Raw genomic sequence first — 115343 nt, forward strand, 5'->3', positions numbered from 1 at the left:
AGCGTCGGGGAGCTGGCAAACAAGCTGTGATCCGGCGGTGTCCGAATGGGGAAACCCACCTGGTTTACCAGGTATTGCCATCTGAATCCATAGGATGGCAAGGCGAACCCGGGGAACTGAAACATCTCAGTACCCGGAGGAAAAGAAATCAACCGAGATTCCCTAAGTAGTGGCGAGCGAACGGGGAACAGCCCTTAAGCAGGCAAGAGTCTAGTAGAACGGTCTGGAAAGTCCGGCCATAGACGGTGATAGCCCGGTATACGAAAGGGTCTTGTCTGTGAAATCGAGTAAGGCGGGGCACGTGGAACCCTGTCTGAACATGGGGGGACCATCCTCCAAGGCTAAATACTACTCACCGACCGATAGTGAACCAGTACCGTGAGGGAAAGGCGAAAAGAACCGGGGTGACCGGAGTGAAATAGAACCTGAAACCGTATGCGTACAAGCAGTGGGAGCCCTCTTCGGGGGGTGACTGCGTACCTTTTGTATAATGGGTCAGCGAGTTACTTTCAGTGGCAAGCTTAACCGAGTAGGGGAGGCGTAGCGAAAGCGAGTCTGAATAGGGCGTTAAGTCGCTGGGAGTAGACCCGAAACCGAGCGAGCTAGCCATGGCCAGGCTGAAGGTGCGGTAACACGTGCTGGAGGGCCGAACCGGGATCTGTTGAAAAAGATTCGGATGAGCTGTGGCTAGGAGTGAAAGGCTAAACAAGCTCGGAGATAGCTGGTTCTCCTCGAAAGCTATTTAGGTAGCGCCTCGTGTATCACTTCCGGGGGTAGAGCACTGTTTCGGCTAGGGGGTCGTCTAGACTTACCAAACCGATGCAAACTCCGAATACCGGAAAGTGCAGCACGGGAGACAGACGGCGGGTGATAACGTCCGTCGTCAAAAGGGAAACAACCCAGACCGCCAGCTAAGGTCCCCAAATCAGACTTAAGTGGAGAACGATGTGGGAAGGCATAGACAGCCAGGAGGTTGGCTTAGAAGCAGCCATCCTTTAAAGAAAGCGTAATAGCTCACTGGTCGAGTCGGCCTGCGCGGAAGATTTAACGGGGCTTAAAGTCTGTACCGAAGCTGCGGATGCGAGCGCAAGCTTGCGTGGTAGGGGAGCGTTCCGTAAGCCTGCGAAGGTCAACTGTAAGGTTGGCTGGAGGTATCGGAAGTGCGAATGCTGACATGAGTAACGATAATCAGGGTGAAAAACCCTGACGCCGAAAGCCCAAGGTTTCCTGCGCAACGTTAATCGGCGCAGGGTTAGTCGGCACCTAAGGCGAGGCCGAAAGGCGTAGTCGATGGAAAACCGGTTAATATTCCGGTACCAGGTGTAACTGCGATGGGGTGACGAAGAAGGCTAGGTCAGCCGGGTGTTGGACGTCCCGGTTTAAGCGAGTAGGCAGATCCTTTAGGCAAATCCGGAGGATCAATGCCGAGACGTGATGACGGTGTCTTGGTTCGCCAAGACCGAAGTGATTGATGCCAGGCTTCCAAGAAAAACCTCTAAGCTTCAGGTTACATTTGGCCGTACCAAAACCGACACAGGTGGGCGGGATGAAAATTCTAAGGCGCTTGAGAGAACTCGGGTGAAGGAACTAGGCAAAATGGTACCGTAACTTCGGGAGAAGGTACGCCCCTGGTACGTGAAGTGACTTGCTCATGGAGCGGAAGGGGGTTGCAGTGAAACGGTGGCTGCGACTGTTTAATAAAAACACAGCACTCTGCAAACTCGAAAGAGGACGTATAGGGTGTGACGCCTGCCCGGTGCCGGAAGGTTAATTGATGGGGTCAGCGCAAGCGAAGCCCTTGATCGAAGCCCCGGTAAACGGCGGCCGTAACTATAACGGTCCTAAGGTAGCGAAATTCCTTGTCGGGTAAGTTCCGACCTGCACGAATGGCGTAACGATGGCCACACTGTCTCCACCCGGGACTCAGTGAAATTGAACTTGCTGTGAAGATGCAGTGTACCCGCGGCTAGACGGAAAGACCCCGTGAACCTTTACTACAGCTTTACACTGGACTTTGAATTTGCTTGTGTAGGATAGGTGGGAGGCTGAGAAGCCGGGACGCCAGTTCCGGTGGAGCCGACCTTGAAATACCACCCTGGTGAATTTGGAGTTCTAACCCAGATCCTTGAATCAGGATCGGGGACCGTGTATGGTGGGTAGTTTGACTGGGGCGGTCTCCTCCCAAAGCGTAACGGAGGAGCACGAAGGTGCGCTCAGCACGGTCGGAAATCGTGCAGAGAGTGTAAGGGCAAAAGCGCGCTTGACTGCGAGACAGACAAGTCGAGCAGGTACGAAAGTAGGTCCTAGTGATCCGGTGGTTCTGAATGGAAGGGCCATCGCTCAACGGATAAAAGGTACTCCGGGGATAACAGGCTGATACCGCCCAAGAGTTCATATCGACGGCGGTGTTTGGCACCTCGATGTCGGCTCATCACATCCTGGGGCTGTAGCCGGTCCCAAGGGTATGGCTGTTCGCCATTTAAAGTGGTACGCGAGCTGGGTTTAGAACGTCGTGAGACAGTTCGGTCCCTATCTGCCGTGGGCGTTGGAGATTTGAGGGAAGTTGCTCCTAGTACGAGAGGACCGGAGTGAACGAACCTCTGGTGTTCCGGTTGTCACGCCAGTGGCACAGCCGGGTAGCTATGTTCGGACGGGATAACCGCTGAAAGCATCTAAGCGGGAAGCCCCTCCCAAGATGAGATCTCCCTGGGACGAAAGTCCCCTGAAGGGCCCTGGAAGACGACCAGGTTGATAGGTGGGATGTGGAAGGTCAGTAATGGCTGAAGCTAACCCATACTAATGGCCCGTGAGGCTTGACCATATAACACCCAAACCGTTTGGGTGACGACACCCAACGCCGTGTACATTGTCCGAGGAAAGAGCGAAAAACAACAGCTCACCTCATAACCCGTTTTGCCTGGTGGCCAAAGCGAGCGGGAACCACCCGATCCCATCCCGACCTCGGAAGTGAAACCGCTCAGCGCCGATGATAGTGCAGTTCCCTGTGCGAAAGTAGGTCACCGCCAGGCACCCTATCCCCTAATAAGCGCCCCGCACATCCAAAGCGGGGCGCCTATCTCTTAAAAATACCATCTTTGGATGCTCGCTCCTTTTTTCAATGGAGCGGTGATCTCCTTTTTCCATTCCTCAATGTCTCGAAGATCATGCTGGGGTAGACGTGCTGGTACGGGCGGAGGTCGTTTCCTTCGTCGTTCGCCCGGCCTACGTCGCGATCCGGAGGTGGTAATGCGTTAACGGCTTAACTAGCGCTTCATAGCCCAGTCAGATCACGATTTCTGGGTTCGGGGGCCCTCTGGTAGCGCGAAGCCAGGGCACTTTCAGGAACCTGAAAGGCACAGAGCGGAATCCAGCTGTCGGTCAACTTCGGCCCGGTCTGTTTTTCCCAGATGCGAAGCTATGGGATCAACCAAACCTCTGACCTCGGATGTCCGTCAATCGGCATCGAATCAATTCCCTGAAATATCGCGACGCTGAGTCATCCTGAAGGTGTTTCTCAATGCAGGGCAACCTATCTTTAGCCACAGTCCTCCAATTGGCCGCGTTGGCCAGGTCTTGACCTCGAACAGTTTACGGGTCTCAAACGGCTCGCCGTCGGCCAGAGATCACAAGTCTTTGGCTAATTTCCATATAACTGCCGTCAGAGCCTTGGCCTCGCGCCCGCTGTCGCGCCAGGCTTTCCGTTCACATCATTGGCGCACCACCGGATCGCGGTTCACCACGCGGAGAGCTGCAAAGTAAAAGCTGTTGGCGGGCGAGCGGCGGAGCCAAGTTGGTGTTTTTCTGCTGGCCCTTGTGTTTGCCACTGGAGGGTTCTTGAGGTTGGCCCGAGGCTCTTCTTACCTCCGCCAGTGCCGCGCCAACGCATCGTGCAAGTTCGGTACTCCCTTCGGGTTTGCAAAGAAGAAACCCTTGTACCAACCTTGAGAGGCTTCCTCCAACTCCCGTCAGAACTCCCTTAATAACTGACCAAGACTTTCGCGTCCGCCGCCTCGGCTCTGTGGTTCTCCTGTTATCGCAAGAACTGCGCCGTCGATAAAAAACCCGGTCGAAACCGGGTTTTTAGATCTGCTGATCAATGTGCAAAGAGTTGAACAGCAGCGTGCTACAGCTATTTTTCTCCTTTTAGTTGCTGTTCAACCTCCTTCTTGGTTTCCTCGTAAGCCTCGTAAGGCACGCTAGCCATCTCTCGCCCTTTCAGCAGAAGAACGCCGATAATCACGACGATAATCAAGCCAGCGATATAGAACCAGAAGTAGTCTTTCTTGGGTTGTTCCGGCTGCCCTTGCCCTGGTTGTTGTGCCATCCTGTTAACCTCCGATGGTGTTAAAAAATCCATACCGCTAAGTTATTCGAGTGCTGTGTTTGACTCGTCCCATGCAGGCTTGGAATGTCTATTACCCTACGGAATCCGCCGTGACGCAACTAAGTAAAATTCCCTACGCTAAGAAGCCGTTAGAAATTACCCGCTTAAGCCAGCTGTTCCGGCATGATGCGGTTTATGGCGATGTAAATCCACTCCTCGTTAGTCCAAGGAAGATGCTCGTAGCTTTTGCTGGGCCGTCGGGAATGGTTCAGCCAGGCGAACATGTGGTCCATCATCCAAGGAAACGGGACAGGAGGACGAATTTCCGACTTCCTTGGGACAGAACGCAGCGGTCAGATAGGATTTGAAGTGCTCTTTCACCCGTTACAATATGCCGCCGCTAAAGCCCCGTTACCTAAATTTTGCGCAACGTCTTGCGGCAATCGGCAGGCGGCCCAACAGTAGGCGCATGCTGTCCCTTTCCTGTAACGTGGGCATCTGCGACCACCTCCTGTAGCAACGCCAGTGCGTCTACTAGGACAGACGCTTGCACTCACCATTTTTCGATTTTGGAGGGCAGAGTCCAGTCGAGTGGTGTAAATCGAGGGCGAGGGGTGGAGAGGCCACCGTCGACTCCGGTAAGGTTGAGATTGCGACGTTCAACGTGACCTTGGAGGAGACGACGATGGCAGACAAGAGCATGGCATTTTTGGAGTGGCTTGGACAACAGGGCGGCGAAGATTTTTTGCGGACCTTGGCGGAGCGGGTTTTGGACCCGTTGATGGAATTTGAGGTGTCGAATCGGATTCAGGCCGAGCGCTATGAGCGGACCGAGGGGCGTCAGACCTATCGGAACGGGTACCGAGAACGGCCCTTGCATACGCGTCTTGGAACGCTGGAGTTGAAGATACCGAAGCTGCGCCAAGGCACCTATTTCCCGTCATTTCTCGAGCCGCGCCGGCTGACAGAGCAAGCTCTAACGGCGGTGATCCAGGAAGCCTGGATCGGCGGGTTGTCGACCCGCAAGGTCGACGATCTGGTGCAGGCCTTGGGGATGACGGGCATTTCCAAGAGCCAGGTATCGGCGCTCTGCCGGGACATTGACGAGCGGGTTGATTCATTCCTGAACCGATCGATCGAGGGCGACTGGCCCTACCTCTGGTTGGATGCGACCTATCTCAAAGTCCGCAAAGGCGGCTGCGTGGTCTCGGTGGCGGCCATAATGGCCGTCGGCGTCAATGCCGAGGGACGGCGGGAAATCCTGGGTATCGGTTTAGGCGATTCGGAAGCCCAGGTATTCTGGACGGAGTTCCTGCGAAGCCTTCGGCGGCGAGGGCTAGCGGGCGTCCAGTTGGTCATTTCCTAGCCCTAAGAGGGACTCAAGGCGGCCATCGAGCAGGTCTTTTCGGCGAGTTGGCAACGCTGTCGAGTCTGCTTCATGCGCAACCTGTTGGCCGGCGTGCCCAAAACTAGCCAGTCGCTGGTCGGTGCCTTGGTCCGCCAGGTGTTCGTTCAACCTACTGCGGAGAGCGCTCGAACTGCTTGGCGCGTGTCAACGCCGACTGAAAAGTGACCCCTTTTGAGGGTTTATCGCCGAAGTAAAATTGACCCCTTGAGGCCCAAAAGTTATTCGACGGCCGCTGTCTGCGGCGGGGTTGTGCCTGCCTTGCGCTTGTCCTTCAATCGGTAACTGTCGCCGGTGATTTGCACGATGTGGGCGTGATGCAGGAGCCGATCCAGCATCGCGGCCGTCAGGGTCTGATCATCGGCAAAGGTGCCCGCCCACTGGGTGAACGGCAGGTTGCTGGTGAGAATCAGGCTGCCGCGCTCGTAGCGCTTGGCGACGACGTTGAAGAAGAGATTCGCTTCGTCACGTCCGAGCGGCAGATAGCCGATCTCATCGATGACCAACAGCCTGGGCGCCATCACGACCCGGTTGAAGTACTCCTTGAGACGCTCCTGGCGGTGTGCGGCGGTGAGTTGCAACATCAGATTGGCGGCGGTGACGAAGCGTGTCTTGAGGCCGGCCATCACCGCGCGGTAGGCCAAGGCGATCGCCAGATGGGTTTTACCAACCCCGCTGGGGCCGAGCAGGACGATGTTCTCGGTGCGCTCGATAAAGCTCAAACCCGCCAGTTCCTGGAGCTGGGCCCGGGGCGCTCCCAAGGAGAAAGCAAAGTCGTACTGCTCCAAAGTCTTCACGACCGGCAAGGTGGCCATCTTGAGCAAGGTCTGCCGGGTGCGTTCGGCGCGGGCCTTGGCCTCGGCGATGAGCAGTTTCTCGAGGAAGTCGGCAAAGCTCTCCTCGCGATCGGCGGCCTGCTGGGCCAGGTGGGGCCAGTCCGACCCGATCCGCTCGAGCTTCAGGCTTTGGCTGAGTTCGGTAATCCGGGCGTGCTGCAGATTCATGCCGTCACCTCCAGCAACTGGTCGTACACCGACAGGGGATGTTGCAGGCTGTCATGGGGCAAGACGCGGCCAACGTGCCGCTGGGGTGCCGGCAAGCCTTGGGGTGCCTGAACCGGCAACGGCCGCAGGGCGAGGCGCTCTTCGGCCAATCGCACCGCGGGCTGTACGCCGGTGGTGCCGTGCACCCGTTGATGCGCCACCTGATCGAGCCAGGGGCCGATCTGGGCATTGGCGGTCTCGACATCGAGTGTCAAGCCGGCGCTCTTGAGCGTGGCCGCCAGTGGCGTGATGAAGCTGGCTTTCAGGTATCCGTTGAAGCGCTCCACCTTGCCCTTGGTTTGGGCCCGGTACGGCCGGCAGACCTTGGGCCGGAAGCCATACGCCCCGGCCAGCGCGTACAGGGCCGGGTGCCAGCGGTGCCGGCCTTCACCGTAGGCGTCCCGTTCGGTGATGATGGCGCCGGCATTGTCGAACAGCACCTCTTCGGGCACCCCGCCGAAGTAGTGGAGGGCCTCGCGCAGCCCCGTCAACCAGGCCGCGCTGTCCTCGCGGTCGGAAAAGCGCACGAACGTGGCGCGACTGAACCCCAGCGTGGCCACGAAGGCTTTGAGCGGATCGCGCCCCCGCCGGATCGTCGTGAAATCGGCCTGCATCTGGCGGCCCGGTGGGGTTTCAAAGCGGACCACCGGTTCTTCCGGTCGCCGTTTGAAGGGGGCGAGATACGCCTTGAGCTGGCTGATGCCGCCTGCATAGCCCCGTTCACGAAGCTCTCGCAGCAGCACCGTGGCCGGAATCCAATGCGGACGTGCCGCCTCGATGCGTTGCTGCAGATAGGCTTTGAAGGGATCCAACTTGCAGGGGCGGGGCGCCCGCAGCCGGTACCGGGGCAACGCGCTTTCGCTGCGCAGGTACTTGCGTACCGTGTTGCGCGAGACGCCCAGCTCCCGCGCGATGGCTTTGATGCCATGGCCCTGTCGGGCCAATACTTTGATCTCCACTGACTGCTCCTGAGTCAACATTTCCGCGGCTCAAAAAAGCCGCCATTTTCCCCCAAGGGGTCAAATTTACTTCGGTGTCAGGGGTCATTTTTACATCGGCGGTGACAGGCGCGATGCGGCTAATCAGTTGCGACCGCGTTTCTCGAAAGCGGCGGAATGGATGGACGTGGCCGAGGCCGACGTGCTGGCCTATATGAATTTCCCAGTGGCCCATCGACAAAAGATCCATTCCACTAATCCCTTGGAGCGGCTCAACAAGGAGATCAAGCGACGAGCCAACGTGGTAGGCATCTTCCCGAACGAGGCTAGAATTCGCCGCCTCATCGGAGCGGTGCTGATGGAGCAGAACGAGGACTGGCTGCTACAGCACCGCTATTTGCCCCAACACACCCTCGCTGACAGCAACACGGGAGTCACCGATGTGGCATTCATTCCCGCTTAAAACAACCGACAACCTAACCAGAGTTCGACTCCGGATTTACATCACCTTGACGGACTCGGCCATTTGGAGTGCATTAACAATCCAAGACAAGGCGGAGCTGGGATATACGCGTGCCGAATCGTTTCGAGATACCGCAAGGCGTGTTCCAAGTGGTCTTCCAACGCATTCGGTTCCTCCCGGGGGTGGTCGAGCAGAAATGGCTCGCTTTATGCTTATCTGCGCTAGCCACCACTACGGTCTGTTCGTTCCGATAGCGCAAAGCGACTTCATGCAAAAACAGGGGCTGCAAGCCCCCTTCACAGGCGACAACATTAGGCTGATCAAGCGCCCATCCAGGGACGAGGCCGCCTCATCGGCAGAGGTATCGTCCTTAGCGACCAAGGTTCTCATGAGAGGGTGAAACGGTTTGGGTACCAACGGCGCCGCATATCGGAAATCCACTCGAACCGCGTTTCGTCCTGGAACATGCCTCGGATAGGGCTGATGCCTTCGAACTCTTGGACGAGTTCGGCCAGAGGCTCGGGGAGGTTTTTTCCACTCATCCTGAGCCGCCAAGAACTTAGTGAAGCTGCCGATGTCATTTTTAAATAAGGCAAGCGTCCCCTCCTTAACGGATGGGATTTTCGAACGTCAATATGACAAGGCGATAAGCTGATGAAAAAGCTGGTTGCCCTTAGCCTAGTTTGGCTCGCACTCGCTTTCGGCGGCTGCCAGAACGAGACGACGCCGAGCAGTCCCGGCGGTTCACCATCGGAGCCACAGCGTGGGCAAGCCCCGGACGAGCCTTAGCCCGCTACATCGATGCATTTACCATAAGGCCGGAATTCGCCACATTGATCTGCTCTGAGCGGGTCTTTTTTGTAAAGCATTCAGAAGGACTTAACTGGATTGAACGAAACTACCCGTGTCCTTCGGCCAGCGGACAAAATGCGCTTTGGGTCTCAACCAAGTATCGGTGTGATCCCGCAGTAAAAGCTTTACCCAATTCCGTTGTCAATTCGGCTGTTCCCCGATACTGGTCGGCTGCCGATGCCGACGTCAATTTCTACTGGCTGAGCGAAACCTGCGGGGCAACGGTATCGCCTCCTAAACCTAGCTTGCGAGTCCTGTTCCTGAAACCGTCATTAGCCGTAAAGACCTCACCAACTATGGCCGGACGCCTTTTCCAAGCGCTTACAACTCCGCCTCACCAGACTCAAGGACGTCTAAAAAGGCCGTTTACGATTGAACCCGGCTTAACGGTGCAGTTCGCTGGAATGAGTGCTGTCACATGCCGGCCGAGACGACCAAGTAAATTAACAAGGTCCTCGGCGTTGAGCCTGGCGAAGCGATTTCTTACTCTTGGACGCTCGCTGAGTCCTTTACCGCGCTACCCCGAAGGGGACGTGCCGAATTTCAGCCAAACGCTGTTGCCGACCTATATCACCAACGAAAGGAATCCGAACGTAAGCAGCGTTTTATGCCCTTGCCGGCCGACGCTTAACGCCGAGAATAAGTAATAATCGTGATAGTCGTAGAGTTCCAAATCGTGTTCAACTGTAAAGGAACTGGGTATACGCTCGAGTTCGAGCGCCTTTCGGAAGTGATCTTCCTTGGTCGGATTTTTCAAGAGCATGAGCTCGGCGATAATCAGGGCGACGCCTAAAGCGAAACGCCGTAACTGCTGTTTTTCGGTGCCAAAACGCGTTAGTGTGCCGCATTTTCGGCACTTGAAAAGCTTTTCGTAGTTTCGATGGCCGCATGCTTTGCATTCTACGAGGGACATACTCTCAATACCTAAAACCAAACCAACAGCAAGATTCATCCCCCTGAGAGGGATGCCAGCAAAATTCCGCGAAGCTCTGCGGAGGCTGGGGTGTGCGAGTTTAGCAGGAATGTGAACGCTATGGGGCGCTGGAGGTTATCCGTGGCCGCGTAGAACCCTCTGCGTATGCAGCCGGGCGCACGATATGTTTGGTGACAATAAAAGCAGGTTGTTTAGCTCGCCGGTGATCTTCGCTTTCCGGCCGCTAAACAAATAGTCAATGTATAAGCGGCTACTTGAAAAGCTGCCGCATGATGAGATCGCCGGGATTTCTCTCGTTTAGATTGGAGGCCGGCGGCCCATCAGGAAAAAGACTAACGCCAGGATTAAGCCGACAACGAACAGTATCCAGGCAATGTTGACCGCTGTGCCGGCAATTCCGCTGAATCCAAGAAGTGCGGCGATGATGGCGATGACGAGAAAGGTTACTGCCCAACCGATCATGGCGTATCCTCCTTTAGGTTGGATTTGGTGCACTTCTCCGGATGATTGAAGCGCTAGGTAAAAAATAAGACAACCGCAGCCGGCGTTTTACTTCACCGAGATCATTCCGATTCGAGTAAATCGAGCTGCAGTCCTGGCCTGGACGCGCCGGTTCTCAGAGATGCCCAGGAAAATATCTCGAAACATGACGTAGTTCACGGCCATCCAAAAGCCCTGGATGAGAGGAATGAGCGGATACAGGTCCAGCGCCATGGCAGCCGACACGCTCGCGAAGGAAAAGCCGGCTATCACAAGAAGCGAATTCCGGTTCAGTGCCGCCCCATGTTGTCCATACACAAGTGCTCTGATAAAGCCTGCGCCGAGGCTGCGTAAAGGATAAAGAAATCCTAGGCCAACCGGCAGTACCATCGCCCACTCGATAAGGTGATTTCCGCTCTTTTCGTAAACGCGCGCGAGTGGGTTTGAAACGCTGCTTTGACTCTGAGCCTTTGCCAGTTCGGCAGTGAATGTCCGATTGTTTTCTGCGGCTCCAAGAGCTGCTTTGCTATTGGTGATGGCCATGTTTAGAGGAATGGTCACCAAAAAGACGAAAATGCCCACTTGGACGGCGAATATCACCGCATCTCGGAGCAAGGAAGCAAAGCGTGATGCCATTCCAGTCCAATCCGCCTCGTGATCCACCGTCACCGCGAGGTTGAAACCGACCGCCAGCGTCAAATATTCCGCGATGGGTTCGGCGACGTTCGCGTAGCCGCTCGCGAGGCAGCATGCGGTCATTACGGTAATCCATGCCGGCCATTTCCGTGAAACCAACTCGAGTCCCTGCTTGATCCAGTTTCTCCATGCGCCTGAAGAAGTTTGCCTGGGTTGGATCAATCCGCTCGCCATGAAGCACTCTCTCAAAAAAGTCGATGAAAACTCGGCGGCACAGTTTACACCGATCTCTGTGTGCCCTCATCGGACTACACAGGACAATTTCGCTTGGGTTTAACGGTATGCATCCTTCCTTCTAAGAATGTTTCTATAAAAGAAACATGTTGTTTCATAAATAAGCAAACCTGTTTCGGAACGGAATCACATGTAGCAGCATCGAATCACAGAAAAGCAAGAGGGCAGTTCCGTTAGTCTGGATTTTCTTTAAGAGTTGAAACCGCTCTCCGAATGTTTTTCACCGGGGAGCAGAGGATTTACACGGAGGATAGGGATATGATGATGCGCAAAAAAGCGATATCGATTTTGTTGGCCGGATTATTTTCCGGCGCTGTCTATAGTCAACAGGAACAGGGACCCTTTGTCGCGAATTTGACGGGCCAGGACGAGGTTCCGCCGGTTGAGTCCACAGTCCGAGGTGTGGGGATTTTTACACTCAATCAAGAGTCGACACAATTAACGTACCACCTCATCGTGAACCAGTTGCAACAAGCCGCCGAAGATGGGACAAGACTGACCCAAGCCCATCTGCGCTGCGGTCAGCAAGGAGTGGCTGGTCCGATAGTCGTGGACTTGCTGGGAGCGGTCAGAGGAGGCGTGGCGCCACCGCTCGAGGTCCGGGCAGTTTTGTCGGACGCCAATATTATTCAGGAGCCGGATCCAAACGCCGACAACCAGACCTGCGCCGACGTACTCGGTACCCCGATCACGACCTTGGCTGAGCTCGTTCAGGCGATAGAGGCTGGGAATGTCTATGTGAACGTGCACTCGGAGCAAAATCCTACTGGAGAAATCCGTGGGCAACTTACTTCCATTACAGCGGGCGCGCAACCACCGGGGGAACAGCCTCCGGGTCAGCAACCGTCAGGCGAACAACCATCGGGTGAACAGCCGTCGGGTGAGCAACCAGCGGGTGAACAGGCGCCGGGCGAACAACCCGCTCAATAGCTGAGCGGAGATTGACAGGGTCGCGCGAAGCAGCATGAAAAGCGACCGTTTATCGACAAAGACCGCAATCCAATCGATTTGATCGTTAGTGAAGTCGAGCGTAAAACTCCGATTGACCTAACGACTCAAACTGAGTATCGGCCAGTGCGGAAACTGACTCTCAATTCAAACCACTAAAAAAAAGGCCTGCTTTCCGGCAGGCCTTTATTTTTGAAGCATCTCTTTGATAACGCGGGACGATTTCGCGCAAGGTCGTTTCCGAATTCAAGGCTTCAGCACGATCTTGATGCATCCATCCCGCTTGTGTTTAAACATTTCGTAGCCTACGGGCGCATCGTCGAGCGGCAACCGGTGCGTAACGATGAAGCTCGGGTCGATCTCTTCGTTTCGGATTTTCTCGAGTAGCGGTTGCAAATACCGCTGTACATGGGTTTGCCCGGTTTTGATGGTCAGCGACCGGTTCATGATTGAGCCGATGGGGAACTTGTCGATGAATCCGCCGTAAACGCCCGGAATCGAGACTGTGCCGCCGTTACGGCAAGCCAGGATGGCCTCGCGCAACGCGATAGGCCGGTCGGTCTCCAGCATCGTCGCCTGCTTTGCGCGATCATACGCATATTGGATGCCGTGTCCGTGCGCTTCCATGCCGACGGCATCGATACAAGCATCCGGTCCGCGGCCGCCGGTCATATCCATGAGCGCGTCATAGACATCGACTTCTTCATAATTGAGCGTCTCTGCCCCACCTTGTTCGCGGGCCATTCGTAGCCGTTCCTGGAAACGATCGATCGCGATGACCCGCTCGGCGCCAAGTAGATAGGCGCTCTTCACGGTCAACTGGCCTACCGGGCCGCAGCCCCAGATCGCCACGGTGTCGCCGGGTTGAATGTCGCAAGCTTCCGCCGCCATGTACGCCGTCGGGAAGATGTCGGAAAGAAACAGAACCTGCTCGTCGGTGAAGCCGTTCTCGATTTTGATCGGGCCGACATCGGCAAAGGGAATGCGTGCATATTCCGCTTGTCCCCCGGCATACCCGCCGACGAGATGGGAATAGCCGAAGATCCCCGCCGGCGAATGCCCCCACAGCTTTTCGGCCATCACCGCGTTCGGATTGGAGTTTTCACATAAGGAATACAACTGTTTCCGACAGAAGAAACAGTCGCCACAGGAGATAGGGAAGGGGACGACCACGCGATCTCCGACCTTCAGGTTCTTTATGCCGCTCCCCACATCGACGACTTCACCCATGAATTCGTGACCGAGGATATCCCCTTTTTCCATGGCAGGAATGAGACCATCGTAAAGGTGCAGGTCGGAGCCGCATATCGCGGTCGACGTGATTCGTACGATGGCATCGCGTGGGTTGAGGATTTCGGGATCGGGCACCTGCTCCACCCGAAGATGATTCTTGCCGTACCAACAATTTGCTTTCATGACCGTGTTCCTTGTTCGAATCGACGTTCTGCTGAGGGGCGATTGACGCCCAGCGGATAGGTGGATTAGGTTTGCATCAGCTCGTCGTATTTTCTCGACAAACTACGAGCCCGCCCGGAGGGCTGTCCTTTGGTGGTTGTGATCTCGCCGGTTTCCATGAGTTGCTTCAATCGACGCAAATCCACGGCGATTTGCTTCTCGGGCGTTGCGCCGAGCAGTTTCGCGATCTTGGCGCCTATGGTGCCGCCTGGCGGACGATAATCCATTTCGATCCTAACTACCATGCCGCGCCCGCCCGGTGCTCGCATGAACCGCACCGACCCCGAATGATCCACGTCTGAACCTTCGAGCGAGCGCCAGGAGATCAACTCGTTCGGCCGGTCTTCGATGATTTCCGAGTCCCATTCGACACGCATTCCGGCCAGCCCCGTTGCAACCCAATGGGTACGCCCCGGACCGATCTCCCGCACGGATTCGATGTGATTCATGATGCGCGGCAGATTCTGGATGTCGCGCCAAAACCGGTAAATGACCTCGACCGGACGGTCGATCGTGATGCTTTCCCGGAGATGAATACCGGAGGTTTTCTTTCCGGCAGTTTGGCTCAGTTGCTCGGCGCCGACGATGTCCAGGACAGTTACGCCGGCGACCGCTGCCATCGCCGCCGCGGCTCTGCCGCGTTTCGGGTTGTCCTCATCCAGGGCCGTGCCTAGTAGGGCCAGGTCCAGCGCGTCGCCCGCTACCCGAGCTTGAAGCCAGTTCGGATTTTCGGGCTGTGCGAGTATGCCGATCCCGGTTGCGAACTCGCGCAGCCCGAACAATTGCAGGATTCTCGTGTGTCCGTCTAGACCCACCAAATTGGCCACTTTCTTCGGTGCCGCAAGCTCGGCCAAGCCCAACCCGATGCTGAACCAGCCCAAGCTCTTCGCCATTCGTCTCTCGTCCATAACGCTTCACTCCTATGTGATTTTCAGGTGCGCCAGGGGTGCTCCGGCAGATCGGCTACCCCGATCACTTCGCATCCCGCCCTCGCAACCTTGTGGTCGTTTTCGACGGTGCTGCCGCTTGCGCCGATCGCGCCGATCAGGATGCCGTCGGCATTCACGATCGGGAGTCCGCCGGGAAACGTGATCAAACCGTCATTGGAAACCTCGATGCCATATAAAGGCTCTCCAGGCTGCGACATCTTGCCGAGTTCGCCAGTCGCCATGCCGAAAAAGCAGGCGGTTCTGGCCTTTCGTATGGCGATATCGATGCTGCCGACCCAGGCATCGTCCATTCTGGCAAACGCTTTCAGCGTGGTGCCGGAATCCACGACCGCGATACAACTGCGCGCGCCTATTTCCTCTGATTTTTTCAGCGCCGCAGCGATGGCCCGTTGCGCTTCCTCGTAGCTGACGTGCATGGCAATTCCCTCAGTTAATTCGTCAAACCTCTTTGACAATCCGAACGGCAGGTTGTCGTGTCATGGATACGGGCCTTTTCTTGCCACTATCGAGCGACTACAGGACTGCCTGGAACGTACCTCCGGGCGCCTACGGTCATCGCTACGCGGCACTCGGCGCCTCGCGTTTGGTCTAATTTGCCATGCGCGGCCGACCTCCCGATCGGAGTCTGCCGACCAGAACAGATCCCAATACAGCCGAATATGACTTTTTGAGGAAGAAGGAGGGCTTATGTCTGAGGAGTTGACCCAAATTGCCGCGAATATGGTTGCGCCAGGCAAGGGACTGCTCGCTGCCGACGAGAGTACCGGCACCCTCGAGAAGCGATTCAAGAAGCTCGGCATTGAATGCACCGAAGCGTCGCGCCTTGCCTATCGCGAGATGTTGTTCACCGCGCCGGATCTGGAAAAGTACATCAGTGGCGTGATTCTGTTCGACGAGACGATTCGGCAGCGTGCGTCCGACGGCACGCCCATCCCAGAACTTCTCGCGAGAAAAGGCATCATTCCCGGAATCAAGGTGGACAAGGGGCTGGTGGATCTGCCTTTCTTTCCCGGAGAGCGCTTTACTCAGGGGCTCGACGGACTATCGGCGCGGCTCGATGAATATCGTGAGATGGGGGCGCGCTTCACTAAATGGCGCGCGGTGATCGCGATCGGCGAAGGCATTCCTACGTCTCAGTGCCTGCGCGCAAACGCCGACGCGTTGGCCCGCTATGCAGGGCTTTGCCAGGTGCACGGACTGGTACCTATCGTTGAGCCCGAAGTACTGATGGACGGTTCGCACGATATCAAAACCTGCCGTTGGGCTACAGAGGCGGCGCTGCATGAGGTATTCGACGCGCTCACCCGTTACCGCATCAGTTTCAAGGAAATGATCCTAAAGCCGAATATGGTGGTTTCCGGCACGGATTGTTCAAACCAAGCGCCGCCGGACGAGGTCGCAGAAATGACGCTTGCCTGCTTGAGGCGAACGGTGCCTGTGGCGGTCCCGGGGATTGCGTTTCTGTCTGGCGGTCAGAGCGACGTCACGGCCACCGCCAACCTCAACGCGATCAACGTCAAAGCCAAGACTCTGAAAACACCGTGGACACTGACTTTCTCGTTCAGCCGGGCCTTGCAGGCGGCGCCCATGTCCATCTGGCGCGGTCAGGCCGAAAACAAGGCCGCGGCTCAACAAGCTCTCGTCCGGCGGGCACGCTGCAACGGGGCTGCGGCGCTGGGTCAATACGATCCCGGTATGGAGGAAGCGTGACGAGGCTCGGGAAGTTACGGTCGCGGAACTCGGAATGTACGGCCTTCCGACTGCAACACCAGGCTGTCGGCCCGGATTTCCAAGAGTTTCGCGCCGTTCCCGAGGCGGTCGCCGACCCGGTATTTCTTCATGTCTATGATGGCGAAGCGCTCTTCCGGCAGCTCGGAGTAGGCGAACACGTTGATCGTGACGGGACCTATCCGTTGTTGAAAATCGGCCGGCATCTCGTACATGAACGGGATGTCGGGGTTCTCCGCGTGACCCGACGCCGGGTCTCGGGGCTCTGGTGTGCTTACGGGGACGGCGAATGCGACCGGAGGGCTGAGGTTTTCGCTTATGGCCGGCTCGGCCATGGGTTTCGGGTCGATCTGCGGCCGAGATTTCTCTGACGGTTTGACGGGTCGCTTTTTGGTCATCGCCGCGGCGCTTTCCGTGATTTCCGACGGTATGGGTTCAGGGCTGGGAGGCTTCACCGATACCGCATGCGGGCGGGTGGTCTTGGCGGCTTTTTTCTCCGGAACTCGAGCTGCCGGAAGCGGTTCGGCATTGGCGAGAGCTGAAGCCTTCTCTTTCGCCGGTGGCGGGATATCGCTGGAGTGAGAGTCGGCCGGGGCGGAAGCGGTTCGAGTCTCGGTGGCGCTGGGCGCGGCGGCTTTCTGGGTCGGCGCCGCCGCGTCTGCATGTTCGGTCGAAGCGGTTTGGGCAAGCTGTGTTGCCGGTTCTTTGGATTGCCACCGAGTGAGCCAAAGGTAGCCGAGAACTGTGCCATTCAGCAGGAATAGCAATGCCACGGCCCAGGCGAGTCCGTGGCGCCTAGGCGGTGTTGGATTGAGCGGGATGGAGACGGGGGGCGCGGCTTGGCCCGCCTGGCGTTCGCGTTCCGACTTGCGAAGTGCTTCAAGAATATAGGACATCGGCGCTGTTCCGGTTTTAGCGAGAACCTGAAGTTAGCCTTGGAACATCGTGATCGTTAGCCCTCTTGGCAAGATGAATCAGGGTATAGGGACCTGCCACGCCGTCCGCAGCCAATCCGTTTTCCATCTGAAATGCGATGAGTCGAGTCTTCAATGCAGTGTCGAAATAGTCGTCATCGCCATCCTGAGCTGGCGCGTGCAGCATCTGTCTCAACCATCTCACTGCTTCGCCCCGGTTGCCGACGGTCAGCGATTTGGACTCGCCCGCCGGCGGTTTCCAGAGCAAAGTGGCTCCGCCCCGCCAAAATGGCAGGATGTCAGCGAACTCGAAAGCGAGCCGTCGATCGCCGAAACTCAACTCGATCTTGTCGTCACGAATGCCCGTTAGGACAGCGTAGCGGTTGGTGCCGTCAGGCAGCGTGAATTCGAGCACGGCTGGGTGATCGAGGCTTCGAAGCTTGAACCAATCGGTATTGACGGCGAGGCATCGAAGAGCCTTCGTTTCCGCAAATCGGCACAGGTCGGTCGTTTCGTCCGTTAGTTCGATCCGCCACAGCGACAGAAGGCTGGCAAAAGCCTTGTCCCGGGTCAAGCTGGGATCCGTGATTAACTCCCAGAACGACGGTTCGGCGGTTCTTGCAGGTTCCGGAGCCGGCTTCGCTTGCGGCGGTGACGGGGGCGGAAGATCGGATTTCGGTTGTTCATCGGCCTGCAGTGGGTGCAGTAATGCCGCCGGATCGGAATGCAGGGTAAGGCCCAGGTAGACCGCCCCGCCGACAGCGAGCACCGCGAGAAGGGCGAAGCGCGTAAGAGCGGAGGATCGCTCAGCATGTGCGACGGGTTTTGGTAGCAGTTCTCGGGCCGCCTTGCGGGCGATGGCATAACTCACCCGTGCTTTGCCGAGGCCGTAGGCGCCCAGCAAGGCGCGGTCGCAAATCAGATTGATGAGGCGCGGAATGCCTCCTGATCGGCGGTGGATTTCGAAGATTGCCGGTCGGCTGAACAGCGAATCCTCACCACCGCTGACCCTGAGGCGATATCGGATGTAGGCCGCCGTTTCACAGAGTTTGAGAGGACGCAGGTGAAAACGCGCGCAAATCCGTTGCGAAAGTTGCCGCAGGTTCGGCCGCGCCAAAAGCACGCCGAGTTCGGGCTGGCCGACCAGGATGATTTGCAGCAGCTTGGCCTGATTAGTTTCCAGATTGGTGAGCAAGCGGATCTGTTCCAGGACTTCGAGGCTGAGATTCTGCGCCTCGTCGATCAGAACGACGGTCCGCCGTCCTCGCGCGTGGACTTCAAGGAGATGTCGATTCAGGAGATCGATCAGTTGTTTCAGGTTCGCCCGGTTTTCGGGGTAGGCGATGCGCAGTTCGTCGCAGATGCTGGCGAGAAGTTCTCGAGGGCTCAATCGAGGATTGAAAATCAAGGCGAGATCGACGTCCTCGGGCAGGCGGTCGACAAGACAGCGGCACAAGGTCGTTTTTCCGGTTCCGACCTCCCCCGTGAGTACAACGAACCCACCGCCCACGCCGATCCCGTACAGGAGATGAGCTAAAGCCTCCTGATGCTGAAGACTAGGATAGAGGTAGCGTGGATTCGGGGCAATGGAAAATGGCGGCTCGCTGAGATGGAAATACGGCGCGTACATGGTCGTGAGTGAGAAATCTCCGGAGCCATTCCGATTTCAGGTCTGCTCAGACGATACCATTGCGCAGAAGGGGACTGTCAAGCTGATGGGGCAGCGGGTCTTCGCCGGACATTTGTCCCGCGGCTCGAAATATCCGAGAGCTTACTCGGTAGGCTGTTCGCCCTGAGCTTTTCGTTTCAGTCGGCGTGCAGGGAACGGTTCTAAGCATCCGACCCTGAGGAGCGTGCCATCATCCAGATCAGCATCTCTTCGCTGACGTCTTCGGTTTCTGTGGAGTCGGTTGCTGGATGAGTAACTAATGTATTTTGAGTAACTAATGTCTTCGCTTCATACGATTGCAGGAGGTGCTCGACGGTTTCGTTGATCGTCATCCGCCGCTCTTTGGCCAACTTGGTCAAGGCGGCGTAAGTGCTCTTCTTGAGGCTCAGCCGTTGCAATTTGGTCGAGCATCGGCGCTGATTTAGCGCATTCTGCAAGCGTTTCCAGCCGGTATCGTTCAGATGCCGTTCGATCCACGCGTTCAGGCGGTCGAGGTCCGAACAACCGTCGAGCTGTGCAGCCGCGTCGGCCTCATGAGTTACTAATATTTCTTTGGCTTTCTCGGGTTCCTTGAGCGCACGCCGCAAATAAAGCAGCGCTGCCGCGTGTTTTTCGGGTTTGAGTCGGCGCATTGCGAGCTCTCATTAGTTACTCATATTGGCGAAAAGCCAAGGAGCGAAGCCCTCGGCAGAAAATGTGAGTAACTCATGAGTATTAAGGCCGAATCGGATCGTGGGGTCAATCCTTTGTCCAGGGATCAATCCCATCCGACGACGTCGTAACCGCGTTCCTGCAAGCAGCGATTCACGAATGCCCTGTAAGTGGGGTCCGGTCCGGAGCGGCCGAACAGCGACCGAATCAGGCCTGCGACCGCGCCGCTCGCTGCGCCGATCGCAGAACCGGCGCCGGCCGATCCGACCACGGCGCCGCCGACCGCCCCGCTCGCCGCACCGACGGCGGCGCCGCCGATGGTGCCTCTGGCGGCCTGGCCCACACCGGTCGTCCCCGTGTCGGCGCCGGCGGCTTCAGCCAGCGCCTTGCAGTCGGCGATATCCCGCTCGGCGCCGGCCTGTCCTACGTTCTGGAGATGCTCGTTCGGATAAAGCACTGGCCTCGCGGTGGCACAGCCCCCTAAAGCGATCACGAATGCGAAAACGATCAATCCTGCGGCGGGTTTCATACCTCGTTCTCCGTTGTCACATGTATTTTGGGCTGCTCCGAGTTCGTTGTTCTTGTCGCTTCGGAGCAAGGGACCATTCTGGGCCGTCGGGCGCCTCCTTCGGCTGAGATTAGCACCGGCATCGTTCGCCATTGTCGGGTTCTTGAGGGACATGCCATTCGTAAGGGTTGCCACGGAAAACCGAAAAGCCGCGCAAAACGAAATTCTGGATGACTGTCCTAACCCTAAGGCAGAGACAGTATTGTCGGGCCTTGATGCCGTTTTTCATTAAGTTCCCGCAATCACTTCCGAGGCTGAACGAAGACGTAAAGCCGGCAACAACGGATGCCGGAAACGGTCACATAAGGTAGTCCCGCGAAATCTCAAGGGAAGGCCGGGTTCGGCGAGATGAGCGACACATTCGAAGGGTTCGGTAGGAAGCCCCGAATTCCGAGGATGTCTGACGACAGCGGCGGATGGGCTCAATGAAGGGCCGTTCGTCTTGGCGAGCGGTGTATGGCGTTGCCATCGGCCGGCATTGCAATGACAGGAGGTTGTTATGGATAGGCGTTGGTTTGCGATCGGTTTGTGCTTGGCGATGGTGTTCGGCTGCACGACCGATCCGCACACGGGCGAGCGGCGTCCGCTCGCTAAGGTCGTGGGCGTGGACCGTCCGGGACGGGATATACGCCTGACGTTGGAGGATGCAGGCATAGACGTGAAACGTGCCTCGGAGAATACGCTGAACCTCGATTTTACGTTTGCGTTTGGTTCGGCCGCCCTGACTCCGGACGTGCAGACCGCCCTAAATTCGGTGGCGTCGGCGCTGAACCAGCACCCCGGTACCACCGTTATCGTCGTCGGCCATGCCGACGATATTGGCACCGACCGGGAGAACCAGCGGCTTTCCGAACAACGCGCCGCCAATGTGGCGAACTATTTGATCTCCCGCGGTGTCGACGCTGCCCGCATCTCACAGCAGGGCATGGGCGAGCGCATGCCGAAATTCCCGGGTACCGACGAGCCCGGTCGGGCGCAAAACCGCCGCGTGGAGCTGACCATCGTAACCCACCAACACGAGCAGGGCCGGACCTCGGGGAGCCTGCCTGCGAAAGCTCCGGCCGGTTCGAGGACTTACCCGCCATCGGGAAGTCAATAGGTAAATCCGACAAACCGACCGAAGGCCAAAAGGGTTTCCACCGAGCAAAACCAATCTCGGCACGGTAATGTCTTTGAAGTCCTTGTGCCGAGCTGGAAACGCCGTTGTCAATCGCTCCGGTGAGTTTGCTGCTCATCCGACGGCCGTTTCCGGGACGACGGCCAAGGCTCGTACGATAATCGGTCCCCCGATCCGGTGGTCCTGGATACTCTGCCGTTCTTGTTCATGACGCCCGGAATGGACCTCGTTGGCCTATAAAATTTGTTTTTCAAAACGTCCACGCCGCTTTGTGGCTTGGCCAAGGGGACGAGGTCTTGACGCTTGAGCCGTTCTTGGACGATGTCGGTTCCCAGGCGCCGATCCCGCTCCTCGATCAACCCCGGCATCGCTTCGCCGTCTCGGTTGAACGACCATTCCAGGATGGGGCCGCCGAGAGGCAGCGTGTCCCCGCGTTTCCCGAATGGTGCCGAGTTCCAGACATGCCAGGTCTTGCCGTAGCTGTTCATCTTGCCTTTCATGAGCTCTTTCTCGGCTGCATCGGGTATGCCCGGAGCCGTGAGTTGACCCGAGAGGATCTCGTAATTATGGGGGTGCCAGTATCGCTTCTCTCGCGAAGGCAGGGATTCGAACAGCGTCTCCGAGATGATGTACTCGATACCGATGAGGTTGGCGTCTTTGGTGTTGCCGTCGAAGAGCACGCATTGGGCGAAGTCTTCGTTGACCTGTCGGCAATAGTGATGCGCTTCCGTCTGATGGGACGGGTCTCGTTTGGCCACATGGAAACCCGACAGATAGATATCCATAGCGCGCAGGGGAGCTTGGGATTGCAGCAAAGCGGCCCCCGCTTCGAGGGCTTGGGTCTTTGCCGCTTTTTCTCGCCCCTCTGGTGTGACGCCGGGCGGTTTTTTCTTCGTACTCTCACAGCCCGACATCAAGGCTGCAAGTCCCAGAGCAACGATCATCCATTTGATGTCGTCCAGCAGCTGCCTGTCCATAGCCTCCCTCCCAGGAATTCGTGATAGCAGCTCCGCCCGGATGGCAACAATAGGTGAATCTACCTACGCCCGTGTCGGGCGCATCGCGCCCGACACGGTTCTTGGTTTGGGCGAGTCCGACGTGTTGGACCCGCTTTTAGTGTGCCCGGCTTCTTTCGGGGTCAAAAAGACCCCGCCAGATGTGCGAGCTCCGACCGGCTATGGAACGGTGCTCGGTCCGCGGGTTGGGGAGGCCGCCTGCCAATCGTTGCGATGGACGGTGGTCGACAGCCAGCGGTGGGTCAAGCCGGCGAGAACGGCCCCGATCATGGGAGCAACCCAAAACATCCAGAGCTGAACCAGGGCCCAACCTCCGACGAATAGAGCGGGGCCAGTGCTTCGCGCCGGATTGACCGAGGTATTGGTCACCGGGATGCTGACCAGGTGGATCAAGGTGAGGCCTAATCCGATCGCCAACGGTGCGAAACCCTGAGGAGCGCGCGAGTCCGTGACGCCCAGGATGATCATCAGGAACATGAAGGTCATCACGACTTCAGTCAGAAAACCCGCTCCCATGGAGTATTCCCCAGGCGAATGTGCGCCGTAGCCATTGGCCGCGAATCCCGCGGATACGTCGAATCCCGCTTTTCCGCTCGCGATTAGATACAAGACGCCGGCGGCCACGATCGCGCCGAACACCTGAGCCACGATATAGGGGAGCAGATCCGATGCGGGTATCCGGCCGCCGGCCCAGAGACCGACCGAGACCGCCGGATTGAAATGGCCGCCCGAAATATGGCCCACGGCATAGGCCATCGTCAGCACGGTCAAGCCGAAGGCCAGGGCCACCCCGAGCAAACCGATGCCGACATTCGGAAAGGCAGCGGCGATGACCGCGCTGCCGCAGCCGCCGAAAACCAGCCAGAACGTTCCGATGAATTCCGCTGTACAACGACGATAAATCGACCACATGATCAATCCCTCCAAAGTTTTTTGGAATTTTTTTAACGAGCCGATTTTTGTCCCCCTCGAAAGTGCGGCGAGCGGTTTCTTTCCCGATTCGTTTTCGAACGCCAAATCGCCGCGCGTGAAAATAAAAATCGGCTGGCCTGTGGTACCGTAGGCCCATCGGAGAACACTCCCACGGTATCGAAGGACAGTTTGACATGGATCGGAAGGAACCGGACTACGGCATCGAACATTTTTTTGTCGGCAAAGACCCGTTTTTTCGTCTGCAAAGGGCGATCGGCCTGGCCCCGTCTCATGGTTTGGGCGTCAAGCGGCGAGCCTTGTTCTTCGCGCTGCTTTGCTGGCTGCCCATCGTCGTCGCGGCCTCGGTTGCCGGCCGGGGTTTCAGCGGCGAGACCGAGGATCACTTGCTCCGCCATTTTGCGATACATGCCCGATCCCTCATCGCCATACCGCTCTTCATCGTCGGCGAACTCGGCCTTTTGCGCATCGAAACGCTGATTCGCCATTTCCTGACCTCGGGTCTCGTCGGCGAATCTTCGCTGCCGGGTTTCCGTGCGGCCTTGAGCGTCGTCGACCGACTGCTCAACTCCTGGTGGAGCTTCGTCGTTCTCGTGGCTCTCGTGATCGCAAACGCGGTTTTTGCCGTACATCGGTTCGAGTGGGTGCACGAAGCGTCCTGGGCCGTCGACCGCGGCGGCCTGACGTTTGCGGGGTGGTGGCTTCTGCTTGTGCTGCGCTCGGTTTTCAGCTTTCTCATGGCTCTATGGATATGGCGCATCATTGTCCTCGGACTTCTGCTGCGGCGCATTTCCAGGTTGGACCTCGATCTCGTTCCGGTTCATCCGGACCGGGCCGGAGGCTTGGGGTTTCTGAGCATCGCCCCGCAGATGTTCATTCCGCTCGTGCTGGGCGTATCCATCGTGCTGGCTTCCCACTTCGCCCACAGCGTTCTTTATCACGGCGTGCACGTCGACTCCTTGCGAATGCCCATCGTGCTGTACATCGCGATCGCAGTGCTCCTGTGCTTAAGCCCGCTGCTAACGCTCGCCGGAAGATTGAAGCGACTTCGGCGCAAAGCCCTGCTCGATTACGGTGCCTTGGCAGGACGGCATGGGCGGTTGGTCGACCGTCGCTGGATTCGCGGAGAAACGATCCGGGACGATGCTGTGCTGAACGCCCCCGAACTCGGCCCCGTCGCGGACGTGCGCTCCCTATACGAAGCCGTGGCCGCCATGCGGATGATGCCCATCGGCCGGCGAACCATCATAACGCTTTTCGCGGCAGCGGCTTTGCCAATGGTTCCGGTTCTGGCAATCGAAATCCCCGTGACGCAGCTCTTGAAAATGTTGGCAGGATATCTGTTTTGAGTTTGTCGAGGAGTCTCAGAATAAGAACAAGAAGAATCCATTCGAGCCTCTTCGGCAGGCTCAGGACAGGCCCTTCGACAGGCTTAGGGTAGACCTGTCGAAGAAAATCGATCAGAGTTTCGTCAAGGCGGCGTTGGCGGCTGTTCCTGGCGGCCTTGCTGGTAGCCTTGGCGATAGGCGCGTTCCTCGCTCTGTTTGTGCTGGTCGTAGAGAAAACTGCCCACTAGTCCGGTGCCCGCGCCGATCGCTGCGCCTAGCCCTGCATTGCCGGCGATGGCGCCGATCGCTGCGCCTGCCGCTGCAGAACCGGTGGTGCCACTCAGCATTCGCTGCTCGCTGGGAGACATCCCGGCACATGCCGATAACAAGGCTACGCCCAAAAAGCTAACGAAAGGTCGTAATTTCATGGGTGTGGTCTCCCTTGCCTACGGTTCATTTGGTCATGCCGGGTAGAGGTGTTTGCCTGCAGGGCCACCGTTCCGCCAAGAATCGGAACATCACGTCCACCGGTCGTTCGTTGTTGTACTCCGGGTGGGCTTGCGTCCACGACACGAACTCGGCGATCGCCTCTTGGCGGGTCGGCTTCGGATCGGGAGGGCACACCAAAGGTCGACTGTCGGGTCCGGAATGCTCGGACTCGTGATAGTGGTAGGCGCCTACCAGGTAACCGGTACAGAAATGCACGGCAGCGACATTGAGCGGGTCGTCCGCGGGCGTCGTACAAAGGTCGATCAGATCCTGCACGTTGCGGACCAAGAAATCCTCTTTCGCGGTCGCGGCCGAGACCACGGACAGGTGAATCAGGGCGGCCAGCAGCAAGAGTCCAGTGTTCGCCGAGATTTTGGATTGCATGGATGAACCTCCTTGAAGCCGTGTGACACGGAATGGGACTCGATCGGCATTTCGCCGTCGGCCTTAGTGCCTTTCTCCATCCATGACAATTCGACTTTCGCGGCATCGACGGAGTTCGAGCGCTTTGGCTGGATTTTGGCGTTCCACGCGGTCGCGTCGGCGAGGCGGCATCAATTGCCGTTATAGATGTGTTGAATCCTTCATCGTCAGGAAAAGAGCATGGCCATAAGCCGGTGATGACGAAATCCTGTGCGAGTTGAATGCGGCGCGGTTGGATGCCATATCCTGAGTTGTCTGCAATTCCCGAAAATCCTGCTTAGGAGACGAAAACCCGTGCAAACCGTAAATGCCGTCGTTCGGTTCTGCCGAATCGTGGGCTTCTGGATCGCCTTCCTGGCTATCCAGCCGGTCCAGGCCGGAACGTACGACCTCGTTATAGACAAGAAGACATTAAATGTGACCGGGCAGGAGAGTACCGGCATCGCGGTCAACGGCTCGTTTCCGGCGCCTACCTTGCGCTGGCGGGAGGGGGAAGATGTGGTCCTGCGCGTGACCAATCGCTTGGACGAAGAGACCTCGATTCACTGGCACGGCATCGTGCTCCCTTACGACATGGACGGCGTGCCCGGCATCAGTTTTCCCGGCATTCCGCCCGGCGAAACCTTCACCTACCGGTTCAAGCTCAGCCAGAGCGGAACCTACTGGTATCACGGACATTCGGCGCTGCAGGAACAAGTGGGGCTCCTCGGTGCGATCATCATCGATCCCGCGCGGGGTGAAACCGAGGACTACGATCGTGAATACACGGTGATTCTGTCGGACTGGTCGGATGAGAACCCTCATCGGGTGCTTTCGAAGCTGAAAAAGCAGAGCGATTATTACAACTTCCAAAAGCGCACCGTGTTCGATTTCTTCCGCGATATCTCCGACAAGGGAGTCAAGGAGACCATGGCCGACCGTTTGGCCTGGGGCGAAATGCGGATGGACCCGACCGACATCGCCGATGTCACCGGCTACACCTACACTTTCCTGGTCAACGGTCAAGGTCCCGATGCCAACTGGACGGCTCTGTTCAAGCCGGGCGAACGTATCCGGCTTCGCTTTATCAATGCCGCGGCTATGACCTATTTCGACGTGAGAATACCGGGACTTAGGATGCGGGTCATCCAGGCGGACGGACAGGATGTGGAGCCGGTCGAGGTAGACGAATTCCGAATTGCCGTCGCGGAGACCTATGATGTGCTGGTCGAGCCGCGCGAAGCGAAAGCCTATACCGTTTTTGCGGAAGCCATGGACCGAAGCGGTTACGCCCGAGCGACCCTGGCACCGTGTCCGGGCATGAAGGCGGAGGTCCCGCCGCTGCGGCCCCGGCCCTTAGTGACACTGGCCGAGATGGCGGTAGCCCACGGCATGGATCACGGCTCCGGAGCTGGTCCGCATGCAGCCATGGCGCATTCGCCGCAAACGGAAACCCGGACGCATGGCGGCCATGAAGGTCACGATATGGCGGGCATGAATCATTCCTCGATGCCGGAGATGAATCACGCCATGTCTCCGCACGCTGGCCACGAAGGTCATGCTATGGCGGAGCCCAGCGAAGAACACGCCCACACGGGGCAACGGGTGCTATCGTATGCCGATCTCAAGAGCGCGGAGAAACACGCCGATTGGCGCGAACCCGAACGGGAAATCATTCTGCGCCTCACGGGGACGATGAACCGCTATATCTGGTCCATCAACGGCCAGAAGTATTCCGAGGCCGAGCCGATACGCCTCAAATACGGCGAGCGGGTGCGGTTTACCTACATCAACGAGACCATGATGAATCACCCGATACACCTGCACGGCATGTGGCAGGACCTGGATACCGGCAAGGGGCCGTTCAATCCGCGCAAACACGTGGTCAATGTAAAGCCGGGCGAAACCGTGCATGTCGACGTGCCGGTGGACGCACCGGGCGAATGGGCGTTTCACTGCCATTTGGTCTATCACATGGAAACCGGGATGTTCCGCAAGATCATCGTCGAGCATCCGGAGATGCCGTCGGAAAAGGGAGCATGAGAGTGATTCCAAGTCTCGAACCGCATCGAATTCCAGTTCGAGCCGCGGCGTTCTTGGCCCTGCTCGCCAGTGGTCATGCGGCCGCTCAAATGGACGATGCGATCTATAACTATCTCAAGCTCGAACGGTTCGAGTACGAGGGGAACGGCGACATTCACCTGTTTAAATGGGATATCGAGGGCTGGATCGGCAGTGACTACAACAAGCTGTGGGTGAAAAGCGAAGGCGACTACGTCTTCGATCAGAATATCTTCGGGCGGGCCGATCTCCAGCTGCTTTACAGCAGAAACATCGCCACTTTCTGGGATGCTCAGATCGGCATCCGCCGCGCTTTCGAGCCGGAACGTACCTTCGACGCCGTCATTGGCATCCAAGGGCTCGCGCCTTATTTTTTAGAGACCGAAGCGGCGATGTTCATCAGCGAAAACGGCAACGTCCTCGGCCGCTTCAAGCTGGCCTACGAGCTTTTGCTGACCCAACGGCTCATCGCTCAGCCCCGGATCGAAATCAACGTGTCCGCGGACGACATCGAGAACCGTGGTGTGAAGGCGGGCATCACCGAATTCGAAGCGGGACTCAGGCTGCGCTACGAAATCGTGCGGGAGTTCGCGCCTTATATCGGCTTCGATTACGTCGAAGAACAATCGCTTAGGGCGCACAAGCACAGCGTAAGGGCGGTGGCCGGTATCAGGGCTTGGTTTTAAGAGCCTTTCGGCGGGCCGTTCGGTTCTGGCTTTTCGACTAGTGCAGGGCAGGCCCGTCGCAGGTTTTTGGGGACCAACCGTGAAGTCCCTGGAATGCTTCCACTTTCGAAGCAGAATGCAGCACGGGTTGGTACCCCTGGTCGCTGACCCGCCGCCGCGGCGTGAGGCTTAATGCGTTGTTCTGGTATCGCTGGCTAAGGGGATAGGGCGGTTACTTTTCCACAAAAGCTGTGGAGCGGCTTGTGGATAATCATGTGAAACACTACATATAGTCATGCAATTTCCGAGACTTAGCGAATGTGTCTAAATTTCGAACAGAAATGAAAGGGTCTATGAACATTGAAAAAAACGCTATGCCCACACATCGTTTCGTCTTACCTTTTGAACGTTTACCGGCCACGCTGCCGATTTTTCCGTTGCGCAATGCTGTCGTGATGCCGGGGGCTCAGTTACCCTTGAATGTTTTCGAGCCGCGTTACCTGAACTTGGTTTTCGACAGCTTGGGCGCAGAACGCATGATTGGCATGGTGCAGCCCGATTCCGCTGCCAAGGGGGAGCATCAGCCGAAGCTGTATCGAACCGGAACGGCGGCACGCATCAGCTCGTTCAGCGAGACCCCGGATGGCCGCTTGCTGATCGTGTTGACCGGTGTTTGCCGCTTCGACATCCGCGAAGAAATTCCGACCACTCGAGGTTATCGCCGTGTCGTTCCGGACTGGGATCGGTTCCGGGACGATTACGAGTTGTCCGGGCCCGTTCCTGGCGATCCAGGAAAGATCATGGAATTGCTGAAGGAATATTTCCAGCGAAAGAACCTGAATCCCAATTGGCCAGTCCTGACTCAGCTGCCTTTGCCCGTTTTGGTGAACGTCCTAATCACCCAATTGCCTTTCGACGTGCCGGAACGTCAGGCTCTGGTGGAAACGGTCAGCATCGAGGAGCGTTACGCCAAGCTGTTGGGGTTGTTGGAATTCGAGATGGTCGCGGCCCGTGTCGGCACCGATGCCAAGCCGCACTGAGCCCGCGCTGACGCAGCTGGGATCCGAACCGGGTTCCGAGCCCATTGCCGGCGTCATTTTCGACATGGACGGAACCTTGGTCGACTCCGGCCTCGATTTCGCCGCCATGCGTCGTGAGATGGGTCTGCCGGACGGCGTTCCGTTGGTGGAAACCATGGAGAATCTGCCGGAAGCGGAGGCCGACCGATGCCGGGCCATCCTCCGGCGGCACGAGGAGGCTGGCGCCGCGCGGGCGGTTGTGCTGCCGGGCGTGTACCAATTTCTGGATCGCTTGCGCCGCCAGGGCATCCGCCGGGCAGTGTTTACCCGCAATAGCCGGGCGGTGACCGACACGACCCTAGCCCGCTGCGGCTTGAACTTCGATCTGGTGCTGACGCGGGACGACGGTCCTATAAAACCCGATCCCTGGGCGATCCACCATATCTGCGAGACCTGGGGCGTTGCTCCGGCACGCGTCGCGGTGATCGGCGATTACCGTTTCGACATCGAAGCCGGGATCCGCGCCGGGGCGAGGACGGTGCTCTTCACCCGCGGCCGCCCTCGAGAAAGTTTGCCGGGTGCGGAGCTGGCCGAGTATTTCCTGGAAAGTTTTCAGGAGGCCGATCCGCTGTTGCGCTGGCTCGGACTATGAGTTCTTGTCTTGCCCTCTGGAGACCGAGAGCCGACCTCGGTCGGTAGCGACACGCGTCGACAGGTTCAGGGCGAACGGGCTGCGGGGGCAAGCTCCTCACACACAGCCCGAAGCGCATTCCGAAAATCAGTAAAAGCATCATCCCAGGTACGCGGCCTATGCAGCAGCAGCCGAGCGCGAAATCGGCGTCTCAGTGCAGAGTCCGACAGCAATCGTTCCGAATCACTTCTAAAGGCGTTGCGATCGGCGACGGGGGCTATCAAGCCGGTCTCTTCGTGTCGCACGATCCGTCTGGCTTCGCCGACATCCGTGGTCACGGTGGGTAGACCCACGGCTGCCGCTTCTGCCAAAGCCATGCCGTAAGCTTCGTATCGGCTGGCGAACGCGAAAACATCCATTTCCCCTAGTAGCCGTGCTAGTTCCGGTGGTTCCAGGACGCCGTGCAGTCTGACCCGGGTTTGTAAGCCGAGCTCCCTGACACGTGAGCGGAAGAACTCGGCGTAGCCCGCGTCCATCCGCTCGTCGCCCGCCAAATGCCAAACCCAATCGTAATGTCGGAGGTCAGCCAAAGTCTCGAGCAACTCGCTCAGCCCCTTGGCCGGCAGGAAATTGGCGACGGTTACCACATGAACGGTTCGCGCCTCGTCCGGCTCGCTCCAGGGTCTTCTTGTGCCTGGAAACGCATCATCGACGCCGGGCTCGCAAAGCTGGACGTTCAGGCCCGGGAAACGCCGCTCGAGGAAACGCCGAACGGACAGGCCGGTCGTGATGAAAAATCGGCAGCGCCGCGCCGCGCTGTCGAAGCGCTCCTCCTCGACTCGGCGCTGATCCGAGTGAAGCAGCGGATTTAGAAAAGGGACATAATGCGCCAAAATCCCTTGCGCCGCTCCATTCCCGACCGATGGGCAATTCGATAAGTTTTCCAGAAGCAGGCTGTCCCACAGCACGATCGCGTCCCGAGGCAAGGACGGGACGCGGCCGTTCGGCGCGAGCTCGACGGTCTCGAGCGGAAAGCCGCCATCGCGCGCCAGGGCGATTATCCGGCGATTGAAGACATTGCCGCCGGACGGATAGGCGTCGAGCGGCGGATGAAGAAAGACGAATCTCATTCCTTTCAACCGAAACAACCAGAATGAATCATACGTTATCTTTTGAATCCAGATTGGTCGAATGGAGCGACCGCCATGCGATGCTGATGCTCCTTGCAATCGGAGGGTTGTGGTTCCAAGTGCCGCCCGAATTGCTCGCGGCGATGGCCGCCGCCTCGTTCCTCGGCTTGATCCGGCAGTTCCATCGCGAATGGACGCCCGCCCGGGTGTTCGGTGCGGCCAACGCGGTCACGCTGGCTCGGCTGGCCGGCACGTTTTTTTTGCTGCTTTTTCCGATCGAGAACGGCTGGTTTTTGGCGGCCCTCGCGCTAATCATCCTGAATGCCGACGGCGTGGACGGCTGGCTGGCCCGGCGTCGTGGCCTCTCTTCCGCTTTCGGCGAGTGCTTCGACAATGAAGTAGATGCCTTCTTTTTTTTGTGTCTATGCGTGCTCGTCTACAAGCGCGCGGATCTCGGCTCCTGGGTGCTGTTTCCGGGCGCCTTGCGTTATTTGTTCGTACTGTACATTAGAGTCGCCGGGCCGCCTCGACGCGTCGCGGCCGGCAACCGGCTCACCCGCGTCGTTTCGGTGATCGCTTTCATCGTTTTCATCCTGTGCCTGTTGCCCGTCGACCTATACTGCGCCAGCGCGGCGGCGACGGCTACGGCGGCTTTATGTATCTCGTTCCTCTATTCCCTGATTCAACTTTATCGGCCCACAGTCCCGGAGTGATGTCATGCCTCTCCGCACCACGCCGATAAAAAATTTGGACGATGTTCGGGCGTTTTTCGATCGTCTCGCGCCGGCTTATCGCGACTGCCACGGTAGAGCGGAAAAGCTTCTGCGCTATCGGCTCGGCATCATCGCCCGTCTGCTGGAAGGCACTGAGCGCGGCGTCCTGGTCGAAATCGGGTGCGGCACCGGGATGCACTTGTTTCCTTTGGCTGAGATGTTCGAACGCGTGCACGGCACCGATCTTTCGCCTGTCATGATCGAGCAGGCGGAGAGTCTCCGTCTCCGGCATCCACGGGCGGAGCGCATTCGTTTGAGCGTGGCTCCCGCGGAAAGCTTGACCCCAGTGGGCGATGCCGAAGCGGATGCGGTGCTTTGCGTGGGCGCATTGGAACACATGCTCGACCAGCGTCAGGTATTGCGTGAAGTTTTCCGCGTGCTCAAATCCGGCGGTGTCTTCGTGTGTCTCACGCCGAACGCCGATTACGTCTGGTACACCAGACTGGCCCCCTGGCTGAAACTCGACACCCGGCATCTCAGCACGGATCGATTTCTCGGGCGCAAGGAGCTGAGCGAGTTGCTCGGTTCCGCCGGATTCGAGGTCGAGCGCGTCGGCTTTTGGACCTTCATCCCGCGCGGCGACATGCCGGCTTATCTTGGCCGGTTTCTGACACTGCTGGACGGGGTTGGACGCCTCCTGCGCATTCCGTCCTTTCGCGGCGGGCTCTACTGCCGCGCAGTCAAGCGCAGCTGATCGATCGGCGCCAAGCCCTTCGGGTTATCATTACGCCCGCTCCCCGGCCGGGCCTTCGTGTCGATCGAATGTGCCGGGCACCCGAACCGATTTTCCGTTTCCGAACCCTAACGACAAAAATGCTGTATTACCTCGAACCGAACAAAGATTACCGAAACGATAGCCTGCGCCATGGCGTCGACTTTTCCCCGGAAGACATTCGCGTCGATACCGCGAAGCACTACGACGACTGCTACTGGGATTACCGAACCGCCTGGTTCAACAACGAAAATCTGGCCTTACATTACGGCTATTGGGACAAGAACACCAAGACCCACGCCGAGGCCTTGCTAAACAAGAATCGTATCCTCGCCGAAATCGCCGACATCAAGCCGGAGGATCATGTTCTGGACGCGGGATGCGGCATCGGCGGCAGTTCGATCTGGCTGGCGAAGCACGTGGGCTGCAGAGCTACCGGCATCACCGTCAGCGCCAAGCAGGTCGAACATGCGAAGCGCAACGCCAAGCGTCACGGCGTTTCCGACAAGGTGGATTTCTACGAGGCCGATTTCTGCAAGACGCCGTTTCCGGACGAATCTTTCGACGTGGTTTGGGCCGTCGAAAGCAGTTGCTATGCGATCGACAAACGCGATTTCTTCAGGGAGTCCTACCGCCTGCTGCGCAAGGGCGGCACCCTGATCGCCTGCGACGGCTATACGACACGCCGGGAGTTCAACGAGGAGGAATGGCGGGCGGTCATGGACTGCCTGAACGGATGGGCCGTGCCTAATCTCGCCAGCGTCGAGGAATACCAGGCCGGGATGGAAGAGTGCGGATTCCGCGACGTGCACATTACCGAGGCCACGGCCGAGACCATGCCCTCGTCCCGCAGGATGTACCGGATCGCCTTATGGACCTACCCCATGCAGTTGACCATGCAGTGGCTAGGACTCCGCAGCAAGGCCCAGACCGCGAACTTCAAGGTGGCGCTCGCCCAGTACAAGGTATTCCGGGACGGTTTGGTCCGCTATTGCATTTTCCGCGCGAAAAAATAATTCCAAATCGCTTTCGATAAGGCATGAATTTTTGTAGGGTGGGTTACGCTGCGCTAACCCACCCTCTCATAGCCCAGTCAAGTCCCCAATTTTGGGTTTCACAGAATCCTCTTTGCCTGCTCGTAGGGCGCAATAGCGTACTCGCGTATTGCGCCGCACGAATTTTAAGCTCGCTCGCCCACGGCCCAGGCAGGGTCCGGTCCATTAGCCCATGTCAGCGAATAAACACCACGTTCGACATAGCGATGAAATGTCGAATGAGGCCAATCCGCCACGCGTTGGACATAGCCATGTTTCACCGGGTTGATGTGGCAATAATCCACGTGCGCTACATAATGTCGCGTCTCGTGTGATTATTTACCGAGAAGGAGTTATGCTCTGTTCGAAGCCCGGAGCCTTCTCCAGGAGATATTCGGTTCGTCCAAGTGAGGTTTCTCTCCATGCAGATTCGTCTTCATAAGAACGCCCGTACCACCCCGGCCGTTCGGCAGGCCATTCAAGCGTCCACGTTGAGCGAGCGCGCCTTGGCCCAAAAGCATGGCATTAGCCGAACGACCGTCCGCAAGTGGAAACACCGCTCCTCGGTCGAAGATGCCTCACACCGGCCCCACACCCTCAGAACCACGCTCACGCCCGCCCAGGAAGCCATCGTGGTCTACCTCCGCCAAGCTCTGCTCCTCCCCTTGGATGATCTCCTGGCCGTGACCCGGGAATTTCTCAATCCCGCCGTGTCCCGTTCCGGGCTAGACCGCTGCCTGCGCCGCCACGGGGTGGCGTCCCTCAAGACCCTGCTTCCGCCTACAGAGAAGGCGAAGGTCAAACCCTTCAAGGCCTATGAGCCCGGCTTCCTTCACCTGGATGTTAAGTACTTGCCCGCCATCGACGGCGAACCCCGCCGATACCTGTTCGTCGCCATCGACCGCGCCACCCGCTGGGTCTATGTCGCCCTCAAGCCCAACCGCTCCGCCTTAAGCGCAAAGGACTTCCTCAAAGCGGTGATTCAGGCCGCGCCTTTCCGCATCCAGAAATGCCTGACCGACAACGGCTCGGAGTTTACCGACCGTTTCCTGACCCGAACTCGGCAGCCCTCGGGGACGCATGAGTTTGACCGCCTCTGTACTGAACAAGGCATCGAACATCGCCTGATTCCGCCGGGCCGGCCCCAAACGAATGGCCTGGTGGAACGCTTCAATGGCCGCATCGAGGAGGTGTTGCAAACCCATCACTTCGATTCAACCGCCGATCTGGACACCACCTTGCACCGCTATGTCGAGCTGTACAATCATCACATTCCCCAAAAGGCCTTAGGCCATCTCACCCCGATCCAGGCTCTCAAAAACTGGCAACTGTCCCATCCTCATCTTTTTCGAAAGAAGGTTTACGATCTTGCGGGACTTGACAGTTACGTCGATGCCTGCCTGCTCGCGGCGGCGATGCTGTCCGGCGCCCAACTATGGACCGGGGACAAACGGCCGGCCGCTATCGCCGAAGATATCGGGTACGCCCATCAACCGAAAGCTGAACGAGCTGGCGGAAAACAGTAACGATCCACCCGCAAAGCCGGTGGCTTTCAACGCCCGCCCCTTCAAAGGGTTCTGTCCGCCTTCGGGTAAATGCCATCTCGTCACCCCGGCAGGGACTGCCGGGGTTCAGTGACTACGGATGGTTTCGACCATTCACAATCCCTGTGAACTGGATTCCGGCAATCCTTGCCGGAATGACGGGCAAGCGAAACCGGAGTGCCAAGAGCATTCGACGGGACTCCCCCCGATCTTTGTTATAATCCCGCAGTCCAATCTCCTAACGCTTCCATTCCACCATCTTCCCCACCGATCAATGCCCGAGCACATCCTGTTTCTCACCGGCAAGTTGGCGGAAAAGCAGCTGCGCCGTACTCTGGAGGAGATGGAGCCGGAGTTCGGGTACACCGTGCATCAGTTGGGGCTGACAGTGGCGGCGTTGATGACGGCGGACATGATTCGGCGGCGGCTCAAGGATACCTTCGGGGCCGACCGGGTGCTGGTGCCGGGGCGCTGCCGGGGGGATCTGGAAGCCTTGTCCAAGGACATGGGCATCACCATCGAACGAGGACCGGAGGAGCTACACGATCTTCCGGAGTTTTTCGGCAAGAAGAAGAAAAAGCCGGACATTACGCGCTACGAACTCCGCATCTTCGCGGAAATCGTCGATGCGCCCCGGATGGACATCGACGGCATTCTCCGCCAGGCGCAGGATTACCGGAAAGACGGCGCCGATGTGATCGATATCGGCTGTTTGCCGGAGACGCCGTTTCCGCATCTGGAGGAAGCGGTCCGCGCGCTCAAGTCCGAGGGCTTCGAGGTCAGCGTCGATTCGCTGGAAAACGACGATCTGCTGAGAGGCGGCAAGGCTGGCGCCGACTACCTGCTCAGCCTTCATGAAGACTCCTTGTGGATTGCCGATCAGGTAGCCTCGACCCCGATTTTGATTCCCGCCAAGCACGGTGATCTGGATTCGCTGGATCGGGCGATCGAAGCCATGCGCGCCAAGGGCCGGGATTTCATCATCGATCCGATCCTGGACCCTATCCATTTCGGATTCACCGAGTCGCTGGTGCGCTACCACGAAGTTCGGAAACGCCACCCGGATGTCGAGATCATGATGGGCGTCGGCAATCTGACCGAACTCACCCATGCCGACACCGCCGGCATCAATGCGACCCTATTGGGCATCTGCTCGGAGCTGCACATCAAGCAGATTCTCACCACCCAGGTCAGCAAGCACGCGCGCAAGGCGGTGCGCGAAGCCGATCTGGCGCGCCGCATCCTGTTCGCGGCTCGTGAACTGAACACCCTGCCGAAACATATCGATGACGGCCTGATGGCCCTGCACGAACGCGCGCCGTTTCCGCTCAGCCGCGAGGAAATCGACGAAATCTACCGGCAAATCAAGGACCCGAGCTACCGCATCCTGATCAGCCCGGAAGGGCTGCACATTTTCAACCGGGACGGCTTTCACACGGCGACCGATCCCTTCGAGCTTTATCCGAGGCTGGGCGTGGAAACGGACGGCGGGCATGCTTTTTACCTGGGGGTTGAGCTGGCGCGGGCACAAATTGCCTGGCAGCTCGGTAAGCGTTATTCGCAGGATGAGCCTCTGCGGTGGGGCTGTCATGTGGACGAGCCCGAGCCGAACATCGATCCGCACGCTTACAAGCCGGCGGGGTCGACTTTGCAGAAGGCGTCGGGTGTTCAGGACGATTCAGGCTCCATAGGGTTAGAGAGCCATGGCTCAAAAACCGATGACCCTCACCCTAACCCTCTCCAATCGCAAACGGTCGTCCCGGGAGCACCAGGACGACCCTTCCCAGAAGGAAAGGGAACTGCCGATACGAAAGACGAAGAATGATTCGCGAAACCATCATCACAAGCTGTTCGCCCACAGGGACGCCGCATATCGCACCCATGGGCGTGCATGTCCTGGACGGCGAATTGCTCATCATGCCGTTCCGGCCGTCCACGACGCTGGATAACGTTCTGGCTACCCGCGTCGCCATCGTCAATTACACCAACGATGTGCGCGTGTTCGCCGGCTGCTTGACCGGCCGGCGCGATTGGCCTCTCTGTCCGGCGGACCACGTTCCCGGACAGCGGCTCGCGCAGACCCTCGCCCATGCCGAACTGGAACTCCTGCGCTGGGAGGAGGACGAACTGAGGCCCAGGCTGTACTGCCGGGTCGTTCACGAAGTGAATCACGCCCCGTTCCGCGGCTTCAACCGGGCGCAATATTCGGTATTGGAAGCAGCAATCCTGGTCAGCCGTTTGCACATGCTGCCCTGGGACAAGATCGAATCCGAACTCGCCTATCTTCGCATCGGCCTGGAAAAAACGGCGGGACCGGCCGAGCTCGAAGCCTGGGGTTGGCTGATGGAGGCGGTCGAAGCGTTCAAACGGACCAGACCGAACAAGGCGGTGTCCATATGACCGGCATGCTCGCGAGCGTCGTTAGTCTTGCCGAAGCCTTGCAGGTTCGGGAAATCGGCGTCGACATCATCGATTTGAAAAATCCAGCCCAAGGCGCCTTGGGTGCTTTACCCGTTGCCGAAGTGGGCCGAATCGTCGGTTGTTTAAATAGCGGACCGCCGGTCAGCGCCACTATCGGCGATGTGCCGATGGACCCTGATGTCGTAAAGCCCGCCGTGGAAGCGATGGCGTCGACCGGTGTTGACTATGTGAAAATCGGCTTCTTCCCCGGCGGAGACTGGGGCGGCGTTATCCGCGGCTTATCTCCCCTAGCCGGCCGTGGAGTCCGTTTGGTCGCCGTCCTGTTCGGAGACGAATCTCCGGAACTCGATTGGATCAAAGAGCTGGCGACGGCGGGATTTGTCGGAGCCATGCTGGACACCCGCGACAAAAGTAAGGGATCGCTGCGGCAAGCCTGCTCGGACGATTTTCTCCGTGCCTTCGTTTCGGAAACCCGTGGCCGGGGACTCTTATGCGGATTGGCAGGATCGCTGCGAGTACCCGATATCGCGCCGCTCTTGGCTCTGAAGCCCGATTACCTGGGCTTCCGTGGCGCTCTGTGCGGTGGGGAGCGTACCGATGCCCTGGATTCTGAATCCGTGCGCGCCATCTCGAACCTGGTTCGCGGCGAGGCTTCGTCCAGAACCGCTGCATAGCTTTCGAATTCGATGCTTTACGATTTGCTCCGTCCCCTGCTGTTTCGGCTCGACCCCGAAACTGCCCATGGTCTCAGCTTGTCTGCGCTCCAGGCGTTGGGCCGGCTGGGACCGCTGAATCCATTTGGCCGGCCGGTCGCCCTCGGTCCGAAAACGGTGATGGGGCTCGATTTTCCGAATTCGGTGGGTCTCGCGGCCGGGTTGGACAAGAACGGCGATTATATCGACGGCCTTGCCGCGCTGGGCTTCGGCTTCATCGAGATCGGCACGGTGACGCCCCGTCCTCAACCGGGGAATCCCAAGCCGCGCCTGTTCCGCCTACCCGAGGCCGAGGCGCTCATCAACCGCATGGGATTTAATAACAAAGGTGTGGATTACTTGGTCGAGCGGGTCAAGAAGGCACGCTACCGGGGCATTCTGGGCATCAATATCGGCAAAAACCGTGACACGCCTCTGGATCGGGCGCTGGACGATTATCTAATCGGCCTGCGCGAGGTTTATCCCTATGCGAGTTACGTCACGGTCAACATTTCCTCGCCCAACACGCCGGGCCTCCGCGACCTCCAGGCCGGTGAGAACCTGGAGCATCTGCTGTCCGGTCTGCGGGACGAGCGGGAAAATCTAGCTCAGATCCACGGCCGGCGCGTGCCCTTGGTTATCAAGATCGCGCCCGATCTCGATCCGAGGCAGATCGAGCAGGTGGCGGGCGCTTTGGTCGAATACGGCATCGATGGCGTGATCGCCACCAATACCACGGCTTCACGCGAAGGTGTGGAAGGGCTTCCCTATGGCCAAGAAACCGGCGGACTCAGTGGCCGTCCTCTTTTTGGTAAATCGACCACAGTTGTATCCCGCCTTGCCCAGGCTTTGCGGGGTGCCGTGCCCGTTATTGGATGCGGCGGCATTATGAGCGCCGAGGACGCGCGCCGGAAATTCGAAGCCGGCGCGGACTTAATCCAAATCTACACCGGCTTCATTTACCGGGGGCCGGCCTTGATCCGGGAGATCGCCGGAATCTCGTAACACTGTTGCCGACGTAGCCATCCGACGGCTCGAAAATTTCTGACTAAACTTGTGATTCAGTTCGCATAACGATAACTGAATCCGAGATTGAGTCATGCTGAAATCTTTAGTGGAGAAACTGAGTTTGTCCCGCCAGATGTATCTGGCCATGGGGGTGGGCATCCTCGGTGTCGCTTCGGTGACGTTCATGAGCATCAAGTCGGCGGGCGAGAATGATCACATGAGCGGCGTGATCGTGACCGCGGCTGTGGCATCGCTCGTGATGTTGGTGCTGGCGACCTACCTGGGCCGGCATTCCGCGAAACGCGCGGAAAAGCTGGTGGATGCGCTAAGCGCGATGGCAGCCGGCGACTTCACAAGAAATATCTCGTTGGACGGCAAGGACGAGTTCGCTTGGATGGCCTGGAAGTGCAATACAGTGGTCAAGAATCTGACGAGCATGGTGCGAGATATCGTCAAGGATGCCGAGCAGGTGGCCGCGGCGGCGGAAGAATTGTCGACCATCACCGAACAAAGCCGGCAGCGCGTCTTCAATCAGAATCAGCAGACTGAGCAAGTCGCGTCGGCCATGACAGAAATGTCGGCGACTGTTCATGAGGTCGCCCGAAATGCTTCCCGCGCCGCAGAGGCCGCCCAGGACGCTGACGAACAGGCCAAGAACGGCACCGCGGTCGTTAGACAAACCATCGAAAGCATCAACGGCCTTGCGGCGGAGGTGGAAAAAACCTCCGAAGCCATCAACAGGCTGAAGGAAGACAGCGTGGCCATTGGCGCCGTTTTGGACGTCATCCGGGGCATTGCCGAGCAAACCAATCTGCTCGCGCTCAACGCCGCCATCGAAGCAGCCCGCGCCGGCGAACAAGGGCGGGGATTCGCGGTGGTCGCGGACGAGGTGCGAACCCTGGCAAGCCGAACGCAGCAATCGACCCAGGAAATTCAGGGCATGATCGAACGCCTGCAGAACGGGGCAAACCAGGCTGTTTCCGCGATGCAGCAAGGCAAGGGCGCAGCCAAGACCAGTGTCGATCAAGCGATCAACGCGGGCCAATCGCTGGAAATCATCAATCGTTTCATCGACACCATCAAGGACATGAACACCCAAATCGCCGCGGCAGCCGAGGAACAAAGCGTTACCGCCGAAGAGATCAACCGTAACGTGGTCAACATCAGCGGGATTTCCCATGAAACGGCCCAGGGCTCCGAGCAAACCGCGGCCGCGAGCGAGGAGCTGGCCCGGCTGGCCTCGCACCTTCAGGAGCAGGTCGGCCGTTTCAAGATTCGGTAGCTATCCATCGCCCTGCGATTGAGCTCGGGCTAGTTGCCCGGAACCCGCTCGATCCTTCTCATTCGATCGACAAACGCCCACCCTCATTTTCCCCGATGAGGTTGGGCTCGGCCTAACGCCTTTGCCTTCCAAGAAAATCTGACCCCGACTCGACTCTGAGCCACGCGCGATGGCGATCCGAACCGGCGTCAAAATCGCAAAACCGGGGTCGAGACCTGCGCTTCAATGCGCTAATCCGTATATCTCCTTGAATCAATGACGGCGCTTTTTTGCGATAATGGTCGCTCGTACCCCCACGTCCAGCACTGCCGATGAAACCGAAATCTTCACCGCTGAAATCCGTGCCGGCACTGAAAACCGCGGCCCAGTGCGCTCTCCAAAGCGGGTCTTTCAAGGACGCGATCGTGTTGCTGAAGGATCTTTTGAAACAGGAGCGCCGGCCGGAGTCGGAAGAACTGCTGGCCGAGGCCTATCTGGGACGTGCCCGCGAACTGGCCGGAAAGGGCATGTTCCAGGAAGCGGCCATGCTATGGGAGAACCATGCCGGCCATCGTCCCGGCACGTCGCTTTCGGAAGAATATCTGAGCTGGCTGCTCAAGGCGGGGCAGATGGGCAAGCTCGGCCAGGCGCTGGCAGCGGTGCCCGATGACTTCGCCGCCTCTGCGTCCGGACGGCGTCTGATCGAGGCCGCGGCCTTGCTGGCCCTGGAAAACGACAAGCTGCTCAACGCCCTGCCCAAGGAGCATGCCATCGTCCGACACCAGCCGCTACTCCGGAAAGCGCTTGCGGCCTATGCGCAGCGCCGGGACGCCGAAGCGGAGGACTGCCTGCGGCAGGTATCGTCCCGCTCGCCATACCGCAATCTGCGCACTCTGCTCAAGGGCCTCCTCGCGCTGGAGCGCGATCCCGCCGAGGCGTCGGAAATCCTGGTACGCGTCGATCCCGATTCGGCCTGCCGGAAGTTGGCCGCGGCCTTGCGTGAACAGATGGCAAGCCCTATGCCGGACGTGGCGGCTTATCTCAAGCTTCCGCCGAAGCTGCGCGCTATCGTCGACAAATTGAAAGGCTACGGCAAGAAGGAACTCGCGCTGTTGCGGGAAATCCAGAACGCCGCCCAAGCCAAGAGCGCTCGGCCGGTTTTGGAAGCGATCCTGCGTCACCGCGCCGAACTGGGCGAGGCCGAAAGCCGCCGCTTCTGTCTCGCGGCCCTGGTGGATTCTCCGGAGGTCATCCCGCTTTACGAGCGGGCGTTCGGCGCGCTCACTCCGTTGGAACAATGCCGAATCAAGGCGCTCCACGCCGAGGCGATACACGATCATCCAAAGGCGAGCCGGTATTGGCACGAATACATCGAGCTCTTGAAGAGTGCTCCGGGGGGCCGCGACAAACCGCTCACCCAGGCCTTGATCTTCCGCCATGTGGCCGATCTGGCCGAGAAGGAAGTTCCCGAGTTGGCCATCGAATTCCTGGAGCAGAGCCTGGAACTGGACCCGGACGACAAGGCGACTTACTTGAGACTGATCAGGTTATTGGAGCTGTTTGAAGACGCCAAGGCCGCCCTGTCTTGGCTGGACCGCGCCGTGAAGCGCTATCCGAAGGACCCGGAGATTCTGCTCCCCGCGATGCGGGCGGCGCAACGCCGCAAGGCGTTCAAGAAAGTCGCGAACTATGCCAAGACCCTCCTGGAAATCGACCCCATCAACAGCGATGCCCGTCGCTTTCTGCTGGAAGCCCACCTGGGCCACGCCCGCAAGCAGTTGAAAGCCAGGCGCATGGACCTCGCGGAAGCGGAATTGGCCGCGGCCCGCAAGCTCGATCCCCAGCGGCGCAGCGCGGCGCTGCTCTGGCTCGAGGGACTGTTGGCCTACTGGCAGGTCGACAACGAACGCTGCCGGAGTCTCTGGCAGGAGGCATGGACCGCCGCGGGCGGCGGCGCGGCGGGCTGGTTCCAGTGGGCGATCGAAGTGCTTGCGGCGGATATGCCTTTGAAAGGTCCAGATAGGCTCGTCCCAGGACTGGACAAGCAGCATTCGGCGGACAGCGCGGAACTCATGGCTTTGGTCAAGCTGCTCGGCCAGTATCGAGCGGAGGGGCGGCAGAACCTTTCGCAAGTTCTCCATAAACTGACGCCGATGCTGAAGCGGGGCTTCAAACAGGCGGAGCTATCCGAGGAGGATTTCTTCGGCCTCTGCCAAGGCTTCGCCGCTGCCGGTCAATACGAGCTTCTGGCCGAATGCGCCAAGCAGGGGGCGAGGCGATACCGCTACCCGCCGGTGTTCGTGTATTTCGAGATTTATGCGAAATACCGGGGCAATGCGGCCGCGCTGTTGCCCCTGGATCAGCTTCGGCTGCAGATGAATCTGGACCAGGCGCACCAGGAAGGCGACCGGCGCACCGCGGCTTTGATCGAACAGTTCCTGCGCAAGCACCAGGAAGCCCTGCAGGCTGATTTCCATGAGGCGCTTCCGGAAGGGGCGCTTGGCCTCGACGACGAGGTGGCGGAGCGCTTCGTGGAGCGCATGGAGGAACTCGACCGCTTGTCCCCCGAGGAAAGAGCGAAAGAATTGCTTGGCGACTATCCCCCCGAGCAGCTCGAGAAACTCTCGGAGAAGGATGTGATGGGGCTGATTCTCGACAAATTGCTGGGCGGCCTGGGGGTGGACGCGAGCCGGATTCTGGATGCACTGCCCCTGCCGGGCCGCGGCAAAAAATCCAAGAACACGAAAAAATCCTAGGAGAGTCCATGGAAACCCCTTACGAAGTGCTGGATGTCGAGCAGGACGCCGGCGACGAGGCAATCAAGAAAGCCTATCTGCGCAAGGTTCGGGAATTCCCGCCGGAGCGAAACGCCGAGGCGTTCCAGCGCATCCGCAAGGCTTATGAGCTCATCGAAACCGACAAAAAGCGTCGGGAATACCGATTGTTCCATCGCGAAAAGCCCGATGTTTCCGTGCTGCTGCGGCGGGTTTTGCGGCCGGGCAGACCGGAGCGGCCGGATGCCGATTCCCTGATCCGGGCGTTGACCGAAGGACTGGCCGAGCACCTGTCCGAGACGCATGCCGATTCATGATGGACGAAGCGAGCAAGATCCGTCTGCTGGAAGAGTTTCGGCAGTATCTCGATACGCCCACCGGTTTCGAGGACGACGCGGCGACGCAAACCGATCTTTTCACCTTGTTCGGCGAACTGGCGGCATTGCGCACCGAGGTTCGGACCGAATCGCGCCAGTTCCGCACCGCGCTCGATAAGATCGGCGAGGCGCACGAATGGCTGAGGGAAAACCAGAGCAATCTGAATCGGACCTGGGAGCGGTTTCAAGGCGAGTTCTCCACCCTGCGCCGCAGCGCCCTGCGTCCCGCGCTGCTGGATCTTCTGGATGTGCACGACCGGCTTTCCGCGGGCCTCAAGGCACTCCAGAACTACCGTCCAGTCAAGGGCTGGTTCCGGATCAAATCGCGCCCGGAGGACCGACGCTTCATCGAGAGCATACGCGAAGGGCAGGGCATGAGCCTCAGGCGGCTCGAAGAAATCCTGGCGCGCCATGAGGTTAGGCCGCTGGAGGTCGTGGGGCTGCCCGTCGACCCCCATACCATGACCGTGCTGGAGCTAGACCGGCAGCCCGATCTGGAAAACGGCATCGTCACGGCGGAACTGCGCAAGGGATTTCTTTGGGGCGACGAGGTCTTACGTTTAGCGGAAGTCAGGGCTAACAAACTATGAGCGACATCATCATCGGCATCGATCTCGGCACGACCAACTCGGAAGTGGCGATACTGAAGGATGGCAGGGTCACCGTCATCCCCGACCGGGAAGGACGCAAGATCCTGCCGTCCTTCGTCGGCATCGGCGAGCACGGCGACGTCCTGGTGGGTGAACCGGCGCGCAACCAGTACATCCTCTATCCGGAGCGCACGGTTAAATCCATCAAGCGCCACATGGGCGAGGATCTCAGGGTGGACCTGGCGGGCCAGCAGTTCAGCCCGCAGGAAATCTCCGCCATCATCCTCAAGCGTCTCAAGGCGATCGCCGAGGACTACCTCGGACACAGCGTGCACAAGGCGGTGATCACAGTCCCTGCCTATTTTTCCGACGCCCAGCGCCAGGCTACCCGGGAAGCCGGGGAGATTGCTGGTCTCGAGGTGGTGCGCATCATCAACGAGCCCACGGCGGCCGCGCTGGCTTACGAGGCCAAGACCGGAACGCGTAAGCGGATTTTGGTGTACGACCTGGGCGGAGGCACTTTCGATGTGTCGGTGGTGAGCATCGAGGACGATGTGGTGGAAGTCTTGGCCAGCCACGGCAACAACCGGCTGGGCGGGGACGATTTCGACGCCCGGATCGTCGATCATCTGGTCGAGCACATCAAGCGCGAGCACGACTTCGACATCACCGAGTCGCGGCAGATCATGGCGCGGATCAACCGGGCCGCCGAGAGTGCCAAGCGAATCCTGTCCGACCAGCCCTTCGTGCGCATCGACGAAGAATATCTGTTCGAGAAGGAAGGAACGCCCATCCATTTGTCGCTGGAACTGTCCCGCTACGAATACGAGCAAATGATCGCGGGCTATATCGACGAGACCCTGGAAGCGGTGCACATCGCGCTGCGCGGCGCCAATCTGACCGCTTCCGACATCGACGAAATCCTGCTGGTGGGCGGTAGCACTCGCACGCCAGTTATCAGCGAGCGGCTGTTCGCCGAATTCCGCAAGGAACCGCACCGGAACATCGATCCCGATCTGTGCGTCGCAATGGGTGCGGCCGTCCAGGCTGGGATGATTGCAGGAGAATCGGTATCCGCGGTCTTGGTCGACATCACGCCCTATACGTACGGGACTTCCGCTCTAGGCGAACTCAATGGCGAACTCTACCCTTATGTCTATGTCCCCATTATCCGCAAGAACACGCCGCTGCCGGTCAGCAAGACCGAGGCGTTTTACACTAGCTTTGACGGCCAGCAGGAAGTGGACGTCCGGATTTATCAGGGTGAGGATCCAGACGCCCTGAACAACATCGAAATCGGCGAATTCAGGATCAAAGGCCTGCGCAATGTGCCCGCGGGCAACACTATTACGGTCACTCTGGACCTGGATTTGAACGGAATTCTGCACGTCTCGGCGCGAGAGAAGGAAACCGGTCTTTCCAAGTCCATCACCATCAACAACGCCATCGCCCGTTTCCAGGAAGAGGAGATGGGGGTGGCCAAGGCCCGCATCGACGCCCTCTTTGAAAAGGCGATAGGCACCGTCGCCACCTTGGGGCAGAGCGAGGTCAAGGAACAGCAGCACACCGAGGTCACCGCCCGGGCGCTGGTGGAAAAGGCGGAACGGATGCTCGAGAAAGCGTCCGAGGAAGACCGCGAAGACATGATCGACCTCATCGAAGAGATCAGGGACGGTCTCGCCAAGGGCGATCTCCAGGCGGTCGAAGCAGCCATGGAGCGGCTCGCCGACATTCTCTATTACCTCGAGACCTAATGGATCGCTGTCCTACCTGCCAGGCCCGGTTGCGGGAGGAACCGGTGTGCGCCCGTTGCCGGACCGATCTGAGCCTTCCGCTAGCGGCGGAAGCAAAGGCGTCGGTGAAACTGCACCACGCCATCGCTAGTCTCGGCGAAGGCGATACCGCCGCGGCGCGCGAAGCGCTGGAGGAATCGCTGCGACTCAAACGCTCGCCTTTAGCCCTGCTGCTTCGAGGTTTCTTGGTGTCCCGAGAGCACTGAGTGGTATTTTCGCTGGCCGTTCGCCCTGTGTCCTTCGACCTACCTTTGTCCGTTTCACGATTGCAATAATGCGTCAATGACTTCCGCGCCGTTACGGCGCAAACTAAAAGAGCAAGCTCTGGTCTACAGGATCGATGCCGGTAAGTTTCCCGGCGTGCTTTATGGGCGGGCGTCGCAAGGGACCGTTGGACCGCTCGACGTGGCAGCTTGCTTTCGAATCTCGCGGGCCTGCCGAGATCGCTTTAATCCGCAATGACCATTGTCTGAATCGCTATGATCAGAAAGGTACTTATCGCCAACCGCGGCGAGATCGCGGTGCGGATCATCCGCGCCTGCGCCGAGATGGAGATTCGCTCGGTCGCCATTTATTCCGAGGCCGATCGCTTCGCGCTTCACGTCAAGAAGGCGGACGAAGCCTATTGCATAGGTTCGGAGGAACTGGACGGCTACCTGAATCCCCATCGAATCGTCAACCTGGCCGTGGAAACCGGCTGCGATGCCGTGCATCCAGGTTACGGCTTTCTTTCGGAAAACCCGGAACTGGCCGCCGCCTGTGCCGCCCGCGGCATCGTTTTCATCGGCCCGGACGCTGACACCATTCGGCGCATGGGCGACAAAACCGTTGCCCGGAAGATGATGCAGCGCGCTGATGTGCCGGTAACTCCGGGCAGCGAAGGCAATGTGGAGAGCCTGGATGTGGCGCTGAAAGAGGCTGAACGCATCGGCTACCCGGTCATGCTCAAGGCGACCTCGGGCGGCGGCGGGCGCGGCATCCGTCGCTGCGATAGCCCCGAGGACCTACGCCGGAATTACGAACGGGTCATTTCTGAAACGACCAAGGCGTTCGGCAGCGCCGAAGTGTTTCTGGAAAAGTGCATCGAGCGCCCCCGGCACATCGAAGTCCAGGTGTTGGGCGATCATCACGGTAACATCGTCCATCTGTACGAGCGCGACTGTTCGATTCAGCGCCGCAATCAGAAGCTCATCGAGATCGCCCCTTCGCCTCAGCTCACGCCGGAACAGCGCGAGCAGGTCGGGCAACTTGCGGTTCGCGCCGCCCGCGCGGCGAACTACCGGAATGCCGGGACGGTGGAGTTCCTGCTGAGCGATCAGGGCGAATTTTATTTCATGGAGATGAACACGCGGATTCAGGTGGAGCACACGATCACCGAGGAAATCAGCGGCTTCGACATCGTGCAGAAGCAGATTCGCATCGCCAACGGTGAGCCTCTGCCTTTCACGCAAGAGGACGTGAAAATCTCCGGCTACGCCATGCAATTCCGTGTCAACGCCGAGGATCCGAAGAACGGCTTTCTGCCGAGCTACGGCCGTATTACGCGCTATTACGCGCCCGGCGGTCCCGGCGTCCGCATCGATACCGCCATTTATACCGGTTACGAAATCCCGCCTTATTACGACTCGCTGTGCGCCAAGGTCATCGTGCGCGGCCGGACCTGGGCCGAGTTGCTCGCCCGTGGCCGTCGGGTGCTCGGCGACATGGCCATCAGCGGCGTTCGGACCACCATACCGTTCTACCGGGAGATCCTCGACCATCCTGATTTCATCGCCGGACGCTTTGACACCGGATTTCTGCAGGATCATCCGGAGCTTCTCAACTATTCACTGAAACGCAGTCACGACGATGCGGCTTTGGCGGTTGCCGCCGCCATCGCCGCCCACGTAGGACTTTGAAACCACCATGAGCAAGGTTTACATCACCGACACCGTATTGCGCGATGCACATCAGTCCCTGATTGCAACTCGCCTGCGCACCGAGGACATGCTGCCCATCTGCGACCACTTGGACAGAGTCGGCTATTGGTCGTTGGAAGTCTGGGGTGGCGCCACCTTCGACGCCTGCCTTAGGTTTTTGAAGGAGGACCCTTGGGAGCGCCTGCGCAAGCTTCGCCGCGCCTTGCCGCACACCCGTTTGCAGATGCTGCTACGCGGCCAGAATCTCTTGGGTTACCGGCATTATTCCGACGATGTGGTGCGCGAGTTCGTCCGGCTTGCTGCCAAGGAAGGGATAGACGTATTCCGAATCTTCGACGCCCTCAACGACATCCGCAATATGGAGACCGCCATAAAAGCGGTGAAGGAAGCGGGGAAGCACGCCCAGGCCGCCATTTGCTACACCGTGAGCCCGGTACACACGGTCGATCTTTACGTGGAACAGGCTTTGGCCCTAGTCGACATGGGCGCCGACAGCATCGCTATCAAGGACATGGCGGGACTCCTGACGCCCGCCGCGACGACGGAACTGATTTCGTCGCTCTGGTCCAGTCTCACCGTGCCGCTGCATATCCATTCCCACGCCACCTCGGGGCTGGCCGAAATGTGCGAGTTGAAAGCGGTCGAGCACGGCTGTACCCACATCGACACGGCGATATCGTCCTTCGCTGGTGGCACCAGCCACCCGGCGACCGAGAGCATGGTGGTCGCCTTGCGAGGCACCCCGTACGATACCGGATTGGATCTGGAGTTGCTGCAGGAGATCGCCGCCTATTTCGCCGAAGTGCGCAAAAAATATCGTCGGTTCGAAAGCGAATTCACCGGTGTCGACACCCGGGTTCAGGTCAACCAGGTGCCGGGCGGGATGATGTCGAACCTGGCCAAGCAGCTGGAAGAGCAGGGTGCGCTGGACCGTATCCTCGATGTTTTCGACGAGATCCCCAGGGTACGCCGCGATCTGGGCTACCCGCCGCTGGTGACCCCGACTTCGCAAATCGTCGGCACGCAGGCGGTGCTCAATGTGATCACCGGCGAGCGTTACAAGTCCATCACCAATGAAGTCAAACGCTATCTCCAAGGGGGCTACGGCCGGCCGCCGGCACCGGTCGACCCGGACTTACAGCGCCGCGCCCTCGGTCCGGAGCTGCCGATCGAATGTCGTCCCGCTGACCTGCTATCCCCGGAGCTGGACAAGTTGCGTGCGGAAATCGGCGACCTCGTGGAGAGCGAAACCGATCTGATGATCTACGCCATGTTTCCGGAAGTCGGACGAACATTCCTCAAAGAACGTCGGGAAGGCCGGTTGCAACCGGAGCCTTTGGCTCCGCCGGAAGCACCGTCCCAACCGGTTGAGCGCGGCGAGGTGCCGACTGAATTCAAGGTGTTCGTTCACGGCGAGGTCTATGACGTCCACATCACCGGCGCCAATTTCAACGACCAGCGCCACCGTCGGTTCTACATCACGCTCGACGGTGTGCCTCAGGAAGTCGACCTCGAGGTGTTGAGTGGTTACCGGCGCGCCGTCGCGCCGAGCGGGCGTCCCGTGCCGGGTAAGCCGGGCGACGTGGTGACCGCGATGCCGGGGAACATCGTCGACATCCTGGTGCGGCTGGGGGACAAGGTGAGCGCTGGCCAAGGGGTCCTGGTCACCGAGGCGATGAAGATGGAAGCGGAAATCCAAGCCCCCATCTCCGGCACGGTCGTCGCGATTCACGTCGAGAAAGGCGACCGGGTGAATCCGAACGAAGTGTTGATGGAAATCCGCGAGGACTCGGTTTTCGCATAGCCGCGACCGATTTCCGGAGGCATGACGCGCACACTGGAAGAGTTCCGTTCAAGCTTGCTACCATGGGCTTGGAAACGCTAGTCGGTCGTCTGGATGAGCTCCAGAGACGTGACGAATCTCGACAGCCGGACGTTAAGGAAGCTCTGAATAATTCTGTTCGGCATTCGAGTGAACATTAATCGTAGGATGGGTAGAGCGGAGCGAAACCCCCATCAATGGTGGGTTAGTCCTTCGGCTCCGCTCGGGACAGGCTCCGCGTGACCCATCGACCCTTCGACAGGCCTGTCCTGAGCCTAGTCGAAGGGCTCAGGACAGGTCCGAGGTCGTTCGGTGGGTTACGGCCTCACGGCTTAACCCACCCTACAAAATGAATGCTTTTTTGAAAGCGATTTGGAATAAACCCTCGCTCGCGCGAGACCTTGGCGAATCAACACTGAGGAAGTCACCATGAACATTCGTGAAGAACTGGAAAAATTTAGGGAAGGCTTGATACAGCAGCGGGACGAGCTGCGCGTTCAGCTTAATCTCGCGAAGCTTGAAGCCGAGGAGGAGTGGAAAAAGACCGAAGAAAAACTGGAAGAGTTCAAGAACAAGCTCGCCGCAATCGCTGACGAAGCCAAGGACGCCTCGGAAGACGTTTGGACCAGCGTCAAATTACTGGGGGAAGAGATCAAAAGCGCCTACGAACGGATCAAGAGTCGACTATAACCGACCGCCGCCGATACGAATCCAGCGCTCCCGCCTACGGATAGGCGGGATGCGCCGTCCCATCAACAACAGCGCTTGACGCCGCTCCACCGCCGGCGTAGTTCGGCATCGAAAAAATCCTTGCGGCTCAGCGGCTCCCCGCCCTCGTGGGCATGATGAGTGCGCCAATGCGCGAGATATTTTTCATAAGCGTCGTCGCCCGTCACTTCCCGCAACCAATGCCATAGCGTCTTGACTGTTTTCAACATTTTGCAATCTACTCCGGAGACCAAAAAGCGCCTTAGGAGCTTAACGTGATCAATTACGATCCCAAATCGTGGTGGGGCCTGATTTTCAAGTTCCACAAAAGCGACACGTTTAGACGATTGTTGCCGGCCATGACGACGGTGGCTATGTTCACCGGCGCTGTCGCCTACGTCGACCGCGACCTGCTGCCCGAAGGGCTTAGAGGCACGAACCTGGTGCACTCTCTACTCGGCTTCGTGATTTCGCTGCTCCTGGTGTTTCGAACTAATACCGCGTACGAGCGCTGGTGGGAAGGCCGGCGACAGTGGGGGGCTTTGGTCAACATATCGCGCAATTTGGCACTGAAGTGCAACGCGTATCTTCGCCTCGGCCATCCGTCTAGACCTGTCATCGCCAAGCATATCGCGGGCTATGCCGTGATACTCCACGACCACCTCCGTGGGCCCGGAAAGCCGGAAAGCCGACCGGGCGGCACCCATGGTCCGAATCTTATCGCCAATAGTTTGATCAGAGAAATCGACCGGCTGCACCGGGGCGGAGATCTGTCCGGTGTGCAGTATTTGAACCTCAATGCCGAACTGACGGCCATGACGGACATCTGCGGCGCCTGCGAACGCATCAAGAAAACGCCGATCCCGTATTCCTATAGCCTCTTCATCAAGAAATTTATTTTCGTCTACATCGTCACCATGCCGTTCTGCTTCGTGCACGAATTTGGCTACTGGACGATCCTGTTCACGACCTTCGTGTTCTTCGTTCTGGCCAGCTTGGAGCTAATCGCCGAAGAAATCGAAGATCCGTTCGGCGACGATGCCAACGACCTTCCCACGGAAGAATTGGCGAAGACGATCGGCGCCAACGTAAGCGCGATCTTGCTGAGAAAATGGGAGATGGTTAGTTCGGATTCCCCGAAACACGCCGCTTCCGAACCTACAGCTTCGGCGCTTTGATCTTTGTTCGTCTAGCAATTGGTTGCCCAATCGCGTCCAGTTTCCTCGGGAAATTCGAACTCATGCTCGAGTTCGACTGAATGTACCAGTTCGTGTGCGATGAAATAGTCGATCGGTGAGTAAGCTTTTTCGACACTTCCCAGCAAAGATTTTTGTCACACCGACAGCTAGCCACAAATACAGGAACACATAGGAAAACCATGACTAAGGTGGCGATGTAGATTGATCGGACGTATGTTGCTGATCACGGGGATACGGGGCCAATCGACCTTTGTCTGACACCTCGATCCCGTCACGCTCAACGCTGGCCGGCGCTTGACGGGTTTTTACCCCAAGCGCATCATCAAGTAGCCCAGGCCGATTTATCATGGATTTCCTATACTTGGATGTATTCCGCAAATTATCGCTGCACACCTGTTCCCCCAGTGATAGCGCGCCCCCGTTTAGCCGTACCCACCGCAATCTTCCTGACTTCAGTCGCACTGGGCGTGGCCGCATGGCAAGGATACGTCCGCTTCGATGGGGCGGCGGGTCCGCGCATGGTCACGGTCGGGCTCTATGAAAATCCGCCCAAGGTCTATACGGGCGAGCATGGCCGGCCGGCCGGTCTGTTCGTCGAACTGTTAAGCGAGATTGCGCGGATTGAGGGTTGGAAATTGCGCTATGTGCCATGCGAGTGGGCGGATTGTCTCGGTTGGGTGGAGCAGGGACAGCTCGACCTACTGCCCGACGTAGCTTTTTCCGCCGAGCGCGCTCAGCGCTTCGACTTTCACACGGTGTCCGTCGCTGGCAGCTGGTCGCAGGTCTACTGCAGCCCTCGGTTAAAGGTAACCTCCCTGGCGGATTTAGCCGGCAAGCGCATCGCTATCTTGCAGGAAGGCGTCCAGCAATCCTTCTTCGCCCAGTTGATGGCGAGCGGAAACTACGGTTACCGAGAGGTTCCGGTCACCTCGCTCGACCAAGGCTATGCAGCCGTGGCGTCCGGCCAGGCGGACGCCGTGGTGACCAACAGTTTCTTTGCCGCGCACAACGGCGCCAAATACAAGCTCCAGGAAACGCCGATCGTTTTTCTGCCCAGCAATCTCTACTTCGCTACGGGCAAGGGCCGCAACGCCGACCTTCTGGAACGCATTGACGCACATCTAACCAATTGGCGGCGTAGCGACAGTCCGATTTATTTCGACGCCTTGCACCGCGCCATGGCAGCACCTCCGGAAATGCTGGTGCCGACCTGGGTGCAATGGTGGCTGGCGGCATTAGCCGGCGGGTTGTTGCTGCTAGTGGCGGTCAGCCTGCTGCTACGCCGGCAGGTGGAGCGCCGCACTCGCGAACTGGTTGCCACCGCGCGGGAACTGGAGAGCCAGCGCGCGAACCTAGAACACCTGGTTGCCGCCCGAACCGCAGAACTGGTCGCGGCGAAGGAGGAGGCCGAGCGTCTGACCCAGGTCAAGAGCGATTTTCTCGCTAATATGAGCCACGAGATCCGCACGCCGATCAATGCCATCCTCGGCATGCTGTACCTGGCTCTGAAGAACGAATTGCCTGCGGGGCTGCGCAACCAGCTCACCAAGGCCCAATCGGCGGCACGTTCGCTTCTAGGCATCATCAACGATATCCTCGATTTTTCGAAGATCGAGGCGGGCAAGCTCACGATCGAGCAGGTCGAGTTCAGTCTCGATGTGGTGCTCGAGCAACTGGCCGACACGGTGGGCTACCAGGCCGAACAGAAGGGCATCGAGTTCCTGATCCGCCATGACCCGACAATCCCAGTACGGCTCATCGGCGATCCGCTCCGTCTGGGACAGATTCTATTGAACTTATGTGGAAACGCCGTGAAGTTCACCGAGTCGGGCGAAATCGAATTGGCTTTCCAGCGCGTCGATGCCAAGGACACCGAAATCACCATTCGAGTTTCTGTGCGTGACACCGGCATCGGAATGTCCCCGGACGTTCAGAAAACGGTTTTCGAGAAGTTCACCCAGGCCGACCAGAAGACTACGCGCAGGTTCGGAGGTACCGGGCTCGGGCTCGCCATTAGCAAGAATCTTGTCGAGCTGATGGGAGGGCGCATCTGGGTGGAGAATTCGGAGCCGGGCAAGGGCACCACCATCTGTTTCACGGTGTGTCTGCAGATCGCCAAGGAGGCTCAGGTTCGGCAGCTTGAACTGGTGGAGCGGGTGGGGCCGCTGCTCGCAGGTGTGCGCGTGCTGGTGGTCGACGACAATCAAGTTTCCCGGGACATACTCGCCGATATGCTGCGTTTCTTCCGGCTGGACGTGGGCACTGTGGCCAGCGGGGCGGCGGCGTTGGCTGAGCTCCGCGCTGCGGCTTCCAGGCCTTACGACCTGGTTCTAATGGATTGGTCCATGCCGGGCATGAACGGCGACGAGGCTACGCAGCGCATCCACTGCGATACGGCCATCCCGCATCAGCCCAAGGTGATTATGATTACGGCCTACGGCCGCGAGGATGTCATTCGCCTGGCGGAGCAGGCGGGCGTGGACGGATTTCTCATCAAGCCGGTATCACCTTCGATCCTACTCGACTCGATTCTCTCCGTGTTGGGGCGCAGACGCATCTTTCAGGCGAACGAAGGATACCGCCCGAGCAGCCCCGACCTTATTGGCAGCAGCCGGCTAGCCGGAGCGCGCGTGCTGGTGGTTGAAGACAACGACATTAATCGGGAGTTTGCTATCGAACTGCTGCGCGGCGAGGGCATCGAAGTCGACTCTGCGGCGAACGGCGAAGAGGCTCTTGATCGCGTGCAACGCCATGACTACGACGCCGTACTGTTGGATATCCAAATGCCCGTGATGGATGGGTTTGAGGCCGCACGCCGAATACGCGCGCTGGCCGATGCTCCCGGCGGCGAGCGATTCGCCCACTTGCCGATCATTGCCATGACCGCGTTGGCAATGGCTAAGGATGCCGAGCAGAGCCGGATGGCGGGCATGAACGACCATATCACCAAACCTATCGCGCCGGATCAGCTGATGGCCACGCTCGCCAAGTGGATTCGCTTACCGGCAATGCGGCGGGCCGGCGTGCCCCAAACCGAGGAGAGCTTCGCCGATCTGCTGGAGCTGACCAGCCTCGACAGCCGCGAAGGCATTCGCCGCATCGGCGGGAAAGCGGACGCCTATCGCAGGCAACTGCGGCGTTTCCGGGAGCATTATGCCGACGCCGTTGCCGAGTTGCAGCGGGCGGCGGAGCGAGGCGTACGTGAGGCCGAGGAATACTGTCATATGCTTAAGGGCGTTGCCGGCAACCTCGGCGCACGCGAACTCTACCGCAAGCTCGGGCAAATCGATACCCTGCTCAGGCAGGGGGACTTGCCGGATGCGACCGCCCTGGCCGAGCTGAGCGGGCTGTTGGAGGCCGTATTGCGCGATATCGACAGCCTGTCTGCTAAACCGGCTCCCGAGTCCGCGGGCGGCGCCGTGTTGCTTAATTACACTAGATTGCTAGAACGGCTGGACGATCTGGAGCACGCTTTTGAAAACGATCTGGGCGCTGCCGAACCCCTGTTCGGAGAGCTGCGATCAGGCACGGCCGGCACACCTTTCGAACCTCAGATCGCCGCCATCGCGGCTAGCTTCGATGTGTTCGACATCGATAAGGCGTTGGCGCAGCTGGGAGCATTGCGAGAAAGTCTGAGACAAGCCCAAGCGAGGGAGGGGTATCATGACCAGAGACGACCGGCCGCTTATTCTCATCGTCGATGACGTGCCCGACAACCTGCACACACTGATGAATGCGCTCCGCGACGACTACGCGGTTATCGCCGCCACCAGCGGAGAAAAGGCGCTAGAGCTTGCGCGGCGCCGGCCGCAGCCCAAGTTGATCCTGCTCGACATCAAAATGCCCAACATGGATGGCTATTCGGTTCTGGCTCGTCTAAAAGCCGCTCCGGCCACTGCCGACATTCCGGTTATTTTCGTGACATCCCTGGCCGAAGCGGCCGGTGAAGGGCACGACCTACCCCCGGGCGCGGCCGATTGCATCACCAAACCGATCGATCCCGAGCTGCTGCGCATGAAAGTGCGAACCCAATTGGACCTGAACCGCCAGGGCGGTAGACGAGGGCGCCTTCTTGGCGCCTCGGCAAAGGACTCGTCCTCAGCACTGCCCACTCTGCTCGTCGTCGACGACATTCCGGATAACATTCACGAGTTGCTAGAAGCATTAAAGGACGAGTACCGGATTCAAGTGGCAAATAGTGGCGCGAAGGCGCTCGAACAGATACGGGGACCGAATCCGCCCGATCTGGTGCTGCTGGACATTAAGATGCCCGCGATGGACGGCTACGAGGTCTGCCGCCGTATCAAAGCTCTGCCGGTGGGCGATCGGATTCCGGTGATCTTTGTCACCGTGATCGATGCCGCCGAACAGAAAGTTCGCGGCTTCGAAGTCGGTGCCGCCGATTACATTACCAAACCTTTCGACATCGACGAAGTTCGCGCCCGCGTTCGAACTCACCTGGAACTCGCGCGTCTGCGCCTGTCTCTCGAACAACTCGTCGCGCAGCGCACCGCGTTGTTGGAAAAGAGCGAGGAAAAATACCGCATCCTGGCCGACTACTCCCCGAACTGGGAATACTGGCTGGCACCGGACGGCAGCTATCTGTACGTATCGCCGGCCTGTCTCGACGTCTCGGGTTATGCGCCGGCGGACTTCTTCGCCGATGCGGGCCTGATGGAAAGAATCGTTCATCCGGCCGACCGGGAAACTTGGTGCCAGCGCGGTCCATCGGCCGCCGCCCGACTCGGTGCCGAGCCGCTGATTCTTCGCATCTGCACGAAGGATGGCGAGGAACGCTGGATCGAACACGTGTGCAAGCCGGTGTTCGACGCCGCGGGCAAGCCTCGGGGGGTGCGCGGTTCATTCCGCGACATCACCGACCGGCAGCTAGCCGAACAGAGGATCCATTTCCTCACCCACCGCGACACCCTGACCGGGTTGCCGAACCGAGCGCTGTTCGCCGAATTGCTTGCCCAGTCGATCCAGTACGCCGACAGCAGTCAGGGTTCGTTCGCCCTGCTGTTTCTCGATCTCGACAACCTCAAGACGGTGAACGAAAGCCTTGGCCACAGTTTTGGCGATCGGATATTGATCGAGGTCGCCAAGCGCTTGCAGGCCATGCTGCCCGGGCGCGATGCGATCGCGCGCATCGGCGGTGGTGAATTCAACATCATTCTCGAAATCGACGACAGCATTCCGATCGATCTGACGGCGCAACATGTGCTCGATACCCTGGCCGAGCCCTATGTGCTCGACGGCAAGAACGTCTATGTCGGCGCCAGTATCGGTATCGCGCTTTACCCCTCCGACGGCCGCGATGTTGAAATGCTGCAAAGCTGCGCCGAGGCGGCGCTCCATCAGGCTAAAGCGCAGGGAAAAGGCACCGTGTGTTTTTTCTCGCCGGAACTGACCCGCCGGGCGAAACACCGTCTGATGCTTGATGCCGAGTTGCGCGCGGCGCTGGAGGGTAATGAGCTGCTCCTCTACTATCAGCCGCAGATCGACCTGGTCAACGGGCGGATTGTCGGCCTCGAATCGTTAGTCCGATGGCAACATCCTGAGCGGGGCATAGTTCCGCCGGGCGAGTTTATTCCGCTCGCCGAAGAGAGCGGCCTGGTGGTGCGGCTCGGCGATTGGGTCTTGCGCGAGGCTTGCCGGCAAATCAAGCAGTGGTCGGAAGCCGGGCTGACGCCGCGTCAGACGGCGGTGAACGTTTCCGCCGTCCAATTGAGCCGTGGCCGGCTGATTGATTCGGTTAAGGCCGCCCTTTCGGAAACCGGCATCCGGCCCGAACAACTGGAACTCGAAATCACCGAGAGCTGCGTGCTGACGGACCGCGATCAATCCTTCAAAGCTTTGGCCGATTTGCGGGCGCTCGGGGTGCGTCTGTCGATCGACGACTTTGGCACCGGCTATTGCTCGCTTTCCTATCTGCAACAGCTTGAAGTGCACAAGCTGAAAGTGGATATCTCCTTCGTTCGCGGCATGACTACCAACAACGGCAAGGCCTCAATCGTCAGGGCCATCATCGCGCTAGGTCATAGCTTGGGACTGGAGGTTATCGCTGAGGGGGTCGAAGACGAAGATCAGGTCCACTACCTGCGTTCGCTGAAATGCGACGTGATCCAGGGTTATCTGATCGGACGGCCGATGCCGGCCGATGAGATGACGCGCTTTCTGGCGTCTTTCGACCCGCCGCCGATTCTCACCGACGCACGTCCTATGCTTCGTCCATGACGAGACCAGCCTGGTTTCCTGACGCCATGCGGTGGGAAATCCGCAGGAATCCGGTCGCCACGTGCGGCGGCGAAGCCCTGGGGCATTTACCGGTTTGGCATAGCGGCGCGGTTGGACGTATGTAGCTCTGCAAGCCCTTTCCTTTCTTTGGGGCGGCAAACGGGTTTATCGGTAAAGATATAAGGCAGGCATTCGCCAAAATTTTCACTTATCGAGGTTCGCTCTCTATGCTCAGTGACTCAAAATGGTCCGCCGCGTCGGTTGTCTTTCCACTCTATGGATGGCCCGGATTGATTCTGTTTTTTCTCCTATTGAGTGGAGGCTTGCCGGTCCGCGCCGACGGTTTGTTCTTTCGTGTCGAAGGTGACGCGCTTAAGGAGGTAAGCCGGGAGGAGTTGGCCAGAACGTTATCTCTCAAAACTTTGGTTACCGAGAACCCGACCACTGGCAAAAAGGCGACGTATCAGGGCGTGGACCTGATCGACTTGCTCAACCTGGGCTTCGGCGACCGTTGGAAGCGCTACGATGCCGTGAAATTCGTCAGTCGGGACGGCTATCAGCCGCTGATGACGCCCAAAACGATTCTCGCTCACCGCGGGTTGGCGGCTTTTCGGGAAGATGGCCGCGATGGCTTAAATCCATTCCAACGCGGCAGGGGCGAAATGGTCGATCCAGGCCCTTTTTGGGTGGTTTGGGATGTCTTCGAAGACCCCGCAGCCAAGTCCGATCCATGGGTCAGTTGGCCCTGGCAATTGGTCGGTATGGAACTCGTCCGGCTGGACCTCGAATTTCCCCGTGCCGCGCCGCCCGCCGATGCTTCGGAGGAAGTCAAACGCGGATTCACTGCCTTTCTACAGCACTGCGTCAAGTGTCACCGGATCAACGGCGAAGGCGGCGATATCGGTCCCGAACTGAACTATCCGGTCAGCGTCACGGAATACTGGCAACCGGCATGGCTTCCGAAGTTCATCGCCGATCCGCGCTCGGTCAAGTGGAACAGCAAGATGGTCGGCTTCTATCCAGGCGTGCAGAACCGGGAGGCAATCATCCGGGATATCGTGGCCTACCTGAACGTAATGGCGCGGCACAAAATCGAACCGAATGGTATGTCTCAGTCGGAAGTGAGGCTGCGATTCGAAACTCAATGACGAACGGATGGATTCGGGCGGCGCTATCTTTGGGGCTGCCAGGGATCCATCCAAAATACGTCTTGGAACACCTTTCTCCAACGTTTATGCCAGAAACGTTCGGCCAGGTTGAGCGCGGGAGCGGCGAAAAGCACGAATTGGCCTCGCTTGATACCAACTGGCGCCGTCGAACGCCATGACACACGCTCGCTGGGATGCCAAGCAGCGGGCTCATCGAAAAACCGTGTAGGAGATACCCCATCGACCGCGGTATGCCCCCGGGGGCTCGAACCAACCGTAAAATCGCGCCCGGGGTCGTTCTCGCCATTGCCTTCCCCTTTGGCAATGTAGAAATTGCATCAAACGTGTAGCCGAGGTGATTTCGACATGATGCCATGGAAACGGTTTTGAAGCCGGTTCTATGCAACGTGGGGAGACGGTAGTAACCTAGCTCCCCTTCGTTGGAGTTTTTCGAACGTGCGTCGGCTTACCGCAGCCAGGTCGATCACGGGAATGGATGTTTTCGTGGGCGTAACAAGGAGTGTGACGTGTCTTTTCCATCGCGGACCCTGCTAGGAAAGTCTTTTTCGGGAACGTTCGGGTTTTTTGCCGGGCTTTCTCGGAACCTGCTGGTAGTGGCGGATCTCGGCGCTCACCCTTGGATTCGATGCCGGTTGCGATTCGAGGTGACCATGACTTATGTTCCGACGGGTATCGATCGGGTGTACGGCATCGTCGACAGAAATTGGCGCCTCCTAGCGATTCGGTCGCCATCGTTTCTCATGTGGTAGCCCGGCGATGGCAGTTGAATTCAAGAGCGAGCGACAGGCTTTCGAATCCGGGTTATCCATTCCCGCACGCCGTGAAGGGGACGCTGTTCTGGACTTGCGCATCCGCGGTACGAGAATCGAGAGTCTCGCTCTTCAGATTTTCGAACAATCCCGGCTGCTCGCGGCGTGTCTCGAAGGGCGCCCGTGTTTCGATGTGCCCGACACGGTCGCGCGAATTTGTGGGACCGGCCCGGTGGCCCAACAAATGAGCGCGGTGCAAGGGCTCGAATCGGCGCTGGGCTGCCGTCCGACAGCCTGGATTCAGGCGATGCGAAGGGTTATGTGCTGCGGCGAATGGATCGCGAGTCATACGCTGCACATTTACTTGCTGGCCGCCCCGGACTTTCTCGGTTTTCCGAGTCTCGCCGAAATGTCGCGGGACTTTCCGGATGAAGTGCGCCGTGGCTTACGTTTGTACGACTTGGGTTGTGAACTGGTTCGGTTGTTTCGCGCTTCGTCTTCGCGTTCTGCCGGAATCCGGATTGGCGGGTTTTACCATGCACCGTCCAAGGTTCAGGTCCGGCAGTTGGTCGAGCGATTGCGCGCCGCTTTGGAGGATGCCGAGGGTTTGGTGGCTTGGGCCGGTGCCATTGATTTGCCGCGCAGCGAACAAGCGTTCATCGAGGTGGCCCTGAGCGAACCGAATGCCTATCCGATGTTTGGCGGTTGGATCGTTTTCAGTATCGGCTCGGACATCGCGGCCGAGAATTTTGAAACGCATTTCCATGTACGTCGTGACCCGTATTCCAAAACCGATGGTTCATCAACCAAGGGAAGGTCATATCTCACCGGGCCTCTCGCGCGGCTGAACCTGAACCTGGATCGATTGCCCGGCCCGGTGGCCGATGCCTTGCGCAAGACCGGCATTGCTTTCCCTAGTCGAAACATTTTTCACAGCATCGTGGCACGAGCGGCGGAGGTCTATTTCGCGCTAACCGAAGCTATACGCCTGCTCGACGGGTATGAGCCACAACCGTCGTATGTCGACGCGCGAACGGGTGCCGGAATAGGGTTCGGTTGTACCGAAGCGCCGCAGGGGATTCTCCGTCATCGCTATGAACTCGACGTCCACGGTCGTGTAATGCGTGCGCGGATCGTGTCTCCGGCTATGCACAATCAGGCGCGCATAGAGGAGGACCTTTGGGAAGCGTTGCAAGCTTTCGGCACGGAGCGGACCGACGAGGAATTGCGGCTGCACGGACAGCGGGTGATCCGTAATTACGATCCGTGCATCGCGTGTTCAACCGATTTTCTCCAACTGAATGTAGTACGATGTTGAGCTTCGTGGTTTTTGGAGCCGCATCCCATGTTGAATTATGCACAGCTCGTGCACCGGAGTTTTCTCCTGCTTGCTTTCGTCACTTTGGCCGGTTGTTCTACCGCTTATTACAAGGCCGTGGAGTCGCTGGGTTTCCACAAGCGCGATATTCTCGTGCACCGCGTCGAAAAGGCGCGCGATAGCCAGGAAGAAGCCAAGGCGCAATTTAAGAACGCGCTGGATAGGTTTACCGCGATCACTGGCTTCAAGGGCGGCACTCTCGAAGAAAAATACCGCGAACTCAACGCCGAGTATGAGCGCAGCCAAGCGAAAGCGGACGAGGTCCGGAAGCGGATAGACGACATCGAGGACGTCTCGGAAGCCTTGTTCGAAGAATGGGAAAAGGAACTTTCTCAATACCAGAATCCATCGCTGAAGCGCAGTAGTCAGCAAAAACTCACGGCGACGCGGCGACGCTACGATCAGCTCATCGCCGCCATGAAGCGCGCCGAGTCCAAGATGGAGCCGGTCTTGCTGACGTTCCGCGATCAGGTCCTGTTCCTCAAGCACAATCTTAACGCCCAGGCTATTGCCTCGTTGCGGGGCGAACTCGGCAGCCTGCAAACCGATATTTCAGCTCTGATCAAATCCATGGAAGCATCGATCCGGGAAGCGGACGAGTTCATTCGGTCGGTTGGTGGCCCGGAATGAAAGGCAATCGGACAACGCCAGAGTCGAGGAGAGCTATTTGGCCAAAAAGATCGGCGAGAGATCGTCCTTTGCCGGAAACCGTTGATAGGAGTGACGTTTACGGTCCCCCATTCCGAGCGTTGTCGAGATCCGGGAGAAAGCGGACTTTAGTTATGAAAACGACGGCGAGGTGGGGCTGTCTCCGGGCTGCGTGCGAAACGCTGTTTGGACGATCCCGCACCGCCCACGCTGTCCGTTGACCGAAGCTTCGCTCACCGTTCTGGCCGTGGGATCGTTCGGAGGATTTCGAAGTTGCCTCGGATAAGGTGATCGACAAATTCAGTCCACGGCATCCGGCGAGTGGGTTCGGTTTCCTGCGGCCAGGCCGTTTCCTCGTAATGGATCACGACCGTGTTGGTATCCGTGCAGAGCTCGACGATCTGGAAGCGGTAGCCTGTGAGATGGTCTAGGCCTATGTATGGATGCATACACGCTGGCTCCGGGTTACCAAAAGATTGGTTGGTGGTGGCAAACGCCCGTTGAGGCAGGCTTCAAGCAAGGCTCCATTCCCAAGACGTGAGACCGATCCTGAGCACCTTCGATCTCAAGGCATCATTTAAACGTCATCGTGGAGAAATGAACAGTATCGGTGTGTAAATAAGCCGTAGCCCAGGTAAGAGCGTCCGCGATCGGTGGACGAGCGGATCGAGCCGAGCGTGGATTCAATCTGGACTCGGTGTTTTTTCCGATTGTTGAGGAAGCTCTGAACAAGTGGATTCCGTTTGTGCCCGTCGACAAGCTTGTCCAGAGTCCGCCGAAGAGCTTGTCCAAGTCGGGACAAAGAAGTCAGCACGAACGCAGTCTATCTGTCGAGACGGTGTACTGTTCGAGTGTACATCTGCGATTAAAGCGTTTTAGTTTGGGATATCGAAGCTTTCCGTGGTTCTCGGCCCGCTGGCATAATAGCTTTGGATTTGATGCAAGCGGCGGTTTTCCTCGTCAACTGAGGTGTTTTCTGAAACCAGGGAGGTAACGATGGCTGGTCTGGGCGATTTTTTTGAAAACGGGGTGGCCAAAGGCGTTATGATCGGGCTCGGCGTGGTCGCAGCCGGGGTCGTCCTCGCGCCGGCGTTACGGCCGATGGCACGCGCAGCCGTGAAAACGGGGATCCTGCTTTTTGAGAAGGGCCGCGAGTGGGTGGCTGAAGCAAGCGAAACCTTCGAGGATCTGGTGGCGGAGGTTCAGGCGGAATTGGCCCAGGAGTCTGCGGCAGCGGAAGGATTTGATGCCGCTGGCGAACAAGCTGCGGAAACCGATCCGAAAGGCTAAGGAATGGTTTCGGCCTTTGTCGTTCACGAGCTTTTCGGTCGATTGCGGCTAAGAATTCCCGAAAAGCGCAAGGATGGAGCGTATTTTGCTGAGCTAGCCGAACGTTTGTCGGAATGTCCAGGCGTTACGCGTGTGGAATCGAACGCGCTCACCGGCAGCGTCTTGCTGCTTCATACCGAGGAAACGACCGCGACCGATGTTGCAAGGTATGCCGAGCAGGCCGCTTTGTTTTCAGTTAAATGGCTATCTGCGACGCCCAGCCGCACGCTGGGCCAACAGGCTGCGAAAAGCCTCGATGCTTTTGGGCGCGGGCTTACCTCCGTGAGTGGCGGATTGGTGGACTTGCAGTCGATCTTTTTTCTTTTCTTGCTGGGGCTAGCCGTTTTTCAAGCAAAGCGTGGTCTGCTTTTGCCGCCAGCCGTCACATTGTTTTGGGAAGCGATCCGCGTGGTCGGCGCAGACAAAATGGGCAGGCGCTAGGCCAAGCTTACGCTGGCCCGTGTCGGACGCCCAGGTCGTTCGAGCGTATCGCGTCGCTAACACAAGCGTTGGTGCAATGGGCTCTTGCGAGGAAAGTGCATTTTCAAGAATTCCATTTGATCGCTTAGCACCCGGCGTCCTTGTAAATAGACATATTCCGCGTGTGTCGGTGTGAACGGGATGGCTAGGAGTTGCATTCCGGCTTGTTCGGGAGTGCGTCCGGCTTTATGGTTATTGCAGCGCTTGCATGCCGTTACGACATTATTCCAGGTGTCGGCTCCTCCTAGGCTGATCGGCGTGATGTGGTCGCGGGAAAGCTCGCTGTGGTGGAACCGGTTGCCGCAGTAGAGGCAGAGATTGTTGTCGCGGCGGAATAGGGCGGGATTGCTCAAAGGCGGAACGTAATCGGGATCGATACCGAAGCCGTTGTTGTGATGGTGCGTAGCGATGATCGAATTGACTTGGATCACGCTGCGGCGGCCGGTCTTGGCATTGATGCCCCCTCGCAGCGTATACAGATGGGTACCACAGCTATAGGCTACATCGCCTAGATGATAGAGCTTTGCTGCCTCCTGGTAGCCTATCCATTCTAAAGGCATGCCGGAGACATCGGTACGCAACACCTGTAGCTGATAAATCTCCATAGTTCCTCCATTGGTTGATTGTGGTCTTTCATTGCAATGTGATTAAACACTTGATTTCCGATGGTGTCGTGCGGCGACTTATGCACAGTGTATTCAATTTGCTTGTCAAGAAAAAATTTGAATCCGTTCTGCTGCGAATTGGTTTTTCTGAACCTTGGTAAGTCTTTGATTAATAAACAAAACTTAGGTTTGGTCAAATTTTTTACAATTTAATGAAAACCTAGTCTCCATGCAATTTTCGGCAGCATCCGGACAGCTATTCCACAAAGTTATCCACAGAAACTGTGGATAAGCAAGGTCTGCGTTTTAAGACTACGTGCGTCGAGGTTTCGATTTTACCCGGGTTTTGCAGCGTTTAGTCGAACATGACGATGATTCTGAAGATCGCTGTGCCGGTGCCTCTGCGCCGTTTGTTCGACTATCTTCCACCGCCTGCTTGTGATTTTGGACGTTTGAGATGCGGGGTACGAGTCGAGGTTCCATTCGGTCGTCGCCGGAAGATCGGCATCTTGATGGCAGTGTCGGAAGAGTCCGACATCGATCCCGGGCGTTTGAAAGCGGCTTGGGCGATACTCGATGACACGCCTTTGCTGACTGCGGAAGACCTTAGGCTGCTCAGCTGGGCGAGCCAGTACTATCACCATCCGATTGGGGAGGTGGTTGCGGCGGCGCTGACCGTTCTGTTGCGCAAGGGCAGCGCGGCTGAACTGGCCGATGAACGCTTCTTGCGCTTGGTTGCGGACGATCTTTCCGTTGCTGAGCAAGCATGCAAAAGAGCGCCGCGGCAAGCCGCATTGATCGAACTGCTGCGTGCGCACCCGAATGGTGTTCCCCATAGTCTTTTGAAAGAACTCGACTGGGATTGGCGCGGCGCGGCTGACGGACTCATTCGCAAAGGTCTGGCGTGCTGGTGTGAGTGCCCGGCTGGGCAAGAAAGGGATGACAGCGCTTTCGTGCCTCCCCCTTTTCAGCTCAATGCGGATCAACAGCATGCGATCGAATCGGTTCGGGGCGCCATGGGCGCATACGCCGCTTTTCTGCTAGAAGGCGTCACCGGCAGCGGCAAGACCGAAGTCTATCTGCAATTGACGCAGGAAGTCCTGGCGCGCGGCAAGCAGATCATGATTCTGTTGCCGGAAATCAATTTGACGCCGCAGCTGCAAGCGCGCTTTCGCAGCCGCTTTTCCGTTCCCGTCGCGATATTCCATTCCGGGCTCACCGAAACCGAACGTTGTCGCGCCTGGTTGCGGATGCAGCAGGGCGAGGTCGGTATCTTGCTGGGCACGCGTTCGGCTGTGTTCACGCCGATGAAATCGCCGGGAATGATCATTCTGGATGAAGAGCACGATACATCGTTCAAGCAGCAGGACGGGTTTCGTTTCTCAGCGCGCGATGTGGCCGTCATGCGGGCGCGGCTGCTCAACATTCCCGTCCTGTTGGGGTCGGCCACGCCTTCCTTGGAAAGCCTCTTTAACGTCTCGCAGGGGCGCTATCGTCACTTACGGCTTGCGCGTCGCGCCGGCGGAGCGGTCCAGCCCGTTTTTCGGCTGCTCGACATCCGCGGGCACCGTTTGCGGGAAGGGCTTTCGCCGGCGCTGATCGCGTATATCAGCGATACCTTGAGCCGAGGCGAGCAGGCGCTGTTGTTCGTTAATCGGCGCGGTTTCGCGCCGACCTTGATTTGTCACGACTGCGGATGGGTGGCCCGATGCCGCCGCTGCGATGCGAATCTGGTCGTTCATGCTGGTGACGGGCGTCTGCGTTGTCATCATTGCGGATTCGAACAGTCTTTGCCCGGCGTTTGTGCCGGCTGCAGTAGCGAGGATCTGCGCCCATTGGGGCTCGGGACCGAACGGGTGGAGAAGGCTTTGGCCGAGTTGTTTCCAGATGCGCGCGTGGCGCGTATCGACCGCGACAGCACCCGGCGCAAGGGGCGATTGGAAGCGATTCTGAACGATATTCGGGATGGCCGGGTGGATATTCTCGTCGGTACTCAGATGCTGGCTAAAGGACACCATTTTCCGCAGGTGACGCTGGTCGGTATCACCGATGTAGATGCCGGGCTCTACAGTACGGACTTTCGTTCCGAAGAACGGACGGCTCAGTTGATTACCCAAGTGGCGGGCCGCGCCGGCCGCGAAGATCGAATGGGGACCGTCGTGCTGCAGACTCGGCATCCCGGCCATCCCTTGCTTCAAGTGTTGATCAGGGACGGTTACTCCGGGTTCGCGAAAGCCTGTTCGGAGGAGCGTCGGGCGGCTCATCTGCCTCCTTTCTCCTATCAGGCGTTGTGGCGAGCAGAGGCATCGGATGCCGAGGCTCCGATGCGTTTCTTGGAGCGTGTGGCCGGGCTTGCGCGTGCTCGGTCAGTGGCCGATCTGGCGGTACTGGGGCCTGTTCCGGCGCCGATGGCACGCCGGGCGGGACGGCGGCGTTATCAGTTGCTGTTTCAGTCCTCCAAGCGAAAAGTGCTGCACGAGCTCATCGAGGCGCTGCTGCCAGTGATTTCGGAACTCGCCGAAGCCAGGCGAGTCCGTTGGTCTATAGACGTCGACCCTGTCGACCTTTATTGACGGCCGATCTCGATCATTGCCCAAGAAGGAAAAGTTTTCTTTCTGTGGAGCTCCGGTTAGGATGCGCACAAAAAGGTAACCGGCGCGCTCCGTCGTCGCGCAATATTTCTGCACCATTCAGCCAGCATGCGAGGAAGCTATGTTCCCACTACGAGACGAAAATCCGATTGTGAGACGACCTGTGGCGACGATGGTGATCATCGGCCTTAATATCGCCAGTTGGGTTTTTGTTCAAGGTTTGGGAAATGGGGAGCCGCTGGCGTGGTCCTTATGCAACTACGGCCTGATACCGGGCGAACTCTTCGATCTCGTGCCCACCGGAACTGTCATCCCGCTTGGCGAAAACCTAGGCTGCGAGCTGACCGGGAAAACATCCATTCTGACCCTGGTGACTCATATGTTTCTCCACGGCGGCTGGTTTCATATCGTCGGAAATCTTTGGTTTCTTTGGGTTTTCGGTGACAATGTCGAAGACGCCATGGGGCCTGTGCGGTTTCTTATTTTTTACTTGGCCTGCGGTCTGGTTGCCGCTTTTGCTCAAATTTTTAGCGATCCAGCCGCGGCCATACCTATGGTCGGTGCGTCCGGTGCGATCGGAGGCGTCATGGGCGCATACGCCAGGCTCTATCCCCACGCCAGAATCGTGACGCTGATTTTCCTCGGTTTCTATGTCACTACGGTGTCTTTGCCCGCCATCGCCATGCTGGGGTACTGGTTCTTCATCCAAATCGCAGGAGGACTCCCGGCCTTGCAGGAGGCCGGCGGCGGGGTGGCGTTTTGGGCCCATATTGGCGGATTCCTAGCGGGTCTGTTGCTGATCGGTCCGATGCACCGCCCGGATTATCTGGCCCAGCACCTCAGGCACGCGTCGGGACCCTATGGCCGCTACTGAGGGCTGTCCGTCGACGCGGTGCCGGGACCCGTTTCATGCCGGCTGGCGCCTTCGGAGCAAAGGCCGTATATCGACCAAGGCGACGATCAGAACATAAAACCCCAGGCACGCCGAGCCGACGATCCAGGAGGTCCAGCCGCACGACTCCACTAGATCTTTGTGTCCCGCGTACAGCAATAGTCCGATCAAGAGATAGCCTGCGACCTTGCCCACCGGATAAGGCACGGGGTAGTAATACTGGCCGAGTGCATAGGATATGATGGTCATCATTGCATAGCACGCCAGTGTCGCCCAGGCCGAACCGACATAGCCCAGGATCGGAATCCACCAGATGTTCAATCCTATGGTCAATGCCGCGCCGATTAGGGAGACCCAGGCGCCCATCAGGGTCCGGTCCGTCAGTTTGTACCAGATCGACAGATTGACGTAGATGCCGAGGAACAGATTGGCCAAAAGCAGGATGGGCACGACATGGAGTCCTTCCCGATATTCGGCACCGATGAAGTACTGGAACAGGTCGATGTACAAGGTCACGACCAAAAAGATGAATACGCAGAAGATCACGAAATAGTTCATGACCACGGCATAGGTATGCTTCGCGTCGGCCCGTCCGGCATAGGAGAAAAAGAAAGGTTCGCCGGCATACCGGAAGGCTTGTATGAAAAGAGTCATCAGGATCGACAGCTTGTAGCACGCGCCATAGATGCCCAGCATGCGCAGATTGGTTGCGGGGTCGTAGGGCAGCAGGAATTTCAAGATGGCGCGGTCGAGCATTTCGTTGACCATTCCCGCAAAGCCGATGATGACCATGGGCAGCGAATAAGCCAGCAAGCGTTTCAAGAGTCGAAAATCGAGTCCGTACCGAAGCGCTTTGAGTTGGGGTAGGAGCAGCAAGAGTTTGAACGCGCTGGCTGCAAGATTGGCCAGGAAGATATAGCCTACGCCGATGGCCGGGTCGTAAAGACGCGCTATCGGCGAGTTCGGCCACACTTCCGCGGCTTTTTTGCAATAAACCAGGAAGAATAGATTCAGCCCTATGGCGAGAACGATTTCGATCAGTTTGATGCCGGCGAAACGCCATGCCCGGTTTTCCGCGCGTAATCTGGCGAACGGCAGGGCCGCGATCGAATCGAGAGCCAGAATCGCGCCGAACCATACCAGGTACTCTGGATGTTCCGAATAGCGGAGCAGCGCGGCGAGCGGTTCAAGAAAGATGAGGATGCCGGATACGAACGCCAGGTTTGCCAATATCAAGAACGCAAGCGCCGTCGAATACACGGTATCCGAGCGCAGCTCTTCACGATTGCTGAAACGGAAATAGCCCGTTTCCAGGCCGAAGACCAGGAGTACGGCGAAGAAGCCGGCATAGGCATAAAGCTCCGAGACGATGCCGTACTCCCGTGCTGGAAACGTATAGGTATAAAGAGGAACCAGCAGATAATTGAGGAATCTGCCAATGATGCTGCTTAGGCCGTAGACGGCGGTTTGCGAAGCGAGCTTGCGGAGCGGGTTCAAAAGCTGACGTGCCGGCGATGTTGGGAGGCCGTCATTTTATGGCGAGTCCAAGGCGAGGCCAAAATCCCATACCACGATTTTCCGGTAGGTCCTGCCGCATGAGGGGCTATTAACCCGGTAAATTAGGCTGGGTTAATCCGGGGCAGGGATCCCCCGGCGCGGCAACAAGCCGCGCGGGCACAGGCCGGGCGTGTACTGGCCTAGGCGACCGCCCGTAAGTATTAGGAGGGTTTTTATGGGCCTGGTTAATAGTTTCGTGGGCGGCCGTGTCGGTGCGTGTTGGTCTTTCGCACGAATTCACCAAATTGTGAGGACTTGAGCTTGTCGAAAATAAATATGGTTCGCGCTTGAGTAACGAAATCGACGATGAAGGCCGAAATCGCCGGCCTCATTTCTCTTTCTCTTGAGTTCATCAGTTAACAAAACAGGGGAGATAGCCCATGGCGTCATTCATCACGGAAAATCCTCTCGGGGCCGACGAACTACAAAAGCTCGATGCCTATTGGCGGGCATGTAATTACCTTGCGGTCGGGATGATTTATCTGAAGGACAATCCCCTGCTGAGGGAGCCTTTGAAGCTCGATCATGTCAAGAAGCGCTTGCTCGGCCATTGGGGTTCCAGTCCGGGCTTGAGTTTCGCCTATGTTCATCTCAACCGGCTCATCAACAAGTACGACCTCAACGCGATTTTTATCGCTGGTCCAGGTCACGGCGCGCCGGGCGTGCTGGCCCCGGTTTATCTCGAGGGCACGTATTCCGAGATCTATCCGAATAAAAATGAGGACGAGGACGGGATGCGTCTGTTCTTCAGGGAATTCTCGTTTCCGGGGGGCATCGGCAGCCACTGCACGCCGGAAACTCCCGGATCGATTCATGAAGGCGGGGAATTAGGCTACAGTCTGTCGCATGCCTTCGGTGCGGCATTCGACAATCCCGATCTCTTGGTTGCCGTCGTGGTCGGTGACGGCGAGGCCGAAACCGGCGCGCTTGCGGCCTCCTGGCATTCGAATAAATTCCTCAATCCGGTTCGGGACGGTGCCGTACTGCCCATCCTCCATCTCAACGGGTACAAAATCAACAACCCGACAGTTCTGGCGCGTATTTCGCACGAGGAGCTGGAACGGCTGTTTGAGGGATATGGATGGACGCCCTATTTTGTTGAAGGCAGCGATCCCGAGACCATGCATCAAGCGATGGCCGCGACTTTGGAACACTGCGTGCTCGAAATCGGCCGCATTCAAAAGGAAGCCCGTGAAGCCGGCAACCTGACACGGCCTCGGTGGCCCATGATTGTGTTACGCAGTCCGAAGGGATGGACCGGTCCCAAGGAGGTCGACGGCCACAAAATAGAAGGTTTCTGGCGTTCGCACCAAGTGCCGCTCGCTGGTGTCGGGCAGAATCCAGAGCATCTCAGGATGCTCGAAGACTGGATGCGAAGCTATGAACCCGAGAAATTGTTCGACGCCAACGGCCGCCTCGTTCCCGAATTGAAAGCTCTGGCTCCCAAAGGGAATCGGCGCATGAGCGCCAATCCGCACGCCAACGGCGGTTTGCTCCGGAAAGCTCTGCGAATGCCCGATTTTCGGGATTATGCCGTCGATGTGCCGAAGCCCGCTACCGTGGAGTCGGAGAATACGCGACCACTCGGGCGGTTTTTGCGGGACATATTGAGACTGAATCCTGGTAACTTCCGTGTATTCGGCCCGGACGAAACGACTTCGAACAAACTGGACGACGTGTACGCGGCCAGCAAAAAAACGTGGATGGCCGACTACTTGCCGGAGGACGCTGATGGCGGCGAGCTGTCGCCGGACGGACGTATCATGGAGCTATTGTCCGAGCATACGTTGGAGGGATGGCTCGAAGGCTATCTGCTTACGGGGCGTCATGGATTCTTCTCCACCTACGAGGCGTTCGTCCATATCATCGACTCCATGTTCAACCAGTTCGCCAAATGGCTGGATATTGCCAACGACATCCCCTGGCGCGCCCCCGTCTCGTCCCTCAACCTGCTAATTACCTCGACCGTTTGGCGACAGGACCATAACGGCTTCACCCACCAGGATCCAGGATTCCTAGATGTTGTGGTCAATAAGAGTCCCGAGGTGACCCGTATTTATCTGCCGCCGGATAGCAACACGCTTCTGTGCGTGGCTGATCATTGCCTCAGGAGTACCTACAACATCAATGTCATCGTTTCGGACAAGCAGAAACATCTGCAGTACTTGGATATGGATGCCGCTATAAAGCATTGCACCAAAGGAATCGGCATTTGGGACTGGGCAAGCAACGATCAAGGCTCCGAGCCTGATGTGGTCATGGTGGGATGCGGTGACATACCGACGAGAGAAGCGCTGGCCGCCGTCACGCTTCTGCGGGAGTATTTCCCGACATTGAAGATCCGTTTTATCAATGTGGTCGATTTGTTCAAGCTGCAACCTGCCAGCGAGCATCCCCACGGCTTGAATGACCGCGATTTCGACAGCCTGTTCACCGTGGATAAGCCGATTATTTTTAACTTTCATGGGTATCCGTGGCTGATCCATCGCCTCGCTTACCGGCGGACCAACCATAAGAATCTGCACGTGCGCGGCTACAAAGAGAAAGGAAATATCAATACTCCGTTGGAGTTAGCGATCGAGAACGAAATCGACCGCTTCAGTCTCGCGATCGACGTGATCAATCGCGTACCGGGACTGCTGGTGGCAGGCGCTCACGTCAAGGAGAAGCTTCGCGATATGCAGATCGAATGCAGCAATTACGCGTACGAGCACGGCGTGGACAAGCCAGAGTTCGCCAATTGGACCTGGCCTTATTGAACGAGCGACGGCGAGGCGGCCCGTAAGGGATTTCGCCGATTTAGGCGTACACCACGGCTGAGCGTTCATGCACAGGAAGGTCTTGGTCCTCAATTCCGGCAGTTCGTCCGTAAAGTATCGGTTGTTTGATCTGGACGTCGAGCGCGTGCTCGTGTCGGGCGTGATCGAACGGATCGGTGAGTCTTCCGTTGGTCCGCCTGACGGGAATGGCGAAGAAAGCTTCGCTGATCACCGGCAAGCCATTGCCGAAGTGATGCGCAAGCTTCGCGAGTCGGGCGAGTTGTTGGATTCGAACGAGCTTTACGCCATCGGCCACCGCGTAGTGCATGGCGGAGAGATCTTCCGCTCCGCCGTCATCGTCGACGATGCGGTCATAGAAGCTATTCGGGCGGCTTTTCCTCTTGCGCCCCTCCAGAATCCACCGAATTTGCTGGGAATCGAAGTTTGCCGGGAGCTTTGGCCCGGCGTGCCCCAGGTTGCCGTTTTTGACACGGCTTTTCACTTATCCATGCCGCCCCATGCCTATCGCTACGCCCTGCCCGACACGTTCTATCGGGATCATGGTATCCGCCGGTATGGATTTCACGGAACATCCTTCGCATACGTCGCGAAGCGAGCCGCCGCTTATCTCGGGCGACCGCTCGAGTCGTGCAATTTCATTGCATTGCACCTCGGTAACGGCGCGAGCGCCGTCGCCATCAAGCGCGGCCGCAGCGTGGATACATCGATGGGCATGACGCCTTTGGCCGGCCTAATTATGGGTACTCGCTGCGGTGATATCGACCCCGGCGTCCTGCTCTATTTAATAAACTCTGGCATTTGCTCGACGGCCGATCTGGACTGGCTCTTGAGCCGCAATTCGGGGCTCAAGGGGTTGGTCGGGGCGAACGATATGCGTGAAATTCTGCGGCTCGCCGCGGCAGGTGATGGAGACGCTTGTTTGGCCGTCGAAATGTATTGTTACGCGATTAAGAAATACATCGGTGGCTACTTGGCAATCCTCGGCAACATTGATGCATTGATCTTCACCGCCGGCATCGGCGAGCACGCAGCGCCGATCCGTTATAAGGTTTGCTCTGGTCTCGAGCCTTGCGGAATCGCGATCGATATACGGAAAAATGCCGTAGATCCGAACGAGACAGCAGAGCTGCAAGCCGTCCACAGTCGGACCAAAATTCTGATCGTGCCAACCGATGAGGAGTTGGAGATCGCGCGCGAGGCCGCCGCAGTCATGGATGCCCGCGTTGCTGGATTCAACGGATAGGCCCGAAAGAAAACCGGCTCGGTGCGTCAATGGAGGTGGGGCAGCTGAGCTCACTTTAAAGCCACGTCGGCCTTGCTAACGAAGCGCTGTAAGTCCTGTCTCTGGGGAAGGGGTGAATGAGGCATATCTTATCAGTTGCCCCAGGTCGCTTCTCTGAATCGCAGACTTCATCATCGCTTTCCTTAAAGATTCTCTCCGGACCAGGCGTCTTTTGTCCTGGCCCCAAGTACTTCGATTCCTGTTCCTACGCTTGTCTCACCGAGGTTTCTCACAGCCTCAAATTTCTCCGCGAAAAAATGCTTAGAAATCGCCGAAAACCCTTTGATGTTTGCCTTGACAAGGTATGAATGAGTGATAGACTGCAACGCACCCCGGGAGTGGGGCAAATTGTCGCAGGGGGTAATAAGACTCGCGGCGAGGATAAAGAAGACAAGCAGGGAAGCGAGTTGAGGTGGCGATGCGGAGACGCATCGCGAGTATGACTTAAATTGGAGGTAAACCTATGGCTGCAACAACTGTTGGTGGAGTAGAGGCGCAAGACAAGCCTCTGTTGGATGTGAAGTGGCTGACCTTTGCGTTTCTGCTGTACACGGTCTTTTATCTGTGGGTTCGGTGGTATGAAGGGGTCTATGGCTGGTCGGCTGGTCTGGACTCGTTTGCACCGGAATTCGAGACGTACTGGATGAACTTCCTGTACACGGAGATCGTGTTGGAAGTGGTGACGGCCTCGATTCTGTGGGGCTATCTGTGGAAGACGCGTGACCGCAACATGGCGGCACTGGCTCCGCGGGAAGAACTGCGCCGGAACATGACGCACCTGATTTGGCTGTTTGCGTATGCATGGGCCATTTACTGGGGTGCGAGCTACTTCACCGAGCAGGATGGCACCTGGCACCAGACGATTGTTCGCGATACGGACTTCACGCCGTCGCACATTATTGAGTTCTACTTGAGCTACCCGATCTACATCATCACGGGTGGTGGTGCGTTCTTGTATGCGCACACCCGCCTGCCGTACTTCCAGACGACGACCAAAGGTTTGTCGCTGGCGTACCTGATTTTGTGGACGGGTCCGTTCATGATTCTGCCGAACGTCGGTCTGAACGAGTGGGGTCACACCTTCTGGTTTATGGAAGAGCTGTTCGTAGCGCCCTTGCACTACGGCTTCGTGATCTTCGGCTGGCTGGCATTGGCGATCATGGGCGTGCTGTTGCAGATCTTTGCTAGCGTCTCGAACCTGATGGGCAAAGAGATCTGCGAAGCGGTGGATCAAGGCCTGATCGCGAAATAAGTTTGGGAAGGGTTGCGGCGGCCGGCGTTGAGAGAGATCTTGGCGCGGGTCGCTGCGGCCGGCAGAGGACGTGGCGATGGTTGTCCGAGATCGGGCGGTCATCGAGAACGACAATAAATGAACTTTTGGAGGTAACTCATGAGCGCACTTCAATCTGCGGTTCGGTCTCATGCCGAAGCAGTGCAAGTCTCCAGGACGATTGACTACCTGGGGCTTTTCATTTTCTTCTTTGTGGTGTGTGGTTCGTATCACATCCACGCGATGTTGACGATGGGTGACTGGGACTTCTGGGCGGACTGGAAGGACCGTCGTCTGTGGGTGACGGTGACGCCGATTGTGTTGATCACGTTCCCGGCGGCGATTCAGGCGTGGGCCTGGGAGAAGTTCCGGAATCCGTGGGGCGCGACGATTGCGGTATTGGCGCTGCTGTTTGGTGAATGGGTCAACCGTTACTTCAACTTCTGGGGTTGGACCTACTTCCCGATCAACTTTGTTTTCCCGGCGCTGTTGGTTCCGGGTGCGATTTTGCTGGACACCTTCCTGATGCTGTCGGGCAGCTATCTGTTCACGGCGATTGTGGGCGGTTTGGCTTGGGGTTTGATTTTCTACCCGAGTAACTGGCCGATGATTGCCCCGCTGCACGTGCCGGTGGAATACAACGGGATGCTGATGTCGATTGCCGACATTCAGGGTTACCACTATGTCCGTACGGGTACCCCCGAGTACATCCGTATGGTTGAAAAAGGTACCCTGAGAACCTTCGGTAAAGACGTAGCGCCGGTGTCGGCGTTCTTCTCGGCCTTCATGTCCATTCTGATTTACTTCATGTGGCACTTTGTGGGCCGTTGGTTCTCGACCGTTCGGTTCTTGAAGCAGACCTAATTGGGCCGAAACGGAACGTACAAGCGAAAAGCACCGTTCTCGGGAGCGCGCGTAAGGGTGGGCTCTGGAGGACGGGGATAACAGAACAGACTCGAGAGAGGAAGAAGCCTATGAAACTAATCAAAGACAGGATCGCCAAGTGGTCCATGGTCGGTTTGCTGGCGACGTTTGCGGCGACCAGCTTTTATGCGCCGAGTGCATCGGCCCACGGTGAGAAATCGCAGGCGGCGTTCATGCGCATGCGGACGATCCACTGGTATGACCTGAACTGGTCGAAAGAGAAGGTGAAGGTCAATGAAGAGGTGGAGATCACGGGTAAATTCCACGTGTTTGAAGGCTGGCCGGAGACGGTAGCGGAGCCGGATACGGCATTCTTGAACGTGGGTATTCCGGGTCCGGTATTTATCCGTAAGGCGTCGTACATTGGCGGTCAGTTGGTGCCGCGTTCGGTGCGTTTGGAGATCGGCAAGACGTACGACTTCAAGGTGGTGTTGAAGGCGCGTCGTCCGGGTGACTGGCACGTGCACACCATGATGAACGTTGAAGGTGGTGGTCCGATCATTGGTCCGGGTAAATGGATCACGATTGAAGGGTCGATGAGCGAATTCAAGAACCCGGTGACCACGCTGACGGGTCAGACGGTGGACCTGGAGACTTACAACGAAGGCAACACCTACTTCTGGCATGTCTTCTGGTATGCGATTGGTATTGCCTGGGTGGTGTACTGGGTACGTCGTCCGGCGTTCCTGCCGCGTTACCTGATGGTCGAAGCGGGTCGTGCGAACGAGCTGATTTCGGCGGGTGACAAGAAGGTCGCGATGGGCTTTGCGGCGGCGACGATTTTGATCGTCATCTTCGCGATGTCGAGCGCGAACAGCAAGTACCCGATTACGATTCCGTTGCAGGCAGGTACGTTGAGAGGCATTCAGCCGATTGAGGAGCCGAAGGCGACGGTTGCGGTGAAGGTAAACGATGCGAGCTATCGGGTACCTGGCCGTGCGATGCGGATGAAGCTCACGATCACCAACAATGGCGACAAGCCGGTGCGGTTGGGTGAATTCTACACGGCGTCGGTGCGGTTCCTGGATGCGGACGTGTACAAAGACACGACGGGTTATCCGGAAGACCTGCTGGCCGATGACGGTTTGGAAGTGAGCGACAACAGCCCGATCCAGCCGGGTGAGACGCGGACGGTTGAAGTGACCGCGAGCGACGCGGCGTGGGAAGTGTACCGTCTGTCGGACATTATCTATGACCCGGACAGCCGTTTTGCTGGTCTGTTGTTCTTCTTCGACGATCAGGGTGGTCGTCAGATCGTCCAGATCGACGCTCCGTTGATCCCGTCCTTCATGTAATCTCAAGGGGCGCCGTCGAGGTGCCCCTGGTTACACGACCGACGGTCGACACACTAAAGCCCTCCTTCCTCAAGAAGGGGGGCTTTTTTATGGGCAAAACGACGCCTGTCGGTCAATTGGGCCGCTCAATCGCGCCGCTTTTTTAGGGATTTAGAGTCTTTAGGGCGTTGCTGAGCATCGCCGCTCAGCGTCGGAACCGCCCGAGTGGCATGCAGACGTGCCTTCTGTCGTCTCCCGTTCAAGATAGTTATGCGGAGGATCAGCTCACCGTCACGGTGCCCGTTGATTCGTACCTTCCCTGGTGTGGACCCGGCGAATGCGTTACGAGCTTACAAACTGTTCCCACCGAATTCGTCCGTGAGCCTCAGAGACAAACACGCCAGGGGCAATCATTGTCCCGAGAGGGGAATACGACGGACAACGTTCGCTCGAAGGTCAACGTCAAGCAAAGGACATTGTCGATGCGGATGGGGTTTGTAAAAGGTGAATTGTGGGCGGGGCGAGACCGGGCTCAGACTTGCTTGGTGCGAAAGGCCGTTTCTTCTTCCAGCACGCATCGGAGATGAAAACGCTTTAGCGCTCGTTTACCAGCTAAGCAGGGGAAAGTCGAAGGAATTTAAACGGGGTGGCGGTGGTGAACGGCCCGTTAGCAGTTAACTGGGTTTAGTTGCGGCGTTGAGCCCCAGCGGCGAAGTGCCGAACCCGCAGGAGAAATTAGATCGTCAGGAACGGAAACTTCGGTTTTTTAGGTCAACCCTTTCTTTGGATTATCGGCTGTGGTTGGGCGGGAGTCCGGATCCAATCACGAGTATCTCTACGGCAGATCTGAAAATGCTCTGATGATATAATTAAATTTGATCAATCGCTGGCGTAGCTCAGTCGGTAGAGCAGCTGATTTGTAATCAGCCGGTCGGGGGTTCGAATCCCTTCGCCAGCTCCATAAAATCAAGAGGCTGCAGGCAGGCATGCATGCAGCCTTTTTTGTTTCTGCCGGGGTGACAACGCGAAGGAAACGCATCCCAATCGTTGTGAGCCTGCCGCGAACCATCTGTTCGGGTTGAACTTGGTTGAACGCTCCCTCTTCGACACCGGTTCGGAACAAGCTTAGAACAACAGCTTTGACGTCCTTCTTGTCGATCCCTCCAGCAACGCGTGTGGCGGTCAAAATCGCCCTCGAAAGTGCACAACAAATTGGAGTCTCTTTTTTGCCCTTTCAGGCACGTCCTCTGGCACGCCGCTGAATTAATGGAGACGTCACGCAGCCCAGCCAGCTAAGTCTGGCTGTCGTCAGGCTCGGAAAGATGCAGGAATGGGGTACGAATTTGCATCTGTGATGACAAATAACGAGTTGTAGATGCAAAAATGTTCGCAAATACGGTTTTTATATACCGTGTCACATTTAAGATGTTGTCTTGCGAAAAATCGCCTTTTTGGGTTTATTGCTACTGTTTTTTTGCCGGCATACGGCAGCGGGATGGTATCAGGTCACTAATTTACATACGCGAAATTAGTATGTACCTGTCAAGTCCCGTAAGATCGTAAACCTTCTTTCGAAAAAGATGAGGATGGGACAGTTGCCAGTTTTTGAGAGCCTGGATCGGGGTGAGATGGCGTAAGGCCTTTTGGGGAATGTGATGATTGTACAGCTCGACATAGCGGTGCAGGGTGGTGTCCAGATCGGCGGTTGAATCGAAGTGATGGGTTTGCAACACCTCCTCGATGCGGCCATTGAAGCGTTCCACCAGGCCATTCGTTTGGGGCCGTCCCGGCGGAATCAGGCGATGTTCGATGCCTTGTTCAGTACAGAGGCGGTCAAACTCATGCGTCCCCGAGGGCTGCCGAGTTCGGGTCAGGAAACGGTCGGTAAACTCCGAGCCGTTGTCGGTCAGGCATTTCTGGATGCGGAAAGGCGCGGCCTGAATCACCGCTTTGAGGAAGTCCTTTGCGCTTAAGGCGGAGCGGTTGGGCTTGAGGGCGACATAGACCCAGCGGGTGGCGCGGTCGATGGCGACGAACAGGTATCGGCGGGGTTCGCCGTCGATGGCGGGCAAGTACTTAACATCCAGGTGAAGGAAGCCGGGCTCATAGGCCTTGAAGGGTTTGACCTTCGCCTTCTCTGTAGGCGGAAGCAGGGTCTTGAGGGACGCCACCCCGTGGCGGCGCAGGCAGCGGTCTAGCCCGGAACGGGACACGGCGGGATTGAGAAATTCCCGGGTCACGGCCAGGAGATCATCCAAGGGGAGGAGCAGAGCTTGGCGGAGGTAGACCACGATGGCTTCCTGGGCGGGCGTGAGCGTGGTTCTGAGGGTGTGGGGCCGGTGTGAGGCATCTTCGACCGAGGAGCGGTGTTTCCACTTGCGGACGGTCGTTCGGCTAATGCCATGCTTTTGGGCCAAGGCGCGCTCGCTCAACGTGGACGCTTGAATGGCCTGCCGAACCGCCGGGGTGGTACGGGCGTTCTTATGAAGACGAATCGGCATGGAGAGGAACCTCACTTGGACGGACCGAAGATCTCCTGGAGAAGGCTCCGGGCTTCGAACCAAGCATCACGCCTTCTCGGTAAATAATCATACGGGATGTGACAGGTTAAGCCGAGGTCGGATTCCAAATGCCCGGCAAGAGCCGCGTGATTTTGATGTTACGCGGAACGCTTCGGGCGACAGTCATCGAAATCGGATAAGTCGTTCCTTTGGTCTGTTATGAAGATTCGGGAATGGGAGCCTGGTTTTAAGCACGGGGTCAGCCTACCTAAAACCCCGTCGACACGGCCAAATATCATCGAAGTTCCTCCGGCATTCCGCATATGACCGCCCATCATGTTAGAAAGCCGTTCCCGGCGCGCGGCGTCAGCATTAAAGGCGATCGCATTTATAGCCTATCCCAGTATGATCAAGAACCCCTTCGACAGACCTGTTCTAAGCCTGTCGAAGGGTCTGTCCCGCGCTGAGCCGGGGCCTAAGCCATCGTCAATGGATTTCGCTTCGCTCCATTCATCTTACAATCAACGATTACTCGAATTCCAAGTGGAATTATTTCCAATCCAGCTTGTCGCTCCAGGTCAAGTCGTCGTCAACCCAATAGCAGAAGCCTCTTTGGGTATCGCCAGGGGCCGGCTTAAGGTCGAGGACGAACAGGGCGCGGCCGACGCTGCGGCGGCGATAGCTCGGCCTAGTCCACTTCAGTAGCTTGATGAACCAGTGGCCGGCGTTCTTTTCCACGATCTGGTCGCGCCAGGTGCCGAAATTGATGTAGGTGTAGTTCTGTCCCGGGGCGATATCCGGCTCTTCCTGCAGGGGATTGTGGGTGTGGCCCTCGCCATGGATGTGAAACCCATAAGCGCGGTATTCGGGCAGGAAGGCCGGGAATGTTTTCATTTCCTTGAACGTAACTGCCTCGTGCCGATGGTGGCTGCGGAATGCGGTGAGTATTTTCATGAACCATTCGATTGCCCTGAGTTCCAACCGGAGATGCAATTTACTCGAAAGATTCAGCCACCAGCGCAGGAGCTTCAGGCCGAAACGCCGTTTCTTAAGGGCGCTGTCATACGTGAAGTCCCAGCTCAGCCATTCGGATACGGATTCTTGGAGGAGCGTTTCGATGGTCGTGGCGAGGCCAGGTCGATGTTTCCTTAACCTCCGAGTTTCTTCGATGATGCGTGAAACCGCGAGGTAGCTCGGTCGGTAGAGGTCGAGCTCGTCTAGGACCCGTTCCAAGCGGCTGACATCTTCGCTTTTCTCTTGCGCTCGGGCGATGCGTTGCTTGTCTTCCTCGGCCAGGGCCTGCTTGGCTTTCCAGATGAATCCGGAGAGGACGCCGGCCGCCACCGTATCTCCGAAACAGGGATCGGTGAAAGGCCGGAACCGTAGCTGTTTCCAGGTTTCGAGTTTCCAGCCATCATCCGCCGACCATTCAGGCAGCGCGCGGCAGTTGTCACCGTCGCGCCATTGCCCATGGGTGACAAACAGCCGGAACCCGGAATCCGCATAGTAAAAAGGCAACCAGGGAACGCTGTCGGGGCTTTTGAACAGATTTTCGTCGCCGTACATCCGTCCGACCTTGAGCCTATAGTCTTCCGGTATGTCTTCCAGTCGCCAGCCCAGGCATTCCTCGTAAAAGAGCTTGAGCGCCTCGGGTGCGGCGAGGATTTCCTTGTCGTGATTGCCGAGCAGAACGACAATGTTGACCGACTTGACGCCTTTTTCCCGGAGCGAGGTCGGCAGTTGTTTGAGCCGCATAAAGAAAGGGCAGTGGCCGTCGGCATGCCCAGCGTGCTGAGCGATGATTCCTTGCATGATCGTTTTAACGATCTCCGGAAATTCCGGATGATCGCGTTGCCAGGGATAGACGCCTCGCTCTGCCCAGTGCTTGGTGCGGATCATGTCCACCACGTCGCCGTCGAGCACGAACACCAGATCCTCGACCTTTCGGTCCTCGCACACAAAAGCGACTTCATCGAAGAAATCATCCCAATCGTCGCGACTTTGCACGCCGACCGTGCCGTCCGTGAAATGCACATCGCTGATGCAGATGCACATACGGTTTGGCCTGTTCGGGTCGTTGACGTCGACCGTGTGAAAGAATTCGAGAGCTTCGGGTTGTTTCATCGTTTTTCCTCCAGGTTGTTGTTATCGGACCTACGCGGTTTCCGACCTCCTCTTTCAAAAGCCGTTGTTGACGTCCCTGCCTATCGCAAACGATCGTCATGGGATGGACGATCTCTTCCCAGGGTTGATATAAGGAAAATATGCCAGTATGCCCGGCGTGGCGTTCAGGGCTCGATGAAGTCCGCGATACGCTCGGCCAAGGCGGCGATCGTGCGGGCCGGGTTCAGACCCAGCGCTCTGGGAATGATGGCTCCGTCGGCGACGTACAGCCCCGGATAGCCGAACACTTCGCCTTTGTGGTCGACCACGCCGTCTTTGATGCCGGTACCCATGCGGCAGCCTCCCAGCGGATGCGGCGTGATGAGGTCTTTCAAAACCTCCCAGCTCGGCGGGACCACGGCCTCGCCTCCGGTGCTTTCCGATAGCGTCTTGTGCATGTCGATCAGCGCCTGCACCGCGCCTTCGGAGTTCTTGACGTTCCATTCCAGCTCCAACTTGTGCCGGAACGGCGGAATCCAGCTGCGGGAAAGTTTCAGCACGCCGTCCGAGGCGTCCACCGCCTGACCGAACCAGGGCATGACCGCTGACAGCGGGTCGCTGCCTTGGTTGAGCGACTTCAGTGCCGAGAAGAAGTGGCCGAAATCATGGTCATTACTCAGATCTTGAAGGGCGTCCTTGATCAGGTTGGGGAATCCGCCGTCCTGCACCCAGAACCGTTGTTTACGGAAAAAGCCGTCAAGGAAGTCGATGGCGCTGGTCATGATCGGACCGCGGGTGGGCGAGATTTGACGGTCTTTGTAAAGCGCCGGTGTTAGAAAATCGCCGTTGGAACTCCAGCCCACGCCGAGCATGTCGCTCAGATCGGGCAGCGTGCCGTATTGATCCCGGCAACGCAGCAGGAGTTCGTTGGTGCCCATGGTTCCGGCGGCGAGGATCAGTTTCTTGGCGTTGAGATGGCCGGGAATCAACCGTTGCGCGTCGGGATCGATGACATCGAAATCGACTCGGTAGCCGGTTTTTCCGTGCAGGGGTGTGATGCGGCGGACCAGGTGCAGCGGTTTGACCACGGCGCCGTGCTTTTCGGCCAGCGGAATGTAGTTCAGGTCCAGCGTATTGCGGGCCTTCACTTGGCAGCCGATGTCACAGTTGCCGCAGTGGACGCAGGTGCCTTGTTCCAGGCCGAATGGGTTGACGAAGGGTTTGGAATGTTTGTCGTCGAAGGCATCGGGCCGGTCGTAGCTGAATTCCGGATCGAAATTGACGGCTAGCGGCATTTTGCGGAATCGCGCCCGATAACCGCAGCGTTCCGCCGCGTCCTTCATCAGCTTCATTTTCGGCGGCCACTGATTGTCCGGCACTTCCTGTACGTTCAGCATCTTGCCGGTCTTTTCGTAATAGGGCTTTAGCGTCTCGTACGTGATTTCGGGCGGCCATCCGGACTCGAAGGCGAAGCGTTCGGCCTCGACGAAGATATTTGCGTAGATCAGCGACCCGCCGCCGACGCCGCAGCCTTGGGCCACGGCCATGTGCTTATAGAAGCGTATGTCGATCCAGCCGTTGCATTTGGCAGGTTCTTCGTGGGACCACCACCAGGCGTCGCCGGGGCCACGGGGATAATCTTTCGCATCCCAGCGTCGGCCGCGTTCCAGAATGCAGACCTTCATGCCTTTCTCGGCCAGACGGCAGGCGGTCACCGCACCGCCGAAGCCGCTACCGATTACGATCACGTCGTAGTGCAGAGTATCGTCGGTTTCTTTGTCGAAGTGCTGACGGCCGAATTTGGGGATGACGTAGGTGTCCCACAGCTTGCCGGCAAAGAAGCGCCCGAATTTTTCAACGGCGGAGGCTTTGGCGAGCGGTCCGTCGGCGTTCGGCACGTCGATACTCGCAATCAGATCGGCGAGTTGTTTGATGCCTAGGGTCAAAATGCCGGCGCCCACCACTGGTCCGCTTTTGTCCTTGCCCTGATGCAGTGTCGTGTAGAGGGTCGTGGTGTCCGACCACAGGTCGAAACCGGAATCGTCCCTGATCTCTTTATGTCCGGCCAGGTAATAATCCTCGCCTAGATGCTGGAAGGCGAGTTCGTAGACCATGTAGGTCATGTCCGGATTGTTCGTGGGCTTGAACAGATTGAAGACGCCAGTAAGCGCCTCGATGCCCATTCCTAACGGTGGAAAATCGATTGTGCCCGTTAACGAGCCTGGATGTTCAGGATCGTTGATGAAGCGATCTAAGTCGTCGATACCGACGTCTACGTGGATAGCGAGGGTAGTGCCATTCTGCTTGCCCCGCTGCGCCCCTTCCGCAGCATCGCCCGTTCCTAGAGCGAAATACCCCGACATGGTTTCTTTAAAGGTCAAGGATAAGGCTGTCATTTTTATTCTCCTTTTCGTTATGGTGATGGATTTATTGATATCGCTCGACGCAAAACGCCTGTCCCGACGCAACGGGTAATCCGGTTTACCCCTAGGAGCATCCCCGCGGTCTGTGAGTCAAAGCCCTCCCGAAAGTATTGAATAATAGTCCTCCTTGTGAAAAACGACACCAAGATATTGGATCGAATAAACTGAAATCCCTTGTATATAAACTTTGAAGTGGTTTTGGCGGAACCTGACCGTCCATTATCTCGGCGGCATGAATATCCCTTATGAAGTCTGCAGGGCTGATACCTATTTGCATTCGGCGGGTAAGGGGAGGATGGGGTTGTCGGCATCAGACGCGGGAACCTTTAGACGTTGGCTGAACCGGCCGTAAGCGGTCGACGATGGGCGCTTTCGGGAGGCATCGAGTAAGTCACGGGGCGCTCGACATCCGCTGTGCTCCTGTAAGGTCCAGTCCTTCGAATCGTGCTTCGTACGAAGTAAGAATAGTTGGCCGGCTTGAATAGCTCCCCGCCCGGCTCCGCGATGAGAAAAACCGCCTGGACGGCGGTTTTTTCGTGGTTTCTTCAGGTCTTTATGAATCGATCAGGCGATATTGATAGGGTTTTTACGATGCGGACCTTGCTGAAGCCCGGTTTGGGCTACCGCATCTTCAGAGTACCGTGTAAATAGCGAGCATTGTGAACGGTCATTCTCCTGAATTTATGATCATCGAAGCCTGTTTCCTCAGGAGCGAGATAAACGGGTCTCCCGTTCTTAAGGGCGCTGCCTCAAGCGCTTTAACCCTTATTGGTTCGCGAGAACCGGTTCAGACGAATGGTTTTGGGTTTCCCTTTATCAGAATTAAATCTATTTTTCAGATTTAGTATTTCAACGAATGTTTACATACCTTTGAAGCAGTGTCAGCCGGAATTTGCCTTTCGGCGTCCCCGGCGATCCCCAGAAAATCTCATATGGCTGTTTTAAGGACCGAATAATGCCAGATTCGAGTTATGGGTGATCACGTACATAAACCGAACTAGCGTTTCCCGCTCGACATGATCCTTGCCAGCATTTTTCGGGAACCACCCCCGAACACGTTAGGTTTTTAATGTCATTTATGAGGCTAAACCCTGAAAAACGGCCAGTGGGGTTCGGGTCCGAGCATGATTTGTCCGATCGGTTCCAGCTCGGCCGCGTTGATGAAGCCGTGCTGGGTGATGATGTGAACATCCCGGAACTGTCTCGAGAATGCATATTCTTCCGGGATGCCGGAAGTGCCTACGATGTCATGGATGCGGTCCACGGCCGCTGCGCATTCGTGGACGGCATGGGTCATTTACAGCCGCATTTTCGCCTTGAGCGCCAGTGTGATCGGTCTCGCGGCGACGGCTCCTTGCCAGGACTCTTCGAAGACTCTGTAGAGATGGCCGCGGGCGGCGCCGAGCTTGGCTTCGGCTCGTGCGAGCTGCGATTGAACGAGGGTTTGGCGCTTGAATGTCTTTGATCCGAATGCGGGGACCTTCGTGGCGATCAGCGCGATCGCTTCGTCGATAGCGGCGCGAGTTATGCCTAGCGCAGGCGGGACAAGCGCGGCGATCGCCGGCCAGTAGAGCGGTCCCTGGTAGGCGGTACCTGGTTTCTCCAGCGGCTTCCATGGCACCGCTCAGTGCTCCGGAATCAGCGCATCCTTTATTTCGACATCATGGCTGCCGCTTTCACGCATGCCCATGGTGTTCCAATTGTCGACGATTTAGGCTTCGGACGCGGGAACCGCGGTCAGTAGCATTGCCGGAGCGCCGTCGGCGCCGCAGCGCGGTTCGCCGTCATCGTGGATCGTCGCGAAACCGAGAAAAACCGTGGCATGTTGCGCGCCGCTCACGAAGCCCGTGCGTCCAGAGGTACGGTAGCCGCCCGCGACCGGAACCGCCTTGCGTACCAGGTTGAAGGAGCCGACGGGAATTGCGTCGAATCCGAATATCTCGCGCGGCTTGGTCGCCGAACCAGGGCGCGAACATGTCGTGGGCGACGGCGATTGGTAGATTCCAGCCCGCCGCGCCATCGATACGGGAGATTTCCTCAATGACGCGCAAGCCGATGACCAGCTCGGCTCCGAATTCTTCGAATGCCTTCGACCGCCACAATCGATAAAGTCCCGGCTCCTGCATCGCTTTCGCTACTGGTGCCGCCAGCTTGCAGTCGTTTTCGGTCGCGGCGGCGTATTGGCGAATGATGGGTTCAATTTCGCGACCACGATTCAGAACGGAATCGGTGGTGGACATGAACGCGCCTAGGTTCGTGTCACTACGGAATGCTCACGCGGACCGCCGGTTTGTGGGGCTGGAAGTAAGGCTGTAGAGGCAGACAGAATGGCAGGACAGGAAAAGGGGCCTCAATGCGAAAAAAGTTCGCGGGATGGGGTTCGTTCTTCACCCCATCCCGCGATCCTTGACCGGCAATCTAGTGAGTGTCGGTTGGTTGGTTAATTAAAGATAAGCGTCGCCGTAGGACGTATCTTTGTCGAAGTCTTCCCAGATATAGGCCGGTTCGACCAGACTCTTGGTCGGAAACGGACTGGTGATGACATCAAAGACACCCGAAGCGGTTCTGCCGAGCGTATCCAACGTCCCCATGACCAAACCGCCGGGCCCTCCAACGACGGGGTTCGTCTTCTTGCTGGCACTTAGAATGTTTTTCGGAACTTCCCCGATTCCAGTGAACATATTGGCAAATCCTCTGGTGACTTTGTCGCCGACCTCGGAAAAGTAGCCTTCCGCCTGACTGACAGGCGCATAGGCAGCCGTCGCGAGGACCGCGGTCAAGAGAAAGGATTTTGCGTTGCGCATGATCGTTTCCTCAGCTTGTTGTATTGTTATCGTATAAATAGTTTCGTCGCGAAACTAAAGTGTAGGACGGCGGAAATATCCGCGTCAACCGGCAAGGACGAGACTTCCCCCGGCACTTATCTATCAGGATTGCGAGCGGCGCTCAAGTGTTGATTGATCGTCTGGATCTACGCCCGAGCTCCTCGATTCGACGATCGATGGCATCGACGACATAGCGTGAATAGGGTCCGAGGTGCAGATACATCGCCATGAGACCGACGACCATGCGTAGTGCTTGAGGGTTGGATTTGGCGCAGTGCATGAACGTTTGCCAGAATGCACCGCGCACCTCCGGCATCTTGTTGACGATCCTGTTGATCGTTTCGATCGCCCCCACTTTTCGCCGGGCATCTTCCTTGGGTAAATCGCGAGGACGCCCCGACCTATCCAAAAGGCCGATGAGCCGCTTGATCCTTCCGACGTAGGTTGCCGGATCGTAGACGCGTAACAGTATGCTTCGGTAATCATCGAGGACGTCTTCGAGCGGGCGCAAGGTATCGAAATTCAATCCGCTGGTACACTGGTCGCCCGCGTCCATGTCCGGCATGATGTCGTGGCCGGGGTGGAGACGCCCCTCGCGCTGGAGCCGCCTGGTCAGTTGAGTGTTCGGCAGTGCGTAAAGCAGTCCCACCATGCATACCGGGATCGCCGCCGCTTCGATGAAGTCCACCATGGTATCGGCTACCGAGTTCTTTTCGGTGTCGAATCCAACGATGAACCCGGCGGTCACCATCATGCCGTAGGAATAAATCTTGTGAATGCTGTTGACCATGTCGCGCCGAGTGTTCTGCCTTTTCTTCGTCGCGATCAGCGTTTCCGGATCCGGGCTTTCGATGCCGATGAAGACGAGAAAGAAGTTCGCCTGTTTCATGAGTTCGAGAAGCTCGGGATCTTCGGCGAGATTGATCGAGGCTTCGGTCGAGAATTCGAAGGGAAATCCGTGGTCTTCCTGCCAGGTTCGGAGCTCGGATAGGAATGCCTTGACCACCTTCTTGTTGCCAATCAGATTGTCATCCACGAAATCGACATGCCCGCGATAGCCCAGCGCGTAAAGCGCATCTAGTTCGGCAAATACTTGCGGGGTGGTCTTGGTGCGCGGCACCCGCCCGTAAAGTTCGATGATGTCGCAAAACTCGCAGGTGAAAGGACAGCCCCGCGAGAATTGCAACCCGACGTAAAGATATTGCTCGAACTTGAGTAGATCGAAGCGTGGGACCGGGCTCTTCGTGACATCGATCTGAAATTTGGGGGCGATGAACGTTCCGGATCTTTGACCGCTTTCCCAAGCCTCAACGAACGCCACCATAATACCTTCGGCTTCTCCGAGAACCAGAAAGTCCGCGGAGCGATAGACATGCGGACTGGAGGTCGCATCCGGACCGCCCACGACCACCGGTTTGCCTTGGGCATGGGCTCGTTGGATCAATTCGAGTGTGTCGGGTTGCTGGGTAATCATTCCCCCCGTCATGACCAGGTCGGCCCAGGCGATATCTTCGTCGCCGAGCTCTTCGGTATTTCGGTTGATGAGGCGGATAGACCACTGCGCAGGTAGCAGTGCGGCTACAGTGATCAACCCAAGCGGCGCGGCGGGATACCGCGCGCCCACGAGTTCGCAGGCTTCAGGGTAGTTCCAGAATGAATCCGCCTTGAAGCGTGGATAGATCATCAAGACCTTGCAAGGGGATACGTCCTTCATGAACCTCTCTCCATCCTTGGAAAATGAGCGGCCGGTGTGGCATTGCAGCCAACACTGCGCTTCCGTGCCAGACTTGTCAAGCCGATTTCGATTCCCAGACCGAGATTAGCGTGGTGTCACGTTCGGTTTCGGGTGCGGCTGAAGCGACGCGGTATGCGCGAGAGCATCAACGCGAGGCTGTTCAGATCCGGCGAGAACCAGGCTAGACCTCTGGAAAAACGAAGGCGGATAGGCCGGATCACGGTGCAAGCCCAAGGCAATCTCAAGGCGAATCCGGCGAGATTCGGCAACACTTTAACCCTGTCACCGGGTACCGGAAAAACCGTGGCGGGAACCAGTCCGGGGCCCGCCACAATACCGTCAAGTAAGCGGTTATTCGACAAGGAAGGCTCGGCACCAAAGCGACCGCTTCCGATTGTGGGGTGTCTTAGGAACTCCCGAAGACACCGTTTGGCAAAAAATAGGACGCCGAAATCCGATGGGCAGGGAAGTGAGACTCATCTGCCCTCCATGGCTATCGGATCCCAATATTCCCGGTCGCGGTTACTTCCTTCATCCTGCCGGCATGAAGCGAACCGGGCAGCGGGCGGCCGAACCGGCAGGCACCGGGATATGAACGTATCGAAAACCGTTCCGCTTTTACGACGCGGCCTCCTTCAAGGACGGGTGCGCCAGAGTTCCGGTATCGCCGACCGGGCTGAGGTGAAACACCGGTCTGGCCTTGGGTTGTTGATTCGCTACCGGCAGCAGCGGGAACAGAAGTTCCGCGACTCGATAGGCTTCTTCCAGATGCGGATAACCTGACAGCACGAACGTGTCGATGCCGAGGTCTGCGTATTCCCGGAAGCGGGCGGCGACGGTGTCCGGATCACCCACCAGGGCCGTGCCCGCGCCGCCTCGGACCAGGCCGATGCCCGCCCAGAGGTTAGGGCTGATCTCCAGGTTTTGGCGCGAACCGCCGTGCAATTGAGCCATTCGGCGCTGTCCCTCCGAGTCGGAACGCGCAAAAGCCTCCTGTGCCTTGGCGATGGTGGCGTCGTCTAGCTGGCTGATGAGATTTTCAGCCGCCTGCCAAGCTTCGGCTGCAGTTTCCCGGACGATCACGTGTAGCCGGATGCCAAAGCGTATCTGCCGTCCCCTGGCTTCCGCGCGCTGCCTAACATCGGCGATTTTTTTCGCGACAGCCTCTGGCGGCTCGCCCCAGGTGAGATAGACATCGAGCTGTTCGGCGGCCAAGCTGTGGGCAGCTGCAGACGATCCGCCGAAATACAAGGGCGGATGCGGCTGCTGAACCGGCGGGAACAGTAGCTTCGCGCCTTCAACGCGGATGTACTTGCCGGCGAAGTCCACCGTCTCGCCTGCCATGAGCCGACGCCATACGGTTAGGAATTCCCCGGCTTGGACGTAGCGTTCGTCATGGTCCAGGAAAACCCCATCGCCTGCCAATTCCGTCGGATCGCCCCCCGCGACCACATTGAGGAGTAGGCGTCCCCCCGAAAGCCGGTCCAAGGTCGCAGCCTGACGCGCGGCCTGGGCCGGCGAGGTCACGCCAGGTCTGAGGGCGACCAAGAATTTGAGCCGTTCCGTAGCGGGAATCAGCGACGAGGCCACGATCCAGGCATCTTCGCAGGTCTTCCCCGTCGGAATCAGAATGCCGCCGAACCCCAATTGGTCGGCAGCCTGGGCGACTTGGCGAAGATAGCCGTAATCGACTGCACGCTTGCCTTTGGCCGAGCCGAGATAACGGCCGTCGCCGTGAGTAGGTAAGAACCAGAACAAATTCATAAGGGTTGCTCCTTCTGATCGCCGATACAAAATTCGCGGGGGAATTCCTGGAATGAGACTGCGCCATTGGCGTCATCCAGAATTGCGGACAACAGCAGCCCGGTAATTAGAAACACCAAGGCTTCCACCCAACGACTGGGAATATTCATGTTCGAATGCCTCCGAATGATCGATGCGTTCGGGCCGACGCGAATCGGGACCTATCCGCTCGTGTACGGCACGGAGGCAGGAGTTGTGCCATCTCAACGTCCCCGAGTTATACCGCCGGTTTTCGGCCGGGGGGTGCTGGAGCAGCAACAGATGCTGTCGGTTGTATGCATCCAGGGCAGCAGCGAGGAGATTTTTCCGCGCACGCGGCTTGCGTGGTCGCCGGTTGCGCTGATTCAGATTCGAGGTTGGATAGCCCTGTCGTATCCCGTGCACGGGACCTGCGCGCGGCGAGGAGACCTGAGCGCCTGCAAGAGCCGATCGAGAAAGATCGTTGCTTGGCATCGAATATGCTTGGTTCAACACCAACACGGCGTTTTCAATATCGAGATCCATGAGCGATTCAATCTTTCTGGCCGGTACCCGCGTGCGAAGTTTGCCCCTTCTTCTGCTGCTGGCCATGCTGGCGCCGCTCATGTGGGGTTGCGCCGGAAAGCGGCCCACGGAACCCATAGCAGACGGGCAGGGCCGGCTCAGAGGGTATGGTTTCACGATCGAGCCGCCGCGGGGAAAAGATTGGACCGTGGCCGAATATGCCTACGACAGTGTGGTTTATGTCCGGTCGTCCGATTCCGAAGGGCGGGAACGGGGCGGTAAAAGTTTCGCGCAGGCTTCGCTCGGGGTGGTGGCGTTGCCGGCTGGCGGAACAGTGTCTGCCGACGAGTCCGGTTTCGCGAAGGCGGCGCTGAATTTCCTCAGCGACCGTTTCCGTGGGCAGCCGAGGGTTAAGCTCCTGGATTTGAAGACTGTTCCCTACTCGCTACACGGAGCTCTGTGCGCCGGATTCGAGGCCGTACAGGCGGAGCGGCGCACGACACGCCAGAATAATGGCGGCCACTTGGAATTTCTCAACCGTGGCTTTCTTTGTCGACACCCGGATAACCGAACGGTCGTGGTCCACGGATTTTTCAACAAAATCAATCGCCGCGTGGCGCCCAGGCTTCGGGGCGAGGAAACTGAAAGGGAGGCAAACAGGTTTCTCGAAAGCGTAATCTTCTCGCCGCTGCACTGATCGGATTTGGACACGCTACGCCTTGCAGCTGACTTTACCTTCACTTGTGGTTGTTTCGTTCATGCTCTGGTTCGGCCCGCTTCGGCGGGCTTCTTTTTTTTCATATGAAGGACTCGGCGAACACAGTGCTCCCCCGGCGAGCGGCGCGGATCGGCGGATAGCCGGGTTGGCAAAGGATTGCGGCCAAGCGCGTCCCAGAGCGTTTTCAGGTCGCGGATAGGATCGAATTCATTCGTTCGTTCCGTGCACCGAAGGTCACTAAGCTGTCCCCTACGCCGTCAATGCCAGTCGGAAACGCTCTACGGCACGGCATCGAGGTCGAGACATAGCCGTTGTGGCAATCGGGGTCTCATGCAGACGCTTACCGCCCCTTGCGCGCGGTGCGAGCCTTCGGCCATTCGGGTTCCGGACGGATGCCTTCGATCTTCCCCGGCAGACTGCGGGACCGAGGCGACGGCTGGCCGATCTCGCCAGACGACACGACACCGACGTGCCGTTTCATCGCTTGTGAGCCGAGCTGGTTTCGCGCCGTCCGTGAGGCTGCTGCGACGGAAACACGCCGACAGCAGCCCATGTTGTTGATCGGGCATTCAGACTGGCTTTAAAGAAAAAAATAAAAAAAAATCAAAAAGATAAGAGTTGGCATCGATCCTGCCACTAGGGCTTGCGTCCGCGTGACACGCGGCGTTCGTAAACCTTAGCAGATGACAAGGAGAATCCTTCGATGAGCAACTCTCCATCGTATATCGCCTACCAGAAAAAGCGGTCTCCATCCCTGGCGATTCGCCACCAATTGGATCACCCAGTGATCGATACCGATGTGCATACCATCGAATATACGCCGTTACTCGAAGAATACATCGCCGAGGAGGGCGGCGGGACCGCGGTGGAGCAGTTCCGGGCTGCCATAGCGCGCGGTTTCGGCTATCTCGGCAATGCCTGGTATGACCAGAGCTGGGACGAGCGCCGCGCCAAGCGTAGCACTCGGCCGCCGTGGTGGGCGCTGCCGACCAAGAATACCCTGGATCTCGCCACCGTCAGCCTGCCGGCGTTGCTTCACGAGCGGATTCAGGAGGCGGGTATCGATTTCGCCGTGCTCTATCCGAACATCGCGACCTTCGCGCCGCATATCGGCAATCCCGAATTGCGCAGGGTCGTGGTTCGCGCGGTGAACCGCTTCAATGCCGACCTGTTCCGCAATTATTCCGATCGCTTGACCCCGGTCGCCGCGATTCCGCTGCACACTCCAGAGGAGGGTATAGCGGAGCTGGAATACGTAGTGAAGGAGCTCGGCCTCAAGGCCGCTCTCATTCCTGGATATATTAACCGTCCGATCAAGGCGCTCGCCGACAAATATCCCCGCGACCAGCATCCCGACGTCGCGCAGAACGGTTTTTGGGTAGATACCTACGGACTCGACAGCGAATACGATTACGACCCGTTCTGGGCCAAGGCAGTCGAGCTCAAAGTGGTCCTCACCACCCATTCCGCCGGCATGGGTTGGACCGCCCGCCGTTCTATTTCCAACTACATGTATAACCATATCGGTCATTTCGCCGACGCCTCTCACGCCTTGGCCAAGGCTCTGTTCTTCGGCGGAGTAACTCGTCGCTTCCCGGCTCTTCGTGTCGGGCTCCTCGAGGGCGGTGCGGCTTGGGCGGCGAACCTGTTCGCAGATCTGGTGGGCCATTGGGAGAAGCGTAACGGTCGCGCCATCGAGAACTACAACCCGGCCAATGTGGACAAGGAGTTGTTGGTGGAACTGTTCAACCGATATGGCGGCGACGTGCTGCGCGGTAAGCCGTTGGTAGATAGTGACGCGCTGATCGGCGGTGCTCTGGGACGGGCGAACAATTTCCGTGCCCAAGATCCGGATCGCCTGGACGATTTCGCGGCCGCGGGCATCGAGAAAGTGGAAGACATCGCCGCCCGTTTCGTGCCCAACTTCTATTTCGGCGCGGAAGCGGACGATCCCACGGTGGCTTTCGCGTTCAACGAGAAGGTTCTGGGGACGAGGCTGAACGCGTTCTGGGCTTCCGACAGCGGGCATTGGGACGTTCCCGATCTGACCGAAGTATTGGCCGACACCTATCGCTTGGTGCAGAACGGAGCGCTGTCGGAACAGGATTTCCGCGATCTCGTGTACACCCATCCGTACAACTTCTACGCCGGGACCAATCCGGACTTCTTCAAGGGAACCGCCATCGACGGTGCCGTAAAGAAAATCAAGCAGGCCGCGTAGCCAGGGTTTGGATCGGCCGTCGACAGGCGGCCGGTCGACCATTCGCATACAGAGAACGAGAAGATGACATACCCACAGCTCGCAAACTCGGGAGGACGACAGGTCTTTCGGAGAACGGCACGATATGCCGGGGTCGTTCTCGCGGCGGGTCTGGTGCCGGGCACTGGCGCGGCGGTCACGAACCCCTCGGAAATTACCCAGTTGAAAAAACAAATCGAGCAGCTCCAGAAGACAATGGAGGAGCTGCAAGCCAGGGTAGAGCAAGCGGAAGCCGCGGCTGCGGCCGCGGCGCCGGTCGAAGGCGTGGTACCGGCGACCCAAGACGACATCCAGGGTCTGATGACAGACCTCGAAAACTTCAAATGGCAGTGGCAGCGTGAGCGCGAGACCCATACTGCCCTGAGCACGCGCGCCCTGACCATCGGCGGTACCGTTCAGGCCCGCTACGGCTGGAATGAAGCGAAGTTCTCCGGTGGCGACGTGGTACGGCGGGATAACTCGTTCGACATCGGCACGGCGCTGATTTCTTTTTCCGGCAATCTGTACCGGGATTACGAAGAAGGCCGTAACCTCCTCTATCGCGTCAGCTTCGGTGCTTCGCCGCAGACCGGCGTGGCTTCCGCCAACCTGTTGGACGCTCAGGTCAGTTATGACGTTCTTCCCACCATCAACCTTGAGGAATCGAGGTTGAGACTGACGCTGGGTCAGCAGCTCCTGCCTTTCGGTCTGGAAGTCAACGCGACCGAAGATCTCAAGCCTCTGATCCAGAACGCGCTGTTCACCGGTGCGAGCATTCCGGTAACGACCAAGGATGGCCGCAGCCTCAGCATACCGGCCACCGGCCTCGCCGCTCGGCAGATCGGTTTCATCGCACGTGGCGACTTGTTCCCGCAGGTCGACTGGGGATCCAACTACCGGGCGCCCATCATCGAATACGCCATCGGTGTGGTCAACGGCAACGGTGCCAACCGCAGCGACGACAATAGCGCCAAGGATTTCATCGGCCATCTGGGATTCACCGCACCCGTGGATTACAACTCCTGGCTGCGTGAGATCAAGATCGGCGGGTCGTTCTATTTCGGTACCCAGAACGTCAGAGAAACCTATTACACCGATGCCTCGAGAACGACGACGGCAAGCGTGCTGCTCGACGACGGCGAAAAAAACCGGGTCGGTCTCGATTTTTCCTACAACCACAACCCGATCGGCCTGACCTTCGAATGGGTTCGTTCTTGGGACGAGGTCTATCCGGGCATTTCGCCGTTCAAGACCAAGTCGCCCAAGAATTACATGCGCAAGGGTGAGGCCTTCACCGCCACGCTTTTCTACAACTTCGGCGCTCAGTTCGTGAAGAGCTACCGCTCGCAAGGTCGCTACGACGACTGGTGGCCCAAGAGCTACCAGGTGTTTTTCCGCTGGGATAGTTGGGATCCCGATATCCGCAACGCCAACGACAAGATCCAGTATCTCACGCCCGGCATCAACATCTTTTTCGCGGAAACCACCAAGCTCCAGTTGAACTACTACCACCAAATCCTGGAGGACCGGAACCTCGAAAGGAACGACCAGTTCCTGGCACAAATTCAGTTCGGCTTTTGACGGTTGAGTGGAAACCACTGGGAGTATCCGATGAAAACACCGGTAACGATGTTGAAACGGTTGATCTGGTTGGCAAACGTCCTCTTCCTCGGCTGGATTGGAGGAGCAGGGGCAGAAGTGCCGAAGGAAATCAATTTCGGGGTCGCATCCATCGGTCTCGGCGGACGTCCTTTCGTGGGCGGTTCGGTGGCTTCGGTGGTGCATGTGAAGGGATGGCTGGAAGAAGAGTTCAAGGCCGACGGAATCAAGATCAACTGGCATTTCTTCAAGACCGCGGGGCCCGGCGTTAACGAAGCGTATTCGAATGGCTTGCTCGATTTTGCCTGGCAAGGCGACCTTCCCCAGCTCATCGGCCGGTCCAGCGGCCTCAAGGTCAAGTACATCCTGGGCGGCAGCCGGCGCCAGCACTTCTATCTCGCGGCGAGGCCGGATTCCACCGCATCGAGGATCGAGGACATCAAGGGCCGCAGCGTCGCCATCCACAAGGGCACTTGTCCGCAGCTGTCGGTCGCGAGGCTCCTGGCTGCCCACGGACTCCGGGAAAAAGACCTCAAGGTCTACAACATGGACGGTCTGTCTTCCGCCTCCGCCCTTGGCAGCGGCGATCTGGAGCTGGCCTTCGGGGCCTTCAACCTGTTGTCGCTGCGTGACCAGGGGCTCGCCAAGATCATTTACTCGGGGAGTGAGGACGACGGCAAATACGGCTGTTCCACTGGCTTCACCGTAACCGAGGCGTTCGCGAACAAATACCCGGACATCACCCGGCGGGTGGTCAAGACCATCGTCCGGGCTGCGCACTGGGCCGCCGATCCAGCGAATCGCGACGAGCTTTACGAAATCTGGGCGAAATCCGGCGTGCCTTTCGCGCATTACAAAGAGGAATGGGATACCCAGGATCTGAAACGGAAACTCTCTCCGCTGATCGACGATTTTCAGCTGAACCGCTACCGCGTAGCCCTGGAGGACGCCCGGAAGTTCGGACTGGTGCGCGGCCGGATCGATTTCGACCGATGGATCGACCGGAGCTATCTGGATGCGGCCCTGACCGAACTGAATCTACAGGATTTTTGGATACCCGAGGATGCCGAGGGGAAGTTGAAGGAATGAGTTCGTAAGCCGGGATCAGGCGATAGCCGCTCCCGGCAAACGGCGCGGAGACGCCGCGGACAAGTGAAACCATGATTGAACGAGATCGTTTGAACGTCATTTGGAGTGTGCAATGAGAGTTCCGAAGCTATTCAAACTGGCGGCATTTTCCGCCATCACCCTACACGGCGCCGTCTTTGCTGAAGATAAGCCCAAAGTCATCAATTTCGGCGTGGCCAGCGTCGGCCAAGGTGGACGGCCGCAGGTCGGCGGCAGCTGGATCGCCACCGCTCATTCGAAAGGGATGCTGGAAGAAGAGTTCAAGGCCGACGGTATTCAGGTGCGCTGGCACTTCTTCAAGACCGCGGGGCCCGGTGTCAACGAAGCCTACACCAACAACCTGCTGGATTTTGCCTGGCAGGGCGATTTGCCCCAGATCATCGGCAAGGCCAACGGTCTGCCAACCAAGTTCATTATGGCCGCGGGACGCCGAGCTACTTTCTATCTGGCGGCGACCGAAGATTCGACCGCCGAATCGATCAAGGACATCGCAGGCCGTAAGGTGTCGATCTTCAAGGGTACCTGCACCCAGCTGTCCGCCAATCGAGCCCTGGAAGCCAACGGTCTCAGCGAAAAAGATCTCAAGGTCTACAACATGGACACCGCCACCTCCACCGCGGCTCTCGCCACCAAGGACGTGGAACTGGCCTTCGGCGGCAATAACCTGTTTTCGGTGCGCGATCGCGGTCTCGCCAAGATCGTCTACAGTGCCAAGGAGGACAACGGCGGCAAGTACGGCTGCTCGACCGGTGTGACGGTGACCGAAGAATTTGCCGCGAAGTATCCGGACATCGTCAAGCGAGTCGTCAAGACTCTGGTGAAAGCGGCGTTGTGGACAGAGGACGAGAAGAACCGCACCCAGGTGTATCAGTTGTGGGCCAAGTCCGGTTTCCCTTTCCGCTATTGGGAGCAGGACAACGCCAAGCAGGATTTCCATACTCGCCTTTCGCCGCTCATCGACGAATGGTTCGTGGCCAGCTACCGGAAGTCCATAGCGGACGCCAAGCGTTTCGGCCTGTTGAAGCGCGACATCGACCTGGATCGATGGTTCGACCGGAGTTATCTGGAAGCCGCGCTCAAGGAACTCAACCTGGAGAACCACTGGCAGCCTGAAAGAGCGGAAGCGTGGCAGAACGCCGGTTCGCTCCACGCCTCCAATTGAGTTCGACGACAGTGGCAGCGAACACGAGACGCAAGCGGGTTACATTACCGGCCAGTCCGGCGGCCGAGGCGGTCGGCCCGGCCTCGTTCAGGACAGGGCGGGGGCCGGCCCATGCCGCCGTCCGGCTCCAGTCGGAAGGCCGATTGATCCGGTTCCTGTTGCTGGTGGCGCTCGGCGGGCTAGCGATCGGGATGGTTAAGGCGGCGACGCCGCTGTACGCGCTGGCCCTGGGCGCCGGCAAAGGGGAAATCGGCCTGATCACCGGCACGCAGCCGTTGATGATCGCCCTGGTCAGCATTCCCATAGGTCTCGCCGTCGGCCATTACGGACCACGCGCATTGTTCGTAGTCGGGAGCCTCGCCGCCGCTGCCATTCATGCGGCGGTAGCCGGGACCGATTCCCCCTGGTGGCTCCTGGCGGCCACGGCTGCGGCGAGCTTTTTCATGCCCATGCGCTTCGTATCCACTCAAAGCGAGTTCTTCCATTACTTGGTAGCCGCGGGCGGCCGAAAGGCGGGTTGGCTGCGGGGAGCCCAACTGGGCGGCGCCTTCGTTTTGGGGCCGATGCTGGGCGGTTATCTGGTGAGCTGGATCGGCTACGAGCGCACCTATTGGGTCATCGCCCTGGTGTTCCTCCTGCCGATCACGCTGGCGCCGGGGGTTCTGAGCGGACGGTGCGAGGCCCGCCGGCGGCGGACGGCGGAAGAATCCGGGCCGATACTGCGGCGGCTGGCGAAGATTTTCAGACATCCCGAGATCCTCGAGACCAGCCTGATCGATCTGGCATCCCATGCCGCCCTGATGTTTTACACGGTGTTCATCGTGGTGCTGGCGCTCGAGCAGTTCCACGCGTCCAGGGAAGCGGCCACGCATCTCATCGCGATCCAGGGGTTCAGCTTTATGAGCGCGCTGTTCTTGCTGGACGGCTTGTTGTGCAGGCTCGGGCGGGAGCTTTTTTACGGGCTCAGCTTCGGCAGTGCCGTCCTGGGTCTCCTGTTCCTAGGGACTGGACGAGAGCTGTTGCATCTCCAGATCGGCGGAGCGTTCTTGGGTATCGGTCTCGGAATGCTTGGCATCGCCAACATGGTTCGGTTGGCCGCTGTCAGCGAAAAGCTGGGGCGCGGGACCGTCGCGGGCGCTTCCACGCTATCTGGCCCTCTTGGGGGCATGCTCGGTACCCTGGGCGGGGGCTTCGCGAGCCAGTGGATTCCTCTTCAACACATTTTCATTGGGCTTATGACGGCTATGACCATCATTGCGATCTTCACCCTTTATCGCGAGAAACCCGGGCGAACCGCTCGCGTCCTCGGTTGGACGGTATCCGCGCTGGCGTCGGTGCTCGGCCGAGTACTCGGGCTGTCCGTTTACCTGCTGTTTCCCGCCGCTCTTTTGTTCCTGTGGCAGCTTTCGGCGCATTACGGTTGGACATCTCCGCAAATCCTGCCGCCGCCGGCGATGGTCTGGGCCACTCTCACCGACCTTTTTTCCAGCGGCGAAATCGCGACCAATCTGGGCATCAGCCTAAGCCGGGTGTTCCAGGGGTTCGCCCTGGGCGGCGGCACCGGTTTGGGGCTGGGGTTCGCCATGGGCCTGTCGCGCAGCGTCGAGGCTTATCTCGGCCCGATCTTCAAGGCGTTGGCCAGCGTGCCGATGCTGGGCTGGATACCTCTCCTCATCGTCTTGCTGGGCATAGACGAAGCACTCAAGGTGGTGGTCATCGCCATCGGCTGCGTGGTTCCGGTGACCCTGAACACGCTGGAAGGGGTTCGCGGGGTTCCCAAGGGCTATGTGGAAGTGGCCCGGGTGTTTCGTTTCAGCCGCCGGCAGCTGTTGCGAAAGGTCGTCATTCCGGCCGCCATTCCGCCCATCTTCTCCGGCATCAGTCTGTCCCTGAGCCACGCCTGGAAGGCCATGGTGGCGGTCGAGCTCATGGCTTCATCGGAGGGAATCGGGTTCTTGATGGTCATGGGCCGACAGCTTTTCCAGCTGGACGTGGTGCTGGCCACGATCCTGGTGATCGGCGCGGTCGGGCTGATCCTCGATCAGCTGCTGCGGCTGGTCGAGCGGTACCTGACCCGGTGGCGGCCATCGGTCGCACGATGAGATATCTCTGTCCCATATCGCCAGGGCAAATGCCCGGCGCCTGGGCGTAAAACGGGCAACCCGCTCCGGAAGGGGCGGGAGCCGGAACGTTTTTCTTCAACTAAGGAGGTCGCACAATGTCTGCTTTAAGCACGGAAATCCTGAGTCTTCCCAAACGCTGGTTGGTCAAACGGTCGACCCTGTCCGCGAGCGTTGCCGGCTACCGGGGATGGCTGATTCCTCTGGCGCTGATCGGGATCTGGGAGATCGCCGCTCATTTTCGCTGGATCAACCCGGTCCTGCTGTCTTCCCCCTCGCTGATATTCGAGGGCTTCGCTCGTTCCTTGCATGAAGGCTTGCTCCTTCAGAACCTGAAACTCAGTCTGATCCGCATGATCGGCGGCTGGGCCGTCGGCTCCGTGATCGGTTTGTCCGTCGGCCTCGCGATCGGGCTCTCCGGCATTCTGGACCGCGTGCTCGGACCCACGCTGCAGGCCTTCCGGCAGATCGCGCCTTTCGCTTGGATTCCGCTGATTTCCGTGTGGTTCGGGCTCGGCGATTCCGCCAAGATCGCGTTCATCGCCCTGGTGGTGTTCTTTCCTGTAGTGGTCAATACCTACGAAGGCATTCGCGGCGTGCCGAAAAATCTGATCGAGGTCTCGCAGGTGCTGATGTTCCCGCCCTATCGGCTGATCCGCAGCGTCGTGCTGCCGTCCGCCACCCCGGCGATCCTGAATGGCCTGGAACTCGGCTTTTTCTATGCCTGGCTGGCCACCATCGGTGCGGAATACCTGATGAACGCCACCGGGGGCCTCGGCTCGATGATGGAGAGCGCCCAGGAATCCCTGGAAATGGATGTCGTCTTCGTCGGCGTCATCCTGTCCGGACTGGTGGGAGCGGGTATCAGTCTGAGTCTCCGCTTGGCTCGCGGCCGTCTGCTGCGCTGGCGGTCTTCTTTCGTCTGAACGGAGCGCGCACATGTCGAAAGTCGGCACACTGGCCATTCGCAAGGTTTCTAAGCAATACAAGGTCAAGGGCGGACGCAAGCTCGGTGTCCTTGAGAACATCAATCTGGAGGTGGCGCCAGGGGAATTCGTCGCTATCGTGGGCTCGAGCGGTTGCGGCAAATCCACTCTGCTGCGCCTGATCGTCGGCCTTGAAACCGACTATCAGGGCGACATCTTTCATGACGGCGAACGAGTCGCGGGTCCGAGCCTGCACCGAGGAATCGTGTTCCAGGAGCATCGGTTGTTTCCTTGGCTCACGGTTCGGGAGAATGTCGGACTCGGGCTGTTGAACTCCGACCTGGACGCGGCCGAGCGGCGCAAGCTGATTCAAGAGCACATCGATCTGGTCGGTCTGACCGGTTTCGAACAGGCGTATCCCCATCAGCTTTCCGGCGGCATGGCGCAGCGGGCCGCCATCGCCCGCGGCCTGGTCAACACGCCGGAAATCCTGCTGCTCGACGAACCCTTCGGTGCCCTCGACGCCCTGACCAAGATTTACTTGCAGAGCGAATTGCACCGGATCTGGCACCGGGAAAAAATCACCATGATCATGGTCACACATGATGTGGAGGAGGCGGTTTTCCTATCCGACCGCGTGGTGGTGATGGATGCCCGGCCGGGCCGTATCAAGCGCATCGTACCCGTCCTCCTGGATCATCCCCGCGATCGAGCCGATCGTGAATTCGTGCGGCTCAAGGACGAAGTGCTGCGGGAAATCAGCGGATTCACACCCCATGCCGGCAAGCCGGCGCTCAAGGCGGTGAATGGCGGGGTGGCCTATTGAGAAGGAGTGGATCATGGCGGAGACCATACTATTCGATGAGCCGTCCGACGTCTTGGGCGAACGACCCTTGAGTCGCCGCGGTTTCATCGCGGGTTTGTTGAGTGCCGGTTTCGCACTGGCGGTGCGGCCGGTAACGGCGCAAACCGTGATTCATACCGACAGCGTCGGGTTAGTTTCCGGCGCTGTCGCAATACCCACTAAAGACGGTGTTCTGCCGGCGTACCGCTCGGCGCCGCAAGGGCCCGGCAAGCATCCGGTCGTTCTGGTGGTACACGAAATTTTCGGCGTCCACGAACATATCAAGGACATCACCCGTCGCCTCGCTAAACTTGGTTATTTTGCCGTCGCGCCAGAGCTATATTTCCGGCAGGGCGATGTGTCCAAGTTGGAGAGCATTGAAGCCATTCGCGCGCAAGTGGTGTCGAAGGTTTCGGATGCCCAAGTGCTGGCGGACCTGGATGCCGCCGTCGATTGGGCGGGCAAGAACGGCGGTGACTTGGAGCGGCTCGGGATCACCGGCTTTTGCTGGGGTGGGCGTATCGTCTGGCTGTATGGCGCCCATCAACCCAAGTTAAAGGCCGGCGTCGCTTGGTACGGACGCCTGGATGGCGAGCGTACCGAACTCACCCCGAAGTTCCCGATCGACGTGGCCAGCGAACTCAAGGCGCCGGTGCTGGGACTTTACGGCGGCCAGGACCAAGGCATTCCGCTCGAAACGGTGGAACGCATGCGAGCGGCGCTGAAGTGTGCGGGAGGAACGTCCGAAATACACGTTTACCCGGATGCTCCCCACGCCTTCTATGCCGATTACCGCCCCAGTTACCGGAAAGAGCCTGCCGAGGACGGCTGGCGGCGTTTGCAGGACTGGTTTAGGCGGCACGGCGTGTGAGGGTTCGACTCATCCGGAACAACGGTTTCATCGGGAAAGGATGGATGGCCTATTCTCTTTCGCTGGGCACACGTGTCGACGTCAACCTGGAAAACCGTCATTCCGGCAGGGATTGCCGGAATCCAGAAACTAAGGACAGTGAAGCGTTTACATCCATATCGCCTGGACACCGGCAATCCCTGCCAGGGTGACGCGCTTTAGCCGATGGAAGTCTGGCATAGCTGATGCTGTGTCGATTCTCGATGACTGAGTTCGAGGAACGATGATCCGGTGTTCTAAGCCGGTTTTTAGGGTTGGTGGCTTACCACCGTTGACGCGAGGGCCAAACTCCGTAAGGTTTATCTAGCCTTCGAAGGTGAAAGAGCACTGGAGGCGTAGAGACGAGGAGTAACCAGGCACATCGTCCAAGGCATTTCCATTCGCCGAGTCCCATCGCGAACGATGCGCTGCACTTTGTTCAGCACATCCTACAGAAGACGCAAGAATCAGCCTGCTCTGGCGGAAAACGTCCGATCGACGCCTATGCGACGGTGGCGTAAAGACGGAAACGTCGTCCGCACCTCCTCGATTCGGCGTAACGATACTTCGGCGAGCGCCACGCCAGGTTCGGTGCCCAACTGGGCCAGCACCGAGCCCCAGGGATCCACCACCATGCTGTGGCCGTAGGTTTCTCGCCCGTTCGGGTGAGTGCCGCCTTGATTCGCGGCAACGACATAGCAGAGATTCTCCACCGCGCGGGCGCGTACCAAGACATCCCAGTGCGCTTTGCCGGTGGCGGCGGTAAACGCCGACGGCAGGGCGAGGATATCGAGACCTTGCGCCGCGAGATACCGAAACAATTCGGGGAAACGCAGATCGTAACAAACGGCAACCCCGAGGCGGCCGAACGGCGTGTCGAACACCAGCGGAGTGTCACCCGGCTCAATAGTGTTGGATTCCCGGTATTGCTCGCGGCTGCCGGGTACGTCGACGTCGAACAGGTGAATCTTGTCGTAACGTGCCACCCGTCGCCCTTCGTCGTCGTAAACGGGACTGGCGGCGTAGACTTTGCCTGACGGTGCCCGAATCGGGATCGTGCCACCCACGAGCCAGACCCGGTACTTCGCGGCGATTTCCGCCAGAAAATCTTGGATCGGCCCGCTGCCTTCGGTTTCCGCCACTTCGAGCTTGTCGGTTTCCTTGTGGCCCATGAGGGCGACGTTTTCCGGGAGGACTACCAGCCGGGCGCCGGAATCGGCGGCTCGTTCGATCAGAGATCCGGCCGAAGCCAGGTTGGTGGCCACGTCCGGGGTGGAAGTCAGTTGTACGGCAGCGATGAGTGTTTGGGTCATGATGTTCTCACTAGGCATAAGCTTCCGACGCCTCGCAGCTCGGACTCGGCCAGATGTCGTCGAGCATATCGAATATCTTGCGCGTCAGTTTGATCTTTAGGGCATGGAGGTGCAGTCCTGTGGCTCCAGGGTACGCGAGCTGATAATCGGAGCCTTGACGGCGGGATTTTGGAGCAGCCAGGCGGCTTATCCTGACGCCGGTGCGGACGAGTTGGGTGTCTTGGATGGCCATGGCGATTGCGAAGTGTAAGAAGGGGCAGTCGTTGCGCTTATCCGCGAGCTCGGATGTACGGGGTCGGCCAGTCGACCTCCTCGCCGAGTGCGGCCGCAGCGTGTAAAGGCCAATGGGGATTGCGCAGCAGTTCTCTGCCGAGGAATACGACATCGGCGCTACCCGAGGTAATCACCGCTTCCGCCTGCTGCGGTTCGGTGATGAGGCCAACCGCACCGGTGGCGATGTCTGTCCGTGCCCGGATTGCCTGGGCGAACGGCACCTGATAGCCCGGTGCTAGTGGCGGAACGGCATCCGGAAGTAAACCGCCGGACGAGACGTCCACCAGGTCCACGCCGAAATCCTTGAGCTGATCTCCGAAGCGGATGGATTGGTCCAAGTCCCAGCCGCCCTCGGCCCAATCGGTGGCAGAGATTCGAACGAACAGGGGCAGATGCTCCGGCCACGCGTCCCGAACCGCCGCGACCACATCCAGCGGAAACCGCACCCTATTCTCAAAGGACCCGCCGTAACGGTCGTTTCGCTGGTTACTCAGGGGCGAGAGAAAAGAATGCAGTAAGTAGCCATGCGCAGCGTGGATCTCGACCACTTTGAATCCGGCAGCCAACGCACGTTCGGCAGCCCTGGCGAAGTCTTCGGCGATGTCGGCCAGGGCCTTTTCGTCCAATTCCCTCGGCGTCGGGTGAACGGAAGAGAAGGGCAGAGCGCTCGCACCGAAAATCGGCCAGCCGCCGCGCTCGGGCGGCAAGGGTTTTCCGCCGTTGGCCGGCACGTCGCAAGAGGCTTTCCGGCCGGCGTGAGCAAGCTGTATGCCTGCTACGGCGCCTTGGGCTTGGATGAAGTCCGCCAGCCTACGCAGGGAAGGGATGTGATCGTCCGACCATAACCCCAGATCGGCCGGGCTGATACGGCCCTCGGGCGCGACCGCGGTGGCCTCCAGCAACACAAGCCCAACCCCGCCTGCAGCTCGTGCGCCGTAGTGGACCAGATGCCAGTCGCCGGCATAACCGTCCCTGGCGGCGTATTGGCACATGGGCGACAGGAAAACACGGTTGCGGAATTCGACGCCGCGCAGGGCCAGTCGGGAAAACAGTCGGGGCCGGATGACCGATTTTGGATCGGGAATCGCCATGGCCGTTCCCTCAAGCGACGGCCGCCGCCGGCGCGGCCGATCGACCCGCCAGATATGCGACCTGGTCCACGGCCTGTTCAATGCGGATCAGAATGGCTGGGTTGGCGATCGTGTCGTAATCGGCAAAGTCCGATTCATTGGCGTAGATCCCAATAGGAACGGTGTGGGCACCAAAAAAGGCAAACAGCGGCCGCAGATGGTGCTCGATTACCAGCGCGTGCTGATCGCTGCCGCCGGTCGCCGCAAGGAGGACGATCTTGCCGCGCAAAGCGTTGCGGTCCACCAAGTCGAAGGTATGCTTATAAAGCCCGGAGTAAGCCCCTTTGTAAACGGGCGAGCCTACCACCAGCACATCGGACGACTCGATCCGATTTAGAAGGTTTCTGATCTCGACAGGACCGTCCTTACCGAAGCCCGACGCCCATAGCAATGGCGCCGTTTCCGAGAGATCGGCGATATGAGCCCTGACTCGAAACCTCGCCTCTAATTGACGCACGATCGCGGTCACTAGCCCCTTGGTCCGAGACGGGCTGCCCAGGCTGCCCGATATGCCGGTAATTTTCATGTTCACGCTCCCAAGTCGAATCGAAAAGAGTTTACGGACGATTTGGAGCATAAAGAGTGCCATAACTGGTTCGCTGTCGACTCAAAAGATCTATGCCCGATCGGTGTTGTCCTTGCAGCAGGACGTGATGAGAGGCTGCCTGAGCGGCAGCAGAACGCTGCAGGACCAGTGCGCATGCGGGACCGCGGCCGCTTTCGCTTGCGCGCTTTGGAGTCGATCCGACTAGGCTCGAGAAACCCTCCGACCGGCCTGCCAGGATGGGCTCTTAACGGTATCAGCGGTGCTGGCATGATTTCTGCCGAAACATATTGCGCGCCACGAGGCGGCGTTCTGTTCTTTCCGTACATACAAACTTCACACGGAGGCGACGCGCGATGATGACCCTGACTCTCGATACTCCTGCGCTGGCCAGGCAGTACGAGGATCTCAGTGATAAACAATACGAGCACGGCAAACTTCTGATTCAGGCGCTCGGTCTTGGACTGGGCTGGCGCGTTCTGGATATAGGCTGTGGCACGGGCCGGCTGACCGAATACGTCGCGGGCCTAGTGGGCAAAGCTGGACATGTCGTGGGCATCGATCCGCTGCAAACGCGGATCGAGATCGCACGCGCCCGAGCCTCCACCAATCTCTCGTTTCAAGTCGGGCGTGCCGAGCGTCTGGATGGCTTCTTCGACAACAGCTTCGATGCGGTTTACCTCAACAGCGTGTTTCACTGGCTGTCGGAGAAACGTCAAAGCCTTGCCGAAATTTACCGTGTGCTGAAGTCCGGCGGGCGGCTCGGCATCAGTACCGCTTCCAAAGAGCGGCCTCACGAGCTCGACAGGATCGTGCAAACCGTGCTTAGGCGTCCGCCTTACGCTCGGTACCCGGACGCCTTGGAGACGCCGCCGTACAAGGTGACTTCGGAGGAACTGTCGGCGCTGCTGGAGCAAGCCGGATTCCGGGTGAGAACCGTCGAGATTCGGAGTTTCACCGATTATTTCGACAGCCCGGGGACAGTGATTCATTTTTCCAATGCCAGTTCGTTCGGCCATTTTCTGAGCGGACTGCCGCAATTTCTTCGTACCGCGGCCATTCGGGAGATCGAATTCGAGCTGGAAAAATATCGCCGTCCGGAGGGCATCGTGCTGACACGCAATGTGATCTTTGCCGTGGCAGAAAAGAAATGAGCGGGAAGGCGGCGTTTATCCGTCCGTGACGCACGCTCGGGCAGTTATGCTCGTAAAGACCTATCGTGTTTTCGATAAACCAAGGAGTGACATTCCATGAAATATTATCCCCTGGGCCGTACCGGCCTCGAAGTGAGCCGCATCTGTCTCGGCACCATGACTTTCGGTGAGCAAAATACCGAGAAGGAGGGCCATGAACAATTGGACTTCGCGGTCGACGCCGGGATCAATTTCATCGACACGGCGGAGATGTACCCGGTGCCGCCGCGGGCGGAGACCTACGGCGCAACCGAACGCATCATCGGCTCTTGGCTCAAGCGCAGCGGAAAGCGCGACCAGGTGATTCTCGCCACCAAGGCGGCCGGGCCGGCGAAGTTGCTGTCCCAAGCCAGCCATATTCGTGGCGGCGCATCGCACTTCAACCGAAGGAATCTGGAAGAGGCGGTCAACGGCAGCCTGAAGAGGCTGCAAACGGATTACATCGATCTCTACCAGCTGCACTGGCCGGATCGCAGTACGAACCATTTCGGCCGACTGGGTTATACCCATGTAGCCGACGAAATCACCGTGCCGATCGCAGAAACCCTGAAAGTGCTGGATGATCTGGTCAGGGCGGGCAAGATCCGCCATATCGGCGTGTCCAATGAAACGCCCTGGGGCGTGGCGCAATTTCTGAAGCTCTCCGAGCGCGGCGTCGGCCCGCGCATCGCCAGCATTCAGAATCCCTACAATCTCTTGAACCGGACCTACGAAATCGGTCTCGCCGAGTTCTCCCACCGCGAGCACGTAAGCCTTCTCGCGTATTCGCCGCTGGGTTTCGGGGTGTTATCCGGCAAATATCTGAATGGTGCGCGGCCCCGGGGTGCGCGCCTCAGTTTGTGGGAGCGGTTTTCGCGCTACAGCGGCCCAAATTCGGAAAAGGCCGTGGAGGCATATGTAGCGTTGGCGCGAGAATATGATCTCGATCCGGCGAAGATGGCCTTGGCCTATGTTAATAGCCGGCCGTTCGTCACCAGCACCATCATCGGTGCCACCACGCTGGAACAGTTGCGTAGTAACATCGCCAGCATCGATCTGGAATTGCCTTTGGGCGTCCTCGAAGGCATCGAGGCGATCCACGCCAACTATCCGAATCCGGCGCCTTGACGGCTGCCGGGAAAAGGAAGGCGGCGCCAATCGGCCAAGGCGCCGCCGAAGGCTTGCTTGCGGTGCGACAGATGTCCTAAAGCGTTTTCACCGCGGACGTAGGTTTGAAAAGATAGCTGCCTTTGCCAGTCGGTGAGTTTGAATCACGTCTCGCCCCACCGGCGACGCTCGGGCATGAGCCGTGGGGCGATTCGAGAGTGACATTTGAATGGTGGCCATCCTTGGATTATTGAATCGAGAGCCATCGACTGCCACTTGCTGCCCAAGCTTCTATCCCATGTAAGCTCGATACCATCAGTCTCCGATACTCATGCCGCGGCTTGTCGCTCACTTGGAGTTTGCTCAGCCGCCAAGGCAGCTTGCACGGATGGACGCGCGTCGAAGCGGCTGCCGAAGGCGGATAGATTGGGCAGCCAAGACAGTAACTCCGGCCGGCTCCGCTTCAGCCAGGACCAAAATACGCCGAGATAGGCGTCGGCGATCGTGAAGCGTTCTCCGACAACCCAGGTTTTCCCTTCCAGCTTCTTGTCCACGAACTCGAGCAGATCGACCAATCGCTCCAACCCTTTGGCTCGTATGGCCTCGTGGACGGAAGCATCGGGATGGAACAATTCCGGGCGGTTCACTGGACGAAAAGCCCGGTGCAGGTCGGAATTAAGAAAGCCGATCCATTCTTGGATGCGGGCACGCTCCAACGAACCCACCGGTGCGAACAGACCCGCCTCGGGTTTGAGATCGCCGAGAAAAGGCAGGATCGCGCCGTTTTCGGTGAGCACTTCGCCGGAGTCCAGTTTCAGAGCCGGTACCCGGCCCAAGGGGTTGACCTTGAAGATCGGCGAATCGGGCGTGCGGAGCGGAACCACGGCGATATCATGCGGAATGTCGAGCTCCTTCAGTACGACATGGGCTCCGAAGGAGCAGGCACCGGGTGCGACGAAAAGCGTAGGCATGAAACGTCTCCTGCTGAGTAGGGGTTGCGCGGAAAGGCGAAGATTCGTCCTGAATCCATGGCGCCCGCAGTCCCTGCCTTAACGCACCTCATCTTCGCCTCGGTTGGAAAGGAGCAGAGTTCGTGCCATGTTCAAGATGGCGCGAATCCTGGATTTTCAGCTGATTATCGACACCATGTGCGCGTTCGGAGGCATCGGCTGTTGGTGAGATGTTGCTGGGTCGACACTCGTGAGCGACCGGAAGCGAAGCGACGGCGGGACCGAGCCAAGAGGACCAGGAAAAACGGTTTTCCCGGCGGCTTTTACCTTGCCTAGACCAAGCGCAGTTTGGGCTCGGCTAGAGCATACTCAGATGTCAAGGCACTTCTGAATCGTCCCGTATGGCGCGCAGGATCAGCGCGCCATACGGGTGCCCTTTCTTTGGGTTACTTTGGATTCGCACCTTCCCTGGTGCGAACCCTTCGGGCGCTCTCCGCGCGTCCAAATGTGTTCCCGACACATTTGTCTTTAGGCACGCAAAGACAAACTCGACAGGAGCGAGTTTGGACAGGCGGAGGCTGGCCCGAAGGGCTAACCTCAGGAATGGGGTTAGCAAAAGTAACTCGCCGGCGGGGCGAGACCCGCTTCAAACTTTAACTTGCTGCCGAAGGCAGCTTCCTTATTCGGGTGCACATCAGAGATGAAAACGCTCCGACGTTTTCAACGACCTACGTGGCTTAAAACGACAAAAGCATTCCTGCCTCTAATCCGCGGGACGAAAACGCCGCAGGCGGCGTACCGCCTCTCGCAGGATGGCGTCGTCCTTCGCAAAACAGAATCGGACGAGATGCTCGCCCTTGCCGCTGCGATAAAACGCGCTCCCGGGCACAGCGGCTACCCCGGTTTGCTCCAGGAGGGAAAGTGCGCCGGCCTTTGCGTTCGGATAGCCAAAGCGTCCGATGTCGGCTAGGACATAGTACGCGCCGCTCGGGACCGACGGCTCGATTCCGGCCGCCGCCAATCCTTCGCACAAGATGTCGCGCTTTTGCTGGTAGATGATCCGGAGTTGGTCGAAATACTCGGGCGAGGCCTGCAATCCTTCGAGGACGCCGTATTGCAAGGGCGTGGGGGCGCAGACGTAGGCGAGGTCGTTGACCAGGTTGATGGCGGCGGCCAAGGGTTCCGGGGCCACGGCGTAGCCCAGTCGCCAACCTGTGATACTGAACGTCTTGGAGAATCCAAAAATGCTGATGGTACGTTCCCGGAGGGAGCCGACAGTGGCCGGAGAGATGTGTTGCCGGCCGTCGTAGGTGATGTATTCATAGATTTCGTCCGTGATGACCAGCAGGTCGTGCTCGGCGGCGACGCGCTCCACGCGACGGATTTCCTCGTCGCTCAGCATCTTGCCGCTGGGATTCGACGGTGTGCAGAGAACGATCGCCCGCGTGTTGGGACGCACGGCGGCGCGCAAAGCCGCTTCCTCCAGCTCGAACGCGGGCTCTCGGAGCGTCAGGAAGTGAGGCTCCAGCCCGCACAGGCGGATGGTGTTGAGATGGTAGCCGTAATAGGGTTCCGGGAGCAGGATGCCGTCGCCGGGATTGAGTAGGGCGGTGAGGGCGGCGAAAAAAGCTCCGGTCGCACCATGAGTGACAATGATTTCCCGCTCGGGATCGGCTTCGAGGCCGTTGTCACAAAGGAGCTTGGCCGCGATCGCTAGGCGCAAATCGGCGATGCCTTCCGACTGGGAATAGCTGTTGCGATTGGCCGCGATCGCCTTGAACGCTCCGTTCCGCACCGGCGCGGGAACAGGCAAATCGCCCAAGCCCTGGCCGAGATTGATGCCGCCCACCCGCTCGCACTCGCGGGTCATGAGGCGAATATCGGAAGCCTGGAGGTCCGAGACGCGGCGGGAGAGCGGAAAATTCATGGCAGGCTCCGCTTATGGTGCCTCGGGCGCGACCACGCGATCGTCTCGATATCGATCGTAATTCTCGAAAGTGCTGAAAGAACGCGAGTCCATGCGGTCCAGGTACAGCCGGCCGTGCAGATGATCGATCTCGTGCTGGAGAATGCGTGCGTACCAGCCGCGGGCTTCGATAGTCCGTAGCTGGCCACGGTGATCCAGGCAGGTCACTCGCACCGACCGGGCCCGTTCGACCTTGGCCAGGAATCCGGCCACGCTCAGGCAGCCTTCGTAAAAGGTCGCCGTATCCTGGGAATATTCGACGATTTCCGGATTGACGATGACATGGAAGGGAATCGGCACTCGTTCCCGCACCGCGAGTTCTTCCTCGCTGAGTTTCCCGGTCTGGTATTCTTGCCGGTCCTCGATCACCGCCAGTTGCAGCGGCAGACCGACTTGGGGCGCGGCGAGGCCGACGCCCGGTACATCTCGGAGGGTTTCCCGCATGTGTTCGATCAAGTCCTGAATTTCCTTGCTCAGGATTTCTTCCGCGCTCAAAGGCCGGGCTCGCTGGCGCAACACGGGTTCGCCAGCCTGGACGATTTTCAGCCGTAGAGAGAGATTCGACATGGCGATCCCTCTCAGCGCAGTTTGAAGCCAAGGGCGTTTACTGCTTCCTTGAGGCGGGCGCGGCTGGCGAGCTTTTCGGGACCGGACACGCGCCGGGCGGAATGCTCCGACCAGTCTCCGGGCGTCGCCATGTCTTGTTCGGCGTAGAACGCTGCCATGATCCGGTCGTAACGACGAACGGCATCGTCCTGGCTTTCCAGGGTATAGGTTTCCCGATGCAGGACCGCGTCCTGAGGCAGGCGCGGTTTGATGGCCGGGGTGACCTGGGGGGCGGGGTAACCGACGACTAGGCCGAACACGGGAAACACGCTTTCCGGCAGATTCAGTTCGTCCGCGACTTTCTCGGGATGATTTCGCAGGGCTCCGATGTAGACCGTGCCGAGCCCCAGAGATTCCGCCGCGATCACGGCGTTCTGCGCGGCCAGGGTAGCATCCACCGTGGCCATCACGAACATCTCGAAATAATCGAGTCCCTCGGCAGGAATGTCCCGCTGCGCGGCGACCCGGCGCAGCCGCGCGAGGTCCGCCAGCCACGCCAAGAACAAGGGCGCCTGCCGGATATGGGCCTGGTCTCCGGCCAGAACCGAGAGTCGCTGCCGGCGTTCGGCATCCTCGACCGCCACTACGCTCCAAAGTTGCAGATTGGACGAACTGGCGGCCGATTGCGCCGCTGCCACCAGGGTTTCCAGGGTGCCGGAGGGCAGCGGTTCGGACGAGTAGGCCCGTACCGAACGGTGCGACAAGAGTTTCTCCAAAACGGGATTCCAGCTGATGCCGGGAACGGTCTCCTCACGACCGTAACGGGCTTTGAGCAGGTTCAAGGCTTCGCTCATTATGTGTCCTCGTCGGTTTCAAAACGGCCGACCTCCGGCGAGACTGATGCGTTTCAAGACGCGCCGAAGCTCGGCAGGGAAAGCGGTCCGCGCGTGAGCCGTGGCTTGGTTGTCCCAGAACACGATGTCGCCCACGCTCCAGCGATGGCGATAGGCGAAGCGAGGATCCTCGAGATGCACGCGCAATCGTTCGATCAGCTCGGCGCCTTTCTCGGGAGGCCAGCCCACGACTTCCACCTCGGTATCGGTACTCAGATAAAGGAGTTTTCGGCCGCTGTCCGGATGGGTGCGCACCAGGGGATGCGGGAAGGCCTCGCTGATGGGCGGCGCGCTGGGGTCGAGGCGATATTTGGGACGCGGTTCGCCCGGTTTCCGCTTGAAAGGATTGTAGGTGATGAGTTGCAAACCGTCGATCTCGCGCTTGGTGTTTTCGTCCAAGGCATCGTACGCCAAGGCCAGGTTGAACCAGGTGGTATCGCCACCGATTTCGAGGACTTCCAGCGCGTAGAGCAAGGAAGCGCTGGACGGATAGGGCGTCCACTGATGGTCGATATGCGGGTGTAGTTCGCCGTTCCCGGTATAGCCGCCTTCGACGTTGGCGATGGGGACGATGTCAGGGGTCTTGCCTTCGGCGTCGGAAGCCAAAACCGGTATGTCTTTTGGCGGCACGAAGATGGCGCCGAAATAGGTGGCGAAGCGCAGGAATTCATCGTCTGTCAGGGTTTGCCCCTGAAAGATCAGGATGTGATGGTCGATGATGGCCTGCTTGAGCCGGAATATGGTCAAGGGGTCGACCGGGCGGCTGGCATCGATGCCGGTGACGAAGGCACCGAGAGCACCGCCGGTAGGCCGAATCGTGACGGATGGCTCGATGGAATGACTCTGACGGGTGTGAGTATGAAATTCGACTGCGGTGGACATGGGGTACTCCTGGGATGAATGGCGTGCTCCTCGGCAAAAGGAACCTGCCCGGAGGCAGGTGTCGAGAGGAGGAGCCGCATGCGGGAAACGTCGGGCTTATCGGTGTGCCTGGAACGGATGATCGACTGAACGCTTTCGCTCGATGACTTCGGCGACGCTGGGTTCGCCTTTCACGGCGCGTTTGATCGCCTCGCGAGTGGCGGCGTAGTTGTAGTCCTGGATCTTGTGGTCGTCTTCGGCCAGCCAATGGATGAACACGCCGACGGAAAGGAAGATGTCCTCGGCTTCGTCCGCGGGAATCGTGCCGTCCTCCACCGAATCGGCCACGGCCAGGGCGACGCCGCGTTGGGCCGGCCCGAACAACTGGGTCGCCTGCTTGCCGTTCTTGATGGTGACCTTGTTGAACAGAATGGTATGCGGTTTGACCGCGAGATTCGGCGCGACCACGGCCAGCAGGGCAGTGAAGCCGTCCTTGTTGTTGACCAGTGCGTTGGCGAAAGCAGACTCGGCGGCGCTGCCGCGCGGTCCTAGGATAAGGTCGATATGGGCAACCTCGTTGCCTTCGCCGACCAGAGCTTCGCCGATCAAAAGCTTGTTGATTTTGCTCACGTCAAGTTCCTCGGATTGGAGAATCAATTAGGGTCGGAATGGCCGGTGCGCTCCGAAAACATGTCACTTGCGGAAATAACGACGGACCGCGCGTGACGGAAGTACAACGCTGGAGCCGCCCTGGCGGATGAAAGACCCCAATCAGAAACCATGCCAGCGCGGAAGTGTCTGAATCGTGGGGGATTCTTGCCGTCCGCAGCTCGGCTGTGTTTACCTTTCAACAGCGCCTGTTTCGTCCTTGCTGGCGGGGCAGCAGAAGTTCGTGCGGATACGGTCCGCTACTAGAGCGTTTTCATCGCTGATGTACGCTGGAAAAGGAAGCTGCCTTTGGTAGCACGTGAGTTTGAAGCGGGTCTCGCCCCGCCGGCGAGTGACTTTTGCAAACCCCTTGTGGGGCTGCGCCCACAAGTCCTGGGTGTCCTTCCCTGGACACCCGCTTGCCTCGGGAGCGCCAAGGCAAGCCCCTGGGGTTTGCCCTTCGGGCCAGCTCGTAGGGTGCGGTGAGGAACGAACCGCACCGATGCACCGCGAATGATGCGGTTCACTTCGTTCACCATATCCTACTTGTCGAAGCAGGAACGGAGTACGTTTTTCGAGGCGTCCATAAGATTTTTCACGTGTTGGCAGGCGCCCTCGATATTCTTCATTTTCTTTGCCGCCGACCGGTACACTCTTTCTGTCGGTTGGCGCGAATTTCTTCCTGCAATCAAAGGTAACCACGCCCATGAAAAGCATCGTCATGAATCAGACGCTATACGACTACCTGCTTTCGGTGTCGCTTCGCGAACCGGACGTGTTGAGAGCGCTGCGCGAGGAGGCGGCGAGCCATTCCTATGGCGGTATGCAGATCGCGCCGGAACAGGGGCAGTTCATGGCGTTACTGGTGGAACTCGTCGGCGCGCGGAACGTGCTCGAAATCGGGGTGTTCACCGGATACAGTTCCACCCGTCTGGCTCTTGCCCTGCCGCCCGAGGGGCGCATTACGGCCTGTGATATCAACGAGGAATTTACGGCAACGGCGCGCCGTCATTGGCAGCGGGCCGGGGTTGAAGACAAGATCGATTTGCGGCTCGGCCCTGCGCTCGACACCCTGGACGGGCTCATCGCCGAGGGGCGTGGCGGCACTTACGACCTGGCCTTCATCGATGCCGACAAGGAGAACTACGACGGGTATTACGAGCGGGCGCTACAACTCCTGCGTACGGGCGGGCTGGTCTTGATCGACAACGTCTTGTGGGGCGGCAAGGTCGCGGACCCGGCCATGAACGATGCCGATACCGCCGCCATCCGGGCGCTGAATCAAAAACTTCACACCGACCCGCGCGTCTCGATCAGCCTGCTGCCTATCGCCGACGGCCTCACGCTCGCGCGGAAACGTTGATGGCGGACGAGCTGACCCGTATCCCGATACGGCGTACGACGTTTAACGGTCCGGGGTAAAGCGCAGGCTTTCGAAGGCCTTGGTCACCTCGTCCCAGGTTGCCGGTCTTGCGAACCGCGGCATCACTCGCACGGATCTTTCGTTGAAGAACATCTGAATCAACCTTCCGGGATCGTCGGGATGACGGCAGACGATGCCGTGATCGGAAAAGGCCAATTCGGGCTCCCGGAGTTGCGCCCCGTTGCGG

The 115343-nt window shown here is 58.5% G+C and carries 95 protein-coding genes, 1 tRNA gene, 2 rRNA genes and 4 pseudogenes (2 of these 102 only partly in view); 58 read left to right on the plus strand and 44 right to left on the minus strand.

Translation table 11 applies throughout. From position 1 onward, the window contains the following. Nucleotides 1-2821 (plus strand): 23S ribosomal RNA (locus QEN43_RS13380) (it extends 73 nt beyond the left edge of the window). Nucleotides 2822-2916: 95 nt separating this feature from the next. After that, nucleotides 2917-3029: ribosomal RNA gene (gene rrf / locus QEN43_RS13385) — 5S ribosomal RNA — on the plus strand. Between the two features lie 1100 nt (nucleotides 3030-4129). On the opposite strand, the gene QEN43_RS13390 is transcribed toward rrf, so the two are convergent. Beyond that, nucleotides 4130-4324, minus strand: coding sequence for a hypothetical protein (locus QEN43_RS13390; protein ID WP_036269101.1), 195 nt, complete (start codon nucleotides 4322-4324; stop codon nucleotides 4130-4132). Between the two features lie 685 nt (nucleotides 4325-5009). Between QEN43_RS13390 and QEN43_RS13395 the strand changes: the two are divergent. Beyond that, nucleotides 5010-5897, plus strand: a pseudogene (locus QEN43_RS13395) (IS256 family transposase). Nucleotides 5898-5950: 53 nt separating this feature from the next. On the opposite strand, the gene istB reads toward QEN43_RS13395, so the two are convergent. Next, the gene (gene istB / locus QEN43_RS13400) at nucleotides 5951-6733 is read right to left on the minus strand and encodes an IS21-like element helper ATPase IstB (protein ID WP_317963303.1); all 783 of its coding nucleotides are present in this window, start codon (nucleotides 6731-6733) and stop codon (nucleotides 5951-5953) included. Next, a complete protein-coding gene (gene istA, locus QEN43_RS13405) occupies nucleotides 6730-7752 on the minus strand; it encodes an IS21 family transposase (RefSeq protein WP_026609734.1) in 1023 nt (340 codons plus the stop codon). Before istA ends, istB begins: the two co-directional genes overlap by 4 nt. Before the next feature lie 88 nt (nucleotides 7753-7840). On the opposite strand from istA, the pseudogene QEN43_RS13410 reads away from it, so the two are divergent. Continuing rightward, a pseudogene (locus QEN43_RS13410) lies at nucleotides 7841-8173 on the plus strand (transposase); the annotation flags it as partial. Between the two features lie 386 nt (nucleotides 8174-8559). On the opposite strand, the gene QEN43_RS13415 reads toward QEN43_RS13410, so the two are convergent. The 4 genes from QEN43_RS13415 to QEN43_RS13430 form a co-directional block, all read right to left on the minus strand. After that, nucleotides 8560-8715, minus strand: a complete 156-nt coding sequence (locus QEN43_RS13415) for a hypothetical protein (protein WP_156912834.1) — start codon at nucleotides 8713-8715, stop codon at nucleotides 8560-8562. An 875-nt stretch (nucleotides 8716-9590) separates the two neighbouring features. Further along, a complete protein-coding gene (locus QEN43_RS13420; RefSeq protein ID WP_026611045.1) occupies nucleotides 9591-9938 on the minus strand; it encodes a zinc finger Ran-binding domain-containing protein in 348 nt (115 codons plus the stop codon). Between the two features lie 318 nt (nucleotides 9939-10256). Beyond that, nucleotides 10257-10421 (minus strand): DUF1328 domain-containing protein, encoded by a 165-nt coding sequence (locus tag QEN43_RS13425; RefSeq protein ID WP_026611044.1) that lies wholly within the window; start codon nucleotides 10419-10421, stop codon nucleotides 10257-10259. Between the two features lie 87 nt (nucleotides 10422-10508). Next, on the minus strand, nucleotides 10509-11309 hold the full coding sequence (locus QEN43_RS13430) for a hypothetical protein (RefSeq protein ID WP_317963304.1): 801 nt from the start codon (nucleotides 11307-11309) through the stop codon (nucleotides 10509-10511). Nucleotides 11310-11627: 318 nt separating this feature from the next. Here QEN43_RS13430 and QEN43_RS13435 point away from each other — a divergent pair, with 318 nt between their 5' ends. Then, nucleotides 11628-12299, plus strand: a complete 672-nt coding sequence (locus QEN43_RS13435) for a CHRD domain-containing protein (RefSeq protein ID WP_162144331.1) — start codon at nucleotides 11628-11630, stop codon at nucleotides 12297-12299. Between the two features lie 264 nt (nucleotides 12300-12563). Here QEN43_RS13435 and QEN43_RS13440 read toward each other — a convergent pair whose 3' ends face one another. The 3 genes from QEN43_RS13440 to QEN43_RS13450 all read right to left on the minus strand — a co-directional run bounded on the left by QEN43_RS13440 (nucleotide 12564) and on the right by QEN43_RS13450 (nucleotide 15138). Beyond that, nucleotides 12564-13733, minus strand: coding sequence for a zinc-dependent alcohol dehydrogenase (locus QEN43_RS13440; protein ID WP_026611041.1), 1170 nt, complete (start codon nucleotides 13731-13733; stop codon nucleotides 12564-12566). 65 nt (nucleotides 13734-13798) lie between these two features. After that, on the minus strand, nucleotides 13799-14680 hold the full coding sequence (locus tag QEN43_RS13445) for an SRPBCC family protein (RefSeq protein WP_084162185.1): 882 nt from the start codon (nucleotides 14678-14680) through the stop codon (nucleotides 13799-13801). A gap of 23 nt (nucleotides 14681-14703) precedes the next feature. Further along, nucleotides 14704-15138: a GlcG/HbpS family heme-binding protein gene (locus tag QEN43_RS13450; RefSeq protein WP_026611040.1), complete on the minus strand. Its 435-nt coding sequence runs from the start codon at nucleotides 15136-15138 to the stop codon at nucleotides 14704-14706. 271 nt (nucleotides 15139-15409) lie between these two features. Here QEN43_RS13450 and QEN43_RS13455 point away from each other — a divergent pair, with 271 nt between their 5' ends. Next, the gene (locus QEN43_RS13455) at nucleotides 15410-16432 is read left to right on the plus strand and encodes a class I fructose-bisphosphate aldolase (protein ID WP_026611039.1); all 1023 of its coding nucleotides are present in this window, start codon (nucleotides 15410-15412) and stop codon (nucleotides 16430-16432) included. Between the two features lie 14 nt (nucleotides 16433-16446). Here the strand turns inward: QEN43_RS13455 and QEN43_RS13460 are convergent, their stop codons facing one another. From QEN43_RS13460 to QEN43_RS13475, 4 genes are all read right to left on the minus strand, one after another. Next, nucleotides 16447-17346, minus strand: coding sequence for a general secretion pathway protein GspB (locus tag QEN43_RS13460; RefSeq protein ID WP_026611038.1), 900 nt, complete (start codon nucleotides 17344-17346; stop codon nucleotides 16447-16449). A 16-nt stretch (nucleotides 17347-17362) separates the two neighbouring features. Next, entirely contained in the window at nucleotides 17363-18994 is a 1632-nt protein-coding gene (locus QEN43_RS13465; RefSeq protein ID WP_026611037.1) for an ExeA family protein, read from the minus strand. A gap of 200 nt (nucleotides 18995-19194) precedes the next feature. Continuing rightward, complete coding sequence (locus QEN43_RS13470; protein WP_317963305.1) at nucleotides 19195-19665, minus strand: hypothetical protein; 471 nt, start codon at nucleotides 19663-19665, stop codon at nucleotides 19195-19197. A gap of 125 nt (nucleotides 19666-19790) precedes the next feature. Continuing rightward, nucleotides 19791-20213, minus strand: a complete 423-nt coding sequence (locus tag QEN43_RS13475) for a glycine zipper family protein (RefSeq protein WP_026611035.1) — start codon at nucleotides 20211-20213, stop codon at nucleotides 19791-19793. 538 nt (nucleotides 20214-20751) lie between these two features. Here QEN43_RS13475 and QEN43_RS13480 point away from each other — a divergent pair. Beyond that, on the plus strand, nucleotides 20752-21351 hold the full coding sequence (locus QEN43_RS13480) for an OmpA family protein (protein ID WP_051331852.1): 600 nt from the start codon (nucleotides 20752-20754) through the stop codon (nucleotides 21349-21351). Between the two features lie 107 nt (nucleotides 21352-21458). Here QEN43_RS13480 and QEN43_RS13485 read toward each other — a convergent pair whose 3' ends face one another. Both QEN43_RS13485 and aqpZ read right to left on the minus strand, forming a co-directional pair. Continuing rightward, nucleotides 21459-22346 (minus strand): OBAP family protein, encoded by an 888-nt coding sequence (locus tag QEN43_RS13485; RefSeq protein ID WP_235726646.1) that lies wholly within the window; start codon nucleotides 22344-22346, stop codon nucleotides 21459-21461. Nucleotides 22347-22544: 198 nt separating this feature from the next. After that, a complete protein-coding gene (gene aqpZ, locus QEN43_RS13490; RefSeq protein WP_084162183.1) occupies nucleotides 22545-23297 on the minus strand; it encodes an aquaporin Z in 753 nt (250 codons plus the stop codon). A gap of 194 nt (nucleotides 23298-23491) precedes the next feature. On the opposite strand from aqpZ, the gene QEN43_RS13495 reads away from it, so the two are divergent. Then, nucleotides 23492-24664, plus strand: a complete 1173-nt coding sequence (locus QEN43_RS13495; RefSeq protein WP_051331851.1) for a hypothetical protein — start codon at nucleotides 23492-23494, stop codon at nucleotides 24662-24664. Nucleotides 24665-24786: 122 nt separating this feature from the next. Here QEN43_RS13495 and QEN43_RS13500 read toward each other — a convergent pair whose 3' ends face one another. Both QEN43_RS13500 and QEN43_RS13505 read right to left on the minus strand, forming a co-directional pair. Next, on the minus strand, nucleotides 24787-25071 hold the full coding sequence (locus QEN43_RS13500; protein ID WP_026611034.1) for a glycine zipper family protein: 285 nt from the start codon (nucleotides 25069-25071) through the stop codon (nucleotides 24787-24789). Nucleotides 25072-25096: 25 nt separating this feature from the next. Then, complete coding sequence (locus QEN43_RS13505; protein WP_317963306.1) at nucleotides 25097-25516, minus strand: Rap1a/Tai family immunity protein; 420 nt, start codon at nucleotides 25514-25516, stop codon at nucleotides 25097-25099. A 333-nt stretch (nucleotides 25517-25849) separates the two neighbouring features. Between QEN43_RS13505 and QEN43_RS13510 the strand changes: the two genes are divergently transcribed. The 4 genes from QEN43_RS13510 (at nucleotide 25850) to QEN43_RS13525 (ending at nucleotide 29931) form a co-directional block, all read left to right on the plus strand. Next, entirely contained in the window at nucleotides 25850-27577 is a 1728-nt protein-coding gene (locus QEN43_RS13510) for a copper resistance system multicopper oxidase (protein WP_235726645.1), read from the plus strand. After that, a complete protein-coding gene (locus QEN43_RS13515) occupies nucleotides 27574-28281 on the plus strand; it encodes a copper resistance protein B (protein ID WP_026611031.1) in 708 nt (235 codons plus the stop codon). Before QEN43_RS13510 ends, QEN43_RS13515 begins: the two co-directional genes overlap by 4 nt. Nucleotides 28282-28613: 332 nt before the next feature. Beyond that, a complete protein-coding gene (locus QEN43_RS13520) occupies nucleotides 28614-29300 on the plus strand; it encodes an LON peptidase substrate-binding domain-containing protein (RefSeq protein WP_051331850.1) in 687 nt (228 codons plus the stop codon). Next, nucleotides 29284-29931 (plus strand): HAD family hydrolase, encoded by a 648-nt coding sequence (locus QEN43_RS13525; protein ID WP_051331849.1) that lies wholly within the window; start codon nucleotides 29284-29286, stop codon nucleotides 29929-29931. The genes QEN43_RS13520 and QEN43_RS13525 overlap by 17 nt, the downstream gene beginning before the upstream one ends. A gap of 65 nt (nucleotides 29932-29996) precedes the next feature. Here the strand turns inward: QEN43_RS13525 and QEN43_RS13530 are convergent, their stop codons facing one another. Further along, nucleotides 29997-31040: a glycosyltransferase family 4 protein gene (locus QEN43_RS13530; protein WP_026611029.1), complete on the minus strand. Its 1044-nt coding sequence runs from the start codon at nucleotides 31038-31040 to the stop codon at nucleotides 29997-29999. A 23-nt stretch (nucleotides 31041-31063) separates the two neighbouring features. Here QEN43_RS13530 and QEN43_RS13535 point away from each other — a divergent pair, with 23 nt between their 5' ends. The 17 genes and pseudogenes from QEN43_RS13535 (at nucleotide 31064) to QEN43_RS13620 (ending at nucleotide 50450) form a co-directional block, all read left to right on the plus strand. Next, nucleotides 31064-31753: a CDP-alcohol phosphatidyltransferase family protein gene (locus QEN43_RS13535; protein WP_317963307.1), complete on the plus strand. Its 690-nt coding sequence runs from the start codon at nucleotides 31064-31066 to the stop codon at nucleotides 31751-31753. A 4-nt stretch (nucleotides 31754-31757) separates the two neighbouring features. Next, nucleotides 31758-32507 (plus strand): class I SAM-dependent methyltransferase, encoded by a 750-nt coding sequence (locus QEN43_RS13540; RefSeq protein WP_026611028.1) that lies wholly within the window; start codon nucleotides 31758-31760, stop codon nucleotides 32505-32507. Nucleotides 32508-32626: 119 nt separating this feature from the next. Next, the gene (locus QEN43_RS13545; protein ID WP_317963308.1) at nucleotides 32627-33541 is read left to right on the plus strand and encodes a methyltransferase domain-containing protein; all 915 of its coding nucleotides are present in this window, start codon (nucleotides 32627-32629) and stop codon (nucleotides 33539-33541) included. Nucleotides 33542-33981: 440 nt separating this feature from the next. Further along, nucleotides 33982-34941 (plus strand): annotated as a pseudogene (locus QEN43_RS13555) (IS481 family transposase); the annotation flags it as partial. Nucleotides 34942-35377: 436 nt separating this feature from the next. Next, the gene (locus QEN43_RS13560; RefSeq protein WP_235726643.1) at nucleotides 35378-36928 is read left to right on the plus strand and encodes a DUF6513 domain-containing protein; all 1551 of its coding nucleotides are present in this window, start codon (nucleotides 35378-35380) and stop codon (nucleotides 36926-36928) included. Beyond that, on the plus strand, nucleotides 36925-37503 hold the full coding sequence (locus QEN43_RS13565; protein WP_026611024.1) for a DUF447 domain-containing protein: 579 nt from the start codon (nucleotides 36925-36927) through the stop codon (nucleotides 37501-37503). Before QEN43_RS13560 ends, QEN43_RS13565 begins: the two co-directional genes overlap by 4 nt. Then, complete coding sequence (locus QEN43_RS13570) at nucleotides 37500-38198, plus strand: (5-formylfuran-3-yl)methyl phosphate synthase (protein ID WP_317963309.1); 699 nt, start codon at nucleotides 37500-37502, stop codon at nucleotides 38196-38198. The genes QEN43_RS13565 and QEN43_RS13570 overlap by 4 nt, the downstream gene beginning before the upstream one ends. Nucleotides 38199-38210: 12 nt before the next feature. Continuing rightward, nucleotides 38211-39221: a quinone-dependent dihydroorotate dehydrogenase gene (locus tag QEN43_RS13575; protein ID WP_026611022.1), complete on the plus strand. Its 1011-nt coding sequence runs from the start codon at nucleotides 38211-38213 to the stop codon at nucleotides 39219-39221. A 94-nt stretch (nucleotides 39222-39315) separates the two neighbouring features. Continuing rightward, on the plus strand, nucleotides 39316-40506 hold the full coding sequence (locus QEN43_RS13580) for a methyl-accepting chemotaxis protein (RefSeq protein WP_317963310.1): 1191 nt from the start codon (nucleotides 39316-39318) through the stop codon (nucleotides 40504-40506). Between the two features lie 311 nt (nucleotides 40507-40817). Then, the gene (locus QEN43_RS13585; protein WP_317963311.1) at nucleotides 40818-43241 is read left to right on the plus strand and encodes a tetratricopeptide repeat protein; all 2424 of its coding nucleotides are present in this window, start codon (nucleotides 40818-40820) and stop codon (nucleotides 43239-43241) included. Nucleotides 43242-43249: 8 nt separating this feature from the next. Further along, on the plus strand, nucleotides 43250-43576 hold the full coding sequence (locus QEN43_RS13590; RefSeq protein ID WP_051331846.1) for a J domain-containing protein: 327 nt from the start codon (nucleotides 43250-43252) through the stop codon (nucleotides 43574-43576). Beyond that, nucleotides 43573-44226 carry a nucleotide exchange factor GrpE gene (locus tag QEN43_RS13595; protein WP_036269098.1) on the plus strand — a complete coding sequence of 218 codons (654 nt, stop codon included), beginning with the start codon at nucleotides 43573-43575 and terminating at the stop codon, nucleotides 44224-44226. Before QEN43_RS13590 ends, QEN43_RS13595 begins: the two co-directional genes overlap by 4 nt. Beyond that, the gene (locus QEN43_RS13600) at nucleotides 44223-45980 is read left to right on the plus strand and encodes an Hsp70 family protein (protein ID WP_026611018.1); all 1758 of its coding nucleotides are present in this window, start codon (nucleotides 44223-44225) and stop codon (nucleotides 45978-45980) included. The genes QEN43_RS13595 and QEN43_RS13600 overlap by 4 nt, the downstream gene beginning before the upstream one ends. Further along, entirely contained in the window at nucleotides 45980-46225 is a 246-nt protein-coding gene (locus tag QEN43_RS13605; protein WP_026611017.1) for a hypothetical protein, read from the plus strand. Before QEN43_RS13600 ends, QEN43_RS13605 begins: the two co-directional genes overlap by 1 nt. 273 nt (nucleotides 46226-46498) lie before the next feature. Beyond that, a complete protein-coding gene (locus QEN43_RS13610) occupies nucleotides 46499-47917 on the plus strand; it encodes an acetyl-CoA carboxylase biotin carboxylase subunit (RefSeq protein ID WP_026611016.1) in 1419 nt (472 codons plus the stop codon). Between the two features lie 7 nt (nucleotides 47918-47924). Then, nucleotides 47925-49742 carry a sodium-extruding oxaloacetate decarboxylase subunit alpha gene (gene oadA / locus QEN43_RS13615; protein ID WP_026611015.1) on the plus strand — a complete coding sequence of 606 codons (1818 nt, stop codon included), beginning with the start codon at nucleotides 47925-47927 and terminating at the stop codon, nucleotides 49740-49742. A 447-nt stretch (nucleotides 49743-50189) separates the two neighbouring features. Then, on the plus strand, nucleotides 50190-50450 hold the full coding sequence (locus tag QEN43_RS13620) for a hypothetical protein (RefSeq protein ID WP_026611014.1): 261 nt from the start codon (nucleotides 50190-50192) through the stop codon (nucleotides 50448-50450). Nucleotides 50451-50512: 62 nt separating this feature from the next. Here QEN43_RS13620 and QEN43_RS13625 read toward each other — a convergent pair whose 3' ends face one another. Beyond that, nucleotides 50513-50698, minus strand: coding sequence for a YbdD/YjiX family protein (locus tag QEN43_RS13625; RefSeq protein ID WP_026611013.1), 186 nt, complete (start codon nucleotides 50696-50698; stop codon nucleotides 50513-50515). A gap of 45 nt (nucleotides 50699-50743) precedes the next feature. Here QEN43_RS13625 and QEN43_RS13630 point away from each other — a divergent pair, with 45 nt between their 5' ends. The 7 genes from QEN43_RS13630 (at nucleotide 50744) to QEN43_RS13660 (ending at nucleotide 61830) form a co-directional block, all read left to right on the plus strand. Then, nucleotides 50744-51646 (plus strand): bestrophin family protein, encoded by a 903-nt coding sequence (locus QEN43_RS13630; protein WP_051331845.1) that lies wholly within the window; start codon nucleotides 50744-50746, stop codon nucleotides 51644-51646. A 488-nt stretch (nucleotides 51647-52134) separates the two neighbouring features. Beyond that, nucleotides 52135-55371 (plus strand): hybrid sensor histidine kinase/response regulator, encoded by a 3237-nt coding sequence (locus QEN43_RS13635; protein WP_051331844.1) that lies wholly within the window; start codon nucleotides 52135-52137, stop codon nucleotides 55369-55371. Then, on the plus strand, nucleotides 55331-57904 hold the full coding sequence (locus QEN43_RS13640; protein WP_051331843.1) for a two-component system response regulator: 2574 nt from the start codon (nucleotides 55331-55333) through the stop codon (nucleotides 57902-57904). The genes QEN43_RS13635 and QEN43_RS13640 overlap by 41 nt, the downstream gene beginning before the upstream one ends. A 290-nt stretch (nucleotides 57905-58194) precedes the next feature. Further along, nucleotides 58195-59052 (plus strand): c-type cytochrome, encoded by an 858-nt coding sequence (locus QEN43_RS13645; protein WP_162144330.1) that lies wholly within the window; start codon nucleotides 58195-58197, stop codon nucleotides 59050-59052. Between the two features lie 527 nt (nucleotides 59053-59579). Further along, entirely contained in the window at nucleotides 59580-59822 is a 243-nt protein-coding gene (locus QEN43_RS13650; RefSeq protein ID WP_036269096.1) for a hypothetical protein, read from the plus strand. Between the two features lie 7 nt (nucleotides 59823-59829). Then, complete coding sequence (locus QEN43_RS13655; protein ID WP_026611010.1) at nucleotides 59830-61140, plus strand: Ni/Fe hydrogenase subunit alpha; 1311 nt, start codon at nucleotides 59830-59832, stop codon at nucleotides 61138-61140. A 27-nt stretch (nucleotides 61141-61167) separates the two neighbouring features. Then, nucleotides 61168-61830: a DUF2959 domain-containing protein gene (locus QEN43_RS13660; RefSeq protein ID WP_026611009.1), complete on the plus strand. Its 663-nt coding sequence runs from the start codon at nucleotides 61168-61170 to the stop codon at nucleotides 61828-61830. 251 nt (nucleotides 61831-62081) lie between these two features. Here QEN43_RS13660 and QEN43_RS13665 read toward each other — a convergent pair whose 3' ends face one another. Next, nucleotides 62082-62297 (minus strand): hypothetical protein, encoded by a 216-nt coding sequence (locus QEN43_RS13665; RefSeq protein ID WP_026611008.1) that lies wholly within the window; start codon nucleotides 62295-62297, stop codon nucleotides 62082-62084. Between the two features lie 547 nt (nucleotides 62298-62844). Between QEN43_RS13665 and QEN43_RS13670 the strand changes: the two genes are divergently transcribed. Together QEN43_RS13670 and QEN43_RS13675 are read left to right on the plus strand one after the other, a co-directional pair. After that, on the plus strand, nucleotides 62845-63138 hold the full coding sequence (locus tag QEN43_RS13670) for a DUF5132 domain-containing protein (protein WP_026611007.1): 294 nt from the start codon (nucleotides 62845-62847) through the stop codon (nucleotides 63136-63138). Nucleotides 63139-63141: 3 nt separating this feature from the next. Further along, nucleotides 63142-63618 (plus strand): HMA2 domain-containing protein, encoded by a 477-nt coding sequence (locus tag QEN43_RS13675; RefSeq protein WP_026611006.1) that lies wholly within the window; start codon nucleotides 63142-63144, stop codon nucleotides 63616-63618. A gap of 56 nt (nucleotides 63619-63674) precedes the next feature. On the opposite strand, the gene QEN43_RS13680 is transcribed toward QEN43_RS13675, so the two are convergent. Beyond that, nucleotides 63675-64262 (minus strand): HNH endonuclease, encoded by a 588-nt coding sequence (locus QEN43_RS13680; RefSeq protein WP_026611005.1) that lies wholly within the window; start codon nucleotides 64260-64262, stop codon nucleotides 63675-63677. Nucleotides 64263-64633: 371 nt separating this feature from the next. Here QEN43_RS13680 and QEN43_RS13685 point away from each other — a divergent pair, with 371 nt between their 5' ends. Then, nucleotides 64634-66835, plus strand: coding sequence for a primosomal protein N' (locus QEN43_RS13685; protein ID WP_317963312.1), 2202 nt, complete (start codon nucleotides 64634-64636; stop codon nucleotides 66833-66835). Between the two features lie 169 nt (nucleotides 66836-67004). After that, a complete protein-coding gene (locus QEN43_RS13690) occupies nucleotides 67005-67727 on the plus strand; it encodes a rhomboid family intramembrane serine protease (RefSeq protein ID WP_235726642.1) in 723 nt (240 codons plus the stop codon). Nucleotides 67728-67760: 33 nt separating this feature from the next. Here the strand turns inward: QEN43_RS13690 and QEN43_RS13695 are convergent, their stop codons facing one another. Continuing rightward, nucleotides 67761-69242 (minus strand): lipopolysaccharide biosynthesis protein, encoded by a 1482-nt coding sequence (locus tag QEN43_RS13695; protein WP_026611002.1) that lies wholly within the window; start codon nucleotides 69240-69242, stop codon nucleotides 67761-67763. Between the two features lie 440 nt (nucleotides 69243-69682). Between QEN43_RS13695 and QEN43_RS13700 the strand changes: the two genes are divergently transcribed. From QEN43_RS13700 to QEN43_RS13725, 6 genes are all read left to right on the plus strand, one after another. Further along, nucleotides 69683-72061 carry a phosphoketolase family protein gene (locus QEN43_RS13700; RefSeq protein ID WP_026611001.1) on the plus strand — a complete coding sequence of 793 codons (2379 nt, stop codon included), beginning with the start codon at nucleotides 69683-69685 and terminating at the stop codon, nucleotides 72059-72061. 67 nt (nucleotides 72062-72128) lie between these two features. Beyond that, the gene (locus QEN43_RS13705; protein WP_317963313.1) at nucleotides 72129-73325 is read left to right on the plus strand and encodes an acetate/propionate family kinase; all 1197 of its coding nucleotides are present in this window, start codon (nucleotides 72129-72131) and stop codon (nucleotides 73323-73325) included. Between the two features lie 502 nt (nucleotides 73326-73827). Beyond that, nucleotides 73828-74616: a bacterial ammonia monooxygenase, subunit AmoC gene (amoC, locus tag QEN43_RS13710; protein ID WP_026609850.1), complete on the plus strand. Its 789-nt coding sequence runs from the start codon at nucleotides 73828-73830 to the stop codon at nucleotides 74614-74616. 138 nt (nucleotides 74617-74754) lie between these two features. Further along, nucleotides 74755-75498: a bacterial ammonia monooxygenase, subunit AmoA gene (gene amoA / locus QEN43_RS13715; RefSeq protein WP_026609851.1), complete on the plus strand. Its 744-nt coding sequence runs from the start codon at nucleotides 74755-74757 to the stop codon at nucleotides 75496-75498. A 110-nt stretch (nucleotides 75499-75608) separates the two neighbouring features. Then, nucleotides 75609-76853, plus strand: a complete 1245-nt coding sequence (amoB, locus tag QEN43_RS13720; protein ID WP_026609852.1) for a bacterial ammonia monooxygenase, subunit AmoB — start codon at nucleotides 75609-75611, stop codon at nucleotides 76851-76853. A gap of 864 nt (nucleotides 76854-77717) precedes the next feature. Then, nucleotides 77718-77793 (plus strand) — tRNA-Thr (locus tag QEN43_RS13725). Nucleotides 77794-78346: 553 nt separating this feature from the next. Here QEN43_RS13725 and QEN43_RS13730 read toward each other — a convergent pair. The 10 genes and pseudogenes from QEN43_RS13730 to QEN43_RS13775 form a co-directional block, all read right to left on the minus strand. After that, complete coding sequence (locus QEN43_RS13730; protein WP_317963314.1) at nucleotides 78347-79333, minus strand: IS481 family transposase; 987 nt, start codon at nucleotides 79331-79333, stop codon at nucleotides 78347-78349. Between the two features lie 549 nt (nucleotides 79334-79882). Continuing rightward, nucleotides 79883-81457, minus strand: a complete 1575-nt coding sequence (locus QEN43_RS13735) for a metallophosphoesterase (RefSeq protein ID WP_051331842.1) — start codon at nucleotides 81455-81457, stop codon at nucleotides 79883-79885. 164 nt (nucleotides 81458-81621) lie between these two features. Beyond that, the gene (locus QEN43_RS13740; RefSeq protein ID WP_202901158.1) at nucleotides 81622-83832 is read right to left on the minus strand and encodes a GMC oxidoreductase; all 2211 of its coding nucleotides are present in this window, start codon (nucleotides 83830-83832) and stop codon (nucleotides 81622-81624) included. A gap of 1111 nt (nucleotides 83833-84943) precedes the next feature. Further along, nucleotides 84944-85480: pseudogene (locus tag QEN43_RS13745) on the minus strand (acyl-CoA dehydrogenase family protein). 163 nt (nucleotides 85481-85643) lie between these two features. After that, entirely contained in the window at nucleotides 85644-86099 is a 456-nt protein-coding gene (locus tag QEN43_RS13750; protein WP_026610995.1) for an acyl-CoA dehydrogenase family protein, read from the minus strand. Nucleotides 86100-86303: 204 nt separating this feature from the next. Further along, nucleotides 86304-86663 (minus strand): exosortase system-associated protein, TIGR04073 family, encoded by a 360-nt coding sequence (locus QEN43_RS13755; protein WP_026610994.1) that lies wholly within the window; start codon nucleotides 86661-86663, stop codon nucleotides 86304-86306. Nucleotides 86664-86805: 142 nt separating this feature from the next. After that, nucleotides 86806-88398, minus strand: coding sequence for a B12-binding domain-containing radical SAM protein (locus QEN43_RS13760; RefSeq protein WP_026610993.1), 1593 nt, complete (start codon nucleotides 88396-88398; stop codon nucleotides 86806-86808). 116 nt (nucleotides 88399-88514) lie between these two features. After that, on the minus strand, nucleotides 88515-88781 hold the full coding sequence (locus QEN43_RS13765) for a hypothetical protein (protein WP_317963315.1): 267 nt from the start codon (nucleotides 88779-88781) through the stop codon (nucleotides 88515-88517). 256 nt (nucleotides 88782-89037) lie between these two features. Next, on the minus strand, nucleotides 89038-90183 hold the full coding sequence (ssuD, locus tag QEN43_RS13770; RefSeq protein WP_026610991.1) for an FMNH2-dependent alkanesulfonate monooxygenase: 1146 nt from the start codon (nucleotides 90181-90183) through the stop codon (nucleotides 89038-89040). Continuing rightward, a complete protein-coding gene (locus tag QEN43_RS13775) occupies nucleotides 90180-90332 on the minus strand; it encodes a hypothetical protein (RefSeq protein WP_156912830.1) in 153 nt (50 codons plus the stop codon). The genes ssuD and QEN43_RS13775 overlap by 4 nt, the downstream gene beginning before the upstream one ends. A 392-nt stretch (nucleotides 90333-90724) precedes the next feature. Between QEN43_RS13775 and QEN43_RS13780 the strand changes: the two genes are divergently transcribed. The 9 genes from QEN43_RS13780 to QEN43_RS13820 all read left to right on the plus strand — a co-directional run bounded on the left by QEN43_RS13780 (nucleotide 90725) and on the right by QEN43_RS13820 (nucleotide 102312). Further along, nucleotides 90725-91402, plus strand: coding sequence for a hypothetical protein (locus QEN43_RS13780; RefSeq protein ID WP_036269091.1), 678 nt, complete (start codon nucleotides 90725-90727; stop codon nucleotides 91400-91402). A gap of 724 nt (nucleotides 91403-92126) precedes the next feature. After that, on the plus strand, nucleotides 92127-93644 hold the full coding sequence (locus QEN43_RS13785) for an amidohydrolase family protein (RefSeq protein ID WP_026610989.1): 1518 nt from the start codon (nucleotides 92127-92129) through the stop codon (nucleotides 93642-93644). 63 nt (nucleotides 93645-93707) lie between these two features. Further along, nucleotides 93708-95243 carry a DUF3138 family protein gene (locus tag QEN43_RS13790; RefSeq protein WP_051331841.1) on the plus strand — a complete coding sequence of 512 codons (1536 nt, stop codon included), beginning with the start codon at nucleotides 93708-93710 and terminating at the stop codon, nucleotides 95241-95243. Nucleotides 95244-95273: 30 nt separating this feature from the next. Beyond that, nucleotides 95274-96350, plus strand: a complete 1077-nt coding sequence (locus tag QEN43_RS13795) for an ABC transporter substrate-binding protein (RefSeq protein WP_036269088.1) — start codon at nucleotides 95274-95276, stop codon at nucleotides 96348-96350. Nucleotides 96351-96462: 112 nt separating this feature from the next. After that, nucleotides 96463-97551 (plus strand): ABC transporter substrate-binding protein, encoded by a 1089-nt coding sequence (locus tag QEN43_RS13800; RefSeq protein WP_084162178.1) that lies wholly within the window; start codon nucleotides 96463-96465, stop codon nucleotides 97549-97551. Nucleotides 97552-97562: 11 nt separating this feature from the next. Continuing rightward, nucleotides 97563-99653, plus strand: coding sequence for an MFS transporter (locus QEN43_RS13805; RefSeq protein WP_317963316.1), 2091 nt, complete (start codon nucleotides 97563-97565; stop codon nucleotides 99651-99653). A 116-nt stretch (nucleotides 99654-99769) separates the two neighbouring features. Beyond that, nucleotides 99770-100597 carry an ABC transporter permease gene (locus tag QEN43_RS13810; RefSeq protein ID WP_026610986.1) on the plus strand — a complete coding sequence of 276 codons (828 nt, stop codon included), beginning with the start codon at nucleotides 99770-99772 and terminating at the stop codon, nucleotides 100595-100597. A 13-nt stretch (nucleotides 100598-100610) separates the two neighbouring features. Next, nucleotides 100611-101423: an ABC transporter ATP-binding protein gene (locus QEN43_RS13815; RefSeq protein WP_026610985.1), complete on the plus strand. Its 813-nt coding sequence runs from the start codon at nucleotides 100611-100613 to the stop codon at nucleotides 101421-101423. Between the two features lie 13 nt (nucleotides 101424-101436). Next, a complete protein-coding gene (locus QEN43_RS13820) occupies nucleotides 101437-102312 on the plus strand; it encodes a dienelactone hydrolase family protein (protein WP_317963317.1) in 876 nt (291 codons plus the stop codon). A 485-nt stretch (nucleotides 102313-102797) separates the two neighbouring features. Here QEN43_RS13820 and QEN43_RS13825 read toward each other — a convergent pair whose 3' ends face one another. The 4 genes from QEN43_RS13825 to QEN43_RS13840 are packed head-to-tail and all read right to left on the minus strand — an operon-like array spanning nucleotide 102798 to nucleotide 105572. After that, nucleotides 102798-103643 carry a carbon-nitrogen hydrolase family protein gene (locus tag QEN43_RS13825; protein WP_084162458.1) on the minus strand — a complete coding sequence of 282 codons (846 nt, stop codon included), beginning with the start codon at nucleotides 103641-103643 and terminating at the stop codon, nucleotides 102798-102800. A gap of 10 nt (nucleotides 103644-103653) precedes the next feature. Next, a complete protein-coding gene (locus QEN43_RS13830; protein ID WP_026610983.1) occupies nucleotides 103654-103875 on the minus strand; it encodes a hypothetical protein in 222 nt (73 codons plus the stop codon). A 37-nt stretch (nucleotides 103876-103912) separates the two neighbouring features. Continuing rightward, on the minus strand, nucleotides 103913-105007 hold the full coding sequence (locus QEN43_RS13835) for an NADH:flavin oxidoreductase/NADH oxidase (RefSeq protein WP_051331837.1): 1095 nt from the start codon (nucleotides 105005-105007) through the stop codon (nucleotides 103913-103915). 10 nt (nucleotides 105008-105017) lie between these two features. After that, nucleotides 105018-105572, minus strand: coding sequence for an NAD(P)H-dependent oxidoreductase (locus tag QEN43_RS13840; RefSeq protein WP_036269636.1), 555 nt, complete (start codon nucleotides 105570-105572; stop codon nucleotides 105018-105020). 374 nt (nucleotides 105573-105946) lie between these two features. Here QEN43_RS13840 and QEN43_RS13845 point away from each other — a divergent pair, with 374 nt between their 5' ends. Next, nucleotides 105947-106744: a class I SAM-dependent methyltransferase gene (locus tag QEN43_RS13845; RefSeq protein ID WP_026610980.1), complete on the plus strand. Its 798-nt coding sequence runs from the start codon at nucleotides 105947-105949 to the stop codon at nucleotides 106742-106744. 96 nt (nucleotides 106745-106840) lie between these two features. After that, a complete protein-coding gene (locus QEN43_RS13850) occupies nucleotides 106841-107890 on the plus strand; it encodes an NADP(H)-dependent aldo-keto reductase (RefSeq protein ID WP_026610979.1) in 1050 nt (349 codons plus the stop codon). A 308-nt stretch (nucleotides 107891-108198) separates the two neighbouring features. On the opposite strand, the gene QEN43_RS13855 is transcribed toward QEN43_RS13850, so the two are convergent. The 6 genes from QEN43_RS13855 to fae form a co-directional block, all read right to left on the minus strand. After that, a complete protein-coding gene (locus QEN43_RS13855) occupies nucleotides 108199-108840 on the minus strand; it encodes a glutathione binding-like protein (RefSeq protein WP_317963318.1) in 642 nt (213 codons plus the stop codon). A gap of 742 nt (nucleotides 108841-109582) precedes the next feature. After that, entirely contained in the window at nucleotides 109583-110746 is a 1164-nt protein-coding gene (locus tag QEN43_RS13860; RefSeq protein ID WP_317963319.1) for a pyridoxal phosphate-dependent aminotransferase, read from the minus strand. 12 nt (nucleotides 110747-110758) lie between these two features. Beyond that, nucleotides 110759-111352 (minus strand): peptide deformylase, encoded by a 594-nt coding sequence (def, locus tag QEN43_RS13865; protein WP_317963320.1) that lies wholly within the window; start codon nucleotides 111350-111352, stop codon nucleotides 110759-110761. Nucleotides 111353-111363: 11 nt separating this feature from the next. Then, the gene (locus QEN43_RS13870) at nucleotides 111364-112185 is read right to left on the minus strand and encodes an NADPH-dependent oxidoreductase (protein WP_317963321.1); all 822 of its coding nucleotides are present in this window, start codon (nucleotides 112183-112185) and stop codon (nucleotides 111364-111366) included. An 18-nt stretch (nucleotides 112186-112203) separates the two neighbouring features. Further along, nucleotides 112204-113106, minus strand: a complete 903-nt coding sequence (locus QEN43_RS13875) for a TauD/TfdA dioxygenase family protein (RefSeq protein ID WP_317963322.1) — start codon at nucleotides 113104-113106, stop codon at nucleotides 112204-112206. Between the two features lie 96 nt (nucleotides 113107-113202). After that, nucleotides 113203-113715, minus strand: a complete 513-nt coding sequence (fae, locus tag QEN43_RS13880) for a formaldehyde-activating enzyme (RefSeq protein WP_317963323.1) — start codon at nucleotides 113713-113715, stop codon at nucleotides 113203-113205. A gap of 739 nt (nucleotides 113716-114454) precedes the next feature. Here fae and QEN43_RS13885 point away from each other — a divergent pair. Then, nucleotides 114455-115096, plus strand: a complete 642-nt coding sequence (locus tag QEN43_RS13885) for a class I SAM-dependent methyltransferase (protein ID WP_317963324.1) — start codon at nucleotides 114455-114457, stop codon at nucleotides 115094-115096. A gap of 42 nt (nucleotides 115097-115138) precedes the next feature. Here QEN43_RS13885 and QEN43_RS13890 read toward each other — a convergent pair whose 3' ends face one another. Further along, nucleotides 115139-115343, minus strand: the end of a protein-coding gene (locus QEN43_RS13890) for a hypothetical protein (RefSeq protein ID WP_317963325.1). It continues 458 nt past the right edge of the window; only the last 205 of its 663 coding nucleotides appear in the window; the start codon falls outside the window, past its right edge — the gene reads right to left on this strand; it ends in the stop codon at nucleotides 115139-115141.

This window comes from Methylocaldum szegediense (assembly GCF_949769195.1).
GTDB classification, from domain to species: domain Bacteria; phylum Pseudomonadota; class Gammaproteobacteria; order Methylococcales; family Methylococcaceae; genus Methylocaldum; species Methylocaldum szegediense.

What these genes read in the sequence shown, in the direction of transcription:
- QEN43_RS13390 (WP_036269101.1), bottom strand. Translation starts at nt 4,324, where the DNA reads ATGGCACAACAACCAGGGCAAGGGCAGCCGGAACAACCCAAGAAAGAC.
- istB (WP_317963303.1), bottom strand. Translation starts at nt 6,733, where the DNA reads ATGAATCTGCAGCACGCCCGGATTACCGAACTCAGCCAAAGCCTGAAG.
- istA (WP_026609734.1), bottom strand. Translation starts at nt 7,752, where the DNA reads ATGTTGACTCAGGAGCAGTCAGTGGAGATCAAAGTATTGGCCCGACAG.
- QEN43_RS13415 (WP_156912834.1), bottom strand. Translation starts at nt 8,715, where the DNA reads ATGAGTGGAAAAAACCTCCCCGAGCCTCTGGCCGAACTCGTCCAAGAG.
- QEN43_RS13420 (WP_026611045.1), bottom strand. Translation starts at nt 9,938, where the DNA reads ATGTCCCTCGTAGAATGCAAAGCATGCGGCCATCGAAACTACGAAAAG.
- QEN43_RS13425 (WP_026611044.1), bottom strand. Translation starts at nt 10,421, where the DNA reads ATGATCGGTTGGGCAGTAACCTTTCTCGTCATCGCCATCATCGCCGCA.
- QEN43_RS13430 (WP_317963304.1), bottom strand. Translation starts at nt 11,309, where the DNA reads ATGGCGAGCGGATTGATCCAACCCAGGCAAACTTCTTCAGGCGCATGG.
- QEN43_RS13435 (WP_162144331.1), top strand. Translation starts at nt 11,628, where the DNA reads ATGATGATGCGCAAAAAAGCGATATCGATTTTGTTGGCCGGATTATTT.
- QEN43_RS13440 (WP_026611041.1), bottom strand. Translation starts at nt 13,733, where the DNA reads ATGAAAGCAAATTGTTGGTACGGCAAGAATCATCTTCGGGTGGAGCAG.
- QEN43_RS13445 (WP_084162185.1), bottom strand. Translation starts at nt 14,680, where the DNA reads ATGGACGAGAGACGAATGGCGAAGAGCTTGGGCTGGTTCAGCATCGGG.
- QEN43_RS13450 (WP_026611040.1), bottom strand. Translation starts at nt 15,138, where the DNA reads ATGCACGTCAGCTACGAGGAAGCGCAACGGGCCATCGCTGCGGCGCTG.
- QEN43_RS13455 (WP_026611039.1), top strand. Translation starts at nt 15,410, where the DNA reads ATGTCTGAGGAGTTGACCCAAATTGCCGCGAATATGGTTGCGCCAGGC.
- QEN43_RS13460 (WP_026611038.1), bottom strand. Translation starts at nt 17,346, where the DNA reads ATGTCCTATATTCTTGAAGCACTTCGCAAGTCGGAACGCGAACGCCAG.
- QEN43_RS13465 (WP_026611037.1), bottom strand. Translation starts at nt 18,994, where the DNA reads ATGTACGCGCCGTATTTCCATCTCAGCGAGCCGCCATTTTCCATTGCC.
- QEN43_RS13470 (WP_317963305.1), bottom strand. Translation starts at nt 19,665, where the DNA reads ATGCGCCGACTCAAACCCGAAAAACACGCGGCAGCGCTGCTTTATTTG.
- QEN43_RS13475 (WP_026611035.1), bottom strand. Translation starts at nt 20,213, where the DNA reads ATGAAACCCGCCGCAGGATTGATCGTTTTCGCATTCGTGATCGCTTTA.
- QEN43_RS13480 (WP_051331852.1), top strand. Translation starts at nt 20,752, where the DNA reads ATGGATAGGCGTTGGTTTGCGATCGGTTTGTGCTTGGCGATGGTGTTC.
- QEN43_RS13485 (WP_235726646.1), bottom strand. Translation starts at nt 22,346, where the DNA reads ATGGACAGGCAGCTGCTGGACGACATCAAATGGATGATCGTTGCTCTG.
- aqpZ (WP_084162183.1), bottom strand. Translation starts at nt 23,297, where the DNA reads ATGTGGTCGATTTATCGTCGTTGTACAGCGGAATTCATCGGAACGTTC.
- QEN43_RS13495 (WP_051331851.1), top strand. Translation starts at nt 23,492, where the DNA reads ATGGATCGGAAGGAACCGGACTACGGCATCGAACATTTTTTTGTCGGC.
- QEN43_RS13500 (WP_026611034.1), bottom strand. Translation starts at nt 25,071, where the DNA reads ATGAAATTACGACCTTTCGTTAGCTTTTTGGGCGTAGCCTTGTTATCG.
- QEN43_RS13505 (WP_317963306.1), bottom strand. Translation starts at nt 25,516, where the DNA reads ATGCAATCCAAAATCTCGGCGAACACTGGACTCTTGCTGCTGGCCGCC.
- QEN43_RS13515 (WP_026611031.1), top strand. Translation starts at nt 27,574, where the DNA reads ATGAGAGTGATTCCAAGTCTCGAACCGCATCGAATTCCAGTTCGAGCC.
- QEN43_RS13520 (WP_051331850.1), top strand. Translation starts at nt 28,614, where the DNA reads ATGAACATTGAAAAAAACGCTATGCCCACACATCGTTTCGTCTTACCT.
- QEN43_RS13525 (WP_051331849.1), top strand. Translation starts at nt 29,284, where the DNA reads ATGCCAAGCCGCACTGAGCCCGCGCTGACGCAGCTGGGATCCGAACCG.
- QEN43_RS13530 (WP_026611029.1), bottom strand. Translation starts at nt 31,040, where the DNA reads ATGAGATTCGTCTTTCTTCATCCGCCGCTCGACGCCTATCCGTCCGGC.
- QEN43_RS13535 (WP_317963307.1), top strand. Translation starts at nt 31,064, where the DNA reads ATGAATCATACGTTATCTTTTGAATCCAGATTGGTCGAATGGAGCGAC.
- QEN43_RS13540 (WP_026611028.1), top strand. Translation starts at nt 31,758, where the DNA reads ATGCCTCTCCGCACCACGCCGATAAAAAATTTGGACGATGTTCGGGCG.
- QEN43_RS13545 (WP_317963308.1), top strand. Translation starts at nt 32,627, where the DNA reads ATGCTGTATTACCTCGAACCGAACAAAGATTACCGAAACGATAGCCTG.
- QEN43_RS13560 (WP_235726643.1), top strand. Translation starts at nt 35,378, where the DNA reads ATGCCCGAGCACATCCTGTTTCTCACCGGCAAGTTGGCGGAAAAGCAG.
- QEN43_RS13565 (WP_026611024.1), top strand. Translation starts at nt 36,925, where the DNA reads ATGATTCGCGAAACCATCATCACAAGCTGTTCGCCCACAGGGACGCCG.
- QEN43_RS13570 (WP_317963309.1), top strand. Translation starts at nt 37,500, where the DNA reads ATGACCGGCATGCTCGCGAGCGTCGTTAGTCTTGCCGAAGCCTTGCAG.
- QEN43_RS13575 (WP_026611022.1), top strand. Translation starts at nt 38,211, where the DNA reads ATGCTTTACGATTTGCTCCGTCCCCTGCTGTTTCGGCTCGACCCCGAA.
- QEN43_RS13580 (WP_317963310.1), top strand. Translation starts at nt 39,316, where the DNA reads ATGCTGAAATCTTTAGTGGAGAAACTGAGTTTGTCCCGCCAGATGTAT.
- QEN43_RS13585 (WP_317963311.1), top strand. Translation starts at nt 40,818, where the DNA reads ATGAAACCGAAATCTTCACCGCTGAAATCCGTGCCGGCACTGAAAACC.
- QEN43_RS13590 (WP_051331846.1), top strand. Translation starts at nt 43,250, where the DNA reads ATGGAAACCCCTTACGAAGTGCTGGATGTCGAGCAGGACGCCGGCGAC.
- QEN43_RS13595 (WP_036269098.1), top strand. Translation starts at nt 43,573, where the DNA reads ATGATGGACGAAGCGAGCAAGATCCGTCTGCTGGAAGAGTTTCGGCAG.
- QEN43_RS13600 (WP_026611018.1), top strand. Translation starts at nt 44,223, where the DNA reads ATGAGCGACATCATCATCGGCATCGATCTCGGCACGACCAACTCGGAA.
- QEN43_RS13605 (WP_026611017.1), top strand. Translation starts at nt 45,980, where the DNA reads ATGGATCGCTGTCCTACCTGCCAGGCCCGGTTGCGGGAGGAACCGGTG.
- QEN43_RS13610 (WP_026611016.1), top strand. Translation starts at nt 46,499, where the DNA reads ATGATCAGAAAGGTACTTATCGCCAACCGCGGCGAGATCGCGGTGCGG.
- oadA (WP_026611015.1), top strand. Translation starts at nt 47,925, where the DNA reads ATGAGCAAGGTTTACATCACCGACACCGTATTGCGCGATGCACATCAG.
- QEN43_RS13620 (WP_026611014.1), top strand. Translation starts at nt 50,190, where the DNA reads ATGAACATTCGTGAAGAACTGGAAAAATTTAGGGAAGGCTTGATACAG.
- QEN43_RS13625 (WP_026611013.1), bottom strand. Translation starts at nt 50,698, where the DNA reads ATGTTGAAAACAGTCAAGACGCTATGGCATTGGTTGCGGGAAGTGACG.
- QEN43_RS13640 (WP_051331843.1), top strand. Translation starts at nt 55,331, where the DNA reads ATGACCAGAGACGACCGGCCGCTTATTCTCATCGTCGATGACGTGCCC.
- QEN43_RS13655 (WP_026611010.1), top strand. Translation starts at nt 59,830, where the DNA reads ATGGCAGTTGAATTCAAGAGCGAGCGACAGGCTTTCGAATCCGGGTTA.
- QEN43_RS13660 (WP_026611009.1), top strand. Translation starts at nt 61,168, where the DNA reads ATGTTGAATTATGCACAGCTCGTGCACCGGAGTTTTCTCCTGCTTGCT.
- QEN43_RS13665 (WP_026611008.1), bottom strand. Translation starts at nt 62,297, where the DNA reads ATGCATCCATACATAGGCCTAGACCATCTCACAGGCTACCGCTTCCAG.
- QEN43_RS13670 (WP_026611007.1), top strand. Translation starts at nt 62,845, where the DNA reads ATGGCTGGTCTGGGCGATTTTTTTGAAAACGGGGTGGCCAAAGGCGTT.
- QEN43_RS13675 (WP_026611006.1), top strand. Translation starts at nt 63,142, where the DNA reads ATGGTTTCGGCCTTTGTCGTTCACGAGCTTTTCGGTCGATTGCGGCTA.
- QEN43_RS13680 (WP_026611005.1), bottom strand. Translation starts at nt 64,262, where the DNA reads ATGGAGATTTATCAGCTACAGGTGTTGCGTACCGATGTCTCCGGCATG.
- QEN43_RS13685 (WP_317963312.1), top strand. Translation starts at nt 64,634, where the DNA reads ATGATTCTGAAGATCGCTGTGCCGGTGCCTCTGCGCCGTTTGTTCGAC.
- QEN43_RS13700 (WP_026611001.1), top strand. Translation starts at nt 69,683, where the DNA reads ATGGCGTCATTCATCACGGAAAATCCTCTCGGGGCCGACGAACTACAA.
- QEN43_RS13705 (WP_317963313.1), top strand. Translation starts at nt 72,129, where the DNA reads ATGCACAGGAAGGTCTTGGTCCTCAATTCCGGCAGTTCGTCCGTAAAG.
- amoC (WP_026609850.1), top strand. Translation starts at nt 73,828, where the DNA reads ATGGCTGCAACAACTGTTGGTGGAGTAGAGGCGCAAGACAAGCCTCTG.
- amoA (WP_026609851.1), top strand. Translation starts at nt 74,755, where the DNA reads ATGAGCGCACTTCAATCTGCGGTTCGGTCTCATGCCGAAGCAGTGCAA.
- amoB (WP_026609852.1), top strand. Translation starts at nt 75,609, where the DNA reads ATGAAACTAATCAAAGACAGGATCGCCAAGTGGTCCATGGTCGGTTTG.
- QEN43_RS13730 (WP_317963314.1), bottom strand. Translation starts at nt 79,333, where the DNA reads ATGCCGATTCGTCTTCATAAGAACGCCCGTACCACCCCGGCGGTTCGG.
- QEN43_RS13735 (WP_051331842.1), bottom strand. Translation starts at nt 81,457, where the DNA reads ATGAAACAACCCGAAGCTCTCGAATTCTTTCACACGGTCGACGTCAAC.
- QEN43_RS13740 (WP_202901158.1), bottom strand. Translation starts at nt 83,832, where the DNA reads ATGACAGCCTTATCCTTGACCTTTAAAGAAACCATGTCGGGGTATTTC.
- QEN43_RS13750 (WP_026610995.1), bottom strand. Translation starts at nt 86,099, where the DNA reads ATGTCCACCACCGATTCCGTTCTGAATCGTGGTCGCGAAATTGAACCC.
- QEN43_RS13755 (WP_026610994.1), bottom strand. Translation starts at nt 86,663, where the DNA reads ATGCGCAACGCAAAATCCTTTCTCTTGACCGCGGTCCTCGCGACGGCT.
- QEN43_RS13760 (WP_026610993.1), bottom strand. Translation starts at nt 88,398, where the DNA reads ATGAAGGACGTATCCCCTTGCAAGGTCTTGATGATCTATCCACGCTTC.
- ssuD (WP_026610991.1), bottom strand. Translation starts at nt 90,183, where the DNA reads ATGAATTTGTTCTGGTTCTTACCTACTCACGGCGACGGCCGTTATCTC.
- QEN43_RS13775 (WP_156912830.1), bottom strand. Translation starts at nt 90,332, where the DNA reads ATGAATATTCCCAGTCGTTGGGTGGAAGCCTTGGTGTTTCTAATTACC.
- QEN43_RS13780 (WP_036269091.1), top strand. Translation starts at nt 90,725, where the DNA reads ATGAGCGATTCAATCTTTCTGGCCGGTACCCGCGTGCGAAGTTTGCCC.
- QEN43_RS13785 (WP_026610989.1), top strand. Translation starts at nt 92,127, where the DNA reads ATGAGCAACTCTCCATCGTATATCGCCTACCAGAAAAAGCGGTCTCCA.
- QEN43_RS13790 (WP_051331841.1), top strand. Translation starts at nt 93,708, where the DNA reads ATGACATACCCACAGCTCGCAAACTCGGGAGGACGACAGGTCTTTCGG.
- QEN43_RS13795 (WP_036269088.1), top strand. Translation starts at nt 95,274, where the DNA reads ATGAAAACACCGGTAACGATGTTGAAACGGTTGATCTGGTTGGCAAAC.
- QEN43_RS13800 (WP_084162178.1), top strand. Translation starts at nt 96,463, where the DNA reads ATGAGAGTTCCGAAGCTATTCAAACTGGCGGCATTTTCCGCCATCACC.
- QEN43_RS13810 (WP_026610986.1), top strand. Translation starts at nt 99,770, where the DNA reads ATGTCTGCTTTAAGCACGGAAATCCTGAGTCTTCCCAAACGCTGGTTG.
- QEN43_RS13815 (WP_026610985.1), top strand. Translation starts at nt 100,611, where the DNA reads ATGTCGAAAGTCGGCACACTGGCCATTCGCAAGGTTTCTAAGCAATAC.
- QEN43_RS13820 (WP_317963317.1), top strand. Translation starts at nt 101,437, where the DNA reads ATGGCGGAGACCATACTATTCGATGAGCCGTCCGACGTCTTGGGCGAA.
- QEN43_RS13825 (WP_084162458.1), bottom strand. Translation starts at nt 103,643, where the DNA reads ATGACCCAAACACTCATCGCTGCCGTACAACTGACTTCCACCCCGGAC.
- QEN43_RS13830 (WP_026610983.1), bottom strand. Translation starts at nt 103,875, where the DNA reads ATGGCCATCCAAGACACCCAACTCGTCCGCACCGGCGTCAGGATAAGC.
- QEN43_RS13835 (WP_051331837.1), bottom strand. Translation starts at nt 105,007, where the DNA reads ATGGCGATTCCCGATCCAAAATCGGTCATCCGGCCCCGACTGTTTTCC.
- QEN43_RS13840 (WP_036269636.1), bottom strand. Translation starts at nt 105,572, where the DNA reads ATGAAAATTACCGGCATATCGGGCAGCCTGGGCAGCCCGTCTCGGACC.
- QEN43_RS13845 (WP_026610980.1), top strand. Translation starts at nt 105,947, where the DNA reads ATGATGACCCTGACTCTCGATACTCCTGCGCTGGCCAGGCAGTACGAG.
- QEN43_RS13850 (WP_026610979.1), top strand. Translation starts at nt 106,841, where the DNA reads ATGAAATATTATCCCCTGGGCCGTACCGGCCTCGAAGTGAGCCGCATC.
- QEN43_RS13855 (WP_317963318.1), bottom strand. Translation starts at nt 108,840, where the DNA reads ATGCCTACGCTTTTCGTCGCACCCGGTGCCTGCTCCTTCGGAGCCCAT.
- QEN43_RS13860 (WP_317963319.1), bottom strand. Translation starts at nt 110,746, where the DNA reads ATGAATTTTCCGCTCTCCCGCCGCGTCTCGGACCTCCAGGCTTCCGAT.
- def (WP_317963320.1), bottom strand. Translation starts at nt 111,352, where the DNA reads ATGTCGAATCTCTCTCTACGGCTGAAAATCGTCCAGGCTGGCGAACCC.
- QEN43_RS13870 (WP_317963321.1), bottom strand. Translation starts at nt 112,185, where the DNA reads ATGAGCGAAGCCTTGAACCTGCTCAAAGCCCGTTACGGTCGTGAGGAG.
- QEN43_RS13875 (WP_317963322.1), bottom strand. Translation starts at nt 113,106, where the DNA reads ATGTCCACCGCAGTCGAATTTCATACTCACACCCGTCAGAGTCATTCC.
- QEN43_RS13885 (WP_317963324.1), top strand. Translation starts at nt 114,455, where the DNA reads ATGAATCAGACGCTATACGACTACCTGCTTTCGGTGTCGCTTCGCGAA.